105 protein-coding genes, 2 tRNA genes, 2 pseudogenes and 1 riboswitch (2 of these 110 cut by a window edge) are annotated in these 113,730 nt (G+C 70.6%); of the genes and pseudogenes, 59 read left to right on the forward strand and 50 right to left on the reverse strand.

Going from position 1 to position 113,730, the window contains the following annotated elements:
* The 4 genes from ACN28C_RS04765 to ACN28C_RS04780 form a co-directional block, all read right to left on the reverse strand.
* Positions 1–194, reverse strand: partial view of a histidine kinase dimerization/phospho-acceptor domain-containing protein gene (locus ACN28C_RS04765; protein WP_422772362.1) — the 5' end (the start) only. The gene continues 1,225 nt to the left of window position 1, outside the view; the window shows 194 of its 1,419 coding nt (coding positions 1–194); it begins with the start codon at positions 192–194; the stop codon falls past the left edge of the window.
* Positions 195–297: 103 nt separating this feature from the next.
* Complete coding sequence (locus tag ACN28C_RS04770) at positions 298–1,011, reverse strand: response regulator transcription factor (protein WP_422772363.1); 714 nt, start codon at positions 1,009–1,011, stop codon at positions 298–300.
* A 202-nt stretch (positions 1,012–1,213) separates the two neighbouring features.
* Entirely contained in the window at positions 1,214–1,801 is a 588-nt protein-coding gene (locus ACN28C_RS04775) for a hypothetical protein (RefSeq protein WP_422772364.1), read from the reverse strand.
* 59 nt (positions 1,802–1,860) lie between these two features.
* A complete protein-coding gene (locus ACN28C_RS04780) occupies positions 1,861–3,060 on the reverse strand; it encodes a thiolase family protein (RefSeq protein ID WP_422772365.1) in 1,200 nt (399 codons plus the stop codon).
* Between the two features lie 121 nt (positions 3,061–3,181).
* On the opposite strand from ACN28C_RS04780, the gene ACN28C_RS04785 reads away from it, so the two are divergent.
* Positions 3,182–3,646 (forward strand): PH domain-containing protein, encoded by a 465-nt coding sequence (locus ACN28C_RS04785; protein WP_422772366.1) that lies wholly within the window; start codon positions 3,182–3,184, stop codon positions 3,644–3,646.
* Between the two features lie 86 nt (positions 3,647–3,732).
* Here the strand turns inward: ACN28C_RS04785 and ACN28C_RS04790 are convergent, their stop codons facing one another.
* Entirely contained in the window at positions 3,733–4,644 is a 912-nt protein-coding gene (locus ACN28C_RS04790) for a rhomboid family intramembrane serine protease (RefSeq protein ID WP_422772367.1), read from the reverse strand.
* 79 nt (positions 4,645–4,723) lie between these two features.
* A complete protein-coding gene (locus ACN28C_RS04795) occupies positions 4,724–5,254 on the reverse strand; it encodes a peptidylprolyl isomerase (protein WP_422772368.1) in 531 nt (176 codons plus the stop codon).
* 190 nt (positions 5,255–5,444) lie between these two features.
* Here ACN28C_RS04795 and ACN28C_RS04800 point away from each other — a divergent pair, with 190 nt between their 5' ends.
* A complete protein-coding gene (locus ACN28C_RS04800; protein ID WP_422772369.1) occupies positions 5,445–6,137 on the forward strand; it encodes a hypothetical protein in 693 nt (230 codons plus the stop codon).
* 84 nt (positions 6,138–6,221) lie between these two features.
* Here the strand turns inward: ACN28C_RS04800 and corA are convergent, their stop codons facing one another.
* From corA to ACN28C_RS04815, 3 genes are all read right to left on the reverse strand, one after another.
* Positions 6,222–7,274 (reverse strand): magnesium/cobalt transporter CorA, encoded by a 1,053-nt coding sequence (gene corA / locus ACN28C_RS04805; protein WP_422772370.1) that lies wholly within the window; start codon positions 7,272–7,274, stop codon positions 6,222–6,224.
* 674 nt (positions 7,275–7,948) lie between these two features.
* Positions 7,949–9,043 (reverse strand): PLP-dependent aminotransferase family protein, encoded by a 1,095-nt coding sequence (locus ACN28C_RS04810; protein WP_422772371.1) that lies wholly within the window; start codon positions 9,041–9,043, stop codon positions 7,949–7,951.
* 188 nt (positions 9,044–9,231) lie between these two features.
* Positions 9,232–9,624, reverse strand: coding sequence for a cyclic nucleotide-binding/CBS domain-containing protein (locus ACN28C_RS04815; protein ID WP_422772372.1), 393 nt, complete (start codon positions 9,622–9,624; stop codon positions 9,232–9,234).
* Between the two features lie 121 nt (positions 9,625–9,745).
* On the opposite strand from ACN28C_RS04815, the gene ACN28C_RS04820 reads away from it, so the two are divergent.
* From ACN28C_RS04820 to ACN28C_RS04835, 4 genes are all read left to right on the forward strand, one after another.
* Positions 9,746–10,192 (forward strand): NUDIX hydrolase, encoded by a 447-nt coding sequence (locus ACN28C_RS04820; protein WP_422772373.1) that lies wholly within the window; start codon positions 9,746–9,748, stop codon positions 10,190–10,192.
* 218 nt (positions 10,193–10,410) lie between these two features.
* Complete coding sequence (locus ACN28C_RS04825) at positions 10,411–11,142, forward strand: sugar phosphate nucleotidyltransferase (protein ID WP_422772374.1); 732 nt, start codon at positions 10,411–10,413, stop codon at positions 11,140–11,142.
* Positions 11,130–12,197, forward strand: coding sequence for an iron-containing alcohol dehydrogenase family protein (locus ACN28C_RS04830; RefSeq protein ID WP_422772375.1), 1,068 nt, complete (start codon positions 11,130–11,132; stop codon positions 12,195–12,197). Before ACN28C_RS04825 ends, ACN28C_RS04830 begins: the two co-directional genes overlap by 13 nt.
* On the forward strand, positions 12,181–12,900 hold the full coding sequence (locus ACN28C_RS04835) for a CDP-alcohol phosphatidyltransferase family protein (protein ID WP_422774526.1): 720 nt from the start codon (positions 12,181–12,183) through the stop codon (positions 12,898–12,900). The genes ACN28C_RS04830 and ACN28C_RS04835 overlap by 17 nt, the downstream gene beginning before the upstream one ends.
* Positions 12,901–12,969: 69 nt before the next feature.
* Here the strand turns inward: ACN28C_RS04835 and ACN28C_RS04840 are convergent, their stop codons facing one another.
* On the reverse strand, positions 12,970–14,133 hold the full coding sequence (locus ACN28C_RS04840) for a glycosyltransferase family 4 protein (RefSeq protein ID WP_422772376.1): 1,164 nt from the start codon (positions 14,131–14,133) through the stop codon (positions 12,970–12,972).
* Positions 14,134–14,217: 84 nt separating this feature from the next.
* Here ACN28C_RS04840 and ACN28C_RS04845 point away from each other — a divergent pair, with 84 nt between their 5' ends.
* The 4 genes from ACN28C_RS04845 to ACN28C_RS04860 all read left to right on the forward strand — a co-directional run bounded on the left by ACN28C_RS04845 (position 14,218) and on the right by ACN28C_RS04860 (position 19,154).
* Positions 14,218–15,078 (forward strand): Fpg/Nei family DNA glycosylase, encoded by an 861-nt coding sequence (locus ACN28C_RS04845; protein WP_422772377.1) that lies wholly within the window; start codon positions 14,218–14,220, stop codon positions 15,076–15,078.
* A gap of 452 nt (positions 15,079–15,530) precedes the next feature.
* Entirely contained in the window at positions 15,531–17,099 is a 1,569-nt protein-coding gene (locus ACN28C_RS04850) for a sugar transferase (RefSeq protein ID WP_422772378.1), read from the forward strand.
* Between the two features lie 110 nt (positions 17,100–17,209).
* The gene (locus tag ACN28C_RS04855; protein ID WP_422774527.1) at positions 17,210–18,388 is read left to right on the forward strand and encodes a sensor histidine kinase; all 1,179 of its coding nucleotides are present in this window, start codon (positions 17,210–17,212) and stop codon (positions 18,386–18,388) included.
* A 10-nt stretch (positions 18,389–18,398) separates the two neighbouring features.
* A complete protein-coding gene (locus ACN28C_RS04860; protein ID WP_421496359.1) occupies positions 18,399–19,154 on the forward strand; it encodes a LytR/AlgR family response regulator transcription factor in 756 nt (251 codons plus the stop codon).
* Between the two features lie 102 nt (positions 19,155–19,256).
* Here the strand turns inward: ACN28C_RS04860 and ACN28C_RS04865 are convergent, their stop codons facing one another.
* From ACN28C_RS04865 to ACN28C_RS04890, 6 genes are all read right to left on the reverse strand, one after another.
* Positions 19,257–20,363, reverse strand: coding sequence for a GNAT family N-acetyltransferase (locus ACN28C_RS04865; RefSeq protein WP_422772379.1), 1,107 nt, complete (start codon positions 20,361–20,363; stop codon positions 19,257–19,259).
* 20 nt (positions 20,364–20,383) lie between these two features.
* Positions 20,384–21,682, reverse strand: a complete 1,299-nt coding sequence (locus ACN28C_RS04870) for an ATP-grasp domain-containing protein (protein ID WP_422772380.1) — start codon at positions 21,680–21,682, stop codon at positions 20,384–20,386.
* A 7-nt stretch (positions 21,683–21,689) separates the two neighbouring features.
* Positions 21,690–22,811, reverse strand: a complete 1,122-nt coding sequence (locus ACN28C_RS04875) for a hypothetical protein (RefSeq protein ID WP_422772381.1) — start codon at positions 22,809–22,811, stop codon at positions 21,690–21,692.
* The gene (locus ACN28C_RS04880; protein WP_422772382.1) at positions 22,796–23,560 is read right to left on the reverse strand and encodes a hypothetical protein; all 765 of its coding nucleotides are present in this window, start codon (positions 23,558–23,560) and stop codon (positions 22,796–22,798) included. The genes ACN28C_RS04875 and ACN28C_RS04880 overlap by 16 nt, the downstream gene beginning before the upstream one ends.
* Positions 23,561–24,021: 461 nt before the next feature.
* Positions 24,022–25,968, reverse strand: a complete 1,947-nt coding sequence (locus ACN28C_RS04885; protein ID WP_422774528.1) for an ATP-binding cassette domain-containing protein — start codon at positions 25,966–25,968, stop codon at positions 24,022–24,024.
* A 304-nt stretch (positions 25,969–26,272) separates the two neighbouring features.
* Positions 26,273–27,136, reverse strand: a complete 864-nt coding sequence (locus ACN28C_RS04890) for an oxidoreductase (protein WP_422772383.1) — start codon at positions 27,134–27,136, stop codon at positions 26,273–26,275.
* A gap of 99 nt (positions 27,137–27,235) precedes the next feature.
* On the opposite strand from ACN28C_RS04890, the gene ACN28C_RS04895 reads away from it, so the two are divergent.
* Positions 27,236–27,835, forward strand: a complete 600-nt coding sequence (locus ACN28C_RS04895; protein ID WP_422772384.1) for a TetR/AcrR family transcriptional regulator — start codon at positions 27,236–27,238, stop codon at positions 27,833–27,835.
* A 556-nt stretch (positions 27,836–28,391) separates the two neighbouring features.
* Positions 28,392–29,102 (forward strand): VOC family protein, encoded by a 711-nt coding sequence (locus ACN28C_RS04900; RefSeq protein ID WP_422772385.1) that lies wholly within the window; start codon positions 28,392–28,394, stop codon positions 29,100–29,102.
* Between the two features lie 66 nt (positions 29,103–29,168).
* Here the strand turns inward: ACN28C_RS04900 and ACN28C_RS04905 are convergent, their stop codons facing one another.
* Positions 29,169–29,291 carry a hypothetical protein gene (locus ACN28C_RS04905; protein ID WP_422772386.1) on the reverse strand — a complete coding sequence of 41 codons (123 nt, stop codon included), beginning with the start codon at positions 29,289–29,291 and terminating at the stop codon, positions 29,169–29,171.
* Positions 29,292–29,456: 165 nt separating this feature from the next.
* Here ACN28C_RS04905 and ACN28C_RS04910 point away from each other — a divergent pair, with 165 nt between their 5' ends.
* The 4 genes from ACN28C_RS04910 to ACN28C_RS04925 all read left to right on the forward strand — a co-directional run bounded on the left by ACN28C_RS04910 (position 29,457) and on the right by ACN28C_RS04925 (position 37,076).
* The gene (locus ACN28C_RS04910; RefSeq protein WP_422771730.1) at positions 29,457–30,575 is read left to right on the forward strand and encodes an IS630 family transposase; all 1,119 of its coding nucleotides are present in this window, start codon (positions 29,457–29,459) and stop codon (positions 30,573–30,575) included.
* 1,838 nt (positions 30,576–32,413) lie between these two features.
* Positions 32,414–33,466 (forward strand): hypothetical protein, encoded by a 1,053-nt coding sequence (locus tag ACN28C_RS04915; protein WP_422772387.1) that lies wholly within the window; start codon positions 32,414–32,416, stop codon positions 33,464–33,466.
* 683 nt (positions 33,467–34,149) lie between these two features.
* A complete protein-coding gene (locus tag ACN28C_RS04920) occupies positions 34,150–35,388 on the forward strand; it encodes a DNA sulfur modification protein DndB (protein WP_422772388.1) in 1,239 nt (412 codons plus the stop codon).
* A gap of 1,223 nt (positions 35,389–36,611) precedes the next feature.
* A complete protein-coding gene (locus tag ACN28C_RS04925; protein ID WP_422772389.1) occupies positions 36,612–37,076 on the forward strand; it encodes a hypothetical protein in 465 nt (154 codons plus the stop codon).
* 489 nt (positions 37,077–37,565) lie between these two features.
* Here the strand turns inward: ACN28C_RS04925 and ACN28C_RS04930 are convergent, their stop codons facing one another.
* Positions 37,566–38,054, reverse strand: coding sequence for a transcriptional regulator (locus ACN28C_RS04930; RefSeq protein WP_109802355.1), 489 nt, complete (start codon positions 38,052–38,054; stop codon positions 37,566–37,568).
* A gap of 555 nt (positions 38,055–38,609) precedes the next feature.
* On the opposite strand from ACN28C_RS04930, the gene ACN28C_RS04935 reads away from it, so the two are divergent.
* Together ACN28C_RS04935 and ACN28C_RS04940 are read left to right on the forward strand one after the other, a co-directional pair.
* The gene (locus tag ACN28C_RS04935; RefSeq protein ID WP_422772390.1) at positions 38,610–39,443 is read left to right on the forward strand and encodes a hypothetical protein; all 834 of its coding nucleotides are present in this window, start codon (positions 38,610–38,612) and stop codon (positions 39,441–39,443) included.
* Positions 39,440–40,576: a DNA cytosine methyltransferase gene (locus tag ACN28C_RS04940; protein ID WP_422772391.1), complete on the forward strand. Its 1,137-nt coding sequence runs from the start codon at positions 39,440–39,442 to the stop codon at positions 40,574–40,576. The genes ACN28C_RS04935 and ACN28C_RS04940 overlap by 4 nt, the downstream gene beginning before the upstream one ends.
* Positions 40,577–41,239: 663 nt before the next feature.
* Here the strand turns inward: ACN28C_RS04940 and ACN28C_RS04945 are convergent.
* The gene (locus ACN28C_RS04945) at positions 41,240–41,998 is read right to left on the reverse strand and encodes a GntR family transcriptional regulator (RefSeq protein WP_422772392.1); all 759 of its coding nucleotides are present in this window, start codon (positions 41,996–41,998) and stop codon (positions 41,240–41,242) included.
* Positions 41,999–42,639: 641 nt separating this feature from the next.
* On the opposite strand from ACN28C_RS04945, the gene ACN28C_RS04950 reads away from it, so the two are divergent.
* The 16 genes from ACN28C_RS04950 to ACN28C_RS05025 all read left to right on the forward strand — a co-directional run bounded on the left by ACN28C_RS04950 (position 42,640) and on the right by ACN28C_RS05025 (position 53,168).
* The gene (locus ACN28C_RS04950) at positions 42,640–42,915 is read left to right on the forward strand and encodes a hypothetical protein (protein WP_159079363.1); all 276 of its coding nucleotides are present in this window, start codon (positions 42,640–42,642) and stop codon (positions 42,913–42,915) included.
* Between the two features lie 103 nt (positions 42,916–43,018).
* Positions 43,019–43,258, forward strand: a complete 240-nt coding sequence (locus tag ACN28C_RS04955; protein WP_159079364.1) for a hypothetical protein — start codon at positions 43,019–43,021, stop codon at positions 43,256–43,258.
* Between the two features lie 61 nt (positions 43,259–43,319).
* Positions 43,320–44,132: a GntR family transcriptional regulator gene (locus ACN28C_RS04960; RefSeq protein ID WP_422772393.1), complete on the forward strand. Its 813-nt coding sequence runs from the start codon at positions 43,320–43,322 to the stop codon at positions 44,130–44,132.
* The gene (locus tag ACN28C_RS04965) at positions 44,120–44,908 is read left to right on the forward strand and encodes a glycosyltransferase family 2 protein (protein ID WP_422772394.1); all 789 of its coding nucleotides are present in this window, start codon (positions 44,120–44,122) and stop codon (positions 44,906–44,908) included. The genes ACN28C_RS04960 and ACN28C_RS04965 overlap by 13 nt, the downstream gene beginning before the upstream one ends.
* 178 nt (positions 44,909–45,086) lie before the next feature.
* The gene (locus tag ACN28C_RS04970) at positions 45,087–45,491 is read left to right on the forward strand and encodes a transcriptional regulator (RefSeq protein ID WP_422772395.1); all 405 of its coding nucleotides are present in this window, start codon (positions 45,087–45,089) and stop codon (positions 45,489–45,491) included.
* A 305-nt stretch (positions 45,492–45,796) separates the two neighbouring features.
* Positions 45,797–47,401 (forward strand): FtsK/SpoIIIE domain-containing protein, encoded by a 1,605-nt coding sequence (locus tag ACN28C_RS04975; protein ID WP_422772396.1) that lies wholly within the window; start codon positions 45,797–45,799, stop codon positions 47,399–47,401.
* Positions 47,398–47,658, forward strand: a complete 261-nt coding sequence (locus ACN28C_RS04980; protein WP_422772397.1) for a hypothetical protein — start codon at positions 47,398–47,400, stop codon at positions 47,656–47,658. The genes ACN28C_RS04975 and ACN28C_RS04980 overlap by 4 nt, the downstream gene beginning before the upstream one ends.
* Positions 47,659–47,664: 6 nt before the next feature.
* Entirely contained in the window at positions 47,665–47,856 is a 192-nt protein-coding gene (locus ACN28C_RS04985; RefSeq protein ID WP_422772398.1) for a hypothetical protein, read from the forward strand.
* Positions 47,853–48,038: a hypothetical protein gene (locus tag ACN28C_RS04990; RefSeq protein WP_422772399.1), complete on the forward strand. Its 186-nt coding sequence runs from the start codon at positions 47,853–47,855 to the stop codon at positions 48,036–48,038. Before ACN28C_RS04985 ends, ACN28C_RS04990 begins: the two co-directional genes overlap by 4 nt.
* Positions 48,035–48,607: a DUF2637 domain-containing protein gene (locus ACN28C_RS04995; RefSeq protein ID WP_422772400.1), complete on the forward strand. Its 573-nt coding sequence runs from the start codon at positions 48,035–48,037 to the stop codon at positions 48,605–48,607. The genes ACN28C_RS04990 and ACN28C_RS04995 overlap by 4 nt, the downstream gene beginning before the upstream one ends.
* Entirely contained in the window at positions 48,604–50,361 is a 1,758-nt protein-coding gene (locus ACN28C_RS05000) for a replication initiator (protein ID WP_422772401.1), read from the forward strand. Before ACN28C_RS04995 ends, ACN28C_RS05000 begins: the two co-directional genes overlap by 4 nt.
* A 5-nt stretch (positions 50,362–50,366) precedes the next feature.
* Entirely contained in the window at positions 50,367–50,582 is a 216-nt protein-coding gene (locus ACN28C_RS05005) for a helix-turn-helix domain-containing protein (RefSeq protein ID WP_422772402.1), read from the forward strand.
* Positions 50,582–51,763 (forward strand): site-specific integrase, encoded by a 1,182-nt coding sequence (locus ACN28C_RS05010; RefSeq protein WP_422772403.1) that lies wholly within the window; start codon positions 50,582–50,584, stop codon positions 51,761–51,763. Before ACN28C_RS05005 ends, ACN28C_RS05010 begins: the two co-directional genes overlap by 1 nt.
* Positions 51,703–51,945 (forward strand): transposase, encoded by a 243-nt coding sequence (locus ACN28C_RS05015; protein ID WP_422772404.1) that lies wholly within the window; start codon positions 51,703–51,705, stop codon positions 51,943–51,945. Before ACN28C_RS05010 ends, ACN28C_RS05015 begins: the two co-directional genes overlap by 61 nt.
* Positions 51,942–52,838, forward strand: a complete 897-nt coding sequence (locus ACN28C_RS05020; RefSeq protein ID WP_422768992.1) for an IS3 family transposase — start codon at positions 51,942–51,944, stop codon at positions 52,836–52,838. The genes ACN28C_RS05015 and ACN28C_RS05020 overlap by 4 nt, the downstream gene beginning before the upstream one ends.
* A 72-nt stretch (positions 52,839–52,910) precedes the next feature.
* A complete protein-coding gene (locus tag ACN28C_RS05025) occupies positions 52,911–53,168 on the forward strand; it encodes a hypothetical protein (protein ID WP_422772405.1) in 258 nt (85 codons plus the stop codon).
* Positions 53,169–53,257: 89 nt separating this feature from the next.
* Here ACN28C_RS05025 and ACN28C_RS05030 read toward each other — a convergent pair.
* Positions 53,258–53,331: transfer RNA gene (locus tag ACN28C_RS05030), tRNA-Gly, on the reverse strand.
* A 212-nt stretch (positions 53,332–53,543) separates the two neighbouring features.
* On the opposite strand from ACN28C_RS05030, the gene ACN28C_RS05035 reads away from it, so the two are divergent.
* On the forward strand, positions 53,544–54,536 hold the full coding sequence (locus ACN28C_RS05035; RefSeq protein WP_422772406.1) for a zinc metalloprotease: 993 nt from the start codon (positions 53,544–53,546) through the stop codon (positions 54,534–54,536).
* A gap of 19 nt (positions 54,537–54,555) precedes the next feature.
* On the opposite strand, the gene ACN28C_RS05040 is transcribed toward ACN28C_RS05035, so the two are convergent.
* Entirely contained in the window at positions 54,556–55,128 is a 573-nt protein-coding gene (locus ACN28C_RS05040) for a pyridoxamine 5'-phosphate oxidase family protein (RefSeq protein ID WP_422772407.1), read from the reverse strand.
* Positions 55,129–55,260: 132 nt separating this feature from the next.
* Here ACN28C_RS05040 and dcd point away from each other — a divergent pair, with 132 nt between their 5' ends.
* Positions 55,261–55,839: a dCTP deaminase gene (gene dcd / locus ACN28C_RS05045; RefSeq protein WP_422772408.1), complete on the forward strand. Its 579-nt coding sequence runs from the start codon at positions 55,261–55,263 to the stop codon at positions 55,837–55,839.
* 124 nt (positions 55,840–55,963) lie between these two features.
* Here dcd and ACN28C_RS05050 read toward each other — a convergent pair whose 3' ends face one another.
* Positions 55,964–56,896 carry an NlpC/P60 family protein gene (locus tag ACN28C_RS05050; RefSeq protein ID WP_422772409.1) on the reverse strand — a complete coding sequence of 311 codons (933 nt, stop codon included), beginning with the start codon at positions 56,894–56,896 and terminating at the stop codon, positions 55,964–55,966.
* 123 nt (positions 56,897–57,019) lie between these two features.
* Positions 57,020–57,160, reverse strand: a riboswitch (cyclic di-AMP (ydaO/yuaA leader).
* 267 nt (positions 57,161–57,427) lie between these two features.
* On the opposite strand from ACN28C_RS05050, the gene ACN28C_RS05055 reads away from it, so the two are divergent.
* On the forward strand, positions 57,428–59,440 hold the full coding sequence (locus ACN28C_RS05055) for an N-acetylmuramoyl-L-alanine amidase (RefSeq protein WP_422772410.1): 2,013 nt from the start codon (positions 57,428–57,430) through the stop codon (positions 59,438–59,440).
* Between the two features lie 44 nt (positions 59,441–59,484).
* On the opposite strand, the gene ACN28C_RS05060 is transcribed toward ACN28C_RS05055, so the two are convergent.
* From ACN28C_RS05060 to ACN28C_RS05070, 3 genes are all read right to left on the reverse strand, one after another.
* The gene (locus tag ACN28C_RS05060; protein WP_422772411.1) at positions 59,485–60,630 is read right to left on the reverse strand and encodes a hemolysin family protein; all 1,146 of its coding nucleotides are present in this window, start codon (positions 60,628–60,630) and stop codon (positions 59,485–59,487) included.
* Positions 60,627–62,030, reverse strand: a complete 1,404-nt coding sequence (locus ACN28C_RS05065; protein ID WP_422772412.1) for a hemolysin family protein — start codon at positions 62,028–62,030, stop codon at positions 60,627–60,629. The genes ACN28C_RS05060 and ACN28C_RS05065 overlap by 4 nt, the downstream gene beginning before the upstream one ends.
* 370 nt (positions 62,031–62,400) lie before the next feature.
* Entirely contained in the window at positions 62,401–63,150 is a 750-nt protein-coding gene (locus tag ACN28C_RS05070) for a hypothetical protein (RefSeq protein ID WP_422772413.1), read from the reverse strand.
* Positions 63,151–63,376: 226 nt separating this feature from the next.
* On the opposite strand from ACN28C_RS05070, the gene ACN28C_RS05075 reads away from it, so the two are divergent.
* Positions 63,377–64,081, forward strand: a complete 705-nt coding sequence (locus ACN28C_RS05075; protein ID WP_422772414.1) for a DedA family protein — start codon at positions 63,377–63,379, stop codon at positions 64,079–64,081.
* 182 nt (positions 64,082–64,263) lie between these two features.
* Here the strand turns inward: ACN28C_RS05075 and ACN28C_RS05080 are convergent.
* From ACN28C_RS05080 to ACN28C_RS05090, 3 genes and pseudogenes are all read right to left on the reverse strand, one after another.
* A pseudogene (locus tag ACN28C_RS05080) lies at positions 64,264–64,320 on the reverse strand (hypothetical protein); the annotation flags it as partial.
* 119 nt (positions 64,321–64,439) lie between these two features.
* A complete protein-coding gene (locus ACN28C_RS05085) occupies positions 64,440–66,641 on the reverse strand; it encodes a (Fe-S)-binding protein (RefSeq protein ID WP_422772415.1) in 2,202 nt (733 codons plus the stop codon).
* 190 nt (positions 66,642–66,831) lie between these two features.
* On the reverse strand, positions 66,832–67,095 hold the full coding sequence (locus ACN28C_RS05090) for a cell division protein CrgA (RefSeq protein WP_422772416.1): 264 nt from the start codon (positions 67,093–67,095) through the stop codon (positions 66,832–66,834).
* A 225-nt stretch (positions 67,096–67,320) separates the two neighbouring features.
* Between ACN28C_RS05090 and ACN28C_RS05095 the strand changes: the two genes are divergently transcribed.
* Genes ACN28C_RS05095 through ACN28C_RS05110 form a run of 4 tightly spaced genes read left to right on the forward strand, consistent with a single transcriptional unit; the run spans position 67,321 to position 71,166 of the window.
* Positions 67,321–68,130 (forward strand): DUF881 domain-containing protein, encoded by an 810-nt coding sequence (locus ACN28C_RS05095; RefSeq protein ID WP_422772417.1) that lies wholly within the window; start codon positions 67,321–67,323, stop codon positions 68,128–68,130.
* Complete coding sequence (locus ACN28C_RS05100; RefSeq protein ID WP_422772418.1) at positions 68,127–70,214, forward strand: class E sortase; 2,088 nt, start codon at positions 68,127–68,129, stop codon at positions 70,212–70,214. Before ACN28C_RS05095 ends, ACN28C_RS05100 begins: the two co-directional genes overlap by 4 nt.
* 6 nt (positions 70,215–70,220) lie before the next feature.
* Complete coding sequence (locus ACN28C_RS05105) at positions 70,221–70,511, forward strand: hypothetical protein (protein ID WP_422772419.1); 291 nt, start codon at positions 70,221–70,223, stop codon at positions 70,509–70,511.
* Between the two features lie 4 nt (positions 70,512–70,515).
* Positions 70,516–71,166: an aminodeoxychorismate/anthranilate synthase component II gene (locus ACN28C_RS05110; protein ID WP_422772420.1), complete on the forward strand. Its 651-nt coding sequence runs from the start codon at positions 70,516–70,518 to the stop codon at positions 71,164–71,166.
* 124 nt (positions 71,167–71,290) lie between these two features.
* Here ACN28C_RS05110 and pknB read toward each other — a convergent pair whose 3' ends face one another.
* From pknB to ACN28C_RS05145, 7 genes are all read right to left on the reverse strand, one after another.
* Positions 71,291–73,099: a Stk1 family PASTA domain-containing Ser/Thr kinase gene (gene pknB / locus ACN28C_RS05115; RefSeq protein WP_422772421.1), complete on the reverse strand. Its 1,809-nt coding sequence runs from the start codon at positions 73,097–73,099 to the stop codon at positions 71,291–71,293.
* A 19-nt stretch (positions 73,100–73,118) separates the two neighbouring features.
* Positions 73,119–74,519, reverse strand: coding sequence for a serine/threonine-protein kinase (locus ACN28C_RS05120; RefSeq protein ID WP_422772422.1), 1,401 nt, complete (start codon positions 74,517–74,519; stop codon positions 73,119–73,121).
* A gap of 1 nt (position 74,520) precedes the next feature.
* A complete protein-coding gene (locus tag ACN28C_RS05125) occupies positions 74,521–76,026 on the reverse strand; it encodes a peptidoglycan D,D-transpeptidase FtsI family protein (RefSeq protein ID WP_422772423.1) in 1,506 nt (501 codons plus the stop codon).
* Complete coding sequence (locus ACN28C_RS05130) at positions 76,023–77,414, reverse strand: FtsW/RodA/SpoVE family cell cycle protein (protein WP_422774529.1); 1,392 nt, start codon at positions 77,412–77,414, stop codon at positions 76,023–76,025. Before ACN28C_RS05130 ends, ACN28C_RS05125 begins: the two co-directional genes overlap by 4 nt.
* Before the next feature lie 145 nt (positions 77,415–77,559).
* Complete coding sequence (locus tag ACN28C_RS05135) at positions 77,560–78,978, reverse strand: PP2C family protein-serine/threonine phosphatase (protein ID WP_422772424.1); 1,419 nt, start codon at positions 78,976–78,978, stop codon at positions 77,560–77,562.
* Positions 78,975–79,457, reverse strand: a complete 483-nt coding sequence (locus tag ACN28C_RS05140) for an FHA domain-containing protein FhaB/FipA (RefSeq protein ID WP_422772425.1) — start codon at positions 79,455–79,457, stop codon at positions 78,975–78,977. The genes ACN28C_RS05135 and ACN28C_RS05140 overlap by 4 nt, the downstream gene beginning before the upstream one ends.
* A gap of 5 nt (positions 79,458–79,462) precedes the next feature.
* The gene (locus ACN28C_RS05145) at positions 79,463–80,248 is read right to left on the reverse strand and encodes an FhaA domain-containing protein (protein WP_422772426.1); all 786 of its coding nucleotides are present in this window, start codon (positions 80,246–80,248) and stop codon (positions 79,463–79,465) included.
* 276 nt (positions 80,249–80,524) lie between these two features.
* On the opposite strand from ACN28C_RS05145, the gene ACN28C_RS05150 reads away from it, so the two are divergent.
* The 5 genes from ACN28C_RS05150 (at position 80,525) to ACN28C_RS05170 (ending at position 84,896) form a co-directional block, all read left to right on the forward strand.
* Positions 80,525–80,607 (forward strand) — tRNA-Leu (locus ACN28C_RS05150).
* A gap of 113 nt (positions 80,608–80,720) precedes the next feature.
* A complete protein-coding gene (locus ACN28C_RS05155; protein ID WP_422772427.1) occupies positions 80,721–81,794 on the forward strand; it encodes an NAD-dependent epimerase/dehydratase family protein in 1,074 nt (357 codons plus the stop codon).
* Positions 81,795–81,816: 22 nt separating this feature from the next.
* Positions 81,817–82,623, forward strand: coding sequence for a WecB/TagA/CpsF family glycosyltransferase (locus ACN28C_RS05160; RefSeq protein WP_422772428.1), 807 nt, complete (start codon positions 81,817–81,819; stop codon positions 82,621–82,623).
* Positions 82,624–82,701: 78 nt separating this feature from the next.
* On the forward strand, positions 82,702–84,120 hold the full coding sequence (locus ACN28C_RS05165) for a hypothetical protein (protein WP_422772429.1): 1,419 nt from the start codon (positions 82,702–82,704) through the stop codon (positions 84,118–84,120).
* Positions 84,117–84,896 carry a 3-ketoacyl-ACP reductase gene (locus tag ACN28C_RS05170; RefSeq protein WP_422772430.1) on the forward strand — a complete coding sequence of 260 codons (780 nt, stop codon included), beginning with the start codon at positions 84,117–84,119 and terminating at the stop codon, positions 84,894–84,896. Before ACN28C_RS05165 ends, ACN28C_RS05170 begins: the two co-directional genes overlap by 4 nt.
* A gap of 55 nt (positions 84,897–84,951) precedes the next feature.
* Here the strand turns inward: ACN28C_RS05170 and ACN28C_RS05175 are convergent, their stop codons facing one another.
* A complete protein-coding gene (locus ACN28C_RS05175; protein WP_422772431.1) occupies positions 84,952–86,826 on the reverse strand; it encodes a S8 family peptidase in 1,875 nt (624 codons plus the stop codon).
* Positions 86,827–87,082: 256 nt separating this feature from the next.
* On the opposite strand from ACN28C_RS05175, the gene ACN28C_RS05180 reads away from it, so the two are divergent.
* Positions 87,083–87,682 carry a hypothetical protein gene (locus ACN28C_RS05180; RefSeq protein WP_422772432.1) on the forward strand — a complete coding sequence of 200 codons (600 nt, stop codon included), beginning with the start codon at positions 87,083–87,085 and terminating at the stop codon, positions 87,680–87,682.
* On the opposite strand, the gene ACN28C_RS05185 is transcribed toward ACN28C_RS05180, so the two are convergent.
* The 3 genes from ACN28C_RS05185 to ACN28C_RS05195 form a co-directional block, all read right to left on the reverse strand.
* Positions 87,650–88,186, reverse strand: a complete 537-nt coding sequence (locus tag ACN28C_RS05185; RefSeq protein ID WP_422772433.1) for a hypothetical protein — start codon at positions 88,184–88,186, stop codon at positions 87,650–87,652. The genes ACN28C_RS05180 and ACN28C_RS05185 overlap by 33 nt on opposite strands.
* A 261-nt stretch (positions 88,187–88,447) precedes the next feature.
* Positions 88,448–88,669: a DUF397 domain-containing protein gene (locus ACN28C_RS05190; protein WP_422774530.1), complete on the reverse strand. Its 222-nt coding sequence runs from the start codon at positions 88,667–88,669 to the stop codon at positions 88,448–88,450.
* A complete protein-coding gene (locus ACN28C_RS05195) occupies positions 88,639–89,520 on the reverse strand; it encodes a helix-turn-helix domain-containing protein (protein WP_421496319.1) in 882 nt (293 codons plus the stop codon). The genes ACN28C_RS05190 and ACN28C_RS05195 overlap by 31 nt, the downstream gene beginning before the upstream one ends.
* A gap of 601 nt (positions 89,521–90,121) precedes the next feature.
* Here ACN28C_RS05195 and ACN28C_RS05200 point away from each other — a divergent pair.
* Both ACN28C_RS05200 and ACN28C_RS05205 read left to right on the forward strand, forming a co-directional pair.
* Positions 90,122–90,424, forward strand: a complete 303-nt coding sequence (locus tag ACN28C_RS05200; protein WP_422772434.1) for a hypothetical protein — start codon at positions 90,122–90,124, stop codon at positions 90,422–90,424.
* Positions 90,425–90,922: 498 nt separating this feature from the next.
* Positions 90,923–91,189: a hypothetical protein gene (locus ACN28C_RS05205; RefSeq protein WP_422772435.1), complete on the forward strand. Its 267-nt coding sequence runs from the start codon at positions 90,923–90,925 to the stop codon at positions 91,187–91,189.
* 44 nt (positions 91,190–91,233) lie between these two features.
* Here the strand turns inward: ACN28C_RS05205 and ACN28C_RS05210 are convergent, their stop codons facing one another.
* Positions 91,234–92,133, reverse strand: a complete 900-nt coding sequence (locus ACN28C_RS05210) for a PASTA domain-containing protein (RefSeq protein ID WP_422772436.1) — start codon at positions 92,131–92,133, stop codon at positions 91,234–91,236.
* Positions 92,134–92,333: 200 nt separating this feature from the next.
* Positions 92,334–93,011, reverse strand: a complete 678-nt coding sequence (locus tag ACN28C_RS05215; protein WP_422772437.1) for a PASTA domain-containing protein — start codon at positions 93,009–93,011, stop codon at positions 92,334–92,336.
* A 217-nt stretch (positions 93,012–93,228) separates the two neighbouring features.
* On the opposite strand from ACN28C_RS05215, the gene ACN28C_RS05220 reads away from it, so the two are divergent.
* The gene (locus ACN28C_RS05220; protein WP_422772438.1) at positions 93,229–94,638 is read left to right on the forward strand and encodes a hypothetical protein; all 1,410 of its coding nucleotides are present in this window, start codon (positions 93,229–93,231) and stop codon (positions 94,636–94,638) included.
* A 66-nt stretch (positions 94,639–94,704) separates the two neighbouring features.
* Here the strand turns inward: ACN28C_RS05220 and ACN28C_RS05225 are convergent, their stop codons facing one another.
* Positions 94,705–96,183: a glutamate-cysteine ligase family protein gene (locus ACN28C_RS05225; RefSeq protein WP_422772439.1), complete on the reverse strand. Its 1,479-nt coding sequence runs from the start codon at positions 96,181–96,183 to the stop codon at positions 94,705–94,707.
* A 300-nt stretch (positions 96,184–96,483) separates the two neighbouring features.
* The gene (locus tag ACN28C_RS05230) at positions 96,484–97,068 is read right to left on the reverse strand and encodes a YceI family protein (protein ID WP_422772440.1); all 585 of its coding nucleotides are present in this window, start codon (positions 97,066–97,068) and stop codon (positions 96,484–96,486) included.
* 153 nt (positions 97,069–97,221) lie between these two features.
* Between ACN28C_RS05230 and ACN28C_RS05235 the strand changes: the two genes are divergently transcribed.
* The gene (locus tag ACN28C_RS05235) at positions 97,222–97,698 is read left to right on the forward strand and encodes a MarR family winged helix-turn-helix transcriptional regulator (RefSeq protein ID WP_422774531.1); all 477 of its coding nucleotides are present in this window, start codon (positions 97,222–97,224) and stop codon (positions 97,696–97,698) included.
* Between the two features lie 430 nt (positions 97,699–98,128).
* On the opposite strand, the gene ACN28C_RS05240 is transcribed toward ACN28C_RS05235, so the two are convergent.
* The 3 genes from ACN28C_RS05240 to ACN28C_RS05250 form a co-directional block, all read right to left on the reverse strand.
* Entirely contained in the window at positions 98,129–100,663 is a 2,535-nt protein-coding gene (locus ACN28C_RS05240) for an ATP-binding protein (RefSeq protein WP_422772441.1), read from the reverse strand.
* 182 nt (positions 100,664–100,845) lie between these two features.
* Positions 100,846–103,191 carry an MMPL family transporter gene (locus ACN28C_RS05245; protein WP_422772442.1) on the reverse strand — a complete coding sequence of 782 codons (2,346 nt, stop codon included), beginning with the start codon at positions 103,189–103,191 and terminating at the stop codon, positions 100,846–100,848.
* Positions 103,192–103,485: 294 nt separating this feature from the next.
* Positions 103,486–103,971, reverse strand: a complete 486-nt coding sequence (locus tag ACN28C_RS05250; RefSeq protein WP_422772443.1) for a MarR family winged helix-turn-helix transcriptional regulator — start codon at positions 103,969–103,971, stop codon at positions 103,486–103,488.
* Positions 103,972–104,023: 52 nt separating this feature from the next.
* Here ACN28C_RS05250 and ACN28C_RS05255 point away from each other — a divergent pair, with 52 nt between their 5' ends.
* On the forward strand, positions 104,024–105,277 hold the full coding sequence (locus tag ACN28C_RS05255; protein WP_422772444.1) for a multidrug effflux MFS transporter: 1,254 nt from the start codon (positions 104,024–104,026) through the stop codon (positions 105,275–105,277).
* 145 nt (positions 105,278–105,422) lie between these two features.
* Here ACN28C_RS05255 and ACN28C_RS05260 read toward each other — a convergent pair whose 3' ends face one another.
* Positions 105,423–105,629: a DUF397 domain-containing protein gene (locus ACN28C_RS05260; RefSeq protein WP_422772445.1), complete on the reverse strand. Its 207-nt coding sequence runs from the start codon at positions 105,627–105,629 to the stop codon at positions 105,423–105,425.
* Positions 105,620–106,423: a helix-turn-helix domain-containing protein gene (locus ACN28C_RS05265; protein ID WP_422772446.1), complete on the reverse strand. Its 804-nt coding sequence runs from the start codon at positions 106,421–106,423 to the stop codon at positions 105,620–105,622. The genes ACN28C_RS05260 and ACN28C_RS05265 overlap by 10 nt, the downstream gene beginning before the upstream one ends.
* Before the next feature lie 604 nt (positions 106,424–107,027).
* Here ACN28C_RS05265 and ACN28C_RS05270 point away from each other — a divergent pair.
* From ACN28C_RS05270 to ACN28C_RS05290, 5 genes and pseudogenes are all read left to right on the forward strand, one after another.
* On the forward strand, positions 107,028–107,288 hold the full coding sequence (locus ACN28C_RS05270) for a hypothetical protein (protein ID WP_422772447.1): 261 nt from the start codon (positions 107,028–107,030) through the stop codon (positions 107,286–107,288).
* A gap of 214 nt (positions 107,289–107,502) precedes the next feature.
* Positions 107,503–107,550: pseudogene (locus tag ACN28C_RS05275) on the forward strand (hypothetical protein); the annotation flags it as partial.
* A gap of 115 nt (positions 107,551–107,665) precedes the next feature.
* A complete protein-coding gene (locus ACN28C_RS05280; protein ID WP_422772448.1) occupies positions 107,666–108,448 on the forward strand; it encodes an aldo/keto reductase in 783 nt (260 codons plus the stop codon).
* Positions 108,449–108,544: 96 nt separating this feature from the next.
* Positions 108,545–109,921, forward strand: a complete 1,377-nt coding sequence (locus ACN28C_RS05285; protein ID WP_422772449.1) for a D-alanyl-D-alanine carboxypeptidase family protein — start codon at positions 108,545–108,547, stop codon at positions 109,919–109,921.
* Between the two features lie 218 nt (positions 109,922–110,139).
* Positions 110,140–110,691 (forward strand): DUF1697 domain-containing protein, encoded by a 552-nt coding sequence (locus ACN28C_RS05290; RefSeq protein ID WP_422772450.1) that lies wholly within the window; start codon positions 110,140–110,142, stop codon positions 110,689–110,691.
* Positions 110,692–110,699: 8 nt separating this feature from the next.
* On the opposite strand, the gene ACN28C_RS05295 is transcribed toward ACN28C_RS05290, so the two are convergent.
* On the reverse strand, positions 110,700–111,848 hold the full coding sequence (locus tag ACN28C_RS05295; RefSeq protein WP_422772451.1) for an acyl-CoA dehydrogenase family protein: 1,149 nt from the start codon (positions 111,846–111,848) through the stop codon (positions 110,700–110,702).
* Between the two features lie 46 nt (positions 111,849–111,894).
* On the reverse strand, positions 111,895–113,427 hold the full coding sequence (locus ACN28C_RS05300; protein WP_422772452.1) for an acyl-CoA carboxylase subunit beta: 1,533 nt from the start codon (positions 113,425–113,427) through the stop codon (positions 111,895–111,897).
* Positions 113,428–113,637: 210 nt separating this feature from the next.
* On the opposite strand from ACN28C_RS05300, the gene ACN28C_RS05305 reads away from it, so the two are divergent.
* Positions 113,638–113,730, forward strand: the beginning of a protein-coding gene (locus ACN28C_RS05305; RefSeq protein ID WP_422772453.1) for a snapalysin family zinc-dependent metalloprotease. The gene runs 480 nt beyond the window's last position; the window shows 93 of its 573 coding nt (coding positions 1–93); its start codon is at positions 113,638–113,640; its stop codon lies off the right edge, out of view.

The following is a 113,730-nucleotide window of genomic DNA, read 5'->3' on the forward strand; positions in this document are numbered from 1 at the left end:
TCGATACGTGGTCGCAGTGCCTCGGCGGCGAGCCGGGCCTGGGCGACGAGCGCCTCCCGGGCCTGCCGCTCCGCCGAGCGGGTCGCGAGCGGGATCGCGACCAGCGCGGTCACCAGGACCGACACCAGGGCGACCGCACAACTCACCCCGACCGCGCGGGCGGTCAGAGTACGCCCGAGCCGGTGCCACCGCACTCCACTCCCCGGGTCGGGCGGCCCCGGCCGGTCGGGCGGTCCGCCCCCGGCACGCACCGCCCCGGCGGGGCCACCTCCGCCGGTGCCCGCCGCCGCGGACCGCTCACTCGACACAGGCGTACCCGACGCCGCGATGGGTGCGGATCACGTCGGCCGCCGGGCCGAGCTTGCCGCGTACCTGCGCCACGTGCACGTCGACGGTGCGGGTGCCGGAGTGCGCCGCGTAACCCCAGACGCTGGCCAGCAACTCCTCCCGGGTGAAGACCCGGCCCGGCCGCCCCATCAGGTGCGCCAGCAGGTCGAACTCGGTCGAGGTGAGCTGCACCGGATCACCGGCGACGGTGACCTGGCGGCGTACCGGATCGAGCGTGACCCGGCCGACGACCCGGGGTTGCTCGGCGCCGTCGGGCGGGCCGCCGGTCCGACGCAGCACCGCCCGGATCCGGGCGACCAGTTCCCGTGGGCTGAACGGCTTGGTCACGTAGTCGTCCGCGCCGAGTTCCAGCCCGACGACCCGGTCCACCTCGTCGTCCCGGGCGGTAAGGAAGATCACCGGCGTCCAGTCGCCTCCGGCACGCAGCCGGCGGCAGATCTCGGTGCCGGCGAGGCCGGGCAGGGCGATGTCCAGCACGCAGACGACCGGCCGCAGCCGCTGGGCCGCGGCCAACCCGGCGTCGCCGTCGTGTTCGACGTGTACGCCGTACCCGTCCCGGGTCAGGTAGAGCCGGACCAGGTCGGCGATGGACCGCTCGTCCTCGACCACCAGGACGAGACCTCGATGCGGGACGTTGCCCGGTTGTGCGGTGTCGACGGCCACCGGTCAATGATCTCCGACCGCCGGCGCGATTGCCGTCGCCGGCAACGTTCGGATCCGGTACGGGTCCCCCGACCCGACGGCGACGCCACAACCGATCCCTCCGCCGGACCCGATCCCTCCGCCGGACCCGACCGGTCTTCTCCGGACTCGGCCGGAGGGCTTCCCCGACCCGGCCGGGTGTGCCGAGGACCCGGCCGGGGACTCAGAGGGCGGCGGCGGGACTGAGTCGCGGCATCCGGGCCGGAGCGGTGTGCCGGGGCGGCGGGGCGACCTCCACCGCCGGGACCGGGCGGGAAACGTGCGCCGGACCGTGCGGCCCGCCGGAGGCTCCGGCGACGGGCGCGCCGGCGACCCGGGACCGGGCCACCCTCTTCGGCCGGAAGAGCTGGCCGAAGAGGGCGTCGAGTTGCCACAACTGGCTGGGCCGACCGGCCCGGATCAGGAACCGCTCGCGTACGCCGTCGACGGCGGTCGCGGCCAGCTCGACCATCGAGGCCCGGGGGTCGGGGTTCCAGCTGACGTTGCTGAGGTGCCGCAGTTCGGTGTTGAGGTGCAGCCGCAGCCGGTGCAGCAACCGGCTCTGCTGGGTCACCACCAGCCGACGGGTGGTGAGCAGGAGCAGGTAACCGCCCTGCGCGGACTCTGCGGGACGGATGCACCGGGTCACCAGCACGGTGACCTCGCCCGCCGGCACGCAGTTGCGCAGCAGCGGCAGGTGCCGGCTCACGGTCGGGCCGGCCACCCCGGTCTCGGCGGCGGCTGGCAGGAACGTTCGGAAGAACACATCCACGCCCTGCCCAACGAGATCCGGCCGGGGATGACGCGGCCGAGGCATGGATGAGAATGAACTTATAGAAGTTCCACGATGGTTGCGTTGGCCATCCCGCCGCCCTCGCACATCGTCTGGAGGCCGTACCGGAGGCCGTGGTCGCGCATGTGATGCAGCATCGTGGTCATAAGCCGGGCGCCGGAACCGCCGAGTGGATGGCCGAGCGCGATCGCGCCGCCCCGGGGGTTGAGCCGGGACGGGTCGCCCCCGGTCTCGGCCAGCCAGGCCAGGGGCACCGGGGCGAAGGCCTCGTTGACCTCGTACACGCCGATCTCGTCGACGCCGAGCCCGGCCCGCCGCAGCACCCTGGCGGTGGCCGGGATGGGTGCGGTGAGCATCAGCACCGGATCGTCGGCGGTGACGACGGCGGCGCTGATCCGGGCCAGCGGTCGCAGACCACGCTGCCGGGCCCACTCCGGGGTGGTCACGGCGAGTGCGGCGGCACCGTCGGAGATCTGCGAGGCGGAGCCGGCGGTGACCACCCCGTCGGCCCGGAACGGCGTCTTGAGCCCGGCCAGCTTCTCCAGGCTGGTGTCCCGGCGGATTCCCTCGTCGGCGACGACCTTGCTCCCGTCCGGAAGCACCACCGGAACGATCTCCGGGTCGAAGGCACCGGCATCCTGGGCGGCTGCCGCCTTCCCGTGACTGGCCAGCGCGTACTCGTCGAGTTGCCGCCGGGTCAGCCCCCAGCGCTCCGCGATCAGCTCCGCACCGACACCCTGGCTGAACGGCACCGGATCGTCGGCCGCGAAGCCCGGCGTACCCCGGTAGCGATCCCGCACCTGGTCGCCGTAGGGCAGCCCGGTGCCAGCCGCGGTGGCCGCCGGAGACAGCGCGATGCTGCTGCCCATCGGCACCCGGGTCATCGACTCCACGCCGCCGGCGACCACCAGGTCGGCCTGGCCGGAGACGACCGCCGCCGCCGCGAAGTGCAGCGCCTGCTGGCTCGACCCGCACTGCCGGTCGAGTGTGGTCCCGGGCACCGACTCCGGCCAGCCGGCAGCGAGTACCGCATTGCGGGCGAGGTTCCAGGCCTGCTCGCCGACCTGGGAGACGCAGCCCCAGATCACGTCGTCCACCTCGGCCGGGTCCAGACCGACGCGTTCGGAGAGCGCCGTCAGCACCCGCGCCGAGAGATCGACCGGATGTACGGCCGCGAGCGCGCCTCCGCGCCGTCCGACCGGGGTCCGTACCGCACCGACGATGACCGCGTCCGCCATGTCTACTCCCCAGTAACTTGACTGCTCCGATATTACGCCGTCGACCGGCGGCGACCGAGAGCGCGTCCCGACGCACCCGCCGGGCGGGCAGCCGGCACGGCGGCGGTGGCATCCTGGATCCGTGTATCCCGGACCGGACATCCCGCCCCGGCAGTGGCGGGTCGAAACCACGCTGCCGGTTGCCAAGCTCGGCGCGGCGGCCCTCTTCCTCGCCCTCGGCGTCTACTTCGCCGACGGCGACCCGGTACGCCTCGGCGCCGGAGCGCTCGTCGCCGCCGGCCTGCTCGGCTGGGGCGTACGCGACCTGGTGGCGCCGGTCCGGCTGGCGGTGGACGCCGACGGGATCACCGTGATCCAGGGCTTCGCCGGGCGGCGGCACCTGCCGTGGCCGGAGATCGAGCAGATCAGGGTCGACACCCGTCCCCGCCTCGGGCTGGCCACCGAGACGCTGGAGATCGACAGCGGCAGGTCGCTGCACCTGTTCAGCCGCTACGACCTCGGGACCGCCCCGCGCGAGGTCGCCGAGGTGCTGCGTACGGCGCGGGCGAGCCGGCCGTCCGGCCCAGCCGGCGGCCCGCCGCGCTGATCCGCACGCCCGCGCCTCGGGCCGTGGGTACGTCCGCCGGTGGTGGTGGCGGTGGCGTCCGACACGGCCCGAACCCCCTTGCGCGGTCAGGCGAGCAGTGCGGCGGTCTGCATCACGGTCAGTCCGGCCAGCACCAGTCCGATGACCGCGCCTCCGCCGATCTGGAAGAGGGTGCGCCGGGAGCGGGGTGCGTAGGCGAGCACCAGGGCCATCGCCGCCCCGACCGTCATCCCGCCCAGGTGACCGGCGATGGAGATCCCGGGCACGGCGAAGGTGAAGACCAGGTTGATCACGAGGATCGGGATCACCGACGAGGTGTCCCGGCCCAGCCGACGCATGATCACGAATAGCGCGGCGAAGAGCCCGAAGATCGCGGTCGACGCGCCGACCGTCCGGGCGTTCGGCGCGCTGAACAGGTACGCCGCGACGTTGCCTCCGACGCCGGCGACCAGGTAGAGCGCCAGGAACCGCAGCGGCCCGAGGGTGGCCTCCAGGGTCCGGCCCAGCACCCAGAGCGCCCACGAGTTCATCAACAGGTGCAGCAGCCCGTAGTGCAGGAACATCGCGGTGAAGAGCCGGTAGTACTCGCCGGCTGCCACACCCTCGTCGAGGCCGAACGGGCCGACCCGGTCCAGGCCGAGCACCGCACCCCACTCGGTCAGCGGGGTCGAGCCGCCGAGTAGACCACCGAAGCCGGCACCGGCCACCGCTTCGGCACCCCGGGCGGTGGAGATGGAGATCAGGAGCAGCACGACGTTGATCGCGATGAGCGTCTTGGTGACGTAGCCCCGGCGGCCGGCGGCACCGCCACCGAAGGCGGTACGCGCCGGCCGCTGCCCGCGGCGGCCCTCCGCCACGCACTCGGGGCACTGGTGCCCGACCGAGGCCTCCCGCATGCAGTCGGGACAGATCGGCCGGTCGCACCGCGTACACCGGACGTAGGTCTCCCGGGCCGGGTGGCGGTAGCAGACCGGTGTCGTGGGAGGTGACTCACTCATGCCGGCCCACCGCCGCGCCTGTTCATGCCGGACCTCCACCCGCTACGACTCATGCAGGCAAAGGTACCTGGGATCGACGTCAGCCGTCCTTACGCTCGATCTCGACGCGCTCGATGACCACATCCTGGAGCGGACGGTCCTGTGCGTTGGTCGGGGCGTTGGCGATCGCGTCGACGACCTTCGCCGACTGCTCGTCCGCGACCTGGCCGAAGATCGTGTGCCGGTTGTTCAGGTGCGGGGTCGGGCCGACCGTGATGAAGAACTGCGACCCGTTGGTGCCTGGGCCGGCGTTCGCCATCGCGAGCAGGTACGGCCGGTCGAAACGCAGGTCGGGGTGGAACTCGTCGGCGAAGTTGTAACCCGGGCCACCACGACCGGTGCCGGTCGGGTCACCCATCTGGACCATGAACCCGCTGATCACCCGGTGCGAGATGGTGCCGTCGTAGTACGGCCCGCTGCCCGGCTGGCCGGTGCGCGGGTCGGTGTACTGCCGGGTCCCCTCGGCGAGTTCCACGAAGTTCCGCACCGTCTTGGGGGCGTGGTTCGGAAACAACTCCAGCCGGATGGCGCCGGCGTTGGTGTGCAGGATTGCGTAGGCGGCCTCGGCCACGAATACTCCTCGATCCTCATGCCGCCCGGCCGTTTCGTGGCGGCCGGGCGGGCGCGTCCGCCGGCCAGGAGCGCAGGCCGGCGCTGGTAGGTGGTTCTATGCGGATCCTCCCATGTGCCCGTTCTGGCAGTGCGGGCGCATCCAAAGGTGCAGGATGACGGGGGAACAACACCCAAGGAGGTGGGGACCGGTGTTCGGATTCGGGGGGCGCAGATCCCGCAGGAGGCTTGTCAAGGCCGAGCTCGGCGAGAGTTTCGATCACCTGATGCGGGCCGCCACCCACGCGGCGTCGGGGGTCGGGGCCACGGTGGGACCGCGGGCGTACGCGGCCCGGGCCTATCTCTCGCCGACGGCGAGCAGGGTACGGGCGACGGCGTTGGAGAGCTGGGAGTCGGCGATGCACAGCTTCGCGCCGTTGGCCACGGCCGCCGCCGACGGCGCCCGCCAGGCCGGCTCGGTTGCCCACAAGTCGAGACCGAAGAAGATGAGGGCGATGCGGAAGAAGAACTCGACGGGACGCCGCCGCTGGCCGGTGCTGACCGGCCTGTTGGTCGTCGGGGCGGTGGCCGGCGCCATGGGCGCGGCGGCGATGCGCCGGCGCGGACAGCGCCCGTGGGACGAGTACGACCCGGCGGCCGCGCTGGACGCCGTACGCGGCGACGCCGCCACGATCATGGACAGCTCGGCGGGCGGGACGACCAGGGAGTCCACCGCGCCGAAGAGCGCACCGACGGAGAAGCCGAAGGGCCGGACGGCCACGGCCGGAGAGAAGATCTCGACCGCGCCGATCGCCGAGGGCGCCAAGAAGGTGGTGGCCGCCAGCGGGGGGGAGAAATCCGACGGACTGCTCGGTACGGCGGCGTCGCGCAACAGCGGTAGCTGACTCGCCCCACAGCGGCAGCTGACCGGTCGGCGTGGGGCCGCGGCGGCCCCACGCCGCCCCGTCCTGCCGCAGGTGGCGCTCAGATCAGAGCCAGCGGTTGCGCCGGAACCAGCGGTAGAGCCCGAGTGAGATCACCAGCATCAGTGCGAGCACGACCGGATAGCCGTACTTCCATCCGGTTTCCGGCATGAAGTCGAAGTTCATCCCGTAGATCCCGGCGATCGCGGTCCAGACCGCAGCGATGGCGGCCCAGGCGGCGATCTTGCGCATGTCGTTGTTCTGGTCGACGGTGACCTGGGCCAGCCGGGCCTGGAGGATGGAGTTGAGCAGGTCGTCGTAGGAGTTGACCTGCTCAACCGTGCGGGCCAGGTGGTCCTGCACGTCGCGGAAGTACTTCCGGATCTCTTTCGGAACCTCCCGGTTGACCTGCGCTGTCAACGTCATCATCGGGCGCTGCAGCGGGACGACCGCCCGCTTGAACTCGACCAGTTCCCGCTTCATCTGGTAGATCCGCTGGATCCGGCCGTGCGCCTGCCGGGCGAAGACCTCCGCCTCCAGCACGTCCAGGTCGTCGCCGACCCGGTCGGTGACCTCCAGGTAGATGTCGACCACCCGGTCCATCACGGCGTACGCCACCGCCCAGGGACCCTGGCGGAGGATTTCCTGCCGGGCCTCCAGCTCGGACCGGACCGGCGCCAGCCGGCAGGCGTCCCCGTGCCGGACGGTGACCACGAAGTTCGGCCCGATAAAGAGCATCATCTGGCCGGTCTCGATCACCTCGGAGGTCTCGGTCAGCTCGCCGTGCCGGACATACCGGACGGTACGCAGCACCAGGAAGTCGACCTCGCCGAAGCGCTCCAGCTTGGGCCGCTGCTCCGCCTTGACGGCGTCCTCGACGGCCAGCTCGTGCAGTCCGTACGCCGCCGCGATGCCGGCCATCTCCGCCTCGCTGGGCTCGTGCACGCCCAGCCAGACGAGGGCGCCGGGCTGCTTCCGCGCCGCCTCCAGCGCCTCGGCGTAACCCACCTGCTCCGACTGCCGGACGCCGTCGACGTAGAGCCCGCAGTCGACCACGCCCTGGCCCTCCGGCCGGGAGTTCTCCGGGCTCCGCTCCTGGCCGACCTCGGTGTTCAGCATCCGGGTCACTGCCGCCCGCACCGGTGCCGCCCACGCCCGGGGTCTCGGGCGGCCGTTCCCGCTGACCACCACTCGATCGGAATCGACTTGATCGGGCATCGCCACCGCCCCCCTTCGGCCTGCGTTCGGGTGCGCGTTGCAGCGTACGCCGCCGGCGCTCGCCTGCGGACATGTCGCAGGTCACGTCCGGTGTGGTGCCGGACGGAAGTGCCCGCTGGCCGGGAACGAGACGAGGGTGGCCGGGAACGAGACGAGGGTGGCCGGGAACGCAAGGGGGTCGCCGGGACCGCGAGGAGGGTGTCGTGCCGTCACCGGTGGGAGGCCCCCGGAGCTGCCCGCAGAGGGTGGCGCCGGGTGGACCGTCCACGTCGGGGGGTGAGGTGCGGACGGCCCACCCGGCACCCTGGGGGGCGGGGGTATGGCTCCGGGCGCGCCAGCCGCAGCCTGATGCGTGCCCGCCGTCCGGACGCGGGACGGGGGCGTAGCCGCGAATGACGCTCGCAGCATTGTGGGCCGGCTACCGGCGCGTAGGAAGCCCCGAATCGACCGTCAGCCATCATTGTCAGATATCCGACAGAATATTGCCAAGGAACGGCCGCGCCTGCCGTGCACGCAGCCGTTCCTGGTCGTCCGCTACCAGAGCGCCGTTCCCTCCAGGCGCTTCTCCGGCACTCCTACCGGCGCACCGCCTGGATCGCGTCGGCGAGCCGGCGCACTCCCTCGTCGATCTGGTCGACCGTCACCCCGGAGTACGCCAGCCGCAGCGCGTGCTGACCGCCCTCCACCAGGAAGTCGCTGCCCTTCACCACGGTGACGCCCCGCTCGGCCGCCGCCGGTGCCAGCCGGTCCACGTGCACGTTCTGCGGCAGCTCGACCCAGAGGAAGTAGCCGCCGTTCGGCTCGGTGAACCGGGCCTCGGGGATGTGCGTGCGCAGCGCCGTGGCCAGGGCGGCGGCCCGGTCGCCGAGGGCGCTGCTGACGGTGGCGATGGAGCGCTCAAGGTCACCGTTGAGGCAGAACTGGTGCACGATGGCCTGGGCCACCATCCCGGGCGAGATGTAGAGGTTCGTCGCCTCCCTGGCGATGTCGGCGATCAGCGGCGCCGGCCCGACCAGGTAGCCGACCCGGACTCCCGGGCAGACCGTCTTGGTGAAGCTGGAGGCGTGCACCACGCTGCCCCGCCGGTCGAGGGAGAGCATCGACGGCAGCGGTTCGCCCCGGAACCGGACGTCCGCGTACGGGTCGTCCTCGAAGATCGTGAAGTCGTACTCGGCGGCGAGGTCGAGCAGGGCCTGCCGCTTCTCCAGCGACAGGGTCACCCCGGCCGGGTTCTGGAAGTTGGGGATGATGTGCGCCAGCTTCGGGCGTACCCCCGACTCGAGCAGCTTGCCCAGCTCGTCGGTGTCGACACCGTCCGGCTGGATGGTGACCGGGTGCAGCTCACCGCCGGAGCGTTGCAGGTTCAGCAGGGTGCGGTCGTAGGTCGGCCGCTCCACCACGACCGGGTCGCCGGGGCGCACGAGGTGCTGGAAGAGGAAGGCGTCGGCCTGGAGGGATCCGTTGGTGACCAGGACCTGGTCGACGTCGACCCCGTGTTTGTCGGCGATCCACGTCCGCAGGGGCGGGTAACCGACGGACGTCCCGTACCCGGTGACGCCGGCCGGGTCGGCGTCGAAGGCGCGTCCGGCCGCGGCCTTCAGCCCTTCGATGTCGACGATGTCCAGCGACGGCGCCCCACGGGCGAAGGAGATCAGCTGCTCGACAGTCATGACTACCCAGCGTACGGGCGCTGCCAGCGTCCCGGGCGGAGGCACGACAATGTCCGTATCTTGGGCGGGCGAAACCGACCGCCGGGCGATTCCCCCCGGCTGGTGCCGATCTCGTGGACCCCCGAGAGCGCCGGAGGCCGCCGGTCAGATCAGGAGGCGACGCCGGTCAGATCAGGAGGCGACGCCGGTCAGATCGAGGCGGCCGCCGGGGTGCCCACCCAGACGCGGACGATGTCCCGGACCGAGATCATTCCGACCACCTCGCCGTCCTCCATCACCACCAGGTGCCGGAAGCCGCCCCGGGACATCGCCTCGGCCGCCTCGTGCACCGTCCAGTCCGGCCCGGCGTAGACCACGTCCCAGGTCAGGTGTGCGGCGGCCCGCTCCGCGTCGACGTCGAGGCCGGCACCGACCGCCTTGAGGACGTCGCGCTCGGTCATGATGCCGACGCCCTCGGAATCGGGATCGACGACGACGGCGGAGCCGACGCCCCGCTCGGACATCATCGCGGCGGCCTGGCGCAGCGTGTGGTCGGGGCCGACCATCAGGACACTGCCGGACATCGCCTCACGTACCAGCATCACACATCACATCCTTGGGACGAGGAGACCGGTCAGGGACAGACTGGACGCTTCCCCCGCGGAGTACAAGCGACGTACGAGCGGCGATGTGGGCCGCAGTCCGGGTGGCTAGTCTCGACGCGTGTCCACAGAGCCCCTACGCTGCGCCGGAGCCCTGATCGTCGACGAGGGCCGAATCTTCATCCAGCGACGGTCGCCCCACCGGAAGCTCTTTCCCGACACCTGGGACATCGTCGGAGGTCACGTCGAGCCGGGGGAGACCGTCGAGGAGGCGCTTCTCCGCGAGGTCACCGAGGAGACCGGCTGGACCGTCTCGCTGGTGCTGGGCACCGTCGGCGAATACCGCTACACCCCCGACGACGGGATCGAGCGGATCGAGACGGACTTCCTGGTCCGGGTCGAGGGCGACCTGACCCGTCCCCGGCTGGAGCCGGGCAAGCACACCGAGTTCCGCTGGCTCGCCGAGGACGAGGTGGCGCTCCTCGACGAGCACCGCGACGTCAACGACGGCCTGATCCGGCGGATCGCGGAGGACGGCTTCCGCGCCCTGCACCTGATCGGCCTCTGAACGACCCGGTCCCGATCGGCCTCTGAACGACCCGGGCTCCGCTCGCCCCGCACCAGGCCGACGCGCTCCCGGTCCGTTACCGCCGCTGACGGGCGCTTTCCTCCCCTTCACGAATGGCGACGTCGGCCGGGGTTGGTCCGCCGTTCGCCGGGAATTCGTCTACCGGACACCCGGCGCTATCCTCCCTGCGTTGGACGTGTCGCGAGGAAGGACCCGGGATGATCGGTGTGGTACTGGCCGCGGGGGCAGGTCGCCGGCTGCGGCCGTACACGGACACCCTGCCCAAGGCGCTCGTTCCGGTCGACGGCGAGACGACGATCCTCGACATCGCGCTGCGCAACCTGGCCGAGGTCGGGCTGACCGACGTGACAGTGGTGGTCGGCTACGCCGCCGGGGCGGTACGGGAGCGGCAGTCCGCCCTCCAGGCCCGGTACGGCGTGACCCTCAGCCTGGTGCCGAACGACCGGGCCGAGGAGTGGAACAACGCGTACTCGCTCTGGCTGGCCCGGGAGCACTTCGCCCAGGGAGCGCTGCTGGTCAACGGCGACACCGTGCACCCGGTCGACGTGGAGCGCACCCTGCTCGCCCGGCGCGGTCCCGGGATCCTGCTCGCGGTCGACACCGTCAAGAAGCTCGCCGACGAGGAGATGAAGACGGTCTTCGACGACTCCGGCCAGCTCACCCGGATCAGCAAGCAGCTGGACCCGGCGCGGGCGTACGGGGAGTACATCGGCGCCACCCTCATCGAACCCCGGGTCGCGGGCGAGCTGGCCGACGCGCTGGAGGCGACCTGGCGGCGCGACCCGCACCTCTACTACGAGGACGGCTACCAGGAGTTCGCGGATCGCGGCGGCGAGGTGCGGGCGGCCCCGATCGGTGACCTGCCCTGGGTGGAGGTCGACAACCACGACGACCTGATCCGAGCCCGGGAGATCGCATGCCACTACTGACCCGTACCGTCAACACCCCGCTCGCCATCGACGTGCGTCGGGGCGCGATCGCGGACCTCGGCGCGCTCCTGGCCGACCGGCGCATCTCCGGCGGCGGCGAGGTGGCGGTGGTGGTCGGTCCGGGGCAGGGCGAGCGGATCGCCGAGCTCTGCCGGCCCGGCCTCGGCAACGCCGACGTCTTCACCGTCGCCGGCGGCAGCATCGACGCCGCCCTGGAGCTGGGTGAGCGGCTGCGCTGCCGCTCCTACGACGCGGTGGTCGGGATCGGCGGCGGCCGGACGATCGACACCGCCAAGTACGCCGCCTCCCGGTACGCCATCCCGATGGTGAGCGTGGCGACCAGCCTCGCCAACGACGGGATCGCCTCCCCGGTCGCCTCCCTGGACCACGACGGCGGCAAGGGCTCCTACGGCGTGCAGATCCCGATCGCCGTCGTGGTCGACCTGGACTTCGTGGAGAACGGTCCGGACCGGCAGACCCAGGCCGGGATCGGCGACGCGCTGAGCAACCTCAACGCGGTCGCGGACTGGGAGCTGGCCCACCGGGTACGCGCCGAGCCGATCGACGGGCTCGCCGTGACGCTCGCCCGGACCGGGGCGGAGGCGCTGGTCAACCACCCTGGCAAGATCACTGACGACGGCTTCCTCACCGCGCTCGCCGAGGCGCTGATCCTCGGTGGACTCGCCATGTCGGTAAGCGGCTCCAGCCGGCCGGCCAGCGGCGGCTGCCACGAGATCTCGCACGCGCTCGACGAGCTCCACCCGGGCACCGCCTCGCACGGCGAGCAGGTCGGGCTCGGCGCGCTCTTCTGCACCTACCTCCGGGGCGACCTGGAGCGGTTCGGCCAGCTCGCCTCCTGCCTGCACCGGCACGGCCTGGCCACCACCCCGGCCGAGCTGGGGCTCGGCGACGACGACTTCGTCGCCGCCGTGCACCACGCCCCGCGTACCCGGCCGGACCGGTACACGATTCTCGAAGACCTCGACCTGTCTCCTGCCGAGATTGGTGAACGGCTGGCAAACTACAGCAATGCAATCCATGAACATCTCGGTTGATTTGGTGTCCCCGCCCAGCACCGCCGACTTCTACCGGGTCAACCGGGGCGGCGGCCTCTTCAGTGAGGCGGTCAGCCAGCGGTTCGGCGCCGCCCTCGCCATGGCCGCGCACCGCACGGGACTGCCACCCACGGCGCTGACCATGGCCAACCTGGTGCTCGGGCTGGCGGTCTCGGTGACCGTGGTGACCCTGGCCGGGCCGGTGGCCGCCGGGGACGTACCGGCCTGGGCGGTCGGGCTGGCCGCGCTGCTGGGATGGCAGCTCGCGTACGCCCTGGACTGCGCGGACGGGCAGCTCGCCCGGGTCACCGGCCAGGGCAGCCCAGCCGGCGCCCGGGTGGACGTGCTCTGCGACGTGGCCGCCCAGATCGCGTTGGTCACCGCGCTCTCGGCGACGGCGGTGGCGCAGCGGCCCTCGGCACCGATCTGGCTGGTCGCGGCGTTCGCCGGCACCTGGATGGTCAACCTGGTCACCTCGGTGATGGCGGCCGGCCCGAACGCGGCCAGCATGGTCACCTCGACCTCGCTGCCGGTCCGGCTGGTCAAGCTGATCCGGGACTACGGCGCGGTGATCTTCCTGGCCGGGCTGGTGCTGACCGTCGTCCCCGGGTGGACCACCTGGCTGATCGCGGCGTTCACCCTCGTCAACGGCGGATTCCTGCTCGCCAGCATCGCCTTCTCCGCCCGCGCCTCGCTGCGCTGAGGTGTAAGGAAGGGCCCCCGCTTATCGTTTTCTGTTGTAGAAGGGCCCCCGCCTAACACGCCCAACACCTCAGAGCTGGGCGTAGACGTCGAGCAGTTGCTTCGTGACGACGTCGGGGTGGAAGGTGCGCTCGTAGCGGGCGCGGGCGAGCGGCGCGACGGTGGCCGCGGTGTCCCGGGCGCTCGGCAGGGCGGCGGCCAGGGCGGCGGGGTCGGGCGCGACGAGCCAGCCCGCCAGCCCGGCCGGGTCGTCGGCGCCGACCAGGTACGGGATGCCGCCGAGCGCCGTACCCAGCACCGGGCGGCCGGCGGCCAGCGCCTCGATCACCACCGTTGGCAGCACGTCGTGCCAGGTCGGCACGGCCAGCACCACGGCGGTGGAGCGGAGCGCCGCCGCCACCCCGGGCCGGTCGAGCGGGCCGAGAAACTCGACGTCGGCCCGGTGCGCGGCGGCCTCCTCGGCCAGCGGGCGCAGCTCGCCGTCCCCGGCGATCCGCAGCGGCCCGAGCGAGCCGACCGGATGGCGGCGCCAGGCGTCGAGGAGCAGCCCGACCCCCTTCTCCGGGGAGAGCCGGCCGAAGAAGAGGAAGCCCTCGCCGAGCGGTGGCGGTGGACCCGGATCCGGGATGGCGTTCGGCTTGACCACGATCCGCTCCGCCGGGATGCCGTAGTCGCGCAGGTGCGCGGCAATGCCGGAGGTGAGCGCGATGTAGCGGTCCACCGAGCGCCAGGTCGGCCGGTGTACGGCCAGCGTCGTCGCCATCAGCGCGCTCTGTGCCCGGGAGCCCCGGTAGCAGCGGTGCACGATCGCCGGCACCCCGAGCGCCCGGCCCCGGCAGTCCTGGCAGATCCGCCCGTCCCGGAAGTAGAGCCCGGAGGAGCAGACCTGGCGGTAGTTGTGCACCGTCTGCACCACCGGCACCCCGTGCCGGTGCGCGGTCCGGACCACCCAGGGCGAGAGCAGGGGGTACGGGTTGTGCAGGTGCAGGACGTCCGGCCGGTGCTCGGTGATCAGCCGGCTCAGCTCCTGCTGGGCCCGGGGCGCGTAGATCGGTGAGATCGGCAGCAGCGCCTTGGCGGTCGGGGAGAGGTCGGCGATCTCGTCGGAACTGCGCAGGAAGGGGTGCACCGTCACCCCGGCCGCGCGGAGCTGGCCGATCTCCTGGTCGACGATGGTGTTCTCGCCGGACGGCTGCGCCTCGCGGTAGCGGTTGTGCGCGACGATGACCTGCACGCCCGTCTCCTCCTCCGATCCCGGTCGCTCTTCCGGGCGGGCGCGTCCGGCGCGTCCGCGGGATTGAACGCTACCGTTAACTCCGTGCCCGAGTTACCTGAGGTGGAGGCGCTCGCCGGCTACCTGCGCGAGCGGGCGGTCGGCCGGCGGGTCGACCGGGTCGAGGTGGCGGCGATCAGCGCCCTGAAGACGTATGATCCGGCACCCTCGGCGGCAGCCGGCCGGGAGGTCGTGGCCGCCCGTCGACACGGCAAGTTTCTCGACGTGGAGTTCGCCGGGGAGCTGCACCTGGTGGTGCACCTGGCTCGGGCCGGCTGGCTGCACTACCGGGAGGCGTTTCCCTCCGCCGCGCCGCTCAAGCCCGGCAAGGGCCCGATCGCCCTGCGGGTACGCCTCGACGACGGGTCCGGTTTCGACCTGACCGAGGCCGGTACGCAGAAGAAGCTCGCCGCGTACCTGGTGACCGATCCGGCGCAGGTGCCGGGGGTGGCCCGGCTCGGGCCGGACGCACTCGCCGCCGACCTGACGACCTTCGGCGCACGGCTGCGCGGCCGGCGTGGCCAGGTCAAGGGGGTGCTGACCGACCAGGAGGTGCTGGCCGGGGTCGGCAACGCCTACTCCGACGAGATCCTGCACACTGCGAAGCTGTCGCCGTTCGCGCTGACCAACCGGCTCACCGACGAGCAGGTGGCGACGCTGCACGAGGCGACCCGGCAGGTGCTCGGGGACGCCGTGCAGCGGTCGCTGGGCCAGCGGGCGGCGGAGCTGAAGGGCGAGAAGCGGGCCGGGTTGCGCGTGCACGCCCGGACCGGGCTGCCCTGTCCGGTCTGTGGCGACACGATCCGTGAGGTGTCGTTCGCCGACTCCAGCCTGCAGTACTGTCCGAAATGTCAGACCGGCGGCAAGCCGCTCGCCGATCGCCGGCTCTCCCGGCTGGTGCGCTGAGTACCGAGGCCCGTCCCAACCCGGCACGGTCGGCTTCGCGTCCTGCACGGTCGGCTTCGCGTCCTGCGCGCTCGGCTTCGCGTCCTGCGCGCTCGGCTTCGCGTCCTGCGCGCTCGGCTTCGCGTCCTGCGCGCTCGGCTTCGCTTCTTGCGCGGTCGTGTTTGGATGTTGAGCGATCGTGCTTGTACGTTGGGTGATCCCGGCTCCTACACCGGGTCGAAAACGCCCAGTGGGCAAGAAACCGGCCGCCACCGGGCTCTACCGCCAACCTCTTCCGTCGGTATAGTGACCCGGTCTGCGACTCCGCTGTGGGCGGCCCGGCTTCTGCCGGCGGGCGGGCGGCGTACTGTCCCTCGGGTCGGCGTCCCCGTAGGGCCTGCATGGGAGAGACTGAGACGGTGGGCGACCCGAGCCCTTACGGCAGATGGGCGGCACGTGTCACGCGGGAGGACGTGGGTGAGGTGACGACAAGCCTCCAGCGCCCGGTAGGCAACGGCCGACCGAGTACTCTGCGTCACGTCGACAGCTTCGAGATCCAGCCACCGACCGCGCCGCAGCCGAACGGCGTACCCCGTTCGGCGTGGGCGCGGGCGCGCCGGCGGGTCTCCCGCTGGCACCGCCCCTACATCGCGATCCTGCTGCTGCTGGACTTCGGTGCGGCGGTGCTGGCGAGCTGGCTCGCCATCTGGTGGTTCGACCAGGCGGCGGCCGGCTTCACCGACGCGGACACCGACCCCACCTGGTTCCACACCGTCGCCTACCTGCTGTTGCCGCTCGGCTGGCTGATCGTGCTCTGGGGCAACGGCGCCTACGACCGCCGCTACCTGGGGCTCGGCACCGACGAGTTCAAGCGGGTCACCCGGGCCGGGGTCGCGGTCGCGGCCAGCGTCTCCTTCCTCGCCTTCGCCACCAAGACCGACCTGTCGCGATACACGGTCGGCACCGCGCTGCTCGGCGCGATGCTGATGATCCTGATCGCCCGCTCGAGCGCCCGGCTGGTCCTGCACACGGTGCGACGCCGGGGCAGCCAGGCCGCGCAGCGGATCGTGCTGGTCGGCACCCTGCCGGAGGCCCTGGAGGTCTACACGGCGATCAGCCGGGTGCCGGCGGCCGGCCTCACCCCGGTGGCGATCCACCTCACCGACGGTTACGCCGCCGCCCGGGGCATCGAGACCCCGATCCCGGTCTACGCCGGCCGGGACATCCTCTCCCTGGTCCGGGAGGTCGGCGGCGACACCATCGCCGTCTGCGGCTCGGCCAGCACCGAGCCCGGCGAGCTGCGCCGGCTGGCCTGGCAACTGGAGGGCTCCGGCGTCGACCTGATCGTGGCACCGCAGCTCACGGACATCGCCGGTCCCCGGGTGCACATCCGGCCGATCGAGGGCCTGCCGCTGCTGCACGTCGAGGAGCCGACGCTCTCCGGGCCGGCCCTGCTGGCCAAGAACCTGCTCGACCGGGTCGCCGCCGGGCTGGGGCTGCTGCTGCTGGTCCCGCTCTTCGTGGCTGTCGCGATCTCGATCCGGATCTCCGACCCCGGGCCGGTCTTCTTCCGGCAGCCCCGGGTCGGTCACGAGGGCCGGACGTTCCGGGTCTGGAAGTTCCGGACCATGTACGTCGACGCCGAGCAGCGGCTCGCGAGCCTGGTCGACCAGAACGAGACCGACGGCATGCTGTTCAAGATCAAAAAGGATCCCCGGGTCTTCCCGGCCGGCCGGTTCCTCCGGGCCAGCTCGCTCGACGAGCTGCCCCAGCTGATCAACGTGCTCTGGGGCGAGATGTCCCTGGTCGGTCCCCGCCCGCTCCCCGCCGACGACGGCGACTTCCTCGGCGACGTGCGACGCCGGCTGCTGGTTCGGCCCGGCATCACCGGACTGTGGCAGGTCTCCGGCCGCTCCGACCTCTCCTGGGACGAGGCGGTCCGGCTGGATCTCTACTACGTCGACAACTGGTCGCTGGCCTACGACCTGAGCATCCTCTGGCGCACCGTCGGGGTGGTGCTGGCCCGCAAGGGCGCATACTGAGCCATCCGGGGCGTATCCGGGCTGATCGGTGGCTTGGCGAACCGGCCGGAAACCGGCAGGATCTCTGCGTGGGGTGGCCGAACCTCTCCACGGCGGTCGCCGTGGTGGCGATGATCAGTGCGCTGGGCGCCGCGCTCTTCGCCGTCGTCCGGCTGCGCGCCCGGCGGGGCATCGCCACCGCCACCCAGCGGGCCACCTACGACGTGCTGCACACCGCCGGGCTGGCCGCCGAGCCACTGCGGGCCGGGCTCACCCCGGCGAGCGCCGCCAAGGCGGTACGCCACCTGCGTACCCTGGTCGGCTCCGCCGGCCTGGCCCTGGCCGACCAGGAGCGGCTGCTCGCCATCGACGGCCGGGGCGGCCACCACGCCGACCAGTTCCTGGTCGCCGCCGCCGGCGCCGTCAAGGCCCGCCGCTCGACCGTGCTCGGCGAGTCGGAGTTGCGCTGCGACCGGGTCGACTGCCCGGTCCGGGGCGCGGTGATCGCCCCGCTCACCGGCCCGGACGGCCGGGCGGCCGCAGCACTGGTGGCGATCGCCGACGACCAGCCGGCACCCGGTCTGGTGCAGGCCGCCCTGGAGACCGCGCACTGGGCCGGCGCCCAGCTCGCCCTCGCCGAGCTCGACTCCTCCCGGGAGCGGCTCGCCCGGGCCGAGGTACGCGCGCTGCGCGCCCAGATCAGCCCGCACTTCATCTACAACGCCCTGACGGCGATCGGCTCGTTCGTCCGGACCGACCCGGAGCGGGCCCGGGAGCTGATCCTGGAGTTCGCCGAGTTCACCCGCTACTCGTTCCGGGCGCACGGCGAGTTCACCACCCTCGCCGAGGAGCTGCGGTCGATCGACCGCTACCTGACCATCGAGCGGGCCCGGTTCGGCGACCGGCTCCAGGTGAAGCTTCAGATCGCCCCGGAGGTGCTGCCGGTCAGCCTGCCGTTCCTCTGCCTCCAGCCGCTGGTCGAGAACGCCGTCCGACACGGGTTGTCCCGCAAGCCGGGGCCGGGAATGCTCAGCATCGAGGCCCAGGACGCGGGCGCAGAATGCTACATAACGGTCGAGGACGACGGCGTCGGGATGGATCCGGCAGTGCTGGTCGCCGGCATCGCCGAGGTCGCCGCCGACCCGGTCGAGGACTCTGGCCAGCACGTCGGTCTCTCCAACGTGGACGAGAGGCTCCGGTCGGTCTTCGGCGACCAGTTCGGCCTGGTCGTCGAGACCGGCCTCGGATCGGGTACGAAGGTGAGCATGCGGATACCGAAGTTCCACCGACACGTCCGGGCGAGCGCATGAGGGCTGACCCGTGACCGGCTTCCTGCGGGTCCTGGCCGTCGACGACGAGCCTCCGGCGCTCGACGAGCTCGCGTACCACCTGCGGGCCGATCCACGGGTGTCCCGACTGCACACCGCCGGGGACGCCACCGAGGCGCTGCGGGTGCTCCGGGACGCCGACGTCGACGTGGTCTTCCTCGACATCCGGATGCCGGGACTGGACGGGATGGAACTGGCCCGGGTGCTGCGGCGGTTCGCCCGGCCTCCGGCGATCGTCTTCGTCACGGCGTACGACGACGGGGCGGTGGACGCCTTCGACCTCGGCGCGACCGACTACGTGCGCAAACCGGTGCGGGCCGAGCGGCTCGCCGAGTCGCTGCGCCGGGTGGTCGGCTCCCGGGTGGTGCCGACCCATCCGGCAGCACTGGCCAGGGCCGAACCCGACCCGACGATCCCGGTCGAGCTGGCCGGCACCACCCGGATGCTGCCCCGCTCGGCCGTACGCTGGGTCGAGGCGCAGGGCGACTACGCCCGACTGCACACCGCCGACGGCTCACACCTGGTCCGGGTGCCGCTGGCCACCCTCGCCGAACGGTGGGCGGACGCCGGGTTCGTCCGCATCCACCGGTCGTACCTCGTGCAGCTGCGGCTCATCGCCGAGCTGCGGCTCGCCAACTCCGGTTACGTGGTGGTGATCGACGAGGCGGAGCTGCCGGTCAGCCGCCGGCACACCCGGGAACTCAAGGACAAGCTGGTCCGGGCCGCGAAGCAGGACTGGAACCGCTGACCCGGCAACGCCGGCTTGAGCGAGGGTCAAGAGCCTGGACTCCAGCAACGGCCTCGAGCAGGGTGTCTATGGCTTGGCCGGCCCGACGGAGGGCACGCGCGGTCATTGCGGCACTCCTGCGATCGCGACTGACAACTCCGCATCGGTGCGCCGCAGCAGTTCAGCAAGGGCGGGCGGCGCACCCGGCGGCAGTGCGGCACGTAGCGGGACGAGCCGACCACCACGCCGAAGCTTTGCCTCCCAGGTTGCCGGCCCCAGCACGATCCGGGACAGGCCGAGTCGGTAAGCCAACTCGACGGTCGCGTAGTACGTCAGGTTGAAGTAGGCCGTGGATCGTTGCACGTCTTGGCGGTACCGCAGGCCCACCGTCCTGATGACGAGGTCGCTTGGGCCCGAGTAGACGGTCAAGGACCCGACGACCTCATCACCCAGATAGGCCTGGATCACATGCATCCGATCCCCGAAACGCTGGAGATAGGCGGTGTTCGCCGCGACGAAGTATGCCGGATCTGCCGAAAAGCCGTGCCTGCTCTGTAGCTCGGCCTCGAGCGAGGCGATGCCCTCCAACGCGGGCGCTATCTCCTCCCCGCTCAGGGACTCCAGCCGGCCTCCTGCTGCGGCGAACCGTTTGCGTTCGCGCTTGATCCAATTACGGCGCTGCGCGCCGAAGCCGGCGAGGTAGTCGTCGAAGGAGACGCCCGGCAGGCTGAGCCGGACATTGGCGGAGGAAACCCCGTCACGGTAGCCGCGCTCCCGGAGAACGGCGAGGAGCGCGTCGCCGTCGGGCGGCACGTGCGCGAAGCCCAGGTGAGCCTCGCGTCGCGCCGCCTCCCGCTCCAGTTCGGAGACCAGTTGGTGCAGCGCGGCGGGGGCGCGTTCGCCGATCGGTACGGTGTGGTAGCCGGGCGCGGCGACGATGAGATGCGGCACTGCCGCCTGTCTCGCCGCGGCGACAAGCGCCGGGTCGGCCTGGAGCGCAAGCGACACACCGGCGCAGACATCGACCAGGTTCATATTGCGCCAGCCGTACGGCTGGGTCACCATCCGGAACGGCAGCAGGGCGCGTTCGGTGGCGAGGTAGCCGGCGCCGTCGCCAGGCCAACGAGGCAGCGCCAGCCAATCCCGCTCTTCGAGAACCGAGGCGCTGTGACCGTGCGGCCACAGCGCTTCGGGGGCCTCGTCGATCTCCGGGTAGATCGCAGCACACATCGCTTCGCACTCCGGGGAGGTCAGGGCGCACGTTCCGCGTAGAGCAGGTCAACTCCGGCCCGCAGGATGTGGAGAACCTCGCGTGCGGTCCGCGGGTCGGGCGCGCGGAAGACGACGTGGCCGATCCGCGCCGTACCGGCGGCCCATGGTGACGGAAGAACCCCGTCCGGCTCGACGTACCAGGCGGAGGAGACCTCCTCGCAACCCTCCGGCAGCGCGGGCCGACTGGCTTTTGTCAGGTGCCTGCCGTACGCCTCCGGAGGACACTGCAGAAAGGTGACCGCGGCCGCCGAGCTCCACGAGCGGTTGTCGAGCCCGTCCTCAGGAGGGATCCGCACCCCGCAGGCGACGCGGGCGGCGAGACTCACCACGTCCAAGCCGGTGACCTCGTCGAGGATCGCGGGAATGAAGTCTCCTGCGATGCGGGCGTTCAACTCGATCAGGACCGGACCCCGAGTGGAGATCCGAAATTCCGTGTGCGTGAGCCCGTTGCACATACCCAGCGCATCGTGGGCCCGCTGGAGCAACTCCTGGATCTCGGCCATCCCGTCCGTGCCGAGGCCGGCGGCGGGAAAGACGTGACCCACCTCGTCAAAGAACGGCTCGGCGGTGAGCACCTTCTCGGTCACCCCGATCAGGTGGTAGTGGCCGTCAATCACCACGCCCTCAGCGCTGTACTCCGGTCCGCTGACGTACTCCTCGACCAAGGCGACGGCGGGGATGTTGAACGCCTCGGTGAGCGTCCACAGCTCGCCCCCGAACGGAATGTCCATGTCGGTGTTCAGCGCGCCGGGCAGCGCCTCCAGCAGCTCGGCGTAGCTGTCGAGCCGCAGCACGCCCCGGCTGCCCATTATCGCGGCGGGCTTGAGTACCACAGGAAACTGCCAGGTGCACACGATGCGCGCGTCGGCCGGCCCATACAGGACGCGGTAGCGTGGAACCGGAAGACCGTTCGCTTCCCACGCCACACGCATCCGATCCTTGTGCCGGTACGACTCCGCATCGAACCGCGACAGCCGGGGCAACCCCAGCAACCGGGTGATCGCATCGACTGCCGGTAGCGCCCCTTCGTTGTAGCAGAATGCCCCGGCGAACGGTGCGCGGTCGTGTTCTGCCCGAAGCGTCTCGGCAAGGTAGCCCCAATTGGTCAGGCGGCTGACGATCACACGGTCGAAAAGCTCCTCCGCCCAGACCGCCGAGTTCCACTGCAGGAGCGTCATGCGATATCCGAGCGCGGCGAGACGGCGCAGGATGTACTCCTTGGCGTACTGCTCGCCCTGATCCACGATCAGGAGTCGGGGCGCGGCCTCGTCAGCCATCCCTCTCCTAAAGGTACGTCTCGAAGACCGACTTCGGGCGGTGCTCCCGGTAGTCCCGCAGGAAGCTGCCGAGTCTCCGCACGTCGGGCTGGAGGTACGGGAAGACGCCGAAAGAGCGGTCACCGAACGTGCCGGGGAAGAAGAACCGGATCAACAGGGCGTCCCGTTCGGCATCCAGCCGCCCCCACTGCGCCAGCATCTCGTCGTACGCGGCCCCGTACGGGTCGATCAGCAAACCCTCCGGATTCGGCCGGTCGACGAGTCGTTCGTTCTCAATGCGGTACCGCACCAGCACGTGTTCTTCGACGTTCGAAACATAGAGGGTGGCCAGCGCTTCATCGTGCGTGCGAAGCAGCTCGTTGACCCGGTCGACGGTTTCGGCGGTGCCCACGTTGCCGAGAATGGGGATGATCCGCCCGTCCAAATGCATCTGCCGGACGTAGTCATACCGGTCGCTGTCGGTCAAGAAGTGCAGGTTGACACCCCGGGACGTGCGCGCGCGGATGACCTCCCGCAGGGTCGGAGCCTCGTCAAGGTTCGCCGCGGTGGGTGCATCCACGTTGGTAATGTCGAGCTGCCGCCGGAAGAACTCTTCGTACAGGGCTGCGACTCGGGCCTGGTGCATCTCGGTCAGTGGCCAACGGCCACTCAACTCGGTGGTGAGCCACTTGAGATTGGCATCGAACAGCTCGGCGGAGGCGGGGCCCGCCTCGACGGCCGAGATCAGGAAGTCAGGCCCCTGGCCCGGGGATGGCGCACCGATCTGCCGGGAGAGCAGCGTCGCCAGGTATTCCACAGGGTTGGTGGCACGCTCCATGATCAGCTTGAAGATGAGGTGTAACAGCACGTTGTCGAGCCGGCTGTCAACTATGACCGCGCACCTCGGACGCAAGGCTCCGACATACGTGAGGTTCTGACATGGCCCCACGCCGACGTAGCCGCCCGTAGTGCCGGTCGGCCAGCATCGGGTCAGCACGTCGTTGTACGCGAGTTCGTTGGTGACGAAACAATCCAGCCGGTAGTTGCTCGGCTCCACCGCGGTATGCAGTGACCGCCTGACCGCATCATCGAATGCAGGGTGTGGCATTCCGGTCCTCTCGGTGGCGTGGACGATCACAACGGTCGACATCCGTCAGGACCCGCTGGCCCGAGGTCCACCAGGGAACACACCCGGCGGGCGGCGCCCGCGACACGCAGTTCCGCCTCGGTGGTCCAGAGCAGTTCTGCACGCTCGTTCACCCGGAGCTCGGGACTGAGCGCGTCGAAGACTTCCTTCGTGATGATCACCGTGCAGGGCGACCCGGTGTCGTTCGCCAACTTCGCCGCGGTGTTCGTGCAGCGTCCCTGCCAGATCGCGCCGGTCATTCCAGCCGTTTCGACGCGGAGCACGTACATGCGGCCGATGTCCACCCCGATGCCAGCGTCGAACACCAGTTCCTCGGACCGGGGCCGGTTCGTCCGCCGCAATAACTGGGAGAGCGTCGGGCGCAGCGAGTCCACAAGATAACGCCTGATCCTTATCGCCACCTGCACAGCCCGGTCGGCGCGGCGGTCGCCGGCAAGGATGATGAGCGCTGCGTCGCCGTGCATGTCGCACACCCTGCCGCCGTATTGCTCAGCGATAAGCGCTGCGCCCTGGACGAGCGCGCCAAGCAGTCGCGCCGCAGCTTGCCGACCGACAACATTCGCGATGACCGACGACTTGCGTACATCGAAGTAGACGCAGGCGGCCTCGAGTTCGATCGCTTCCGGCTCGGCGGCAACCTCTTGCAGGCTGGGCACGTCGGCATAGCGTCGAGTGCTCGACGCCACGCGGAGTTTGTCGAGGAACATTCCCTGCAAGGGCCGCGACGGGCCTTCGAGCTCGACGGACGTCACCCGGGTCCCGACGCCAAGCTTCGGGACGTTCCTGCCGCCTTCAGCATGAGGCGATGGGGCAACGGCTCTCGGATCGTCGAATGCCGGTCTTCCCTGACCATCCTGCTGGTCACACAGAGAGGTCATGACTGTCGCCATGGTATCGATAGAGGACGTTGCGACCACTCACCCCGTTGGACGATCATGGCCGCCACCCTAGCGGGTTCCATCGATACGGATCAAGGATGAACTCCGTCTGCCGACGAGATGAACTCCGTCTGCTGGCAAGCCGTTCTCGTCGGGTGCGGCCGCGTCTCGTTTCCACCCGCGAGTCTCCACACACGAGCAGGACCTGGGTGCGATAGCGGGCGGCGCTACACCTGCTCGGTGTGGGCGGTGACGGCGGCATTGGCGATCTCGGCCGCGATGGTGCGGGCGACCTCACCGTCAGCCCGACGGTCGGGTGGGCAGTCGTCTCAGGGTCAGGCGGAGATCGCCGGCCGCGACAGCGGCGTGGACAGGGTCGGCGTGCTGTGGTAGCCGGCGGCCTGCAGGGTGAAGAGCTCGGCGTAGCGACCGCCGGTGGCCACGAGGTCGTCGTGGCTGCCCGCCTCCACGAGACGACCGTGGTGCAGTACGTAGATCCGGTCGGCGTGCCGGACGTTGGCGAGCCGGTGGGTGATCAGGATCGTGGTGGCCCGGCCCTGCCGGTCCCGGATGGCCTGGAAAAGGGCGTCCTCGGCGCGCGGGTCGAGCGCGGAGGAGGGCTCGTCCATGATCAGCAGCTCCGCGTCGCGGAGGAGGCCACGGGCGGCGGTGATCCGCTGCCACTGCCCGCCGGAGAGGTCCTGGCCGTTGGCGAAGGTGCGGTCCAGCAGCGTTTCGTACCCGTACGGCAGCTCCCGGATCATGTCGTGAGCCGCCGCACGGGCGGCGGCGGCCTCGATCCGGTCCTTCCGTGGTTCGCCCCCGATGTCGCCGATGGCAATGTTGGTCGCGGCCGTGAACGGCCACTTGTGGTACTCCTGCGTGACGACCGCGATGCGTGCCCGCAGGCCGTCGACATCCCACTCCTCCAGCGGGCGGTCGTTCCAGCAAATCCTCCCCTCGCTGGGCGTACGCAGAGTGGCGATCATCGCGGCGAGCGTCGACTTGCCGGAGCCGTTCTCGCCGACGAACGCCACCGTCTGACCGGCGCGGATCGTCAGGCTCACCCGGTCGACGGCCGGATCGTCCCGGTCGGGGTAGCAGAGGCTGACCTCCTCGACCCTGATCTCACGCAACCGCTCGGGGGCGGGGACGGAGGCGGAGGCGGGGACGGAGGCGGGGACGGAGGCGGGGACGGAGGCGGGGACGGAGGTGGCCGGGCCGCCGGTCTCGTCGGGCAGGTAGGCAGCGGCGCGCGTCATGAATCCGGTGTAGTCCCGGAAGTGCTGCCCCTCCGTGTAGACCCGGTCGACCTGGAAGGTGGCGACGGCGAGGGAACGCTGGGCGGACTGGACCGCGACGACGCAGGTCGCGGCGGCGGCGAGCGGAATCTGTCCGTTGATCAGCAGCAGCCCGAGCAGTACGTAGACCACGGCGGTGGCCCCGCCGCCGATCATGGCCCCGACGGTGGTGGTCGTGGTGACCCGCCGGGCCAGGGCGAGCTGGATGTCGGTCTCCACCCCCATCACCCGGTCGTACTGGTCCAACAGGAACCGGCGCAGCCCGTAGGAGCGCAGCTCGGGGGCGGAGTCCCGTTCGGCCATCAACCGGTGCAGCAGCCACAACCGCCGTCGCCGCACCGAACCGGCCGCGTAGGTCCGGTAGCGCAGGTGGCCGGCGCGGAGCGAAGCCCAGGCGTTCGGCACGGTCGCCACCAACAGCGCGAGCAGCAGCAACGGGTGGATCACGACGACGGCGACCGCCACCGCCAGTAGCCCGGTCAGGCCGGCGAGCAGGTTCATCGACGACTGCACCAGCCCGGCCGTGGCCTCCGCTCCCCGGGAGGCCCGTTCCATGTCGTCGGCGAACGCGTCGGCGTCGAACGCCTCCAGCCGGACCGCCGTGGTCACCTCGAAGAGGCCCCGCTCCACCTCCCGGTCCACCTTCGGCGTCAGCCCGTTCTGCGCGTACCCCATGGCGCTGGCCATCCCGGCCCGCAGCGCCGTCACCGCGGCCAGCACCGTCAGGGCCGGCAGCGCCGCGACCACCTTGTCCGCGGTGGGACCGCCGGCGAAGAGCTCCACCAGCACCCGTTGCGTCGCGAGAAGCCCGAACGCCGACATCACCCCCGCGCCCACCGTCATCGCCGCCACCACCGAGGTACGAGCCCGGTCGGCGCGCCAGCTGAGCCGGAACGCGGCCCAGACCAGTCGGGGCAGCTCGACGAAGACGGCGAAGAGACCGGCCTCGGCCCGGGCCCGTACCCCGGTTTCCCACCACATCGCCCGCAGCTCCGGCAGGACCGACTCCTCGGGACGGTCCGGCTCCACTTCTCCGGTACGACCACCGGGACCCGCACCGCCGGGGTTGCCAGTCTCCCGCATGGTCGTGGGCATGCTCTCGGCCATCGACGTACCTCCCGGGGATCACCAAGCCCAGTCTGGTGGTCACGGTGGCCGATCACGTGCGGGCACCGCGCCAGGCATGGCGCTCAGTATCACCCCTGGCACCGACAGTCATTGCAACGATATGGTCGGTTGTCGCGTTATCTCTATCGATCGCCGTATTGCGGCCACCAGGCGGGAGTCACCTGACGCTGCCGGCCAGCGGGAAGGTGACACCGGTGAGCCGCTCGGAAACCGTCCACAAGCGGCGCGCGAGGTCGCCGTCGCGAGCGCTCGCCGAACGGCCGACGAGCTTGGGTGTGCCGCGCATCTGCAGGAGGCCGCGCGGGCCGGCGTAGCTGTTGCCCGGGATGTCCGCCACCGCCGCGTAGAGGGTCGGCAGCGCGCCGTCGTCGTCGCTCTGGGCGAGCAGGTGCACGATCCTCCGCTGGATAGCCTCGATCCGGGGCCGCCTGCCGGGCAGACGCAGGAGGTTGGTGGACGCCAGGCCGGGATGCGCGGCGGTGGCGCGGATGGGCGAGCCGACCTCGGTGAGCCGGCGTTGCAGTTCGGCGGTGAACAGCAGGTTGGCGAGCTTCGACTGCCCGTACGCCGCCGTCGCCCGGTATGGCCGGCGCTCCCAGTTGAGATCGTCGAAGTCGATCGAGCCCATCGCGTGGGAGCCGGAGGAGACGGTCACCACCCGCCGCCTGATCCGTGGCAGGAGCAGATTGGTCAATGCGAAGTGTCCCAGATGATTGGTGCCGAACTGCAGCTCGAAACCGTCGGCGGTGCGGCCCAGTGGCGGGATCATCAGGCCGGCGTTGTTGACGAGCACGTCGACGGGCTCGTCCAGGCCGTCCGCGAACGCGCGGACCGAGGCGAGGTCGGCGAGGTCGAGCTGGCGTACCTCGGTATCCCCGGCCATCGTCGCGGCGGCCTCGCGGCCCTTGTCGAGGTCCCGCACCGCCAGCACGACGCGTGCTCCCCGCACGGCGAGGGCGCGAGCGGCGGCCCGGCCGATGCCGCTGTTCGCGCCGGTGACGACGACGGTTCGGCCGGTCATGGCGGGTATGTCCGCCGCAGAGAATGTAGGCATAGATAACAATGTAGTCGACGACTACAATGTCGGCAACGACAACAGCGTTCCGGTAGGATCCGGTTCGTGCCCGAAGCGACCCAGCGGCCCTACCACCACGGACAACTCCGGTCGGCCCTGCTCGCCGCCGCCGAACGCAGTCTGCGCGCGCACGGCGAGGAGCAGCTCTCCCTGCGCGAACTGGCCCGGGAGATCGGCGTCAGCCACGCGGCACCGCGACGCCACTTCCCGGACCGCCAGGCCCTGCTCGATGCCCTGGCCGAGGCGGGCTTCGAGCGGCTGTACACGCGGCTGCGCGCGGCGTGCACCGAGGCGGGGGACGATTTCCTGCCGCGCCTGCGGGCCACCGTGGCGGCGTACATCCGATTCGCCACCGAAGACGCGGCGCTGCTCGAACTGATGTTCACCAGCAAACACCGGCCGGGCGCCGACCGGCTGGTGGTGGCGGCCGACCCGGCGTTCGACCTGATGTACGACCTGATCAAGCAGGGGCAGGCGGCCGGGGAACTCGTCGAGGGAGACCCCGAACGGGTGGGGGTCGTGCTGTTCGCCACGATGCAGGGCATCGCCACGCTGGTGAACGGCGACATGGTCAAACCGGAGCTGCTCGACGGCCTCGTGGACACGGCGGTCGAGCAGTTCGTGCGGGGAGCACGTCCCGCCTGACGGCAGAGACGGGACGCCGGCCTTCTCTGCCGTCGCAGTCACCGCTGCTGTCGGCGACCACCTGCGCCCATGCGGGACAGGGGCCCGACCACGTCCCGCCACAGCCCTCGCGTCAAGGCCCGATGTCGATCGGTCCCGCCACGCGGCGTCAACCGGTCGATCCGCATCCTGATCATGCCTGTCCAGCCGAGCGCCACACCCCCGGCCGTGGCCACGGCCGCGACAGCGAGCAACGCAACAGTCAGCGGCAGGAGGCGAACAAGCGCCGATGCAAGGACCAACAGACCGAAGAAGAGCCCAACAGCGAGACAGCGGTACGCCCAGACCAGGCTGCGGTAGCCGCCGCTGCGTTGGATCCGCGCAACCGCCCTGTCGAGCTCTGTCCCAGCCACCGCCACCGCCCCCGTCCCGCGCATGACCAGTATGAAGCGGCTTCATTACGGTGCACGGGTCGACTCGCCCCGTCATGTCGACTCGACCCGTCGTGCATCCCGGGTCAGGCCCAGCCGTCAAAACTCGGGTGCGGATGACGCCGGCGCAGTCGTAGAACACAAGGGTGACTTCTCACCTCTTCGCGGTCTGCCTCGTCGCGCGCCAACCGCTGCGACTCGCACGGTTCTGGTCCGGACTGCTGGGCCGGGAGCAGTCCGACGGCGCCACGTTGCAGCCCGACGACGATACCGGGTTCCGGATCCGCTTCGTGCCGACCGACGAGCCGAAGGTCGGCCAGAACCGTGCGCACTTCGAGCTGACAAGTGCCTCCCTGGAGGACCAGCAGCGGACGGTGTCCAGGGCGCTGGAACTCGGCGCACGAAACATCGACGTTGGGCAACGCCCGGAGGAGGGTCACGTGGTGCTCGCCGACCCCGAGGGCAACGAATTCTGCGTCATCGAGCCGGGAAACTCGTTCCTGGCCGGGTGCGGGTTTGTCGGAGCACTCTCCTGCGACGGTACGCGGGAGGTCGGATACTTCTGGAGCAGGGCGCTGGAGTGGCCGCTGGTCTGGGACCAGGAACAGGAGACGGCGATCCAGTCGCCGAAGGGCGGCCCGAAGATCGCCTGGGGTGGTCCACCGCTGATGCCGAAGACCGACGGGGATCGAGTGCTTTTCGACCTCGCCCCGACTGCGGGCGGCGATCAGCAGGCAGAGGTTGAGCGGCTGGTCTCCCTCGGAGCGACACGCATCGACACCGGCCGCGGCGAATCTGGCTCCGTGGCGCTCGCCGACCCCGACGGCAACGAGTTCTGGGTACTGCCGGCCCGTTAGCCTGCCCACACGCACGGACTGATCGAGGCGGCGACGGCCGCCATTCAGTCGTCTCCGACCGGAGACTCACGGCACGAGAAGATCCATGAACGCTTCCTTCAACTCCCGTCGCATGCTCGTCTGGACCGCGCCAGGAGCGCTCGCGCTGACCACGCTCGCCCCGGCCCTGCCCGCCCAGGCCACTGCCACGACCGCTCCTCCCACATCACCGTCGGCCCGGTCGACAAGGACCTAGTGCGTTGTCCATGAACGTTCACCGGATCGGCGACACACCGGGACATGTCCGTCGGTAGTCGTCTTCGAAGCCTCACTCTCAACGGCGGTGATATTGGCTGTTGAGAGTGAGGTGACGGCTTGGCTGAGCCGGTCAGGGCACGGCGGCTGACGCAGGAAGAGGGCCGCAAGCTGCAACAACTGGTCCGCCGGGGTAAGCATGATTCGGTCCGGGTGCGCCGGGCGCTGATCATCATGGCGTCGGCGTCCGGGACACCGGTGCCGGCGATCGCGAACCTGATCGCCGGGCACGAGGACACCGTCCGTGACGTGATCCACGCGTTCAACGAGATCGGTCTTCGCGCACTGGACCCTCAGTGGGCGGGAGGCCGTCCCCGCCTGATCAGTGACGACGACATCGCGTTCATCGTCGCGACGGCCAAGGCCCGCCCGAGCACGCTCGGGCGGCCCTTCACCTGCTGGAGCCTGCGCAAACTCGCCGACTACCTCGCCACCGACGCTGCCCGGACCGTGAACGTAGGCAGGGAACGGCTGCGGCAGATCCTGCGCCGTAACGAGGTCAGCTGGCAGCGGACCCGCACCTGGAAGGAATCCAAGGACCCGGACTTCGATGCCAAACTCGACCGGATCGAGGAAGTGACCACCAGGTTCCCGAACCGGTGTTTCGCCTTCGACCAGTTCGGGCCGCTGTCGATCCGCCCGCACCACGGCCGCGGCTGGGCACGGCGGTCGCATCCGGACCGGCTGCCGGCGACCTACCACCGCACGCACGGCATCCGCTACTTCCACGGCTGTTACAGCCTCGGCGACGACCAGCTCTGGGGTGTGAACCGGCGACGCAAAGGCGCCGATCACACCCTGTCCGCGCTGAAATCGATCCGCAGGACGCGGCCGGACGGCGCACCGATCTACGTCATCCTGGACAACCTGTCGGCGAACAAGACCCCGACGATCCGGGCCTGGGCGGCCCGGAACAAGGTCGAGCTGTGTCTCACGCCGACCAGCGCGTCCTGGGCCAACCCGATCGAGGCGCAGTTCGGACCGCTGCGCACGTTCACCATGGCGAACTCGAACCACCCCAACCACACCGTCCTGACCCGCAAGCTGCAGCAATACCTGCGCTGGCGCAACGCCAACGCCCGCCACCCCGACGTCCTCGCCGCCCAACGCCGCGAACGAGCCCGCGTCCGCAGCGAACGACAACACCGCTGGGGACGGCCCCGGCTCAAGGCCGCCTGACCCACTCAGACCCGGCAAACGTTCATGGACAACGCACTAGACAGCGATGGCGTCGCTGACCTCGTCACTGTCGGCGGTCCGGACACCGGACTCGGATCCGGCGTCTGGTCCGCGCTCGGACTGAAGCTTCGCAACTCGCTGGGGTGCCGGTCCGGGCCGAGGTCAACGGGCCGCGCTCCTGGTCACGGTGCCCGTGGTTGACCGGCGTTCCCCGTGGCTTCCCGGCGCTACGGGGCACGTAGGGGGCACGGGCGGCGGCTGCGTACGTCTGAGCGAGCGGGATCAGCGACGTCCATGACATGCAGCAACAGATCATCAGGTCGCCCGGGGAGCCTCGCACCTAACGAACGCACAGACCCTCCGTGTCGGCCCAGAGCTTGAGGGCCGCTGTGTGCTCTGGTGGGATCTACCTCGCAGAATCCTTGCCGACCTGCCGCGAACGTGTCAGGCTAGCCAGGAGGAGTTTCGTCAGACAAAATGGGGCCGTGGCTAGGCACAAGTACTCGTGGGCACGGGCTGCGACCAAAGCATGGCAGTGCTCGATCTCGATCACAGTACGTGATCGAGCACTGCGGTCAGCACTGCACCTTGGCCGCTGAACCCCCAGACCGCCCCGAACGCCTGTTGTTCCTCGGTGACGACGAGGACGGCGTGGCCCTGGAAGTTATCGCCGTCGAACTGCTGGACGGCACACTAAGAGTGATCCACTCCATGAGCATGCGACCCCAGTACAACCGGCCTTACAGGGAGGCGAAGCCATGGCGCGTATGACTACGAAGGCGACAAAGAGCAGCGCGACCCGCACCAAGCCCGAGAGAACAACGGTGCAGGGCCAAGCAGTTCGGGGTAAGCAGGCAACCAAACCCGAGACCGATTCTCCGACACCCCGAGACGCGCGCAAGGTCACCCGGGCCGCCAGACGGCAGACCAAGAACGGGGTCACCCTTACCCCCCAGGTAGAGGCCGATCTCACGGCCGAAGCGGAGGCAGGATACGACGTCAGCAAGCTCACTCCTCGACGGGTCGGCCGACCGTCTCTCTCAAAAGAAGGCGGGACCTCGCACAGACTCAGTGTGCGAGTCGATGACCAGACTTTCCAGATGATCCAGAAGGTGGCAGAGCTGACGAATCGCCGCCCGAGTGATCTCGTTCGAGAGGTGCTACAGGCCGCGTACCCCCGCAAGTAGATTTGCCGTACTCACCAGAGCCGACCAGGGGCAAGGCCACATCCGATGGCGGCACGATGGGTCGGACGCGAAGCGCCGACGATCCGAAGGGGTGGCCGGCATCCTGGTCAGTCACACGTTGCACTCAGCATGTTCGCCGCCCTTGAATAACCAAGGCCCTGGCTGGGACTGACGTCCTGACCAGGGCCTTCAGGCTGGAGCGGGTGACGGGAATCGAACCCGCACTGTCAGCTTGGGAACTCGCTGGGGTGCCGGTCCTGGCCAAGGTCAACGGGCCGCGCTCCTGGTCACGGTGCCCGTGGTTGACCGTCGTTCCCCGTGGCTTCCCGCCGCTACGGGCACGTAGGGGGCACGGGCGGCGGCCACTGTGTAAGCGCAGTTGATAGCCTTTCCAGGAGTGCTGCCGGTTCGCGGGGTCGTTGCGGTGTTGTGGCAGCCGTACGGGCATGGCCTCGGGATGGTTCACCGCTGGGACTGGCGGATCGCTCTCCACTGCTCCTGTTGCCGTCGTCGTGACGGCGGTTTGGGGCTCCGTGCCACCGGCTTGAGTGTTGATGTGCTTCTCGGACTTGTCGGCGACAAGGCAAGGGCGGCGATTGCCGTCGTCCAGTACTGTCCGATCGCCAAACTCCTCAAAGCACGAGGGAACCCATGACAGCTTCCGTCCACTCCCGTCGCATGCTCGCCTGGACCGCGCCCGTGGCGCTCGCGCTGACCGCGCTCGCCCCGGCCCTGCCCGCCCAGGCCGCCAAGCCCACTCCACCCACTATCACCGCCGGCCAGGTCGACAAGGACCTAAACGGCGATGGCATCGCTGACCTGGTCACTGTCGGCGGCCCGGACACCGGACTCGGGTCCGGCGTCTGGTCCGCGCTCGGCCTGAAGTCCCGCAAGACCGGCGTCGGCACCGGCCACGTACAGACGGCCGTCAACATCGGCCTACACGGCAACGGCGTCGGCGGCACCGCGTCCCCCGCCGAGTTCGACGGCGCGCAGATCATCACCGGCCTCTTCCGCGGTGAGACCGAAGAGGACTTTCTCGTTTACTACCCGGGCGGGATTCACGCCGGCGGCGGCCTGGTCATCAGGGGCGCCGGCGACGGCACGATGCCCGACCCGTACCGCAGCGGCAACGTGCACACCATCATCCGGGACCAACTCCTAGACGCCAACGGCAACTCACCGCAGACGCTGGTCAACGGATACGTCGCTGATGGAGTCGACAACGGCCTCCCGGACCTAATCAGCATCTCCGGTGACGCCACCAACGGGTACCGCCTCGACTACCACCCCAACTTGGGCGCGCCGGGCGCTTACTTCGTCATCACCGTGCTGACCAACGCCACCCCGACGGGCGGCTCCGACTGGCAAAACTGGAGCATCGCCAGCACCGAGACCGCCTCCGGCCTCGCACTCTTCCTACGCAACGCCACCACCGGCGACCTGTACCTGTGGACCGGGGTCACCATGCTCGACAACGGCGACGGCACCGGCACGCTGACCCACATCCAATACCAGGTGGCAGCGAACTGGAACACCGGCGTCACGATCAGCACGCTGTGGGCCGCCGACATCAACACCGACGGCACGCCGGACCTGTGGACCGTGCTGCCAAACGGCACCTACCAGGCGTACCTGATTTCCGGCCTGTCCACCGACGGCACCGCGACGGTGACCACCACCCGGGCCAAGCAGCTCGCCTGACCTGCTGGGGCGTGCCACCACCCGGCGGCGCGCCCCAGCCATCACCGTCGAGGAGCCGCTGTTGAGTCCGCTTGGCGGCCACATGCGCGATAGCGATAAGGAAACGCCCTGGTCGGCTTCCCGCCTGACCGGGGCATTTTCTTTGAGCGGGTGACGGGAATCGAACCCGCACTGTCAGCTTGGGAAGTGTCGAAGATCGGGCCTTTGACCAGCCGGTGTCCTGGTCGCGGCGGCCTCCAGCGGCCTCGGCTAGCCCTTGTTGTCCTGGCTCAATGGCACGCTAATGGCACGCCCGCCCGCGGGCCGCGGTCGCTCAGTTCGAGGTGGTTCAGCCGCCCCCGACCGTCTCCGTGGTTGACCCGCGGATTAAGAGTGCTCCCCTGTCGATCCTGGCCGTCCATGCTGGCCTCGTCGTGTCCTGCTCGGTGGACGTGCTTGCGGTGCTCATCTTGCGACCGGTTGGGGTCGCGTAGGGGTCGACTTCTCTGCCGCCTCTCCCGGGGCGCGAGCAGCGGCCTGGCCTGGTCGGTCCACTGTCCCCGTCCAGCCGCCGACAGTAGACAGGTTCAGCCTTAACTCCTAGTTGGAGTTGACTGTAGGCTGCTTCGCAGATTAACTTCTTAATCGCCGCGACAGGGCCCTTCTTGTTGCGGCCAAGATCTAGTCTGACACATGGAGCCCCTATGACAATCTCGATCGACCCCAGCCGGCTCAGCGGAGTCAAGCGGTCCAGCACCTACCTCGCCATGCGCTCCACGCAGGGTGGACGCACCGTCTACAGCCTCCGGGTCCCGCTCGCAGACCTGAGCGTGATCCTGCCGCTGCCTAACCCGGAGGAGCCTGACCCGGACAACCGTAAGGTCGATCGACGCCACGCAAAGGACTTCGGCGACTACCTCCACAAGAAGGTCGACTGGGTGGCTCCCGCGCTGCTTGCTCGCGACAACGGTGGCTGCGACTTCGATGCCATCGAGGGAGCACCCGAAGGGCGGCTGGGCTACCTGGAGATCCCTTGGTCGGTTGGTGCCTTGTCTCCTTTGAGCACGATCGACGGCCAGCACCGGATCCTTGGTGTCGACATCGAGATCAAGAGCTTGACCGAGCAGATCAACAAGTTGGACAAGGACATCGAGCGTGCCCGCTCCGATGACCGGATCGCCCAACTGCGGCAGCAGCGTGACGATCTACTGCAGCGCCTCCGGCGCATGGACAGCGAGTTCGTCGGCCTCGACATCTACGTAGAACCTGACAACATCCGCAGCCGGCAGATGTTCGTGGACGTAGCCGACAACGCCAAGGGCATCTCTAGCGCCTTGCGGTCTCGGTTCGACGGCTCGAAGATTGCCAACCGCACCCTCGATCGGGTAATGGACCACGCGCTGCTTAAGGGTCGCGTCGACCTGGAGCAGGACCGAATGACCGCCAAGAACCCCAATCTCATGGGTGCCAAGCATGTAGCCGACCTCACTCGCGCAGTTGCTGTTGGAGTCGCTGGCCGGATCGGTAAAAAGCGTGAGACCGAGCTCGATGACGCTGCCGTCACCGAGGCCGTCCACAAGTTTCTCGAGTGCATCACTGAAGCCTTTAGCGACCTCGCCGCGGTCGCAGACGGCAAGCTCTCTCCTCTTCAACTCCGCCAGCAGTCGCTTCTCGGATCGGTCGGTACGCTGCGCGTTCTTGCTGGCACCTACCACGTCTTCACTGAAGAGATGGACCTCGACGACGAGGAAATCATCGAGTTCTTCCGACGGCTGAACCCACACATGAACGCGCCGGTCACCAGCGTCAGCATCTGGCGCACGACCCCTGCCAGCGCCGACTTCGAGATCAAGGCATCAGCGCCGGTCATGCGGACGCAGAACCTACAGCACCTGGTCGGCGTTATCACCGGTTGGTACAAGAACCCTCCGGCCGGCTTTTGATCACGTGAATCAACGGTGGCTGTTCGGTAAGGCGGCCATCGCCGGTTATCAGAGCAGTTCGGCCATCGCACCGAAGCCATGTGACCTGACTGCCATCCTGAAGCCGTCGACCCACATGCCGTGGCCAGGGCGAGGGTGACAAGGTGGAGCGCCCGACCGGACGTACGACCTTTTCACCCTGGCCCTGGCCTGCTCGGCTTTGCCTGGGTCGGTGGCTGGCGGGCTGGCATCCTCCTAAACCGCCAACCCATCGAACCGGTCGGCAAACTCCACCTGGAGTCATCTGGCCCCGCCGGAGGCGCTCTAACTCGGCGTCCGCCACCCGCCCGCGCAGTCCGGGAGGACATTCGGCAATTCCGCCTCGGGCCTGTCCAGCCACCGAATGACAACCCTGACGTACCCGGCGGCCGTCCGACAGGCGGAAGGAGTCACCTCGACCGGGCCGGCGGGTGACCACTCCTCCCGGTTTTTCAAGCCGTCGACCACCTAGCGGTAACGCTTGGGCAGCTTCTCCACCCCTGCCCCCTCTTCGCCTCTTCCCACCCCGGATAGCGAGCGGCCTCGTGGTCGGTGAGGCGGCCGTCAGCAACTGGTCGCCCGCGGTTCGTGTGCTGGCTCTGGGGAACAGTTCGGCCCCGGCTGTCGTCTGGCCTGTCCTGGGAGCTGCGTGACTCGTCCCGTGGTCCCTTTCGGGACCAGGTGGACGCGCGGGGCGGGCGTGGGTTGCGGGCCGGCTGATTTCTCGCCCCGGCGCCGGAGGCGGCCGGGGCGGCGGCTCCGCAGGAGCCGGTTTCCGCGCCCGGCCCGCGCCGCGCGGAGCGCCTTGATCCTGAAACAGGGCTATTCGGCAGTTGCCAATCAAGCATCGATCCACGACGGGCACGACGCGGAGGCGTGCCTGGACGTCTCGCTTACAAGCTCTGTGCGCTCCGTCCGGCAGGGTCCATCTACGTCTGCGACCTCGGGCGGCTGTCCGCGCTCGGCTGCTGGCGGTTGCCCTCGTCCCAGCCGGTTGCTGTCGGCGCTGATGCCGCGGAGACCTGTGGATCATCCCAGATCGGTCGGATCGACGTCCGGACCTGGGCGAGGTTTGCTGTCGCCTCACAGCGGATGACAGCCCTTGTCGTGGTTAGTCGTGCCCGGCTTGTGCCCGATGATCTTGTCGCCATAGGCCGTCGTGCGGACCTGAGGCAGTATGGACAGTCTTCGGTAGCTTCTTTTCCGTGAGCGAGCCAACCCTGCTGCAACAACTGCTGCCCGTGGGAACACTGCTTCTCGGGGCCGGGATCGCCTCGGTCGGCCGTCGCAATGAGAGCCGGCGGAAGGCGGCGGAACTCCTCGTGGAGATCGACCGTAAGGTCTGGACCAAGGGCGGTGAGAGCGATTGGCTGGATCTACAGGTCTACCTGGGTCAGCTCGAAGTCGCACTCAGGAGCGCCGGTGTGCCGCAGCGCCTCGTCGACGATCTATCGCGGGCTGCGGTGGCGCACTGGCATGCGGCCGAGCACTCGGGAGACCCTGACGTCGGGTTGTACATCCGTGGGGACGAGGATGATCGACTGCGCTCATCGAAGGGCAGAGTGCTCGACTGGCTTGACCGTCCGTGGAAGCTCTATCGGCGGTGGCAAGCGTTCCGATCCGTTCCCCGAGTAGCCGCGCGTACTGCGCGTACTGCGCGGTCGACCTGAACCTATGGATTGCCGGCGAGGCGGCTGCGTGCGACCCGGTACGCAGGTCGCCAGCCTCGACCGGTTCGCTGAGGGCTGTGATGGTGCGGTGGGTCGCTGTACTTTCTGCTGTACTACGACCAGGCGGAGGCGGAGGTTCGACCCCAGTCGGGGGAGCTTGGTCGGCGTTGCTGGCTGGAATCAACCGACATCGTCTCGTGCCTTCACGCACCGAAGGCGTGTCACTCCCTCCAGCCGTCATCGTCGCGCGGCGAGCAGCCTGCTGACTCTGACCTGCCGGAACGCCTCCCGTCGGTTTCCGGCACCTTCCGCCGTTACTCGCGCTCGGTGTGCCGGAACTGCGCAAGGTGATCATGACGGAACTAGCCAGCTTCCGCAGCCGGTCGATGTCGAGCAGCGCCAGAGGTCGTCGGCCCACGACGAGGGGTCGTTACGGCGGCAGCGGCACTTGGGACCGCCGCGCTACGACCCCTCGTCGTACGCCAGCGGTCAGGATGCGAAGAACGCCCGCGGGTCGGCGACCAGCACACCGTGCTCGGTGAGCCGCTCGATCAGGCCCGACGGCGAGGCGTCGTACACGATGGCGAGGGCGCGCAGATCGTCGGCGCGGATGGAGAGCACCCGGCCGTTGTAGTCGCCACGCTGCTGCTGGATGGCGCGGGCGTACCGGGCGACGTAGGCGAGGTCCTCGGAGGCCTCGTCGTAGAGCCGCTCCAGGTCCAGGACGATCTTGCTGGTGGGCTCGTGCCGCACCCCGCTGCCGTCGGGCAGCAGCTCCGCGACCGGAACGCGGTAGAAGTCGGCCAGCTCCGCCAGGCGGGACACGGTGACGGCCCGGTCGCCGCGCTCGTACGAGCCGACCACCACGGCCTTCCACCGCCCGTTCGACTTCTCCTCCACACCCTGCAGGGACAGGCCCTGCTGCTGGCGGATGGAGCGCAGGCGGGCGCCCAGCGACTTGGCGTATTCAGAGGGCATTCGGACACTCCCAGTGCTGCTGTGGGGTTCACCCAGCGATTCGCTACGGAGCGTGACGGTACGTAGGTTGAGACGTGGGGTCAAGTGGTCCCCTCGCTTCCAGTAGCGGATGTGGACCGGCTGACCCCAGGCTCAGCAACCGCTGCTGCCTGGCACCTGCGCCGGAGCGGACGCGCCGCGCTGGAACCGTTGCCGTGAGCATCGCCGCGGCCCGGGGGCCGCTCGCTTCACTGGGTTGGCGTCAGATCCAAGCCTCGTTGCTGCCAGGCAGAATTCACTTACCGTCCGTCATCGTCCAGCCCTCGGCGTAGGACACGCTCGTCGTACGAGCACCACAGGCGATCCCTCCGGCAGATACCAACCTCGTCGGAGGAGTTACTGTTGCTCCGACGCATCAGCGGGTGCCCTACGAGGGTCGACGCCCCATGAAGGCGACCGACCTGCCAGCCCTGGCCTTGCAAGTCGGACCAATCGTCTGCGGCTGGCTCATGGACGTTGGGCGAAACCGGGAGCGCCATCCCCCATCTAGCGTCAGTGGTAGGTAGCCTGCTCGGCATGCCGAGCCTCGATCGTCCCCTCCAGACGCACGGCCTAACCAGCGCTGTGTACGTGCCTATCTTGCGTCGGATTTTCACCAAAAAGTACACTTCCGGCGCTACGTTTCTAGACTTCACGTTGGACGACGTCCGACAGGCCGCTCTTGACCTGGGGATCACGGTCCGCAATCCGGCCGACGTCATCTATAGGATGCGATCAAGGACGGTGCTCCCGGAGGAGATTCTTAACGCAGGCTTTTACATCCTCCGCCAAGTTGGGCGCGGCCGCTATCGCTTCGAGGTCGGCGAGTCGACAATTATTCCGCTTCCTCAAGGCGCAGTGACCGAGGCGCTTGACCTAACACCACTGCCGGTCCGACGCCTTCTTCCGGAGGCAATCGCGGAGTTCGATGAGCAAGCTCTGCTGACTGTGGTCAACTACTGCTCCCTGCTCGACCATTTCACTGGCCTGCGCACCTATCGGCTCCGGAGCCATGTCAGGAAGAGTGTCATCGGCATCGGCCAAGCAGAGCTAGACGAGCTGGATGTCGCAGTAGCCTTACGCGACGACGAGGAACCGGTCATTCTCCCTGTTGAAGCGAAGGCGGCACCGGATGCGATTAACAGGGTGCAGATCAGTGCGATGGTTGCCTTTTCTCGGGTATACTTCCCGGGCCATGAGGTGAGGCCGATTGCCATCAAGGTAGACTACGACTCCCTGGTTCACATCCTTGAGTTCAACCCTACGGAGGAACCGGCCCAGCTGGTGGTGCAGAACGCCGCCACATATCAGCTCAAGCTCTCAGAGCAACAACGCAGGTTTGTGCGCAGGACAGAAACGAGATTGATATGACGCCACGAGCGATTGAGTTGTTCTGCGGGTGCGGCGGACTCTCCACCGGCCTACTCGACACAGGCATCCAAGTGCTCGCAGGCTTCGATCATGATGCACCCAGCATCAGGACATTCAACTACAACCATCAGTACAGGGGTGGTTACGGGCACGTCGCGGATCTCGCCTCGACGAGTGGCGCGGAACTTCTTGAAATCGCCGACATCAAGGGAAAGCTGGACCTGATCGCAGGCGGCCCGCCGTGTCAGCCATTTAGCATCGCAGGAAAGCAGCGAGGCCTCGACGACAAGCGCGGAAACCTGATCTTCCGCTTCGCTGATATCGTTCGGGACCTCTCTCCAACCGCCTTCATCTTCGAAAACGTCCCAAATCTTACGAAGATGGAGGGTGGGGGCTTGGCGGATCAGCTGCAGACTGAGCTAGCCCGATTGGGTTATGAAGTCTACGCCTCGGTCCTCAACGCTGCCGAATACGGAGTCCCGCAAGCGCGAAAGCGTTTCTTTCTAGTCGGACTTCCCGCAGGGGTCAATTTCGAATTTCCGACACCAACTCACACCGCAGCAGCAACAGTAGATTTGTTCGGGGAAACGAAACCCTATCTGACCGTTGCGGATGCAATCGGCGATCTGCCGGACGTCGGGACTGACCGGGCTCGCGATATTCCTAATCACGAGCCTACGATGCACAGCGCGAAAATGGTTGAGGCCTTCCGGAAGTTGCTGCCGGGAACCCGTGATAAGAAATCATTCCACGACCGTCTTCACGCAGACCGACTTAGTTACACGCTGCGAGCAGGATCGGGGAATTTCTCGCCGCTTCGACCGGTGCATTACAAGTATGACCGGGTAATTTCGGTCAGAGAAAGCGCGCGCATCCAAGGAATGGACGACAATTTCATTTGGCCCGACCCTCTTCCGCGACTTCAGCAATACCGGCAGGTTGGAAATGCTGTTCCGCCGCCCCTTGCGCGGGCCGTGGCTGCAAGGATGGCTGAAGTCCTTGGTTGGGATACGTCGACAGATGAGACCAAGGGTGATCCTTCAACTCGACCGCCCGCGTTCTATTTGACCCATGAGGAACGGCACGCTGGACGTGTAGCGAAACTGAGGGGTGCATCGCTCGGTGCTCTTTGACATCACAAGCATGAGATGGATGGGCCAGGATAGGCCGGGTTGGCTTGCGGGCGTGGGGCCCGTGTGCGGGCTGGCGCTGGAGGCTAATTTGACCAGGCCCCGGCAGCTTTAGACAGAGGGCCGTGGGGAGCCATCCCGTCTGCCGTCGACCCGCCCTTCTGGGGAGCGGGCCACCGCCCGGCCCGCCACGTCAAGCGGACCTTGACGCAGGCTCGGACGCTGGCGAGTCGGGCGGTGGTCTGCTCGGCTCGCCCCGGGTCGATGGCAGGCGGGATGGCCTACCGCAACCACCCACGGACCGTGACCCGCCGGCGCAGCCCCGGCCATCCTGGAGCCGGAGCGCCCCCGCCGGAGGCACAGTAGCCGCACCCCCGCGACCGCCGCCAGCTCGCCGACGCGGCCGGCGTGCCCTCCCCTACGCCGCGCGGGCTCGTGGCCGCGCGGCCCGGCCGGCTGCCCGGCCCCCACTTCACCCGTCAACGGTCTGTCGTTCTGCGGCGGCCCAGCGGGCTTCCAGCCTCCGCGCCAGCCGCCGGGCGTCCGGCGCGACGGCCGCAGAGCGACAGCGGCAGCGGCTGGCACGCGCCCAGGCGGCGGCGCGTGCGGCCCGTCAAGGGCCGCCTTGAAGGCGTGTAGAAAATCTGGGCGGCTGGACGTGGAGAGCTATACCCGGATCTCGTACTCCAAGGCGATACGATCCGCAGGGAGCACCATGCTGCTGGCAACCTCGACTATTCGCGCTTCAGCGTACGTCCGGCGGATCACGGTGAGGACCGGAACGCCGATCGGTAGTCGGAGGGCCTTGACTTCGTCGATTGTGGGCACACGTGCCCGTACAACTTCTTGTACCTTCGTCACCGCGACGCCGAGTGACTGCAGCTGTGCGACATGGCCACCTGGCCATGGTTCACGGCCTGGATCGGCAACTGGTGTCCCGGCGACCATGTTGAGCAGGTAGTACGCGATGGTCAGCTGCTGTGGCACCCCGTAGGCGCTGGTCAGTAGACGGCGTTTGAGCAGCCCACTTCCAGGTTCGACCTCGAACATCTCGGCGAGTTCGGGATCCGCCGAGACTTCGTGATACTCGGCGTCGACCTGCTCATCGGAAAGTCGATCACTTTCCGGCCCGGTGCCCTCGTCTCCTGGCTGCGGGAGTCGGTTCAGGTAGCGCTCGGGGCCGAGTCGACGTATGGGCAGGTTGGGACGAGCATAGGTCCCTCGACCGTGTTCGGTGACGACCAAGCCCTCACTGCGAAGCACGTTGATGGCTTCGCGAATGGTTCCTCGGGCGACGCGGAACTCTGCGGTAAGTGCGCTCTCGGAGGGGATGAGGGCGCCGGCTGGGATCGCACCTGCGGTGATGCGGCGTCTGAGTTCGTCTGCGATGGCACGGTACCGGGGCTGTCTGTGCGGGGCTGGCACGGGCATCACCGTACCTGTCTGCCGTGTTCTCGGCAGCCATTCATCGCCATCATGGATGTATAGACAAGCTGCCTGGTTGTAGGTACCTTTCAGGGGTGCGGTCGGGGTGGCTGGTCTGGCAAGGGGTTGGCATGCCGTCGCCCCGGCCGCACATCCAAAGTGCACTGACGCGCTGAGCAGTGGTTCGACGCGTCCCCACGCGTGTGCCTGAGCGGGCACGGCGATACCCGACGCCGCTCTCCGGGCGGTGCGCCGTGCCGTCATCGGGCCGGTGGCCGGTCCAGCCTCCGCCAGGAAGCCGGCCATCGGCTCTCTCAATCACCCTGCAAGGAGGTCGTGATGCGCCGTGTTCGCTTACCTGTCTGGCTCGCGTTCTGGCGGTCGCCTGAGCGCCACAGTCGACGGCCAAGGTCGGCGCCGTCCACCCGCCGAGTCGTGGCCTACGCGACTCCTCGGCCCGCTGCGCCGTCCTGGGCTACGGCTCGAACGCGTGAGTACGTCTGTTGGCGAGAGGTGCCGTTGTTGACGCTCGGGCAGGAGTTCCGGGGACGTGGCGGGAGGTGGTCCCGGTGAGCAGGGCGCCTCGACAGCGGCCCGAGGTAGCACATCCGTCGTGGTGCGTGCCTCAGCGGTGTGAGTTCGTGGTGCCGCCGCAGACGCAGCACCCGCTTCGCCACCACAAGGGGCCGGTACGGAGCTTCGGCGACCGGCGCGGCGGTGGCAACGTCGTCGTGTACCTGTTCGCCGGGCAGGCAGGCCAGCCGATGATCGGGCTTCATGCTGTCGGCCGGTGGCGGGGATCCGGCGGGGCGGTGCTTCGGCTGGCCGAGGTATGGCGCCTCGCTCGGCACCTGGACGAGCTGCTGCACCAGGCCGGATTCACTCCCCCACGGAAAGACGACGATGGCCGGGAATGACCACAACGCCGCAGGGTTGCCGTGGACGAGGGACCTGCGGCGTGACGCCTGCCCCGTCTGGTGTCAGGGCTGCGTGGCGGCGGACACGAGGCACCGTAGCCGGATGGCGACCGTCGGCCGGGAGGGCAGCGGCTGGCTCAGCGTCCAACTCGTCGCCGATCGCGGCGCCGCGCACGCTCCGCTGTTGAAGGTCGACGTCACGCGCCACGGGTCTACCGAAACCGTGCTGCTCACGTTCGCGCAGACCGGCCGCATCCTCGCCGAGATCATCCACCTCTCGCACCCGGTCGGAGCCTGGCAGCTTCGAGAAGATCCGCTGCTTGGGGACGAGGGCGGTGACTGACCGGCGCGACAGGTCGACGGCCCGGCAGACGTATCAACGTCTAGGCGGTAGCGTAAGCGCCGTGAACTCTCGTGACTGGCGTCCGCGCTACCTTCAGCTTGCGGAGGATCTGCGCGCCCGGATCGAGAGCGGCGAGCTTCCCCGGGGTACGGCCATGCCGAGCGAGACGGAGTTGGCCGACTCGTCCGGCCTGTCCCGGACGAGCGTGCGCAACGCCATCCGGCAGCTTCGGGAATGGGGCTTGGTCCGGGCCGAGCAGGGTCGGGGAACTTACGTGAGGGCGCCTCGGCAGCGGGTCCGCCGGCGCAACACCGAGCGGTACCAGTGGGAGAAGGACCGGGTACTGCTCGACGAGGCCGAGCGGCGGCGGACCGGTGGAACCGAGCATGACACCGGTCTGACGGTCGATGATCTCAGGTTCCACGCCGAGTACTCGCAGGTGAAGGCGGACGAGGAGATGGCGGCGGCGTTCGGGCTGCCGGTCGGTGCACCGCTGCTGCGGCGGGTCTACTGGACCAGTTCCCGGCACGAAACCGCCCCGCTGTCGGCGTCGTACTCCTACCTGCCGTACGACCTGGTAAAGGGCAACAAGCAACTGCTGTCCGCCGACTACGAACCCTGGCCCGGCGGCACCCAACACCAACTCTCCACCGTCGGTATCGAGCTGGACCGGATCGAAGAGGTCGTACAGGCCCGGCCGCCGCTGCCGGACGAGGCGGAACTACTCGAAATCGAAGCCGGGGTTGCCGTCCTGGACGTGCGCAAGACGTCGTACGACATCCGGGATCGGGTGGTAGAGATCGCGGATGTCGTTTTCCCCGGTGACCGGACGGAACTCTGCTTCACGACGAAGCTGAAGCGGTGGAACGCTTGAGCCGACTCGTCTCGGTCGTCACACCGGTTCACTGGCCCAGCGTCGGATACCTCGCCGACGCCTACGGGTCGTTGACCGGGCAGAAGATGCCGGACGGGTGGGACTGGCAGTGGCTCGTCCAGGAGGACGGGCAGGACGGGCTACTGCTCGACCAGCTCCCCGACGATCCCCGAATCCTCGCCGGCAACGGCCGGCCCGGCGGCCCAGGCGTCGCCCGAACCCTCGCCCTGGCACGGGCGGAAGGCGAGTTCGTCAAGGTCCTCGACGCCGACGACCAACTCACCCCGGGCGCGCTCGCCCGAGACATCGCCACCCTCACCGACAATCCGCACCTCGGCTGGGTCACGTCGCGGGTCCTGGACCTGCACCCCGACGGGTCAACACACGGATGGGACAAGGACCCACCCGACGGACCGATCAGCCGCGGTGCCGTCCTCGCCTTCTGGAAGGCCAACGACTACCGGGCACCTGTACACCCGGCGACCCTGTGCATGCGCCGGGATCTCCTCCTGGCCCTCGGCGGCTGGATGGCCCTACCCGCCTCCGAGGACACCGGCCTGCTCATCGCGGCCAACGTCGTCAGTGACGGCTACTTCATCGCCGAACCTGGACTGCACTACCGCAAGTGGCCCGGCCAGATGACCGGCCAAGCCGCACACCGCGACCCGGCCGAGCACACCGCGCGAATGCGGATCATCGAAGCACGGGCAGAAGCCCTGCGGTCGCTCCTGTCGGCCTCGCCGTCGTCGTCCGCCTCGGGCCTACCGACTTCCTGACGTTCCCGCCTCCGTCGGGCTCGGCCTCTCTCGACGCGCGCCCGTAGGGACTTTTCTGTCCAAAGCAGACAACTTCCGATCGACTCGTTGACTTGTCTGCCAAGTCGCCATACCTTCGAAGCTCATACATGGCAGCCAAGTTGATTACTTGGCAGACAGGCTTCGGAGGTCTGGGGCGATGGCTCTGCGTGGTGGGACTCGGTTCGCGGTCCGGTGTGAGGACGTGTTCCCGGCGGGGTGCGCGTTGGTGCCCGAGTCACTGGGTGAGGTGGAGGACTACGACGAGAAGACGGGGCGGCGTACCCCGGCCAAGGACAAGGTGACGGGTCAGCGGGTGTGGCAGGTCCGCGTGATGGACCTCGACCCGGAACTCGGGAAGCGCTCGCGAGAGACGACGGTGAAGATCTCGGCCGACGTCCAGCCGGTGCCGCCGACGGGCGTGCCGTTCGAGGCGGTCGAGTTCGACGGCATGACCGTCACGCCGTACGTGGCGAACAACGGCCGGATGGCGTACTCGCTGCGGGCCACCGGGATGCGTGCCCCGGCCGGCGTCACCCGTGACCCGTCGTTGGCGGCGGCCTGACCGCTGCTGGGTGGGCGGGGCTGTCTGGTCTTGGCGGACGGCAGCCCCGCCCCTCTTTGCCAAATCCCCCTGCTCATGGCGAGAGAGGTCTTTGACGTGTCCAAGCGTAGGCGCCGTACGGCCCAGTTGCGGTCGCGGTGTGGTGTGTGTCAGTCCCGGTTCGACCCGACCGATAGCGCGGACGGCCGTTGCCCGTTGTGCGCTGATCAGCTCGTCCTGCCGCTGCCGGCGGTTCGGGACGCGTCGGGCCGGTTCGTATCCCTGCGGGGTGTCCGATGATCGGGCGGCCTCGGGGTGAAGTGGTGATGACCTCGGCCGGGGACCTGATGGTGATCCGGCCCAAGCGGCTCGAACTGCCGTTGTGGCTGGTGATTCCCGGCCTGCTGTTCCGCTGGGGCTGGCGGGCGCTGTGGTGGTGCCTACGCCACCCGGTCGCCACCGTGTCGACGGCGTTCCTTCTCACCGTCTACCTCGACTATGGCGGGCAAGGTCTCGTCACCCTGCTGGTCCTGGTCGGCGGGGCGTCGGCGGTGTGGCGGTGGCGGCACGAAGCATCGTGGTGGGCCTGGTTCGCTGGTCCGCTGCTGGGCTGGTTCCGCCGGGTAACCGTCTACCGCCGGGTGTGGCGCGAAGCCATGACCCTGTGCGGGCTGGCCGAACGGTACGACCATCAAACGGTTCTGCCCCGGCTGCTGTCGGTGCGCTCCGATCCGGCGTTGGACGTGCTGGCGGTCCGGATGGTGCGCGGTCAGACGCCGGAGGACTTCCAGCGGGTCACGTCGAACCTGGCGTACGCGTTCGGGCGCCGGCATGCCCGGGTCTACTCCGAGCATCCCGACGATCGGCCTACCCGGTCGGGGCGGTGGGCGTGGCTGCTCCGCGCGGTCGATGCCGTTCGGTTCCGCGACCGGCCCAGCGTCGTCTACCTGGTCCTGGTCCGCACTGACGCGCTCCGCGCTGTCGTCCCACCGTTCGACGTCCCGGCGGTGCCGGACTTCACCGCGCTGCCGCTGGCCAGGCGGGATGACCTGAGTACCTGGTGCCTGCACCTGTTGGCGACTCACGTCCTGGTCGGCGGCGCCACCCGGCGCGGCAAGGGCTCGGTGCTGTGGTCCCTCGTCCGGACACTCGGCGGTGGGATCGCCTCCGGTCTGGTCCGGCTCTGGGTCATCGACCCGAAGGGCGGGATGGAGTTCGCCATGGGGCGGCCGATGTTCGCCCGGTTCGCCTGCAAGTCGTTCGAGGCCATGGCCGACCTCCTGGACGAGGCCGTCACCGTCATGCGGGAACGGCAGGCCAGGCTTGCCGGCTCGGTCCGGGTCCACACTCCGACCGTCGCCGACCCCCTGGTCGTGGTCGTCATCGACGAGATGGCCGCGCTTACCGCCTATCTCCAGGATGTCGAACTGCGCAAGCGGATCGCCGCGTCGCTGGGGCTGCTGCTGTCGCAGGGTGCCGGCGTCGGCGTCCTGGTGGTGGCCGCGTTGCAAGACCCGCGCAAGGAGGTCCTGCCGTTCCGGGACCTGTTCCCCACCCGCATCGCCCTCGGCCTGACCGAAGCGTCGCAGGTCGACATGGTGCTCGGTGACGGTGCCCGGGATCGGGGCGCGCTTGCCGACCAGATGCCGCGCTGGGCCAAAGGCGTCGGGTACGTCATCCTCGACGGCACTCCCGAACCCGCCCGAGTCCGCTTCTCCTACATCTCCGACGACGAGATCCGGGCCATGGCCGCGACGTACCCGGCTCCGGTCGATGCGGCGGACATCCTCGCCCAGGTCGGCCGGGAAACCGCGCCCGAACCCACCCGGCCATCCCTGCCCCGACAGCGCTCCGCCGGGCCGCTGCTGCCCGACGCGCTCCTCAACCTCCTCCGGCAGGGCCCGGACAAGGACGGCGGTGAGCAGGCATGACCGAGCCGACCGGACGACGGTTCTACCGTCTCCGCACCCCGAACGACAGCGGGCAGAGCACGGCCGTATCGGTGCGCGTCGACCCGGACCGCCCGGACCCGTACCCCGTCTACCTCGCCGTAGGTGCCGGCCGCCGCCGCATGTACCTCACACCCGACGAGGCGTGGGCGCTGTGGCGCTGCCTGTCCGAAGCCGTCGCCACGCTCGGCGAACCGCCCGACAACATCCGCACCACCATCCGACCGGCCCGGAGGTGACCAGCCATGACACCCCTCAACCGCATCGCGGCTGCGTTCCGCCGGCCGCTGCGCATCCGACTCACCGCACCACCCGACAAGGCGGCGGCTGCCCTGCGCGGTATCGCTGCCTTCCTCCACCACCGCACCGAACTGCGGTACCGGCGCATCCGCGTCGACCTGACCATCCGACCCGACGAGGAGGAGGGCAACCGATGAACCCGTGCACCCTCCACCCCGGCGAGCCGACCTGCGACCGATTCGGCCTGATCGAGATCGAGCACGGGACCGGCGGCCGTGCCTGGACCTGCGTCGAACACGCCATCCGCGCCATCTGGACCATCGACGGTGCCCACGTCGTCCGGGACCTGCGCAGCGAGCGGACGGGAGCGGGCCGATGATGCGGGTACGCCTCGAAGCCGCTGCCCGGCTGCTGATCCTGCTCGCCATCGGCGGGATGGCTGGCGCTGCCGCGTTCACTCATGTGCATGACCTGACCGTCGCGCACGGCCAACCCGACTGGATCGGTTGGGCCAACGCGGTTGCCGTCGAGCTGATGGCCATCTACCTCGGGCTTGAGATCCGTGCCCGGCGTCGGGCCGGTCGTCCGGTCGGGTTCGTGGCCGTGCTCCTGGTCGGCTTCGCCATCTTGTCCCTCGCCGCCCAGGTCGCCGAAGCCGAACCGTCGGTCTGGGGCTGGATAGTGGCTGCGGTTCCCTCCCTCGCCTTCCTCGCCCTGGTCAAGGTCGTCCTGTCCAGCGCACCCGCCACCATCGCGGCCACCGACGACCAGGCGCCGGCCGTCGTCAACGACCCCGACCCGGAACCCGTCGCCGTCGACCCTGAACCGGTCCAGGACCGTACGCCGGTCGTCTACGCCCCGGTACCGGCATCGCGGCCGGGCTCGTCGGCGGTGCTGCCTCCGCTCGGCGTCGTCCACCCCACCCGCTCCGCTGAGGTCGCCCGATGACGGCACCGACCCTGCCCGGCATCGACCTGTCCGCCCCGACTCCGGAGCAACCCCGGCCGGGGTCGCGGGCGGCACGGATGGGCCTACCCCGCGCCGTCGACGTCCTCAAAGATGTCGCCACCGAATACGGCGTCTGCATCCGCCCCCTCGCCATGCGCCGCACCGACCTGAACACCGGGCAGACCGAGGTCATCGACCTGCCCTGCGGCGCGACCCGGGAGGACAAGTGCCCGACCTGCGCGAAGAAGCACCGCCGGCTACGGCAGACACAGATCCGAGAAGGCTGGCACCGCACGGACGAACCCCTGCCCGGCCCGGAACCCGCGACCGAGGAGCAGAAGGCGCTGATCGTGCTGCGGGCACATCTGGAATACGGCCGCGACGAAGCGGCCCGCGCCTCCGAGTGGGAGCAGGTCGAAGACCTCGATGAGGCCATCCGCGAGGTGGAGGAGGCGATCACGGCCGAAGGGCTACGCGGTCGGGTCGGTCCGCCTCACCAGTCCGGCGACGACGGCCAGGGCGACGAGGACACCGGCCGGCGGCGCAAGCGCTCGACCAGGCGGCGGCAGGACGCACCCGACCTGCCCCGCCGCAAGGTCGAGCGCCGCACCGTCGGCAAGGTCTACACCGCCCCGGACGGCACCGCCTACCAGCCGTCGATGTGGCTCACCCTCACTCTCGACTCATACGGGCCGGTGCTGTCCGACGGAACTCCAGTCAACCCCGACCGGTACGACTACCGCCGGGCAGCCTGGGACGCCGTCCACTTCCCCCGACTCCTCGATCGGTTCTGGCAGAACCTCCGGCGCTGCGAGGGCTGGAACGTCCAGTACGCCGGCTGCGTCGAACCGCAACGCCGACTCGCCCCACACGCGCACTTCGCCATCCGGGGCACCATCCCGCGTGACGTGCTGCGCACCGTGGCGGCGGCCACCTACCACCAAGTGTGGTGGCCATCCGTCGACGTGCAGCTCTACACCCGCGACCGGCCACCAGTCTGGGACGAGCAAACGGCGGCCTGGGTCGATCCCGACACCCGACAACCGCTGACCACCTGGACCGAAGCACTCGACGCCATCGACTCCGACCCCGACGCCGAACCCGCGCACGTCGTCCGGTTCGGCAAGCAGGTCGACGCGCGCGGCGTCATGCCCGGCACCGACGACGCCGCGCGGACGATCCGCTACATCACGAAGTACATCACCAAAGCCACCAGCGACTGCCACACCATCGCTACCGACCGGCAGCAACGCCACCTCGACCGGCTCTGGCAACAACTCCAGATCACACCCTGCACCGACCGGTGCGCCAACTGGCTGCTCTACGGCGTCCAGCCGAAGAAGGCACACGCCAAGCTCAAACCGGGCCGGTGCAAGGGCAAGGTCCACCAGCGGGAAACCCTCGGCATCGGCGGCCGACGCATCCTCACCTCCCGCGACTGGTCCGGCAAGACCCTCGCCGACCACAAACACGACGCCCGCGCCTGGGTTCGGGCACTCCTCGGCATCACCACCGACCTTGCCGGCATCGGCCACGCCCAGGGCACCACCACCGAACCCGTACGCCACGCCTGGGAACTCGCCCGCCCCGACGATCCCGACGTCGGACCCATGTCCCACCGACTCATGCGCGCCATCTCCGAACGCGCCCGCTGGCGTACCGAACTTCTCGCCGCGAAGGACCGGGCGGCTCAGGGAACAACGCCCGACGTTACGGCAACCGCAGACAGCACGACGGTCAACGGGGAGGACTGAGCACAGTGGATGAGGTTCTGACCATCGAGCAGGCTGCGGCCCGAATCCAGATGAGTGAGCGGTACGTGCGGCGGCTCGTCGCGGAACGGCGTATCCCGTTCCACAAGCTCGGCCGGAGCGTACGGATCAGGGCCGTCGACCTGGCCGCGCACCTCGACGCCGGACGGGTCGAGCCGTTGACCGCCTCCGAGGTGTGGAGCGGGATGCGGAGGGTCGCCTGATGCCGAACAGGGATGGGCACCGCCGGTTCGGCAACGTGCGCAAGCTTCCGTCCGGTCGCTATCAGGCGCGGTACCCGGGTCCGGACGGCCGGCTACGTCCCGCACCTGAGACGTTCGCCCGGAAGTCGGAGGCAGAGCGCTACCTGGTCCTGGTCGAATCGCAGATTGCCCGGCGGGAGTGGACCGACCCTGAGCGGTCGAAGATCAAGCTCGGCGAGTATGCCGCCCGCTGGATCGAGCAACGCGCCAACCTCCGGCCGCGCACCATCCATCTCTACGGCTGGCTGCTCGGCAAGCACATCGCGCCGTACCTCGGCGGCGTCGAACTGGGCCGGCTGGACACGCCGCTAATTCGGGAATGGCGGGCGCAACTGCTCGGCAACGGCGTCTCGGAAAGCGTGGCAGCAAAGGCATACCGGCTGCTGCGGGCCGTGCTGATGACCGCCGTACGGGAAGACGAGATCCTGCCGAAGAACCCGTGCCGGATCACAGGCGCGGACCAGGAGAAAGCGGCCGAACGGCCGGTGCTCACCCTGGCCCAGGTCTTCACCCTGGCCGACGCCGTACCGGGCCGGTATCGCGCCCTGGTTCTGCTGACCACCTTCGGCTGCCTGCGCTGGGGCGAGGTGGCGGCGGTGCAACGCCAGGACATCGACACCAAGGCGGGGACGGTACGCGTCCGCCAGGCGTTCACCCAACAGCGGGGCGTCGGCCTGGTCCTCGGCCCGCCGAAGTCCCGAGCTGGCCGACGTACCGTCAGCCTGCCTCCGGCCGTGGTTTCGGCAATCGTGGATCACCTCGCCGCCGAGGTCGACGACAACCCCGAGGCGTTCGTGTTCACCACCGAAAACGGGCGGCCGATCTGGCGCGGCAACTTCAACAAGCTCGCCAACTGGAAAGCGGCCGTGGCCAAGGTCGGTCAGCCGAATCTCCACTTCCACGACCTGCGGCACACCGGGAACACCCTCGCCGCGCAGACCGGGGTGGGCCTGACCCGGTTTGACGGACATCCGAGATCAGGGGGCTGTGGGCCCTCGGGAGGATGTTCATCATGGAAGGCATGGGTAAGAAGCCACGCCGGCCGCGCAGGGCGTTCACGCCGGAGTTCAAGGCGGAGATCGTGGAGGTGTGTCGGCGGGGTGACCGTACGGTCGGTCAGGTCGCGAAGGACTTCGACCTGACCGAGACGGCGGTCCGGGACTGGGTCAAACAGGCCGACCTCGACGCCGGCGCCCGTACCGACGGGCTGACCAGCGCGGAGCGCGAGGAGTTGGCGCGGTTGCGGCAGGAGAACCGTCGGCTGCGTGAAGATGTGGACATCCTCAAACGGGCCACGGCTTTCTTCGCGAAGGAGACCCGGTGAACGTGTACCCGTTCATCGAGGCGGAGAAGGCGCAGCAGGGCAACGTGAAGCGTGCCTGTGAGCTGTTGAAGGTCTCCCGGTCCGCCTACTACCAGCACCGCGCCGCCGGCCCGTCGCCCCGCCAGCGGGTCGACACCGAGCTGGCCGAACGGGTCGCGCAGGTGTATGACGCTTCGGCCGGCACCTACGGCTCCCCACGGATACACGCCGAACTCCGCGCCCAGGGCCGGCGGCACTCCCGCAAACGGATCGCCCGGCTGATGCGCACGGCGGGTCTGTGCGGTCGGACACCGAAGCGGTGGCGCACCACCACCGTGCCCGACCCGGCGGCAACCCCGCGCCCGGACCTGGTCGGCCGGGACTTCACCACCAGCCCCGCCGACGTCGACACCCGATGGTGCGGCGACATCACGTACATCAACACCTGGGAGGGCTGGCTGTACCTGGCCACCGTCATCGACCTGGCTACCCGCCGGGTCATCGGCTGGGCCACCGCCGACCACCTCCGCACCGACCTGCCCGCCCAAGCCCTGTCCAACGCCATCACGTCACGACGACCGACCGGGCCGGTGATCTTCCACAGCGACCGCGGCTGTCAATATACGAGCGGCCAGTACGCCCACCTCGCGAAGCGGCACAACGTCCAACTCTCAGCCGGACGCAAGGGGCAGTGCTGGGACAACGCCGTCGCCGAATCGTTCTTCGCCACCATCAAAACCGAGCTACTCGACCGGCGGGCCTGGCCCACCCGGGCCGCCGCCCGCACGGCGATCTTCGACTGGATCGAGGGCTGGTACAACACCCGCCGCCGGCACTCCACCCTCGGCTACCTCAGCCCCGCCGCCTACGAGGCCACCGCCTATACCAGCAGACCACTCGGCAAGCTAGCGTGAGATCAACTTATCGACCCTGTCCGTCGAATCGGGTCAAGTCCAGGGGCCAGCACCCGGGACCTGATGGCTCGGATGGGCCACGACTCACCACAAGCCGCGCTGATCTACCAGCACGCAACGGCGGAAGCCGACCGGGCCATCGCCGCCGCCCTGGACGCGGCCGTACGCGGCGAGGAGAAGGCCGAACGCAAGAAGGCGAAGAAGGACGCCCGTAAAGCGGACAAGAAGTCCGGCGGCAAGAAGGCCAAGAAGAAGGCACGCAAGACGGATGGCACGCGGTCCGGCGACCCGGACGACGGTGCGGCCGGTGCCCTGGTGCACCGGGGCTAATGGCACGCCAATGGCACGCGACATGATCACGAATCTTGGAACATCGAAGGCCCTGGCTGGGACTGACGTCCTGACCAGGGCCTTCAGGTTGGAGCGGGTGACGGGAATCGAACCCGCACTGTCAGCTTGGGAAGCTGATGTTCTGCCATTGAACTACACCCGCGAGCGGACCCCACTGTACCTGGTTGGGTCCGATCATGCACTCGCCCTCCCCGCGTACGCCCACGGCTGCTCTGTCACCCGGTCGGAGCGGGTCGCGGACCACGCCGTGCCGCCTCGTTTGCAACAGGGACAACGGCAGGTAACGTCCGCCTCACCTGCAACTATGGCTCTGCGTTATCGCGGCGCCACTCTGTGAAGGCAAAGGGTGAGGCAATGGCGTTCCGTGGACTGCGATGGTCGTCGCGTTCGACCGGTGTGGCGAGTGTCTTTCTCGTCCTGCTGCTCGGACCCGGTCCGGTGGTGGCGGCGCCGCTGGAGTCGGCCGGGGCCGTGGACCCGGATTGCGCCGGCACGGCCGCCGGTGACCCGCACGCGAACGCACGCGCCAAGGCGAGGCCCGGCGCCCCGCACGCGGCCGAGCCGAACGAGCTGACCGCGGCCGAGGCGGCCGCGCAGGACCGGGCGGTCGATTCGGCGTACGCCCGGCGGGTCGGTGTCGCACCGCTCGGCGTACCGCACGGGAAGGTCGGGATCACCGTCGACGTGGTGTTCCACGTCATCGCCGAGCGGCGTACCCGGGCCGGCGGCGACATCCCGCTGGCGCTGATCGAGGCACAGGTCAAGGTGCTGAACGACTCGTTCGGCGGGCGCACCGGTGGCGCCTGGACACCGTTCCGGTTCAAGCTCAGGCAGGTCAACCGGGTCGTCAATCCGGCCTGGTATCCGATCGTGCCGGAGAGCTCGGCCGAGGCGCAGATGAAGCGGGCGCTGCGGGTCGGCGGCAAGCACACCCTGAACGTCTACACCGGACTGCTGGACGAGGAGTTGCTCGGCTGGGCCACCTTTCCGAAGCAGGACCTCGACCCGTACGACGGGGTGGTGGTGCTCGGCGAGTCGCTGCCGGGTGGGACGGCGGCGCCCTACAACGCGGGGGACACCGCCACGCACGAGGTGGGGCACTGGCTGAACCTCTACCACACCTTCCAGGATGGCTGTGACGGCCAGGGCGACCACGTGGTCGACACCGCCGCCGAGGCGGAGCCCGCGTTCGGCTGCCCGGAGCGACGGGACTCCTGCGCCACCAGGCCCGGCCTCGACCCGATCCACAATTTCATGGACTATTCGGTCGACGCCTGCATGTACGAGTTCACGTACGGACAGGTGTTCCGAATGATCAAGGCATGGAAGGCGTTCCGGGAGCCGTAGGCGGCAGGACGGTGACGGGTCACGGGGTCGGGACCGGCTCGGATTCGGCGGCGCGGCGGCGGCCGCGCCGCCGTGCCGCGGTGACCGGGCCCTCGGCAGCGGGGCCGGTGAGGGCACCGGCCGGGTCGAGCCAGACCTGCACCGCGGGTCGTTCGGAGCGCTCCCCGGCGAGCGGGGTGGCGCCGTTGCTGCCGTGTCGGGCCACCATCGCCACGTCGACGGTGAACTCGAAGAGCCGCCAGTCGACCTGGGGTGCGGCCCGCAGGTTGCCGGCGAGCTGCTCCACCCGGGCCTGGTCGGTCACCGGTCGGGCCCGGCCGGCGACGTACGCCTCGTCGTCGCTGTCTTCGGGCGGGAACGAGTGCAGGGCATAGCGACCGTCACGCTCGAGGTCGCGCCGCTTCGGGGAGTCGACGACGAAGCAGAAGAGCCCTTCGTCGGTGATGACCGGCGAGACCGGGTGCACCCGCGGCCCGCCGTCTGCGCGCACGGTCGCGAGATAGCCGAGACCCGGCCCGTACTGCTGGATGAGGACGCGGATCGCGTCGGCGAGGCGGGGCTCGTCGGAGGCGAATTCGGACCAGGATGCCATGCGCACATTCTATCGAACACCTGTTCGATCACCTACCCCGAACCGGCCCCGAACCGGCCCCGAACCGACCTGATCCCACCCTTCGGCGAGGTCGCGGCCGGTGAGCTTCCCGCCACTCGCTAAGGTGGCACGGTGCTGCTCTCCGACCACGACCTGGTGATCGAGATCAAGGCGGGCCGGCTCGGGCTGGATCCGTTCGAGCCCGCGCTGGTGCAGCCGTCCAGCATCGACGTACGCCTGGACCGGCTCTTCCGGGTCTTCAACAACCACCTCTACACGCACATCGACCCGGCCGTGCAGCAGGACGACCTGACCTCGCCGGTCGAGGTGCCGGACGGCGAACCGTTCGTGCTGCACCCGGGCGAGTTCGTGCTCGCCTCCACCCTGGAGGTGATCTCCCTCGGCGACCATCTCGCCGCGCGGCTGGAGGGCAAGTCCAGCCTGGGCCGGCTCGGCCTGCTCACCCACTCGACCGCGGGCTTCATCGACCCCGGCTTCTCCGGCCACGTCACGCTGGAGCTGTCGAACGTTGCCAACCTGCCGATCCGGCTCTGGCCGGGGATGAAGATCGGTCAGCTCTGCATCTTCCGGCTCTCCTCGCCCTCCGCCCATCCGTACGGGTCGGCCGTCTACGGCTCCCGCTACCAGGGGCAGCGCGGTCCCACCCCGAGCCGCTCCTGGCAGAACTGGCGCACCTGGCCGACCCGCTGAGGCCGGCCCGGCGCAGCTGGACGCGAACAGACACGGGAACGACACGGGAACGACACGGGAACGACACGGCAGAGCCCTCGTCGCGGGTGCGACGGGGGCTCTGCCGTACGAGAGGTCGGGTGACTCAGCCGGGTCTGCCGAAGCTGTGGATCTGGCCGTCGTCCATCCGCTTCATCTTGATCGGCTCACCGGCCCGGGAGGCGTGCACGATCCAGCCGTCGCCGACGTACATGCCGACGTGGCTGAGGTCGGCGTAGTAGAAGACCAGGTCACCGGGGCGTAGGTCGGAGCGGCTGATCCGCTTGGTCTGCCCACGCTGCGCACGGGCGTTGTGCGGCAGCGACACACCGCCCTGCCGCCAGGCGGCGAGGGTCAGGCCGGAGCAGTCGTACGCCCCGGGGCCGTCCGCGCCCCAGCTGTACGGCTTGCCGATCTGGGCGCAGGCGAACTTGACCGCCTTGCCGGCCGCGCCGCCGGGGTAGGTCGACGGGCAGGGTGCGGGCCGCAGCGGGCCGGCGGAGCCGTTCCCGTACGCCTTGATCCGCAGCTCCTGGAGCTTGTCGATCTCGGCGTCGATCTCCTTCTTCTTCGCCGCCAGCTCCTTCTCGGTCTTGGTGAGCTGGCTGACGAGCCGGTCCAGCGGAGCCTTCTGGGCGGCCAACTTGTTCTTGAGGTCGACGACCGCCTGCACCTCGCGCTGCTGCTGCCGGGCGAACTGGTCGAGCACCGAGAGCTGGCCGACGAGCGCGGCCGGGGACTTGTTGCTGAGCAGCGCGTTGAAGGTCGAGGCCTTGTCGCCCTTGTACGCCTGCACGGCGAAGTCGCTGACCCGGTCCATCGCCGCGTCGATCCGCGACTGGAGTGGGGCGATCTTCTTCTGCAGGGCGGCGGCCTGCTTCTTCTTCGCGGTCAGGTCCTGGCGGGTGGAGTTGTGCTTCTCGATGACCGGCTCCAGCTTGCGCCAGGCGACGTCGATCTGCTCTTCGATCTCGGCCACCGACGGCTCGGCGAGCGCCGGCGTCGTGCCGGTGAAGAGCACGGCGGCGCTGGCGAGCACGGTGAGTGCGATGGCGAGAATGGACCTTCGAGTGTGCGGCTTCGCCGTCCCGGCTCCGGCGCGAGATGCCGGCCGGAGGGATGGCGACCGCGGTGGGGCAGGGGGAGCCACCGGGGTCCGTACTCCTTCTTCCGTAGCCCGCCTACCGGGTTAGCTGACGGGTTCGGGCGGGAAGATTGTCGCCCTTCCGCGTGCGACGCGGATTCACCCCATGGTGCCCGGGTCCCCGGCTCGCTCTCTGTGACGATTCGGCGGTGTCGAACCGTCGCCGCCCGGGCTGGGCGACCTGCCGTCGGTTCGACGGTCCCCAACCTTAGAGAAGGGTGTTATCCAAACGCAACCCACGATCTGGATCGATTCGTTTCGTGTCAGACCGGTCGCGGATGGTGTGCGCCACCATGACCATCCCAACACTCTCGGTATCGATGAAAACTTTCTACATGATGATGACCTTCCTCGGCATGTATTGACCGCCGGTGGGTGGCGGGTGGAGGGTGATCAGCAAGCCCACCCCCGGCTCTGGGAGGTTCCATGCGTCGCAGCACAACTGCACTGAGCAGGCGAATCGCGCTCAGCACCGCCGTGGCCGGCGTCGCCGCGCTGCTGCCGGCCGGCACCGCGCCCGCCACCGCCGCACCACCCGAGGACCGGCAACGGGAGTACGCCGCCGCGGCCGCCGAGTTCGGTGTACCGGAGAGCGTGCTGCTCGGCGTCTCCTATCTGGAGTCCCGCTGGGACACGAACGCCGGCACGCCGAGCACCAGCGGCGGCTACGGACCGATGCACCTCACCGACGTCGCGGGACTGGCCGGCGAACCGGAGGAACATCCCGAGCACGGCGAGGACCGGCGCGGCGACCCGGCCCGCCCCGCCCGCCCGGCAAGCACCCCGGCCAGCCCGGCCGGCACCTCCGCCGGGCCACATGTCGGCGACGGGAGCGGTGCCGCGCCGCCCGGCGGGCAGACGCTGGACTCCGCCGCCGCGCTGACCGGCGTCGACCGGGCGAGGCTGCGTGCCGAACCGGAGGCGAACATCCGGGGTGGGGCGGCGCTGCTGGCGTCGTACCAGAAATCGCTGGCCGGGCCGACGGGGCGGGCCAGCGACCCGGCGGCCTGGTACGGCGCGGTGGCCCGGTACGCCGGCAGCGACCGCGCGGACGCCGCCGCGGCCTTCGCCGACGAGGTGTACCGGACCATCGCCGACGGCGCCACCCGGACCACCGACGACGGCCACCGGATCAGTCTTGCCGCCCGGCCCGGGATCGTCCCGCAGCGCTCCTGGCTGGACCGGCTCGGCCTGCCCGGCCGACCCCGCCCCGACGGGCTGGAGTGCCCGCGCGACATCTCCTGCGAGTGGATCCCGGCCCCCTACGAGGCGTTCGGGGACGGCGACTACGGCAACCACGACCTCTCCGACCGGCCGGCCCGGCAGAAGGTCGAATACATCGTCATCCACGATACCGAGGGCAGCTACGACACCACGCTGCGGCTGGTGCAGGATCCCACCTACGTGAGCTGGCACTACACGCTCCGCTCCGCCGACGGGCACATCGCGCAGCACGTCAGGGGCGCCGACGTCGCCTGGCACGCCGGCAACTGGTACGTCAACGCGAAGGCGATCGGCCTCGAACACGAGGGCTTCGCCGCCCAGGGCACCTGGTACACCGAGGCGATGTACCGGACCTCGGCCAAGCTGGTCCGCTACCTCGCCGACCGCTACGACATCCCGCTCGACCGCGACCACATCATCGGCCACGACAACGTCCCCGGCATCCTGCCGGCGAACGTGCGCGGCATGCACTGGGACCCGGGCCCGTACTGGGACTGGTCGCACTACTTCGACCTGCTCCGGGCGCCGTTCCGGGGCATCGGCATCCCCGCCGCCGGCCTGGTCACCATCGACCCCGACGTCGCCACCAACCGGCCGGCCTTCACCGGCTGCGAGGCGACCGGCGTGCCGTGCCCGGCCCGGGGCTCGTCGGCGGTGATCCTGCGCGCCGCACCCGCCGCCGACGCGCCGCTCGTCAACGACCTCGGGCTGCGCCCCGACGGCACCCCGAACACGATGCACATCTCCGACCACGGGGCGCGGGCCTCCGCCGGGCAGACCTACGCGCTCGCCGGCCGGCAGGGCGACTGGACCGCGATCTGGTATCTCGGGCAGAAGGCCTGGTTCCACAACCCGAGGGGCAACCCCACGGCAAGGTGGTCGGTCGGGCTGGTCGCGACGCCGAAGCCGGGCCGGGAGACGATTCCGGTGTACGGCAGGGCGTACCCGGAGGCGGACGCCTATCCGGCCGGCGTGCCGGTGCAGGCGGTCACGCCGTTGCAGTACACCCTCACCGCCGGGCAGCGCTACGCCGTCGGCAACGTGCTGCCCAGCGAGTACTACCGGGCCAGCACCTTCGACGGCTCGTCACCCGGTGACTGGACGGTGATCCGGGGCGACCTGCGGTACGTCCAGATCCAGTTCGGTCACCGGATCATGTTCGTCAACGCCGACGACGTACTGCTGCTCCCGTCGCCGGTCGGCGCACCCCGCTGACCGGGCGTGCCGCGCTGAGCAGACGCGCCGGCCTGGGCCCCGGCTCAGGCCGGCGCTCCGGCGCGGTCGGTACTACCACGGCCGGTGCCACCACGGTCGGCGCCACTGCCGTCGGGGCCGCTGCGGCCGGTGCGGGGGCGATCGGTGCCGGCGTGGTCCGCGGTCGTGCCGACGACGGCGGTGAGCACGTCGTCCAGGGTGACCACCCCGATCGGCACCCGCCCGTCGCTGACCAGCATCATGTGCCGGCGCTCCCGGCGCATCGACAGCAACAGGTCGGCCAGGCTGCGGTCCGGCGGGACCACTGCCAGCGGCCGGAAAAGCTCCGGCGACACCGGCGCCCGGCGGGCCGTTCCCTCGTACCCGATGATGTCCTTGACGTGCACGAAGCCCAGCACCCGGCGGGTCGCCCGCTGCACCACCGGGAAGCGGGAGCGGCCGGTCCAGGTCGCCAGCACCTCCAGCGAGGCCGGCGAGACGTCCTCGGCGACGGTGGTGACCGACGCCCAGGGCCGCAGCGCATCCCCGGCGGTACGGCGGTGCAGCGCCAGCGCACCGGTGATCCGGGCGTGCTCCTCCGAACCGAGCAACCCCTCGGTCCGCGCCTGCGAGACCAGCCCGGCCAGCTCCTCGGCGGTGAAGACCGTCTTCACCGCGTCGGCGGCCTCGATCCGCCACAGCCGTAGGATCCGGGCGGACGTCCACTTCATCGCCAGTAGCAGCGGCTTGGTCGCCACGCAGAACGCCAGCATCGCCGGCCCGAGCCAGAGCGCCGACGGCTCCGGACCGGCCAGGGTGATGTTCTTCGGCACCATTTCGCCGATCACGGTGTGCAGGAAGACGACCACACCGAGCGCGGTGACGAAGGCGACCGGATGCAGCGCCCGGTCCGGCAACCCCAGCGCGTGGAAGGGCTCCTCCAGCAGGTGGGCCAGGGCCGGCTCGGCGATGGCGCCGAGGCCGAGCGAGCAGATGGTGATGCCGAGCTGGGCCCCGGCGACCATCAGCGGGATCTGGTTCATCGCCGACAGCGCCCAGCGGGCCCGCCGGGAGCCGGCCCCAGAGCCGGGCTGGGCGCCGGTGGCCAGGGGCTCGATCACAGTACGCCGGGAGGCGATCAACGCGAACTCGCTGCCCACGAAGAAGGCGTTGCCGAGCAGCAACCCGAGGGTGACCAGCAGGTTGATCATTCGTCGGCCTCCTCGGGCCGGACGATCCGGACCTGCTCGATCCGGTGCCGGACCACCTCGACCACGGTGAACTCGAAGCCCTGCTCCTCGACGGTCTCGCCGGCCGACGGGATGTGGCCGAGCCGGGCCAGCAGGAACCCGGCCAGCGTCTCGTACGGGCCCTCGGGCAGCCGGAAGCCGGCCTGCTCGACCAGTTCGTCGGCGCGCAGCACCCCGTCGACCAGCACGGCGCGCTCCCGGCCCGGCGCCGTCGGCTCGACCGGGCGCTCACCGGGCGGCGCTCCGGCGCACTGGTCGGCATCCACGTCCGACACCCCGTCGAGGTCCGCCGTGGCATGCCCGGCGGGGTCGCCCGGGTCCACCACCGCGTCCCCGGTCACCGGGTCGAACTCGTCGGCGATCTCCCCGACCAGCTCCTCCACCAGGTCTTCCACGGTCACCACACCGTCGGTGCCGCCGTACTCGTCGACCACGATCGCCAGATCCGCGCCGGCCGCCCGCAGCGCCGCCAGGACGCCGTCCAGGTCCAGGCTCTCCGGCACGTAGACCGGCTCGCGCGCCACCGCGGCCACCGTGGTGACAGCCCGGCGGTCCGGCGGTACGCCCAACGCGTCCGGCACCCCGGCCACTCCGGTGACCAGATCGACGGTCTCCTCGTACACCGGGAAGCGGGTCCGGCCGGTCTGCTGGGCCAGCGCCAGCAGCTCGGCGACGGAGGCGGTGGCCCGCAGCGCGACCACGTCGACCCGGGGAGTCATCGCCTCGGCGGCCCGCTTCTCCGCGAACCGGATCGTCCGGCGCAGCAGCATCGCGGTCTCCCGGGGCAGCGCACCGGCCTGTGCGGAGATCGCCGCCAGCAGGCCGAGTTCCTCGGCTGACCGGGCGCTTGCCAGTTCCTCCTGCGGTTCGACCCCGAGCCGCCGGACCAGCCAGTTCGCCGAGTTGTTCAAGGCCCGGATCAGCCAGCCGAAGATCCGGGAAAACGCGCGCATCGGTGCGGCCGTGGCCAGCGCGGCCGGCATCGGCCGGGCCAGCGCGGCGTTTTTCGGCACCAGTTCGCCGAAGAGCATGGAGAGGAGGGTGGCCAGGGCGAGGGCGAACAGCGGGGTGACCCGGCCGGTGGCGTTGCCAAGGAGCGGCCGGAGCACCGGCGCGAAGAGTTTCGCCAGGGCCGGCTCGGCGAGATAGCCGGTCAGCAGCGCGGTGATGGTGATGCCGAGCTGCGCCCCGGAGAGCTGGAAGGAGAGTTCCCGCAGCGCCCTGCGGACCGCGCCAGCCCGCCGGTCGCCGCCGGCCACCCTCCGGTCGAGTTCCGCCCGGTCGACGGTGACCAGCGCGAACTCGGCCGCGACGAAGAACGCGTTGCCGGCGGTCAGCAGGGCGAAGGCGGCCAGCGGCAACAGGGTGGTGAGGAGTAGGGCGTCGATGATGCGTTCACCTCGACCGTGGTTGCGTCCCGCCCGTGATTATCGAGCACAGTACGCGGCCCCGGTGTTCCGCGAGGTCCCGTCCGGAGCGGACCGGACGGACCGGTGCCGACCGTGGCACCCACGCACGGAACTCCCACTCTGCCGCCCCCGTCAGCGGCCCGCTGAGCCACCCGCGCGGTCGAATGCGCCGCCCGCTGAGCCACCCGCGTCGTCGAATGCGCCGCCCGCTGAGCCACCCGCGTCGTCGAACGCGCCGCCCGCTGAGCCACCCGCGTCGTCGAACGCGCCGCCCGCTGAACCGCCCGCGCGGTCGAACGCGCCGCCCGCTGAGCCGTCGGCCTCAGCGGCGGAAGCAGCGCCAGCCGAACGGGTCCCGGCCCTGCGGGTTCTCCGCGAACGCGCCGTCGCCAAAGGTGTCCCGGCAGGCCCGGTCCAGGTCGACTGCTCGGGACGAGAGCAGCAGCCGGCGGCACTCCCAGCCGTCGCCCCGGGTCTCCGCCCAGCTCAGGCCGCCGACGTGCTCGTCGCAGTAGCTTTCCATCATCCGCACCAGATCGCTGCGGCCGTCGGGTCCGAGCAGGACGGGCTGCAGAGGCGGCGGGGCTGCCGGCGGGGCCGGTGGGGCCGGGTCGGCGGCCGGGGGCGTACCGGTGGTCGCCGACGGCGCCGGCACCGCCGCGCCCTGTAGTGGTGGTTGCGGCGACGGGAAACCGGTCGGCGGCGTCGGGCGGATCGTCGCCCGCGGCGTCGGGCTGGGGTCCGGCGTCGTGGGCGACGGGTCGGGCGTGCCGCCCGGTGCGGTTCCGTCGGCAGCTGGTCCGGCCTGCGGCGTCGCGGTCGGTGGCGATGCCGGCGGATCCGCCACCGCGGCCGGCACGCCGGCCTGCGGCCCGGTCCCGCCGTTCAGGCCCACGGTCCGGAGGAGGTCCGTCCCGAACGGAATGGCGATCAGCAGCAGCCCGACTCCGAGCCCCACCGTCGAGACCAGCCGGAGCCGGCGGCTGGACCGCCTCCGCTGCTCGGCCGCCCCGGCCGCCCGGTGCCGTCCGCTGGGCTCCGGTGCCGTCCTGGTTGCCGCGCTCTCCGCCACGGGGCCCCCGCCTCCTCGCGGTCGTGGGGCCGTCGCCGGCCCACCGTCATCCCGTCGGATCCTGCCCGAGCGACCCAACATCGACATTTACGAACGAACACAGTATGTGGTTCACCACAGTGACGAAACTGTGGTCCCCAGCCGTGGCGACACGGTGGTCCCCCGGCCGGCGTTCGGGCGCCGCTCCCCAGGTTCTGTACAGGCGCCGTTGGATAGCGTCGAATTCATGATCGATACTACGGCTCCGGTCAATCCGGGACATCCGGCAACCCGCCCAGGGTCGCTCGCCGCAGAACCTCCGCCGCTGACCGGGATCGCCGAGTGGGCCACCGACCTGATGGAGAAGCTCGGTGCGCCCGGAGCCGGCCTGGCGGTCGCCCTGGAGAACCTCTTCCCGCCACTGCCGAGTGAGATCATCCTGCCGCTCGCCGGCTTCGCCGCCAGCCGGGGCGAGATGGGCCTCTGGTCAGCGATCTTCTGGACCACCCTCGGCTCGGTGGTCGGCGCGCTGGCGCTCTACTACGTCGGCGCGCTGCTCGGCCGGGAGCGTACCCGGGCGATCGCCGCCCGGCTGCCGCTGGTCAAGCTCGCCGACGTGGACCGCACCGAGGCCTGGTTCGTCCGGCACGGCGTCGTGACGGTCTTTGCCGGTCGCATGATCCCGATCTTCCGCAGTCTGATCTCCATCCCGGCCGGGATCGAGCGGATGCGGATGCTTCCCTTCCTGCTCTGCACCGCCCTCGGCAGCCTGATCTGGAACACCGCCTTCGTGCTGGCCGGCTATCTGCTCGGCGAGAACTGGCACCGGGTCGAGGAGTACGCCGGTCTGGTGCAGAAACTGGTGATCATGGCCGTCGTGATCGCCGTCGGCTGGTTCGTCGTCTCCCGCCTTGCCCGACGCCACCGCCCCCGCAGCCGCCACCGCCGCTGACGAAGGTGCAAGGAGGGGGCCCTTCTACAACAGAAAACGATAAGAAGGGGCCCTTCCTTGCACCTCAGCCGGCGAGGTAGCGGCGCGAGGTAGCGGCGCACGGCGAGCACCCGCCGGCTGTACCCGGCGACGTGCGCAAGGTCGAGCTTGTCGAAGACGGCGTTCACGTGCTTCTCGACCGCGCTCTGCGAGACGTGCAGCGCCTCCGCGACGGCGGCGTTGGTGTGCCCCTGTGCCATGCGTCCAGGACCGCCCGTTCCCGTACGGTCAGCCGGCTCAGCGGGTCGGCGTGGCTGGTCCGGGCCAGCAGTTGACGTACCACCTCGGGGTCGAATCAGCAGCCCCTGTCGGGCGGGGGTCAGCCTGCGGTGGCGGCCGGTTCCGGGTCGGCCGGGTCGGCCGGGGTGGCCGGCTTGACCGAGCGGAGCAGTACGGTCGCCACGTCGACCACCTCGACCTGGTCGCCGGCCTCCTTGCCGTTGACCCCGTCGCTCAGCATCGTCGAGCAGAACGGGCAGCCGACCGCGATCGTCCCGGCCCCGGTCGACATCGCCTCCTCGACCCGGTCGACGTTGATCCGCTTCCCGATCCGCTCCTCCATCCACATCCGGGCACCGCCCGCGCCGCAGCAGAACGAGCGCTCCTGGTTGCGCGGCATCTCGGTGATCCCGCCGGCCGCCGCCGCGCCGAGCACTTCGCGCGGCGGGGTGAAGACCCGGTTGTGCCGGCCGAGGTAGCACGGGTCGTGGTAGGTGAGGTCACCCTGCACCGGCTGGACCGGGGTGAGCCGACCCTCGCCCACCAGGTGGGCGAGCAACTGGGTGTGGTGCACGACCTCGAACTGGCCGCCCAGTTCGCCGTACTCGTTGCCGAGGGTGTTGAAGCAGTGCGGGCAGGTGGCGACGATCTTGCGTTTGGCCGGCTCGCGGTCGCCGAACGCCTCGTTCAGGGTCTCGACGTTCTGTTGAGCGAGCATCTGGAAGACGAACTCGTTGCCGATGCGCCGGGCCGGGTCGCCGGTGCAGGTCTCGCCCTCGCCGAGGATGGCGAAGTCGACGCCGGCCTCATGCAGCAGGGTCGCCACCGCCCGGGTGGTCTTCTTGGCCCGGTCCTCGAAGGCGCCGGCGCAGCCGACCCAGAAGAGGTACTCGAAGTCCTCGACCTCGCCCACCCGGGGCACCTCGAAGTCGAGGCCCTTGGTCCAGTCCTCCCGGGTGTTCGGCGGGGCGCCCCACGGGTTGCCCTTGTTCTCCAGGTTGCGCAGCATCACGCCGGCCTCCGAGGGGAAGCTCGACTCGATCAGCACCTGGTAGCGCCGCATGTCGACGATGTGGTCGACGTGCTCGATGTCGACCGGGCACTGCTCGACGCAGGCACCGCAGGTGGTGCAGGACCAGAGCACGTCCGGGTCGATCACGCCCTGCTCCTCGGCGCCGCCGACCAGCGGGCGGTTCGCCTCCGCCATCGCCAGCACGTCGACGTGCGCGAGCTGGGCCTCGGTCGCCTTCTCCTCGCCGGTGGCGTCCTTGCCGCCACCGGCCAGCAGGTACGGCGCCTTGGCGTACGCGTGGTCGCGCAGCGAGAGCACCAGCAGCTTCGGGGAGAGCGGCTTGCCGGTGTTCCAGGCCGGGCACTGCGACTGGCACCGGCCGCACTCGGTGCAGGTGGTGAAGTCCAGCAGGCCCTTCCAGGTGAACTGCTCCACCTGGGCCACCCCGAACTGGTCCTTCTCGGGATCCGCCTCCTCGAAGTCGAGCGGCTTGCCCTCGCTCGTCATCGGGCGCAGCGCGCCGAGCCCGGAGCCGACCCGGCCGGGATCGCGCTTGAAGAAGATGTTGGGGAAGGCGGCGAAGCGGTGCCAGGCGACACCCATGGTGACGTTCAGCGAGATGACGATCACCCAGGTCATCGAGATGGCGATCTTCACCAGGGCGGTGACACTGGTGCCCGCCTCCCAGGCCGGCAGCAGCGTGCCGACGGCGTGGCTGACCGGAGTGGCCCAGGCCGGAAACTCGAAGTGGTCGGTGGCGACCTTGAAGCCGCGGATCAGGAACCCGCAGATCAGTACGGCCAGCACCACGGCCTCGACGAAGTAGCCTTGCCACATGGTCGAGCCGGTGAACCGGGACCGGCGGGCCGGGTTGCCGGGCCGGTTGCGCAGCCGGATGCCGATCAACACCAGGATCCCCACCACCCCGAGGATCCCGATCAGTTCGGTGACCAGGCCGTAGCCGATCCAGTGCCCGATCAGCGGCAGCCCGCCCGTCGGGGTGACCACCTCGAAGTACGCCTCGAGCACCAACAGCGAGAGGACGACGAAGGCGACCATCACGAACCAGTGCGCGGCGCCGACCACGCTCCAGCGCAGCATCCGGGTGTGCCCGACCGTCTCGACCAGCATGTTCCGGGCCCGGACGCCCGGATCGGTGAAGCGCCCCGGATCGGGCTGGCCGACCCGGATCACGGCGGTCATCCGCAGCACCGCACGCGTCGCCAGCCAGACCGCGACCGCGGTGATGGCGGTGGCGAGGATCGTGGTGACGATCTGGACGCTGCCCATGCTGTTGGCCTCCCCGTCCTGCTGCCCTGACCCCGTCCGCCGCCGGACCGGCGCTGCACGGACCGGGGCGGCGATGTACTGCAGCCTACGCGGCGAGGTTACTCATTGGTAACGTGACAATCCTCGCAACACCGGTCACCCGCCACCGACTTGCCGGACGGGTGGGTGGCGGGATGGATGAGATCGCGGGTCAGCGCCAGCGGGAGAGCAGGCCCAGCGAACCGACCATCGCACCGAAGCCGATGGCGAGGTTCCAGTACCGCCAGGAGGCGACCGGGTATTCCATGTCCGACAGGTAGAAGACCACCAGCCAGCCGATCCCGAAGACGATCAGCCCGACCGCCGTGGCCGGCAGCCAGATCGGGCTAGGCTTGCGGGTCGCCGCGGTGGACGTGGGACGGACGTCCGTCGGCGGCGTGTACACCTTCTTCTTACGTACCTGAGACTTGGGCACGGCGCTCTCCTGAGGGGGTGGTGATCCTCGTCCGGCCTGACAACCGGACGCAAGGGCGACGGTCCATGGCCAATAATGTTCGACAGCTAGCGTAGTCGCGAGAACCCGTTCCGGCCACGGACCCCGGCAGTTGGGTACGGAAGGTCGAACGCCCGGATCGCAGAAGTAATTCCCGCCATTGGGACATAATTACCAAAACGGCATGATCGTAAGGGGGAAGGCTCGATGGAGTACACCTCCGGCGTCGCCTCCTGGCGGAAGGTGCTGCGCCGCGCCGTCGTGGGCCTGCTGCCCCGGGGGTCGGCCGAGCGCCGCCCGGGATGGTCGGTGGGCGTACCCCTGATCGCTCTTGCGGCCGGGCTGCTCTTCACCACCACCGCCACCACCGCCGACGGCACCTCGCTGCGGGAGGACCGGCGGCCCGAGCTCGCCCAGCTGATTGAGGACCGCCGCGAACAGGTGGCCTCCGGCCAGGAGCGGGCCGCCGCGTTGCGCGACCGGGTGGAGAGTCAGACCGAGGCGCTCGCCGGCTCCGACGACCGGGTGGCGGCCCAGCGGGACCGGGCCGCGGCCAGCCGGGAGGCCGCCGGCTTCACCGCGCTGACCGGCCCCGGGATCACCGTCGAACTCGACGATGCACCCCAGCAGGGCGACGGCACGGCGACGGGCGATGCCAGCAACGACGATCTGGTGGTGCACCAGGGAGACGTACAGGCCGTCGTCAACGCACTCTGGGCCGGCGGTGCGGAGGCAATGACCATCATGGGCGTACGCGTCCTCTCCACCAGCGCGGTACGCTGCGTGGGGAACACCCTGCTCCTGCACGGCCAAAACTTCTCACCGCCGTTTCAGATCACCGCCATCGGCGATCCCGCGGCCCTGCAACGAGCGCTCGCCGAATCCGAGGGGGTCCGGTTGTTCAAGAACGCCGTCACCCACTACCAGCTCGGATACCGCGAGGCAGTGGAGCCCAGCGTGACCATGCCGGCGTACGACGGGCCCGGCGGGCTCCGGTCGGCCAAGGTTCCGGGATGAGCCCGGTGCCCGGCGACCCGACGCCCGCCCGCAACGGCCGGCACCGTGCGCCGGACGGCGACGACGCGACCATGTTCATCCCTCGGCTGCCGGAGCCCGAGGAGCCGAGGGCGACCGACCCGACGCCTCGACCGGAGCCGCCCGAGCCGCCCGGCGGGCGCATGCGGATCGTCGTCGACCACGTCCTGCCGGCCCCCGGCCGCGCGGCGCCTCCGTCCGTGGCCGCGTCGCCGGACACCGAGGACACCATCGGCCTTCCCACCGGCGCTTCCGCACCACGCCCGGCCGCCGGCCCGACCACCCCGGCCGCCTTAGCACCCGAAACGCGTCCCTACGGCCACCCCGGGTCGCCCGGCCACCCGGGGTCGCCAGGCCACTCGGCGTCGCCCGGCGAGCGCCAGGTCGGGCAGCAGCCGGGACGCCGCCAGCCCGAGCCGTACCCGCCGGTCGGCTCCGGACATACGCCGGTCGGCTCCGGACATGGGCCGGTCGAACCCGAGTACCGGACGGCCCGTCCCCAGGAGGACCGGTGGGGGGCGGGGCCCTCCGTCACGTCCCGGGAGCACGCCGGCCGCCCCGATCGCCGGGACGCCGGACCCTCCAACGACGCCGACCGCTGGGAGCCGTCCGCGGTCCGTCCCGGCCTCTGGGAGCCGACCCCGGCCACCGACCGGAGTGGCCGGGAGCCGGACGGCAACAGCCGCCGGGAGCCAGGTCCCGCCGCCGTGCAGAGCGCCTGGGCGGCGGGTCCGCCCGGCAGTGCCGGTCGCCGGCCGTTCGGACCGACCGGCCCGGCTGCTGCGGAGCCGAACCCCTGGGCATCCTCCACAACCGCCTTCGGAGACCTGCGCCAGAGCCTCGGCGGTACGTCGGGCCACGCACACGGGACCAGCCACGCACACGGGACCAGCCACACCAACGGGACCAGCCACACCGACGGGGCCGACCACACCAACGGGACCGACCACACCAACGGGGCCGGCCGCGCGAACGGGACCGGCGCCAGCAGAACCGGCCACACCAACGGGGCCGACCGCGCGCACGGGGCCGGACACGGCGACAGCCCGACCGCGCTCATTCCGAAGGTCATCCCGGCGGATGCCGAGACCACCGCGCCGATTCCTCCGCGACCGAGCCGTCCCGCCTCGGACGACGGCGCCACCACGGCACTGCCGCAGCTCCGCGCCGCCGGTACGCCGCGCCAGGCAGACATCGAGTCCACCGCACTGATCGGGGCGATCCCGCCCCGGCCGGCAGCGATGGACGACGGGGACGGCGAGACGGGCGGGGACGACCCGGAGCAGCGTCCACGGCGCGGTGAGCGGGTCGTCAAGCTCCGGGCGGAGCAGACCCGCGAGGGCTACCGGAGTGTCTACTCCGAGCTGACCCGGCCGTCGCTCGGTTCGCGGATCCGGACCGCCATCCGGGGCACCGGCGAGCTGCTGATCACATTCGGCCTGGTCGTCCTCCTCTTCGCGGCGTACGAGGTCTGGGGCAAGTCGACGATCGTCAACGCGCATCAGGACGACCTCGGTCAGCAACTGGCCCAGCAGTGGGACCAGCCGGATCCGACGGTCGGCCCCACGCCCGGCGCCACCGCCACCCCCAAGCCGAGCAAGCCGGTGCAGGGCAAACCGATCGCCGGCCTCTACATCCCCAAGCTGGACAAGCACTGGATCGTGGTGGAGGGGGTGACCCAGAAGGACATCCGGTACGCCCCCGGCCACTACCCGAGCAGCGCACTGCCCGGCCAGGTCGGCAACTTCTCGGTCGCCGGCCACCGCAACCGGGCCACCTTCTGGCGGCTGGACGAGCTCGACAACGGCGACGCGATCGTGGTGGAGTCCAAGGACACCTGGTTCGTCTACCACGTGTCGCAGACCCGGATCGTCAAACCGACCCAGGTCGAGGTGGTCGCACCGGTCCCGGGCAAACCGAAGGCGAAGCCGACGACGGCGATGCTGACCCTGACGACCTGTAACCCGAAGTTCGACAACTACCAGCGGCTGATCGTGCACGCCAAGCTGGTGCGCACCGAGCCGAAGGCTGCCGGGGCACCGCAGCCGGCCGAGCTGGGCGGCTGACCGGCGATGTACGCGTGGATCTGGCGCAAGTTGCCGTTCGGGGTCCCGGGCAAGCTGATCGGCTCGTTGCTGATCACGGCGAGCGCACTCGCCCTGCTCTGGTACGTCGTCTTTCCGTGGGCCGAACCGCTGCTGCCGTTCGACGACGTCCAGGTGACCCAGGAGGGCGGCGTGCCCGGTGACGAGCCGGGCGTCGACGAGGCGCCGGGCGCCGGTGACGAGCCGCCCGGCGACGAACACGACCTGCCCTACGACACCACCCGGAACAACACCCCGCCCCCGAGCCCGACCAGGTAGGCCGATGCGTGTCCTCGTGATCGACAACTACGACTCGTTCGTCTTCAACCTCGTGCAGTATCTCGGCCAGCTTGGCGCCGACTGCGAGGTGCACCGCAACGACGAGATCGACGTCACCGAGGTGGGCCGGCTCGACGTCGCCGGGGTGCTGCTCTCCCCCGGCCCCGGCACGCCGGACCGGGCCGGCATCTGCCTCGACGTGATCCGCGAGTACGGCGGCCGGCTGCCGATCCTCGGCGTCTGCCTCGGGCACCAGGCGATCGGCGCCGCGTTCGGCGGCACGGTCACCCGGGCGCCCGAGCTGCTGCACGGCAAGACCTCGGAGGTACGGCACCGGGGCGTGGGCGTGCTGGCCGGGCTGCCGGATCCGTTCACCGCCACCCGCTACCACTCGCTCGCCGTACTGCCGGAGACCCTGCCGGCAGAGGTCGAGGTGACCGGCTGGACCGGGTCGGGTGTGGTGATGGCGATGCGCCACCGCGACCTGCCGATCGAGGGCGTGCAGTTCCACCCGGAGTCGGTGCTGACCGAGGGCGGCCACCTGATGCTCGCCAACTGGCTCGCCGGCTGCGGCCTCCCCTCGGCGCTGGACCGGGCGCCTGCGCTCGCCGCCGAGGTCGACGCCCGGCGCCGGGCCGCGTTCGTCACGGTCTGACCCGGCGCTGGCCGACGACCCGCTCGCCCGTCACGCTCTGCCGCGGCGCGCTCGCCGACCCACCGTTCGGCGCGCGCACCCCGTTCGCCGGTGCCCGGGGGCACGCCGGCGACGGGTCACGGGGTCAGCGTTCTCCGGGGCGGGTCGCCGGCTGGTTGAACGGCGGGAGGAGCCCGCCACCACCGCCGTCCTCGGTGGGCGTGGGAGTCGGCGTGGGCGGTGTCGGGTCCTCGTCCTCCTCCTGCGGCACGCTGACCGTGATCGTCACGGTGGTGCCGCGTACCTTCTTCTCCCCGCCGCGCGGGTTCTGGCCGGTCACCTCGCCGGCCTCGGCGGGCGGCACCGGCTCGCCGTCGATGACCCGCACGTCGAAGCCGGCGTCCTTCAGCCGTTCCCGCGCCTCGTCCTCGTCGAACCCGAGCACCCGCGGCACCTCGCGGACGTTGCCCTTGGAGACCTCGACCACCACGGTGCTGCCCGGCTCGACCTTGCGGCCCTCGGCCGGGTCGACCTTGGTGACCTGTCCCTCGGGCCGCTCGTTGTCGACGTCCTTGCGGTCGACCTTCAGCTCCAGCTCCTTGAGCCGGGCCTCGGCGGACTCGAAGGTGCTGCCGACGAGCCCGGCCGGGATCGCCACGGTGCCGGGGCCCTCGCAGACCCGGATCTCGACCTCGCTATCCGGCTCGGCCGTGGCCGGCGGCTCCGGGTTCTGCGCGGTGACCTCACCCACCGTGCAGTTCTCGCTGGTGTCCGCCGGGCCGGGCTTCGGGGTCAGGCCGGCCTGCCGCAGGGAGTTCTCCGCGGCCTCCTGGGTCTGGCCGACCACGTTAGGCACCTCGACCGGGGTCGCCTCGCCACCCTTGTCGTCCTGGTTGAGCATCAGGGCGGCGACCAGGGCGATCACCGCGAGCACGCCGAGACCGCTCAGGGTGGCGATCACCCAGGCGGACGCCCTGCGGCGGCGGGCGTCGCCGACCCGGGCCGGTGGCATCGGCCGGCCCGCGCCGGCCGGGATCTGCCGGGTGGTGGCGGTGTGCGACATCGCCATCGTCTCGTCCTCGCGCATCACCGGAGTGGCCATCACCGGCCGGCCGGCGGCCGCGCGGAGGAGGTCGGCGCGCATCTCGGCCGCGCTCTGGTAGCGGTTGAGCGGGTTCTTCGAGAGCGCCTTGAGCACGATCGCGTCGATCGGCGGGGTGACGTCCGGGTTGAGGTCGCTCGGTGACGGCGGATCCTCCCGGACGTGCTGGTAGGCGACGCTGACCGGGCTGTCGCCGACGAACGGCGGATGGCCACAGAGCAGCTCGAAGAGCACGCAGCCGGCCGCGTAGACGTCGGAGCGGGCGTCGACCGCCTCGCCCCGGGCCTGCTCGGGGGAGAGGTACTGCGCCGTACCGATCACCGCGCTGGTCTGCGTCATCGTGGTGGCGCCGCTGGCCAGCGCCCGCGCGATGCCGAAGTCCATCACCTTGACCTGGCCGGTCTGGGTCATCATCACGTTGCCGGGCTTGATGTCCCGGTGGATGATGCCGTGCCGGTGGCTGAACTCCAGCGCGGCGCAGACGTCGGCGGTGATCTCCAGAGCCCGGCGGGGCATCAGCCGGCCCTCGGCGGCGAGCACCTCCTTGAGGGTGCGGCCGTTGACGAACTCCATGACGATGAAGGGCAGGGTCTCGCCGGTCGGTGCGATCTCCTCGCCCGTGTCGTAGACGGCGACGATCGCCGGGTGGTTCAGCGAGGCGGCGTTCTGCGCTTCACGGCGGAAACGCATCTGGAAGGTGTCGTCCCGGGCCAGATCCGTCCGGAGCATCTTGATCGCGACATCGCGGCCGAGCCGGAGGTCGCGCCCGCGGTGCACCTCGGCCATGCCGCCGTAACCGAGCAGCTCGCCGACCTGGTACCTGCCACCCAGCAGGCGGGCCTGCGCCGTCATCTCGTCTGTCGTCCTTCGCTCATCTGGTCACCCCGTCGGGGTACGCGGTCCGCTCCACCTGACGGTACGACGCGCCGTGCGGCGCGTCGCGTCCGGCTTCCGACCGCAGCTCCGATATCGCCGTCTGCGGCGCTGGCATGCTGCTGTTGTTGTTGAGGTTCTCTCTCCACCTGAAGGCAATCACGCCCGAGCAGATCAGTACCAACAGGCCCAGCACGACGAAGAGCGCGATCAGCAACGAGCGGTTTCCGGGCGACGGCGGCGGTGCGGCCGGGCGCCTCGGATACGAGTATGCGGCCTCCGGGCGGGGCCGGGCCGGTTGCGGCACGGCGGCCGCGCCCCGGTTGTAGCCGCCCGGTCCGACCGCCGCGCCGGCCGGCGGGCGGGCGCCGGGCGGAAGGGCCGGCGAGTGCGGGGTCACCCGGGCGGCGGCACCGGGCGGGACGGCCGGCGAGTGCGGCGTGACCCGGGCGGCTGCCGGCGGGACCCGGGGTGCCGGCGGCACCGACGTGGGTCCCTGCGGCGGCGCGGGCGGCTGGCCGGGACGCTGCGGCGGCACCGGTATGGCGCCGACGGGCCGCCCGGCGGGCTGACCGGACATTCCGGTCGTGGCGGCGGCCTGCCGGGCCACGGCGGCCAGCTCGGCGGCGGTCTGCCAGCGGGCCTTCGGGTCCTTGGCCATCGAGCGCTCGACGATGGCCCGGATGGCCGGCGGGATGTCGCCGGGAAGCTGCCGGGGAGTCTCCCGGACGTGCTTCATGGCGATCTCGATCGCGCTGTTGCCCTCGAAGGGCCGCCGGCCGGCCAGGCACTGGTACGCGACCACGCCGAGCGCGTACACGTCGGAGCAGGCGGTGGCGACCTCGCCGGCCGCCTGCTCCGGGGAGATGTAGGAGGCGGTGCCGAGCACCGATCCGGCGGCGGTGAGCTGCCCGACCAGGGCCGACCGGGCGATGCCGAAGTCGGTGAGCACCAGGGTGCCGTTCGGCCGGACCAGCAGATTGCCCGGCTTCACGTCCCGGTGCACGATGCCCTTGTCGTGCGCCGCCTGCAGAGCGTCTGCGGCCTGCGCGACCAGCGCCATGGTGCGGGCCGGGGTGAGCCGGCCGACCCGGCTCAGCGTCCGGGAGAGCGCGTCGCCCTCGACGTATTCCATGACCAGGAAGGCGATCTGCTGGTCGCTGCCGTAGTCGTAGACGTCGACCACGCCGGGGTGGTTGATGGTGGCCATCGTCCGGGCCTCGCCCCGGAACCGCTCGGCGAAGCCCGGCTCGTCCAGCAACGCCGGCAGCAGGATCTTGACCGCCACCGTACGGCCGAGCACCTCGTCGGTGCCGCGCCACACGTCGCCCATGCCGCCACCGGCGATCCGCTCGTCGAGGCGGTACCGGTTGCCGAGCAGGACTCCGGGCTTGAGCATGTCAGCGGCCTCCCCGGTCGGCGATGACCGCCCGCATGATCTGCTGGCTGATCCGGGCCGCCTCGGCGCTGCCGCCCGAGCCGGCGGCCTCGAGGAAGACGCAGACCGCCGAGACCGGTTTGCCGTCGTCGTTGATCGCGAAGCCGATGAACCAGCCGTGGTCGTCGCTGTTGCCGCCGGTCTCGGCGGTGCCGGTCTTGCCGCCGACCCGGTAGCCGCTGATCCTCGCGTTGGTGCCGGTGCCGTTCTGCACCACGCTGACCATCATCTCCTGGAGCTGCCGGGCGACCTCGGCGCTGACCGGCTCGCGGAGCTGTCGCGGCACCGCCGTGTAGTAGTCGGTGGTGCGGTCCGGGCCGAGCTGCTGCTGCACCAGGTAGGGCCGCATCTGCCGCCCGTCGTTGGCCACCGCGGCGGCGACCAGCGCGCCCTGCAACGGCGTCATCCGGACGTTGTTCTGGCCGATCGAGGACTGCGCCACCTGCGGCGGGTCGTCGTTGCCGCCGGGCGCGGTCATCTCACCGGTACGGCTCGCCGCGACCTTCTGGCCGCCGTCGTTCAGCCGACCCACGGTCAGCTCGTCGTCCTCGAAGCCGAACTGCCGGGCCTCCGCCTTGAGAGTCTCGGCGGTCAGCTTGACGCCGAGCTGGGCGAAGCCGGTGTTGCAGGACTCGGTGAGCGCCTCGGTCAGCGTCACCTGGGCCTCGGGGCAGATGCTCGACGCCGCGTTGCGGATCGGGGAGCCGGCGGTCGGCGGCAGGTAGCTCGATCCGGCCGGGATCCGGGTCTCCGGGGTGTAGCCGTTCTCCAGGGCGGCGGCCGAGGTGATGACCTTGAAGGTGGAGCCGGGCGGGAAGGTCTCGGCGAGGGCCCGGTTCTTCAGTGGCCCGTCCTCGTCGGCGTCCAGCTTGTCGTACGCGGCCTGGGCCTGCTCGGTGTCGTGGTCGGCGAGCGGGTTCGGGTCGAAGCTCGGCATCGAGACCAGCGCCTGGACCGCCCCGGTCGTCGGGTCGAGCGCCACCGCCGCGCCCTTGGTGACGCCCTTGCGGTTCTCGGTCAGCTCCCGGTACGCCGTCTCCTGTGCCCGTGGCGAGAGGGTGAGCAGGATGTTCCCGCCGGCGGTCTGGTTGCCGGTGAAGAGGTCCCGCACCCGGTCGCCGAAGAGCTGGTCGCTGGTGCCGGCGAGGAACTCGTTCTCGCTCTTCTCGATGCCGGTGGCGGCCATGTTGACCGGCTTGTAGCCGATAACGTGCGCGTAGAGTTCGTCCTTGGGATAGGTGCGCAGGAACTTGAGCTTGCCGCCGGTCTCCCGGCTGCTCGCCAGCGGGGTGCCGCCGGCCTCGATGATGCCGCGCTTGCGCTCGTATTCCGCGACCTGGACCCGGCCGTTGTAGTCGCTGGTGCGGTATTCGTCGGCCTTGTAGGCCTGCACCCAGTTGAGGTTGACGAAGAGCAGGCCGAAAAGCACCATCACGACGATGCCCACCCGGCGCAGCGGTGCGTTCACGGCCTGATCACCTCCGTTGTCGCGCCGTGCAACTGGACCGGCGGCCCCGCGGGCACCCCGCCCGGCCGGGCCTGTGATGTGGCGTCGACCGGTCGACGGGCGGCGTCGGAGATCCGGAGCAGGGCCGCGACCAGCAGCCAGTTCGCCATCAGCGACGAACCACCGGCGGAGAGGAACGGGGTGGTCTGGCCGGTGAGCGGGATCAGGCTGCTGATCCCGCCGATGATGACGAAGAGCTGGAGGCAGAGCGTGAAGGAGAGCCCGCCGGCGAGCAGCTTGCCGAACGAGTCCCGGACGGCCAGTGCGGCGCGCAGCCCCCGCTCGATGATCAGCAGGTAGACCACCAGCAGGGCGGAGAGCCCGAAGAGGCCGATCTCCTCACCCATCCCGGCGAAGATGAAGTCGTTGTGCACCTCGGGGATCTCGGTCGGCTGCCCACCGCCCGGCCCGGTCCCGAAGAGCCCACCGGTGCCGAGGCCCAGCAGTCCCTGCAGCGGCTGCCAGCCGGCGCCGTAGGGGTCGCCGTACGGGTCGAGCCAGATCTCGACCCGGGTGTAGAAGTTCGCGAACGGTCCGCCGACGGTGCTGCCGAGGAAGTACGCCGTGAAGGCGCCGCCGAAGAAGAGGAAGAGACCGATGATCAGCCAGCTGACCCGCTCGGTGGCGATGTAGAGGGTGACCACGAACATGCCGAAGTAGAGCAGCGAGGTGCCGAGGTCCTTCTGGAAGACGAGGACGCCGAGGCTGACCAGCCAGACCACGACGACCGGCCCGAGGTCCCGGCCGCGCGGGAAGTCGACGCCGAGGATGCGCCGGCTGGCCAGCGAGAGCACCTCGCGCTTGCGCACCAGGTAGTAGGCGAAGAAGACCAGCAGCATCAGCTTGGCGAACTCGCCCGGCTGGATCGTGAACCCGCCGACGCTGATCCAGAGCTTGGCGTCCGATTGGGGGTTGACCTGCGAGTAGCGGGCCGGCAGCACCGTCGGGATGATCACCAGCACGATGCCGGCCAGGCCGAGGGTGTACGCGTACCGGGAGATCGCCCGGTGGTCGCGTACCAGGACCAGCAGTCCGGCCGCGAGGATCACCGAGAGCAGGGTCCAGGCGAGTTGCCGCCCTCCGGTGCCGGAGAAGATCGCGAAGTCGACCCGCTCGTCGGGTGCGGCCCGGGCCAGGTCGAGCCGGCGGAGGAAGCCGACGCCGAGCCCGTTGATCAGGGCGACCGCCGGCACCAGCACCGGGTCGGCGTACGGCGCCAGGAAGCGGATCACCACGTGGATCGCCACGAAGACACCGGTCAGGCAGGCCGTCGGCACCCAGAAGTCCAGCGTCACCCGGTCGAGCAGGGTCGCCTCGACCGTCGCCGCGTACGCCGCCGAGACGCCCATGGCGAGCAGCAGCAGGGCCAGCTCGGCATTCCGCCTGGACCGGGCGGCGACGCGGACACGCGGCAGCTCGCCCGTTGGTGCGGGCGTCGCTGCCGATCCAGGCGGGGCGGTCACGTGATTTCCCTCGGCTCGTCGGAGCTGACGCTCACTCGATCGACCGGCAGCCCGCAGGGTCGGTGACCGGCGGGATCGGGTCGGACGGTGGCGCGTCGGGCGTGCCCGCCGGGGTGGCGGTCGCCGACACGGTCAGGCCGGGGGTGGGAGTCGGGAGGGACGGGGTCGGGGGAAGGCTCGGGGTGGGGGTGACGGCGCCCAGCGTGGGGGTCGGTGGGCAGAGTGGCTTCAGATTTGGGTTGTCCGGGTCCTCGTTCGTCAGCTCGGCGAGCCGGCGGACCGCGTCGGGTTCGTCCTCGGCCTGGATGCCCTGCTTCACCTGCTCCTGGGCCGCGGCGGTCAGGTCCTCCAGCTTCGTCGCGCTGGTCTCGTGCACGTTGGAGAGGTCGAGCCCGGCGATCCGGCCCGGGATGCCCTGGAAGACCGCGAGCTGGCCGTCGTCGGTCGCACCGACGTAGTACTGCCGCTGGGTGTAGTCCCAGCCAAACCAGAGGCCGGCGCCGACCACCCCGATCAGGGCCACGACCAGCACCGCCGTACGCAGCGGCCGGCGGCGGGGACGCTCGGCGTCGTCGTCACCTACCGGTTCCGACTCGGCCGGCTCCGGGCTGGCCGGACGCGGCGGGGAGAGCGCCGAGGCCCGCGCGGCCGGCGTCGAGTCGTCGGCCGAGGTCGCCATGCCCCGGTCCCGGGACGCCGCACCGCCGACTATCGGGGCCGCCTCCAGGATGTCCTGGTCGCTGGCGTCCGCGATGATCACGGTGATGTTGTCCGGGCCGCCGCCGCGCAGGGCGAGTTGCACCAGCCGCTCGACGCAGGCCTGCGGGTCCTTGATGTCGCGCATCGCGTCGGCGATGGTCTCCGCGCTCACCACGCCGGAGAGCCCGTCGCTGCAGATCAGGTAGCGGTCGCCGGGAAGCACCTGCCGGACGGAGTATTCGGGGTCGATGTCGCGACCGTCCAGCGCCCTGGTCAGCAGCGACCGCTGCGGGTGGCTGCTGGCCTCCTCCAGGCTGATCCGGCCCTCGTCGACCAGCATCTGGACGTAGGTGTCGTCCTTGGTGATCTGGGCGAACTCACCGTCGCGGAGCAGGTAGGCACGGGAGTCGCCGATGTGCACCATGCCGATCTTGCTGCCCGAGAAGAGCAGCGCGGTCAGGGTGGTGCCCATCCCCTCCAGATGCGGGTTGGCGTCGACCGTGTCGCGCAGTTGTTGGTTGGCGGTGTCCACGGCCGAACGCAGCGCGTCGACGAGGGCGTCACCGGGGACGTCCTCGTCGAGCGGGGCCATGGCACCGATGACGATGTTGCTGGCTACGTCACCGGCGGCCATCCCGCCCATGCCGTCGGCCACGGCGAGTAGCCGTGGCCCGGCATAGACGGAATCCTGGTTGCCGTCTCGGATCAGCCCGCGGTCGCTGTGCGCCGCGTAACGCAGGGTCAGAGTCATGGCCGTAATTCGAGAGAGGTGCGGCCGATCCGGATCGGCACGCCGAGGGGGACGGGGGTAGGTCCGGTGACCTTAGCGCGATCGAGGTAGGTCCCGTTAGTCGAACCGAGATCTTCGACGAACCACTGCCCGTTGCGGGGCACGAGCCGGGCGTGCCGGGCCGAGGCGTAGTCGTCGGTGATCACCAGGGTCGAGTCCTCCGCCCGGCCGATGGTGATCTGTGCTTCGCCGAGCGTTATCCGGGTGCCTGCGAGCTGGCCTGCGGTGACGACCAGTTGGTGGGCGGCCCGGCCCCGTTTGACCTTCGCCGGCTTCTGCTGCCCGAGCGCCGCCCCCACCCCGCGTGGCGCGGCGACGAGGCGGCTGGACCTCGCGCCGGCGAACAGGTCCCGACGGATCACCCCGACCACCGTGAAGACGAAGATCCACAGCAGGACGATGAACCCGATCCGGGCAACGGTGATGACGAATGGGGGCAAGGTGATTAGCCGTCCACGCGGAAGGTCAGGGTGGTCGTGCCGAGCTGGATCATGTCGCCCGGGTTGAGCGCCACGGCGGAGACCCGCTGGCCGTTGACCATGGTGCCGTTGGTCGACCCGAGGTCGGTCAGCACCACCTGGGCGCCGTCGAAGTCTAGCCGGGCGTGTCGGCGGGAGATGCCGACGTCCGGCAGCCGCAGGTTCGCCTGGTCGCCCCGGCCGATCACGGTCGAGCCCATCTGCAGCGGATAGGTGCGGCCGTCACCGGAGACGAGCCGGATGTTGCGGCCACCCGCCCCGTGCCCGGGCGGTGCGTAGCCGCCACCCTGGTCGTACGGCGGGTAGCCACCCTGCTGGTCGTAGGGTGACTGGTGCACCGGCGCCACGTCGCCGCCCGTGTAGACCTCGGCGGTGACCCGGAACATCCCCGTGTCGAGGCCGTCCCCGCGCTCGATCTCGACGATCACGTCGCCGTAGACCGTCCACGCCTGCTCGCCGATGAACTCCGCCTGCGACTGGGCCAGCTCCTGGGCCAGCGCGGCGGCGTACGGCGCCAGCCGACTGTGGTCGTACGGCGAGAGATCGATCACGTAGCGGTTCGGCACCAGAGTGCGCCCGCCAGCGAGGATCGCCTTGTGCGCCTCTGCCTCCCGCTGCATCGCGTTGAGGATCTCGACGGGGTGCACGACCCCCTTGAACACCTTTGCGAAGGCCCCCTCGACCAGGCCCTCCAGACGCTTCTCAAAGCGTTGCAGCACGCTCACCGGCTCCTCCTCGGGTTCCGAGGACATGATGGTATCCGGCCGCCGCACGTGCGGCTCGCACGCCGCTCGGCCGCCCTGCACCGGCCTCTCCTCAGTGGCCGGGATAGTCGTGCTACTCTTCCATCCGCTGCGGGCGGCAACGCCTGCGGCGGCAACAGGGACAGCGTAGTATGTCCCGGCACATGCCGAAGAGCGGGCTCCGGGCAGGATTGTTATCGTCCTGTGGCGCGCTCGGGGGATGAGCCGGTTGGCCCGGCCTCTCAACGGAAGAGGCACCGGGGCGACGCGGGTCACACCTCGCACGGGGAAGTGGCGGAATGGCAGACGCGCACGGTTCAGGTCCGTGTGCCCGAAAGGGCGTGGGGGTTCAACTCCCCCCTTCCCCACCGCTTCGAGGGGCTCCGTGGTGACACGGGGCCCCTCGTTCATATCGGGGCAAAGGCGCCTCCGCGCTATGCTCCGGGAGTTTTGACCCCGAGGGCGACCCCAGGAGTGACGTGTGACAGTCGCGTTGGTGACCGGATCCGGCGGTCTGATCGGCTCCGAGGCGGTCCGGCACTTCGCCGGGCTCGGCCTGGACGTCGTCGGCATCGACAACGACATGCGCCGGCAGTTCTTCGGCGCGGAGGCATCGACCGCCTGGAACGTGCTGCGGCTCACCAGTGACCTGGGTGCCGCGTACACGCATCACGACGTCGACATCCGCGACCGGGACGCGCTGGCGACGATCTTCCGGCGCTACGGCCGCGACATCGGCGTGGTGATCCACACCGCCGCGCAGCCGTCGCACGACTGGGCCCTTCGCGACCCGTTCACCGACTTCGACGTGAACGCGGGCGGCACGCTCAACGTTCTACAGAACGTGCGCGAACACTGCATCGAGGCGCCGGTCATCCACTGCTCCACCAACAAGGTCTACGGCGACCGGCCCAACAGCCTCCCGCTGGTCGAGCAGGAGACCCGCTGGGAGCTGGCGACCGACCATCCCTACTACGAGGGCATCAAGGAGGACATGTCGATCGACGCCTCGATGCACTCGGTCTTCGGCGCCTCCAAGGTCGCCGCTGACGTGATGGTCCAGGAATACGGCCGCTACTTCGGCATGAAGACCGCCTGTTTCCGGGGCGGCACGCTGACCGGGCCGGCGCACTCCGCGACCGAGCTGCACGGCTTCCTCGGCTACGTGATGCGCTGCAACATGGAGCGGCGGACATACAAGATCTTCGGCTACAAGGGCAAGATGGTCCGGGACGCGATCCACAGCCACGACGTGGTCGCCGCCTTCGAGGCGTTCTTCCGCGCGCCCCGCTCGGCGGCGGTCTACAACCTCGGCGGCGGGCGGCACTCGAACTGCTCCCACCTGGAGGCGTTCGCGCTGGCCGAGCAGATCAGCGGCCGGGAGATGATCACCGAGTACCGCGAGGCGAACCGGGTCGGCGACCACCAGTGGTGGATCGGCTCCAACGCCGCCTTCCAGCGCGACTATCCCGACTGGAAGCAGATCTACGACGTGCCGATGATCCTCCAGGAGATCTACGCCGCCAACGTCGACAAGTGGGTGCCCCAATCGTGAGCGGGAACGGCAGGGAGAAGGCGTGATCTCGCGGGGAAAGCGGAACGTCCTCGGCGTCCTGGTCGACGCCGTCGACTACGAGGCCGCAACCGAGCAGGTGGTGGCCGCCGGGCGTGAGCGCCGGCCGCTGGCGCTGACGGCGCTGGCCGTACACGGGGTGATGACCGGGGTTCTCGACCCGGCGCACAACGCCCGGCTCAACGCCTTCGACGTGGTCACCCCGGACGGGCAGCCCGTCCGGTGGGCGCTCAACCTGCTGCACCACGCCGGGCTCGCCGAGCGGGTCTACGGCCCGGACCTGACGCTGAGCGTGCTGGCCCGCTTCGCCGACGAGGGGATGCCGGTCTACCTCTACGGGTCGACCGACGAGACGCTCGCCCGGCTGGTCCCCGAGCTGGAGCGGATGTTCCCGGCCCTGAAGATCGCCGGAATGGAGTCGTCGAAGTTCCGGGCCGTCCACGTCGGCGAGGACGCCGAGATCGCCGACCGGATCCGGAACTCCGGGGCCCGGCTCGTCCTGGTGGGGCTCGGCTGCCCCCGGCAGGAGGTCTTCGCGTACGCCATGCGGCCGCTGCTCGACATGCCGCTGATGGCGGTCGGGGCGGCCTTCGACTACCACGCCGGCCTGCTCCGCAAGCCGCCGCCGTGGATGCAGCGGGTCGGCCTGGAGTGGCTCTGGCGGTTCGGGCTGGAGCCGAGGCGGCTCTTTCACCGCTACATGGTGCTCAACCCGGCGTACGTGGCCCGGCTGACCGCCCAGCGGCTCGGCGTCTGGCGGCCGAAGCCGCCCACCCCGGCGACCGAGCGGCCGGCCAGCTTCGCCGTCTGAGCCCACCGAAGCGGCGGCCCGGTACGCGGGCCGAGTCCGCCCTGGCGCAGCGGGATAGCGCTTTCCTATGCTGTGCCGATGAGGATCGACCAGGGGCTGACCCCGTCCGCGCTGTTACCGAAGATCGACCGGCTCTGGGAGGCGTCCGCCCAGAAGATCGACTCGATCGAGAAGAGCTGCCCGCCCGACACCGCCTCGCCGGTCTTCACCGTCGACGGGCAGTACACCGCGCGGGGCTGGACCGAGTGGACCCAGGGCTTCCAGTACGGCTCCGCGCTGCTCCAGTTCGACGCCACCGACGAGCGGCGGTTCCTCGACACCGGGCGGGAGCAGACCGTCGCGGTGATGGCCAGCCACGTCAGCCACATCGGCGTACACGACCACGGGTTCAACAACGTCAGCACGTACGGGAACCTGTGGCGGCTGATGAACGAGGGACGGATCCCGGCCGACCGCGCCGAACGCGACTTCTACGAGCTGGCGCTCAAGCTGACCGGCGCGGTGCAGGCGGCACGCTGGCGGAGCACCGCGGACGGCACCGGCTACATCTACTCGTTCAACGGCCCGCAGTCGCTCTTCGTCGACACCATCCGCTCCTGCCGGGCGCTCGCCGTCTCACACCTGCTCGGGCACGTGCTGATGGGCGAGCGGGACGAGCGGATCTCGCTGCTCGGTCGGCTGCTGGAGCACGCCGGCAACACCGCCCGGTGGAACGTCTACTACGGCGAGGGCCGGGACAGCTACGACGTACCGGGGCGCACCGCCCACGAGTCGATCTTCAACGTGAACGACGGCAGTTACCGCTGCCCCAGCACCCAGCAGGGGTACTCGCCGTTCAGCACCTGGACCCGGGGACTCTCCTGGGCGATGCTCGGCTTCCCCGAGCAGCTGGAGTTCCTCGCCGTCCTGCCCGACGAGGAACTCGCCCCGTACGGCGGCCGCGACGCCGTCGAGGCGATGCTGCTCCGCGCCGCCACCGCCACCTGCGACTTCTACCTCGCCACCACCCCGGCCGACGGGGTGCCGTACTGGGACACCGGGGCGCCCGGGCTGGTCCGGCTCGGCGACCACGTCGAGCGGCCGGCCGACCCGTACAACGCACACGAGCCGGTGGACTCCTCGGCGGCGGCGATCGGCGCGCAGGGGCTGCTCCGGCTCGGTCGCATCCTCGACCGGGCCGGCCGTACCGAGGAGGGCCGGCGGTACTGGCAGGCCGGGCTCACCGTCGCCGACACCCTCTTCGGCGAGCCCTACCTGAGCACCGACCCCCGGCACCAGGGCCTGCTGCTGCACTCGGTCTACCACCGCCCGAACGGCTGGGACCACGTGCCGGCCGGGCAGCGTGTGCCGAACGGCGAGTCGAGCATGTGGGGCGACTACCACGCCCGCGAGCTGGCCCTCTATCTCCAGCGGGTGGCCCGGGACGAGCCGTACTACACCTTTTTCGGCCCGGGCGGCACCGCGGCCCGGCCGAGCGGACGGGGGGTGCCGGCGTGACCGGGCGTCCGGTGGCGATCGTCACCGGCGGCTCGCGTGGGATCGGCCGGGGTGTCGTGCTGGCGCTGGCCGGCGCCGGCTACGACCTGGTGGTCAACTACGCCAGCAACGCCGAGGCGGCGGCCCAGGTAGGTAAGGAGGTCGAGTCGCGCGGCGGCCGGCCCCACCTGGTACGCGCCGACGTCTCCCGCCCCGACGACCGGCGACGCCTGGTCGACGAGACGACGTCGGCCTTCGGCCGGATCGACCTGCTGGTCAGCAACGCCGGGGTGGCGCCGAACGTCCGTGCGGACCTGCTGGAGGCCGGCGAGGAGTCCTTCGACCGGCTGGTGGAGATCAACCTGAAGGGGCCGTACTTCCTGATCCAGCTCGTCGCCAACACGATGATCGCGCAGCAGGCTGAGGGCCGGACCGCACGGCCGAAGATCGTGGTCATCTCCTCGATCAGCGCCTACACCGCCAGCGTCAACCGGGGCGACTACTGCGTCACCAAGGCCGGGCTGGCGATGACCGCCCAGCTCTACGCCGCCCGGCTGGCCGAGCACGGAATCAACGTCTACGAGATCCGTCCCGGCATCGTCGAGACCGACATGACCGGCCCGGTCAAGGCCCGCTACGACGACCTCATCCTCAACCAGGGTCTCACCCCGATCCGACGCTGGGGGCAGCCGGAGGACGTCGGCCGGGCCGTCGTGGCGGTCGCCACCGACCTGCTCCCGTTCAGCACCGGCCAGGTGATCGACGTGGACGGCGGTTTCCACCTGCGTACGCTCTGAGGCGTTAGGAAGGGCCCCTTCATATACAAAAAGCGATATGAAGGGGCCCTTCCTTTCACAGGGTGAGCGACCAGGCGTTGATGTAGCCGGTGTCGCCTCGGAAGATGTCCCGCACCTGGAGCCGCCAGAGGCCGTTCGCGGCCTCGGAGGAGAGGTTGACGGTGTACGTCGCGTTCACGTTGTCCGCGCCGTCGAAGATGCTGCTGTTCTTCAGCCGGTATGCGCTGTTGTCCGGGGCGATCAGGTCGATGACCAGGTCACCACGGTAGGTGTGCACGATGTTGACCTCCACGGTGGCGGAGCTGGAGGCGTTGCGGTTGCAGCCGGAGATGGTGATGCTGCTCGTCACGTTGACGTTGGTGTCCGGGATGGAGACGTCGGTGGGGTTGCTGCCGGAGCAGCCGGCCCCGCCGCCGGTCACCGTCAGCGTGTAGGTGGTGCTCCGGCTGACCCCGGTGCCCGTGCCGGTGATGGTCACCGGATAGCTCCCGGGGGCGGTGCCGGTCGAGGTGGCGATGGTGAGCGTGGACGAGCCGCCCGAGGTCACCGTCGCCGGGCTGAACGTTGCGGTCGCCCCCGCCGGCAGGCCGGCGGCGGAGAGCGTCACCGACTGCGCCGCACCGGCGGTGGTCGCGGTGCCGACGGTCGCCGTGACCGAACCGCCCGGCGCCGTCGAGCCGCTGGTCGGCGAGACGGAGACCGAGAAGTCGTTCGCCGGCGGGGTGCCGTCGGCGACCACGTAGAGCAGCCGGTTGGGGGTGCCGGTGCCGACGTTGCTGATCACGTCGGGGGTGGCGTTGCTGACCAGGTAGTCCCGGACCTGCTGCGGCGACCACGACGGGTTCGCCGAGAGCACCATCGCCGCCGCGCCGGCCACGTGCGGCGACGCCATCGACGTACCGCTGATGGTGTTGGTCGCGGTGTTGCTGTCGTACCAGGCGGAGGTGATGCCGACACCCGGCGCCAGGATGTCGACGCAGGTGCCGTAGTTGGAGAAGCTCGCCGCCGCGTCGGTGTTCGAGGTGGCGCCGACGGTGATGGCGTTCGGCACCCGGGCCGGCGAGTAGTTGCAGGCGTTCTGCCGGATGCCGAGCGCGTTGCCGTTGCCGGCCGCGACGACGTAGGTGATGCCGGCGTTGATGGAGTTGTTGACCGCGGTGTCGATGGCGCTGGAGGCGCCGCCGCCGAGGCTCATGTTCGCCACCGCCGGGCGCACCGCGTTCGCGGTGACCCAGTCCATGCCGGCGATCACCTGGGCGTTGGTGCCCTGGCCGGAGCAGTTCAGCACCCGTACGCCGTAGATCCGGGCGCTCTTGGCCACCCCGTACGACGTGCCGGCGACCGTGCCGGCGACGTGCGTGCCGTGGCCGTGGCAGTCGTCGGCGCTGCCTCCGTCGATGGCGTCGAACCCGCTCACCGCCCGGCCGCCGAAGTCGTTGTGGCTGTACCGGATGCCGGTGTCGATGACGTACGTGTTCACGTTCGACGCCGTGTTCGGGTAGGTGTAGGAGCTGTTCAGCGGTAGGTTCCGCTGGTCGATCCGGTCCAGTCCCCACGACGGGGGGTTCGGCTGGGTACCGGTGATCCGGACCGTCTGGTTCTGCTCGACGTACGCCACCGCCGGGTCGGCGGCGATCCGGCGCGCGGCCCTGGCCGACGTGGTGATCTCGAAGCCACGCAGCGCGGCACCGTAGGTGCGGCGCATCGTGCCGCCGTGCCTACCGACCAGGCCGCCGGCCTTCGACGCGACCTCTGCCCGGGCCACCGTGTTCTCCTTGAAGACCACGATGTAGCTGTCGGCGATGGCGCCGGCACTGCCCGCGCCACGGATGCTGCCTTCCGGTGGTACGGCCGCGGCCGGCACCGCCGCCGCCGCGATCATGGCCAGAGTGGACACTCCGACGACCAGGAACCTGCGAGGGAGACTCATCTCCCCTCCTCCCCTCCGATCGGCGCACGACCGCCCGTCCCGTCCTGAGTCACGGGTCAGCACAAACCGATCGAGCTGAGATTAAGTCAGGAGCCCTGCAAAACAGTAGATCCCGAATCTTCTATCACCATGGAAAGATGGCCGTCTCTGCGAGTGGTCGGGGGAAGCCCCGGGTACCCCTACGGGTGCCTTCTCCGGGCACCGCTGGGGGCGGGCCCGGATTCGCCGGAACGGAAACCGGGCAAGGCTTGTCCCCATGGACACCGATCTCGCCATCCTGCTCGCGATCGCCGCCGTCTGGCTGGCGGCCGGCCTCGTCGTCGAGGGGATGCCCCGGCTGACGGCCGCGCGGGCGCTGCGTCGTCGTACCGGCCTGCTCCTCGCGCTGGTCGGCGCCGGCCTGGCCGGGTTGGCCGGTGTGCTGCTGGTCGGGCTGGTCGCGACGGCGCCGACGCTCGCCGACCGCACCGCGACGGGTCTCGCGCTGCCGGCGGTGCCCGCGGTGGTCGTCGCGGTGTTCACCGTACGCCGGCTGCGGCGACTCTGGGTCGGGGCCGGCGCCTTCGCCGCCGCACCGGAAACACCGGCCCCGCCGGCGTTGCGGGCCGGCGCCGCCCACCCGATGATCGCCCTGCCGGTGCAGGTGACCGGCCTGGTCATGTTGCCGGCACTGGTCACCGCGACCGGTCTGGTGCCGCTGACCAGTCCCGGCATGATCGGTGTGGTGCTCACTGCGACGGTGCTCACGGTCGGGATGATCGGGGTACGACACGCCCTGCGGCACAGCCGCCTGGTCGAACGCGCGGTCACCGTCCGGTCGCGGTCATCGCGTACGGCTGGCGTCCTGCACGTATAGCAGTTCGAGGATCGCCCGGGCGGCCTCGAACCAACGGTCGAGCCAGAGCGAGTCAGGGATGCTGCCCTTCGGCGGCAGCTCCATCAGCAGCCCGCGCAGCAGTGGATGGTCGACGAGCGGCTCGGACGGCACGTCCGGCCAGCCGGCCGGCGGAAAGACCGGCTCGGTCAACCCGCCCATGTCGAGGGACGGAAGCGTCGGTACGCGCTCCGGCGGAATCGCCGCCGGCAGTATCCCGCCCAGCTCGGAGGGGTGGCTCGCGCCCAGGTTCGGAGCGTGGCCCGTGCCCAGGTCGGAGGCACGGCCCGTGCCCAGGTCGGAGGCGCGGCCCGTGCCCAGGTCGGACAGATGGCCCGCCGGCAGGCTCTCCGGCGATCCGAGGTCGGTCCCGAGCGACGATTCCTCCGTGGTGGTGCTGGTGTCCCGGCGGGCGCCCCGGTACTTGTTCCCGAGCCGTTCCGGCTTGGCCGAACCGTTGCCCAGATTCTCCGATCCGATCGTCATCCGCCTCGCCCCTGCCTCATCCGGTTGTGGACCCCCTGTGGCGGGTGGCCGGTGAACCGACTCCGCCATCGGGTACAACGACGCGGCCGCACACCGGCGACGGCCGGTGGGAAGGCGCGGGAGGCCGGGTTGGCGGGTGACGCACGGCCGCCGGCGACCGGAATAGGATGCCGACCGGCTGCACCACGACAGGCGCGGCCACCCGGCCGGCATGGCGCCGACCAGATGACCGCGCTGAACTGATTGCCGGACCCGGGACCGTCAGGCCAGGTCGAATTCGCCGTCCTTGGCGCCGCCGACGAACGCATCCCATTCGTCGGGCGTGAAGATCAGGGCGGGGCCGGTCGGGTTCTTCGAGTCCCGTACGGCGATCGCGCCGCCTGCGAAGGCCACCTCGACGCAGTTGTCACAGTTGGGTCCGCTACGCGAACTCTTGTGCCACGCTGCCCCGCTCAGGTCGACGCGGTACCCCTTTGTCTCCACTTCCACAATGGCTCCTCTGCCAACTTCGAAATCAGCGCGACGGACTCCTCCGGGCGCAGGGCTGCCGCTCGGATATGATCGAAGATAAATATGTATTTTTGCAGTTCATCCCGCTTCTCCAGAAAAAGCCCGCCCGTGGCATTTTCGGCGTACACCACGTCCGGGTCGCCCGGTTCGGGGAAGCCGAGGATGGTGAAAGTGCCGTCCATGCCGGCGTGCGCACCGGCGTCGAACGGCAGGACCTGGAGCGTGACGTTCGGTAGGTCAGCGGCCTCCACCAGCCGCTCCAACTGGGCCCGCATGACCGCGTCGCCGCCCACCGGCCGGCTGATCACCGCCTCATCGAGCACCACCCACAGATCGATCGGATCGTCCGGGTCAAGTAACGACTGACGACCCAACCGGACACGGACCCGCTGGTCAACTTCCTCGGCCACCCAGTCCGGCCGGGCGGACCGGATCATCGCCTGGGCGTACTCCTCGGTCTGCAACAGCCCCGGAACGGTCTGCTGCTCGTACGCCCGGACCGAGGCGGCCGCCGCCTCCAGCCCGACGTACGCGCCCGCGAGCACCGGGCTGTACGGATGCCACCAGCCCTTCTGCCGCGCCTCCCGGGCGATCTGGATCAGCTCGTCGCACTCGGCACCCGTCACGCCGTAGATGCCGAGCATGTCCCGCACGTCGCGGACCGTGGCCGTGGTGTGCCCAGTCTCGATCCGGGACACCTTGGACGCGGAGCATTCCAGCAACTCGGCGACGGCCTCGATCGTGACTCCGGCCTTTTCCCGGCGCTGGCGCAGCTCGGCTCCGAGCCGGCGACGGCGGATGGTCGGGCTCCGGCGCTCGGTCACCGGATCACCTCCGGTAAGTCAATGGGTAAGTCGGATTGCCGCCGGATCGTCGCCCGGCGGGCGAGGCGGGCGTCCATTCGCGGCGGATGGAGCGAGAGACTGTCGGCCGCAGCTGCCGAAACGGCTCCAGTCTGCCGCCTTCCGGCGCGGGGTATCAAGCGCGGGACGGCCCGCTATCGCCATCCCGGAGCAAAGGGCAAACTGCAACTTGCATTGATCATGTTCTTGATGCACCCTGTGCGTATGGCTCGGGCTACGCAGCGTCTCCCTTCGGTCAGGCGACGCAATGCTCCCCCATTCTCGCCTGGCCGGGGTGACGGTCGTGCCGGCGGTACGGCACGAAGCCCCGCTCCGGGGTAAGAGCCCCCGCCGCTGTATGCCAGGGCCGCTACGGCGGCTGGCGCGTCCCGGAGTCGACAGGTGTCGGCCGGGTCGATGTGATGCAACGACGCATCGACCCGGCCGACGCCCCAGCCGGGCCGCCCCGGCACCAGCACCGAACGTCCGCGCCAGTTCCGGGCCTCCGCGTCCAGGACCTCCCCAGACCCCCCACCCGCCACTTCCGCCGGCCCGCCCCGGCGCCAGTCGGACAGGAGCAGATGTGCATCTTCCCCGCTCCGGTGACGTACTCCACGTGACCCGCGCGGCGAGCGTCCAGTTCGCCGCACCGATCTACTTCCGGGTGATCCGGGCGCATGACTGGCCGACGTACCACGGCTGGATCTGGCTCGACGGTTACGAACTGAACGCGAGTGGCGACGCTGTCGAGCGGCGGTCGATATTCGTCCAGATCAACGGATTGCGGCACCTGCAACCCAACGCCGGACGGCACAACTATCCGCAGGCCCGGCGCCCCATGCGGACCAACTCCAGCGCGTTCGCCGCACGCGTCCGGGTCGGTTGAGCCGCATCTCGGCGAACGTCGGGCCCCGCTCCCGGTAGCAGCCCTAGACTGGGTTCATCCACCCCATGGCTTTGACCAACCCGCACGCTGTCGAGGGCCGCCCGAACCTGGGAGCCGCCGATGGCCAAGGACCCCTCCGACCGGGACCGGACGACGTACCGGAGCATGCGGGTCAGTGTGCTGCTGATCCTGATCACCGTTGGCCTCCCGGGCTGCGTGGGTAGCGCCGGCAGCAACCGACCTCTGTCCCTGAGGCACCCGGCCGCTACCAACCCGGCGCCACCTGCCGAGCCCGCGAGAATGGAGTTCGAACCCCGGCCCGGCCAGCCCGAGCCCGGGCTCGGACCCCGGCTGTCCGGCCGGTCCGGAACGCAACCTGACCGGTCCGGAACGCAGCCTGACGGGGCCGGAACGCAGCCTGACGGGGCGGCCGGCTCCGCATTCTCCGCCGAGGCCGACCGTCGCTGGCCGAACCGCCGCCTCGGCCCCTGGCACCGAGTGCCGGCACAGGGTGCTCCGGAGACGCCCGAGCCGGCCGTACCGACCGGTCGGGCCGGACACCCGGACGCCCCGGGCCCCCGGTGGGCTCGCGACGTACCGCAGCGACGGCCGGGCGGATCCGAGGAACAGCGGGCCGGACCGGCGCCGGCGCCCGACGGTCCGCCGCCGGGCTATCAGCGGTCGCTGGCGTACTCGGGCCTGGCCGGCCTGGTCATCTCGGTCGTCGGGCTGGTCATGGTGGGCAGCAGGCGCCGCTACTGGTGAGCCCGTCCCGCGTCTCCTGAGCAGGCCGGACGCCCGGCAAGCCGTCAACCGCCCGGGGTGGGTTGGATCGGGCCCGGGAGACCGGACGTGCCGGTCGGCGCCACCGGCGGCGCGGCGACCACGAGCGTCACCTCCCCGCCCGGCTCGATCTCGGTACCGGTCGACGGATCCGTGTCGAGCACGGTCCCCGGTGGCCGGCTGGAGACCTGCGTTTGGATCCGCGGAACCAGCCCCAGCCGCTCCAGCGCCTCGACCGCCTCGCCGACCGGAAGCCCGACGAGCGGAGGCAGCACGACCGGGCCGGCGGCGGTCGCGGTGGCGCTCGGGGTCGCGACAGCGGTGGTCGGCGGCGGGGTGGTCGGCGGCGGGGTGGTCGGTCTGGTCGGCGCGACCGGACTGGTGACCGCCGGGGACGGCGGGGTGGGGGTGTCGCGGCGGGCCGAGTCGACGATCACCCAGCCGGCGACGACGAGGATGCCGAGCAGGATCAACGCGACGGTCCCGACCAGGATCGGCATCCACCAGCGCCGGTCGTCGACCTCCTCGCCGTAGCCCCAGCCGGCCGGCGGCGGCCCGGTCGGCGCCGGCCCCCGGACAGGCACTCCGGCCCGGCCCGACCAGGCCGGCGTCCGGGGTGGAACCGGCTGGGTACGGTCTGCCGCACCGTCCTGCCGCTGCCCATCGATCCGAGTGGCGTCGCCCTGAGGTGCGCCGCCGTGGGTCTCGCTGATCCGGGTCGCGTCGTCGCGGGTCGCGTCGTCGCGGGTCGCGTCACCGGGTGGGACATCGCCGTGCGGGAGGTTGATCCGGGTCGGGTCGTCGCGGGCGCGCCCGGCGGCGTCGCCGGGCGGGAGTTCCCCGGTGGCCGGCGGCTCCTCGTCGCCTCCGTCCCGCTCTCCCTGTGTGCCCGGTTCCTCCGGAGGCTGCTGCGGGTCGTCGGCCATGGCCTGTCCTCTCGCCGGCGGATGTGACCGGGGCGAACAGCGTCAAATCTATCCGGCCGGCATCCCCGCAGCCATCGTCCGGCGGCTCCGGCGTGTCCGGGCCCCGGCAACGCCCGTCGCGGCAGGTCCCGCCACGACGAGTCCTGTCAGGGCATGTTCCGCTGTGGCGTGTGCCGCTAGGGCGAGTGTGGCGTGTGCCGCTAGGGCGAGGGCGGCACCGTCGGGCCGGGAGAGTCGGAGCAGTACAGCGCCACCCGCTCGTTCCACCGCAGCACCGTCCCACCTGCCGGCTCCTGGCTACGTACCTCGCCCTTCCTGCCGGTCGGGTACGCCGGATAGAGGCCGTCGTCGACCAGGCGCTGGGCGGCCTGGTCACAGGAGTGTCCGGTGAGCGCGGGCACCACCACGTCCGGCGGTGCACCCACCACGGTGACCCGGACGGTGATCCCCCGCTTCACGGCCGTCCCGGCCCGGGGATTGGTACTGGCGACGCTCCGTTCGTCGCCCGCCCTGCCGAAGATGAACTGCACGCCGAGCCCCATGCGCCGCAGTTCCTCCCGGGCCTCCTCGAAGTCCTTCCCGACCACGTCGGGCAGCACCATCTGCCCCGCCGGCGGCGCACTGCTGCTCGGCCGGCGGCTGGGGGTCCGGCTCGGCGTTGTCCGGGGAGGCGTGCTCGACGGTTCCAGCGTCGGCGTCGGGCCCTGCGGCCCGGCCTGCCTATCACGGTCGCCGCCGCCACCGGCCAGCAGATAACCGCCGAGGGCACCGACGACGGCGCAGAGAACCAGCCCGACCGCCGCGCCGACGTACAGACCCGTCCGGTTCGAGGGACCTCGCTCCCCGTCCGGGTGTCCCGCCACAGCCTCATCCGTCATACAGCCTCATCCGTCATGGAGACCCTGCCTCACCACCCGGCGTCGAAGTCATGCCGGTGTCACTTCCGGCCGGCGGACATCCGGCCGGTGGAAGTGTGCTGCCCGACAGCATCCGTGGACCGGCCGCCGGAATGCAACCGGCCACGGTCCGTGTCGGGGTCGATGCGCCCCGGTCTGCGGCTCGCCGCAGCCGCCGGTGGACGCTACGCTGCCCCGCATGGCCGCACGAGGCTGGGGAGTTTCCGTCGCGACGGCGATCGGCGTCGGCGCCGGTGCCGGCGCCGCTCAACTGGGCTTCGGCTACGGACTCGGCATCATCGCCTGGCTGCCGTCCGCCGGCGGCACGAGCGCGGCCGCCTGGGTCGCCAGTCTCACCTGGGCTGCGTGGGTGGCCGCCACCTCCACAGTCGCCGGGGCGATCTGCGCACACCGGCTCGGTGCGGGTGGCCGGACGTCCGCCGCACCGGCCGCCCGGACCGGAGAACCGCCGCCGACCCTGGCCACCTTTGTCTGGCGCGCCGCACTCGCGGTCTCCAGCGCGATCGGCGCACTGATCACCGTTTTGCTGGTCGCCGTGCCCGCCCGGGCGGCGGTACCGGCCGACACCACCTCCCCGCAGGCCGTCGCTGCGGGCTACGCCGTCCTCGGGGTCATCCTCGGGTTGGTGATGGCGATCTGGGCGATCTCGTCACCGGCGGTCGCCCGCAACGTGATCGGTACGGTCTGCTGGCTCTGGGCGCTCGCCGTGATCGCGGTCGTCGACGGCGTACTCTCCGGTCGCGGCCTGGGAGCCGCCCAACTCGGTGTCTGGCAGCTCACCTCCGACGGGGAGCGCTACTGGTTCCGCGAATACTTCTACTGGCCCGGGGCCGCGCTGTCGCTCGGCTCGGCGCTGGTGATCGGGGCGCTCGCCGCCCGGACGGCGGCCCGTGCGCCGGTAACCCGGGTCGGGGCCGCCATCTCAGGGATCAGCGGGCCGTTGCTGGTGGCGGTCGCCTATTTTCTCGCGGCTCCCCGACTGGTGGGCATCCGTCCCGAGCAGGTGTCGGCGCACCTGATGGCGCCGTACGCCGTGGTCGCCGGCCTGGCCGGGTCGGCGTTGGTAGCGGCCCTGGCGCAGCGTTCGGAGGCGTTGGCCGCGCAGGCCGACAGCCCCGACTCCCGCTCCGACCCGCTGCCCGCCGGGGCCCGGCCCTCCGAGACCGAACCCTCGCACGCCGAGCCGACCGGAACCGAGTCGACCGGAACCGAGCCGACCCGAACCGAGCGGCAGGATGCCGGGGCCGCCGCCCGGTCCGGCAACAGCGACGCCGGGGCGACCGCGGACAGCGGCCGGGGGCGGTTACCCGGTCAGCCGACCGACGGAGCACGGCGCAACGCCGACGAGGCCGACACCGTCCGGGTACGCTCGACCGCCGGCTCCGGCCGGCGACCGGACTCCGGAACGGCCGGCAGGCCCACTCCGGTGGCCAGCGCGTCCGGTGCCACCAGAGCCTCCGGTGCCACCACGGCCGACGATGCCGCCGACGAGACCGAACCGGCCGGGTCGGGAGAGCCCGCCGAGCCGGCCGGCGAGGACAGGCCGAAGGGAAGCAGGCTGGGCAAGCTCGGCCGCCGCTCCCGCTGACCAGCCACGCTTCGTTGGCCAGCCACCGCCTCCGCTGCACGGCCGCTCGCGCTGACCGGCCCGGGGTCAGTCGACCGGCCAGGTGTGCACCGGCTCGTCGGTCCGTTGCAGTTCACCGTACCGGCGCAGCATGTGGTGCAGAGCCTGGGAACGGTCCATTCCCCGGCCGTGTTCGGCGGCGTGCACCGCCTCCACCTGCCACACCGCGCCGTTGCGGCCGGTACGGCAACGCTGCTCGATGATGCCGAGCAGCCGGTCCCGGTGCGCGGCACCGACACCGAACCGGTCCAGCCCGGCGGCCGCCCTCGGGAGTAGGACGTCGAGCACCAGCTCGGTGACGCGGACCTCGCCGAGCCGGGGCCAGGCGACGACGGCGTCGATGCCCCGCCGGGCAGCCGCATGGAAGTTCTCCTCGGCGGCGCCGAAGGTCAGTTGGCTCCAGATCGGCCGGTCGCCCTCGGCGAGGTCGCGGGCCAGCCCGAAGTAGAAGGCGGCGTTGGCCAGCATGTCGACCACGGTCGGCCCGGCCGGCAGCACCCGGTTCTCCACCCGCAGGTGCGGGCGACCGTTCATGATGTCGTAGACCGGCCGGTTCCACCGGTAGACGGTGCCGTTGTGCAGCCGGAGTTCGGCCAGCCGGGGTACGCCACCGTTGTGCAGGATCTCGACCGGATCCTCCTCGTCGCAGATCGGCAGGAGCGGCGGGAAGTACCGGACATTCTCCTCGAAAAGGTCGAAGATCGAGGTGATCCATCGCTCGCCGAACCAGACCCGGGGGCGTACGCCCTGGGCCTTGAGCTCATCGGGGCGGGTGTCGGTGGCCTGCTCGAAGAGGGCGATCCGGGTCTCGGCCCAGAGTTGGCGGCCGTGCAGGAACGGCGAGTTGGCGCCGAGCGCGACCTGTATCCCGGCGATCGCCTGGGAGGCGTTCCAGTAGTCGGCGAAGCTGTCCGGTGCCACCTGGAGGTGGAACTGGAGGCTGGTGCAGGCCGCCTCGGAGACGATCGAGTCGGTGTGGGTCTGCAACCGCTCGACGCCCCGGATGTCCAGTTCGATGTCCTCGCCCCGGGCGGCGACGATCTGGTCGTTGAGCACCCGGTAGCGCTCGTTGCTGGAGAGGTTGTCCCGGACCAGGTGGCTGGGGGTCAGCGTGGGCAGGATGCCGATCAGGATGATCGCCGCGTCGGACTTGGCGGCGAGTTCCTCCGCCCGGCCGAGGCTCTCCTGCAGATCCTGCTCGTAGTCGGCGAATCCGGCGGCCTCGATCAGGCGGGGCCGGGCGTTGAGTTCCAGGTTGAACTGGCCCAACTCGGTCTGAAACGTGGGATCGGCAAGGTTGTCCAGCACCTCGGCGTTGCGCATCGCGGGCTCGGCGTCGGCGTCCACCAGGTTCAGCTCGATCTCCAGGCCGGTGGTCGGCCGGTCGGCGTCGAAGCCGAAGTCGTCCAGCATGAGCGCGAAGACGTCAAGACACCGGCGTACCTTCTGCCGGTATCTGATCCGGTCCTCCCGGGTGAAGGGGACCTCCGACACGTCCTGGCCCATCTATCCTCCCGCCGCGAGGCGCTGTCTCGGCACTCCGGGAGCCATGCCCACCCGGAGCCCGTTCGAACCACTACCGTAGGAGCGCCGCGCACAACGTGGCCACAACCACAGCGTCGCGGGCCCGGCGTGAGCGACCAGCGGCGCTGCGTCCACCATTACACACGAGCGGGCGCCCCCTGCCATGGGCGCATTACCCAACGAGGCGCCCCGGTCACCATGTGATCGGTAACCGGGGCTCCCGTGGTGCGAATTGACCGATCGGCCGCTCGGACTGACGATCGACCGGTCGTCGTTCAGGGGTCAGGACTGCCGAATGGCCTCGCCCTCGATTTCGATCTTGATCTTCCTGCCCACCAGCACGCCGCCGGTCTCCAGCGCGACGTTCCAGGTCAACCCGAAGTCCTCCCGGTCGATCTCGGTGCTCGCGGTGAAGCCGAAGATGTCCTGGCCGTACGGGCTGCGCCCGGCGCCCTCGAACTCGACCGTCAGCTCGACCGGACGGGTGACGTCCTTGATGGTGAGCTCGCCGTCGAGCACGAACTCGGCCCCGCTGTGCGACTTCACGCCGGTGCTGCGGAACTCCAGCGTCGGGAACTTCTCGGACTCGAGGAAGTCGCCGCTGCGCAGGTGGTTGTCCCGGTCGGTCTGGCCGGTGTCGATGCTGGCGGCCTGGATGGTGGCGGAGACCGAGGACTCGAGCGGGTTCTCCGCCACGGTGATCGTCGCCTCCGCCTCACGGAACTGGCCGCGCACCTTGCTCACCATCATGTGCCGGGCCATGAAGCCGACGCGCTTGTGCGCCTGGTCGAGCAGGTAGGTGCCGGCGGTGGGGATCGTCAGCCCCTCCCAGGTACGGGTGGTGGCGGACTCGGCGCTGCTGGTCATGAGAGATGGCCTTCCCAGGAGATAGGTTGTGGGACCGATGACTGACGAAGCAACTATAGTTCGAGCAATATTCCCCCTGTCAACGACTGCTACGATCGGTGCGTGACCGAGAACCTGTACGACGACGCCCGGATCACGGCCGTGGGCCTGGTCATGGAGGTGTACGCCGGGCTCGCCGCCAGATTCGCCGACCAGTTCGAGGAGCACGGGCTGTCGACGGTCGAGTTCGAGGTCCTGATGCGGCTGGCCCGCTCACCCGAGCATCAGCTCCGGATGACCGACCTGGCCGCCCAGACCTCGCTCTCCACCAGTGGCGTGACCCGGGTCGTCGACCGGATGGAGCGCGACGGCCTGCTACAGCGCCGTGCCTGCCCCTCCGACCGGCGCAGCGCGTACGCCGTGGTCACCGGGTCCGGCATGGCGCGGCTCGAGGAGACGCTTCCCGGACACGTCAGACTGATCCAGGACTGGTTCATCGGTCAACTGGAGCCCGCCGCCCTACAGAGCCTGCTCGACTCGCTGCGCATCGTCCGGGACGCGGTCCATCCCGGCGCCACCGCCGGCAGCGCGGAGACCGGCAGCGCGGAGACCGGCAGCGCGGCCAACGCCGGGGCGACCACGCACTGTTGAGCTTTGACCACGGTCCGCCGGCAACACCGCGAATCCGGCGAGCATCGTCCGAACGGGATAACCGCATCTTCGGGGATCACCGGCAGAAAGACCGGCAGAACCCACCCTTGTGTCGTCACTTAATTCGCTGAACGGATAAAACGGGCAGTGGATACTGGTTAATCTTCAGGCAGCCGGGGGGCTCCGGGGACGTGGCGCGGGCGTGGATCTGTGAGGGGCTCTGTCGGGGGGCTGTCCCGTTCGCGCCACGGCCCCGGGGTGGCGCGTCCCGCACTGCCGGTTCAGGCGGCATCGCCCCGCAGCCGCTTCAAGCGGCATCGCCCCGCAGCCGCTTCAAGCGGCATCGCCCCGCAGCCGCTTCAAGCGGCATCGCCCCGCAGCCGCTTCAAGCGGCATCGCCCCGCAGCCGCTTCAAGCGGAGCCGGGCAGTTCAGATCGCGTCGAGCAGTGCCCGCTCCTGCGGCAGCAGGACGATCGCACCCTCCCGACACACCTGATCCAGGCGCTTGAGCGCTGCCGCCCGGTGCGCCGGCTCGTCGGTGCTCGCCACCAGTCCCACCAGCGCCTCCGCCACGTCCCGCAGGTCCCGGGACCCGGCGCAGGCCTGCACGGCTGCCGCGTACCACTCGGCCGCCCACTCCCGGTCGCCCCGCCGCATCGCCAGGGTCGCCTCGATCAGCGCGCACACCCCGTCGTCCCGGACGGTGGACTCGTCCGACCGTGTGCGTTCCGGCTCCAGCTCGGCCCCTCCGACGTCGTCGCCCGCCTTTCCGGCGCGCAGCTCGGCGAGGACCGCCGTCGCCTCGTCGATCCGGCCGTCCTGGGCGAGAGCGAGCCCGACCGTGCCGAGCGCCCGTCGACGGTGTCCGGGATCGCCGAGGCTGGCCAGGGCCACCATCACCCGGCGGCCCTGCCGGACCGCGTCGGCGTACCGACCCTCCAGGCGGGCCACCTCCGCCAGGTTGGCCCGGGCGAGGACCCGGAGCCGTTCCTCACCACACTCCCCGGCGAGCCGATCCACTGCCGCCAGCCGGCGCCGGGCGGCGCCGAGGTCGCCGACCCGGATCTCGTGCCAGGTCAGGTTGTTCTGCGCCACCGCCATGTCCCGGACCCGGCCGGTACGGGTGGCCAGCTCCAACGCCGCCTCGCCGTGCCGCCGCGCCTCGTCGTGGCCACCGAGCGCGGTCCAGATCCCGCAGATCACGTTCCGGGCCGCCAGCTCGCCGGAGACGTCGGAGAGCCGTTGGAACGTCGACACCGCCGCTTCGGCGGCCGGCAACTCCTGCGGCCCGGCACCGTGTTCCTGGGCGAGTTGCGCGACACCGACCTGTGCCCACGCCCGCACCGCCGGGTCGGCGTCACCGGTACGCGGATCGTCCAGCAGCCGGCGCAGCCACTGCCGGCCGGCCACGTCCCGTCCCCGGTACCGCCACCAGCGGGCGAGGTTGCCGGCCAGCCACAACGCGGTGTGCGGGTCGTCGTTGGCCGCGTACGCCAGGGCGGTCCAGAGGTCGCCGGCCACCTCGTCGAGCCGGCCGACCGCCTCGACGATGCGGGCACCGGCAAGGTCCGGCGCGACCCGGGTGGCAAGCCGGGCGAAGACCGAGGCGTGCCGGCGACGGATCGCCGCCAGCTCGCCGTGGGCGGCGGCGCGTTCGGCGGCGAAGTCGCGCACCACGTCGAGGACCCGGAACCGTAGCGGCCCGGTGCCCCGGGCGCCGATCAGCCCATGCGCCAGCAGGCGGTCAAGCAGCCGAACCGGATCGCCGGTGAGGGCGGGATCCGGGACGAGCATCGCCTCGGCCAGCTCCACCGACCAGCGGTTGCGCAGCACGGAGAGCCGGCGCAGGGCGGCGCGCTCGTCCGCCTCCAGCAGCCGGTAGCTCGCGGCGACGGCGTCCCGCAGCGTCACCACCGCCGCACGACCCACCGGTGGGATGCCGAGGTCGAGCAGCCGGTTTCCGTACCGCTCGAGCATCTCGTTGAGGTTGAGCACCCGACCGTGCGCGGCGGCCAGCTCGATCGCCAGGGGAAGCCCGCCGAGCCGGCGTACCAGTTCGACGAGCGCGCCCACCTCGTCGGGTTGCGGCGGCTCGCGACCGATCTGGCGCAGCCGGGCGAGCAGCAGCGCGACGGCGGGATAGTCGGCCACCAGCGCGAGGTCGGCCGGAGCGCCGGCGGGCGGCACCTCCAGCGGGGTGACCGGCCGGACCTGCTCGCCGGGGAGCCCGACCGGATGCCGGCCGGTCGTCAGGACCTGGAGCATCGGCGCGATCTCGGCGAGCCGGTTCAGCGCCTCGGCGGCCGCGCCGGGAGCCCGCTCCACGGCATCCACCAGCAGCAGCGACGGTGTGTCCGAGAACCGCTCGGCGAGTTCGCTGGCCCGACCGACCCCGAAGACCGTGGCGACGACCGACAGCACGTCCGCCTCGGTGGAGCCGTCGATCATGACGATGCCACTGGTGCCGCCGGGGTAGGCGCCGGCCACCTCCCGGGCGACCTTGAGGGCCAGCCCGGTCTTGCCGACCCCGGCGAGGCCGACCAGGCTGACCACCCCGCGCGCCATCCGGGGATGCTCGGTCAACATTGCGGCCAGGTCGGCCACCTCCCGGTCCCGGCCGATCAGCTCACCCGGCTCCGGCAGGCCGAAGCCCCGGCGGGGCAGCTGCGGGCCGGGCGGTACCGGGAGGGCACCGAGTTCCACCCCCGGCGCGCCCTGCCCCCTGGCCAGCGCGACGAAGTCGGCGCGGTCCTGGCCGGCGAGGCCCAACGCCGCCGCGAGCAGTTCGACGGTTGTCCGTTGTGGACGCGATGCCCGGCCCCGTTCCAGGTCACGGACTGTGCGGATCCCGACGGCGGCCCGTTCGGCGAGTTCGGCCTGGGTCAGCCCGGCCGCCAGCCGACACCGGCGGAGCATCTCGCTGAAGCCACCCGGGATCCGGTCAGCACCATGATCCGGTGTCATGGGCAGGAACACTACGCACCTCGATGCGGTCCTGGCAGGCAAGCGTCGAGGTGCCGACGGAACTGGACATAGATATCCGACAGATTATCGATGAGACGTTTCGGGCAGTGATCAGATGATCAGCAGATCGTGACGAATCCGCAGAGGTCGGGCGTTTGCACGTGGTCGCGAAGAGGCTGCAGTCACGGTTCGGCGGAGACCGGCACCGGGGCCGGCGGCACCGACCCGGCGGCGGGCCGAGCGCCATCGCCGGAGAACCGCTCGTGCAGCCGGCGCAGCGGGCCGGGCGCCCACCAGTTCCACTCGCCGAGCAGGCTCATCACCGCCGGCAGCAGCAGCCCGCGTACCACGGTGACGTCCAGCAGCACCGCCACCGCCATCCCGAAGCCGATCTCCTTGACCGCGGTCAGGTCACCGAGGAGGAAGCCGAGGAAGACGATGGTGATGCAGACCGCCGCCGAGGTCACCACCGGTCCGCTCCGGACGATGCCGGCCAGCACCGCCCGCTCGCCGCCCCGGACCCGGGCCGCCGGCGTACGCAGGCCGGACCGGCGCCGCCACTCCTCCCGGATCCGGGCGAGCAGGAACACCTCGTAGTCCATCGACAACCCGAAGACGAAGACGAAGAGCAGCACCGGGGTGGTGAGGTCGATGGCGCCCCAGGACTCCACCCCGAGCAGGGCGGCACCCACCCCCCACTGGAAGACCACGACCAGGACGCCGAGCGTGGCGAGCAGGGTCAGCACGTTCATCACCAGCGCCTTCACCGGCACGACCAGCGAACCGGTGAGCACGAAGAGCAGCACGGTGGTGACCAGCAGCAGCACCAGTACGGCATACGGCAGCCGCTGCGCGACCGAGGACCGGTAGTCGACCAGCTCGGCGGCGGGCCCGCCGACCAGCAAGGGCAGCGGCTGGTCCAGCGCGCGTACCGCGCGTACCAGGTCGCGGGACTCGGGGCCGCCGGTCGCGCCGTGCGGGGTCAGGTCGATCACGAGCGCCGCGCCCGGCACGTCCGGCCGGGGCTGCATCCTGATCACCTGGGGCAGGGTGTTGAGCTGGTTCATCAGGTCCCGGACCTCGGCGCTGGCCGGGTCCGCCGACACCACCACGGTGACCGGGGCGGCGCGCCCCGCCTCGAAGTCGTGCAGCAACACGTCGTGCACCTGCCGGGCCTCCATCGACCGGGGCAGCGCCCGGGCGTCGGAGTTGGCGAGGTTGGCCCCGGCCAGGAAGGGCAGGGCGAGCAGCAGCAGGCCGGCGGAGACGCCGACCGCCACCGGCCCGGGCTTACGCTGCGCATATGCGGCGAGCCGGGCGAGCAGACCGGGGCTGTCAGGGCGGGTACCGGACTTGTCAGGGCGGGTACCGGGGCGGCGGACCGGTGCGGAGCGGGCCGGGACAAGCCGGCGGAGCGGGCGTACGGCGGTGGCCAGGCTCCGGCGCACCCAGGTCCGGGCGCCGGGCTCGGGGATGTGCCGGTGGGCGACGGCGATCAGCGCGGGCAGCAGGGTGAGGCCGGCAAGGGTGGCCAGGGTCACCGCGAGCGCGCCGCCGAGCGCCATCGCCGCGAGCAGCGGCTCCGCGAAGACGTAGAGGCCGAGCATGGCCGCCGCGACGGCGAGACCGGAGACGAGTACGGTCCGGCCGGCCGTCGCCATCGTCCGGGCGAGCGCCTCGACCGGGCCGGAGGCATCCGGCCCGTCCCCGGCGGCGGTGCCCGGGTCCCTGGCCGCCCGTTCCCCGGAGCGCTCCGCGGCGCGTTCCTCACGGAACCGGGCGATCAGCAGCAGCGCGTAGTCGACGGTCAGGCCGATGCCGAGCAGGGTGACCACGTTGACGGTGAACTCGCCGACCCCGGTGACCGCGCTGAGGCCGTAGAGCCCGAGCAGGGTCACCGCGACGGCGGCGAGCGCCCCGAGCAGCGGAAGCACGCCGGCCAGCAGGCCGCCGAGGATCACCACCAGCGCCACCAGGAGTACGCCGAGCGCGACCGACTCCCCGACGACCGCGTCGTCGATCGCCTGCTCGGCAAAGGCCCGCTCGGCGAGTTCCTCGCCGCCGACCAGCACCTGTGGGGCGTCGATCTCCCGCAGCAGGGCGGCGACCCGGTCCTCGGCCGCCTCCCGCCGCTCGGTGGGCAGCCCGTCGACGAGTTCGACCCGGACCAGGGTGCTGCGGTTGTCGGCGCCGATCCGGCCACCCGCCGCGTTGTAGAGGTCCTCGACCTCCCGCACCCCCGGTACGGCCTCGATCTCGGTGCGTACCCGCTGGACGCTGGCGACCAGGGCGGGATCGTACGGGTCCCGGTCCCGGACGACGGCGACCACCATCGGGCCCTCGGGGAGAAGCTCGGCGATCCGGCGGTCGGCCCGCTGCGACTCCGCGTCCGGGCGCAGGTTGTCGGTCTCGACGAGCCGGTCGAAGACCTGCCCGCCCAGGGTCGCCCCGGCCAGGGTGAGCCCCAGCCAGCAGATCAGCACCGGCCAGCGCCATCGCCACATCGACCGGCCGAACACTGCGAACATGCCCCGAACCTCCCCACGCGACCCGGGCTGGTCGCCCTCGGCGCACATGCAAGCACCCTGAGCATCCGGGCGTCAGCCCCTATCCGGTCAGAATCGACGATCCGGTGCGCTCGGTCGTCAGCGGGCCCCGGCCAGCAGCGGGCCCCGGCCAGCAGCAGGTCCCGGCCAGCTGCCGACCCCGTCGACAGCCGGCCCTGGTCGGCAGCCGATGCCGCGTTCCCGCTCGTCCCGGCCCGGTTGTCGTCCCGCCCACCCGACGATCGGGGAGGCGGGCGACCGATGATCGGGAAAGGATCAGCTCCGTTCGGCGGCGCGGCGCGCCCGGAGACGGTCGGCGAGCGCGCCGAGCGCGGGTGCGGCGCGGGTCACCGCGGCCCGTTGATCGTCGTCGAGCTCCGCCAGGGCGTCGGCGAAGAGCCGTGCCCAGGACTCCTCGATCCGCGCCGAGCCGTGCGCGGCGTCGACCGTCGCGTGCAGCCGTACGGCCCGCCGGTCGTGCGGGTCGGGCTCGCGGCGTACCAGATCGCGGGCGACCAGGGCGCGGACGGTCGCGCTCACGTTGCTGGCGTGCAGTCCCAGGTCGCGGGCGATCGTGCCGACCGAGACGCCGGGGGACTCCGCGACGTAGCGGAGCACCTCCAACTCCGACGGCGGGAGCTGGCCGAGCCCGGCCTCGTCGACGCCCTGTAGCCGCATCACCCGGCTCAGTTGGTACAGAACCGGTACGAGTGTCCTCGCCTGCCGCAGGACGGTCTCGTCCGCCATGCTCACTCGTTTCACCTCACGAGGGTACCGCTAGACATAGTTATATAGCTATAGTAAATTGACGTTCGTGACTTCCGCCCCCGCCCGGACCGAAGACTCCAGCCCGACGTCGACGCCCCGGCCGCGCACCGGCGCGCGCCGGCTGCTGCTCCCCGCCCTGGTGCTGCTGGCCTTCGTGCCGCCGATGGGCATCGACATGTACCTGCCGGCCTTTCCCCGGATGGCCGACGAGTTCCGGACCGACCCCTCCGGGATCCAGCTAACCCTGACCGCGTTCGTCATCGGGCTGGCACTCGGGCAGCTCGTCCTCGGCCCGCTCTCCGACCGCTACGGCCGGCGGACACTCATCCTCGCCGGCACCGCCGTCTGCGCCGCCGCCACCGCCGCGTGCGCGTTCGCACCCACCCTGGAGGCGCTGACCGCGCTGCGCTTCGTCACCGGGTTCAGTGCCGCCGCCGGGGTGGTCGTCGGCCGGGCGGTCATCTCGGACACCGCCGAGGGGCCGGCCGCCGCCCGGATGTTCGGCATCCTGATGGCGCTCAGCGGCATCGCCCCGATCACCGCACCGCTGATCGGCGGCGTGGTGACCAGCGTCGCCGGCTGGCGCGCCGTCTGGGGCACCCTCGCCGCCGGACTGCTGCTCACCCTCCTGGTCGCCCTGGTCGGCGTACCGGAGAGCCTGCAGCCGGAGCGCCGGCATGCCGGCGGGCTCCGCGCCACCGTGAGCACCGCGCGGTCGTTGCTTACCGACCGGATATATCTCGGCTACACCTTCGCGTTCGGGTTCGGGTTCGCGGCCCTGTTCTGCTACATCGCCGCGTCGCCCTTCTTCCTCCAGTACGTCCTGGGCCTGACCGTGCGGCAGTCCGCCGTCGCCTTCGCCGCCGGTGCGCTCGTCGCCACCCTGAGCAGCGCGGTCAACGCCCGGCTGGTCGGCCGGGGTGTCGTCCGCCCCGCGATTCTGCTCCGGCTCGGCCTGGCCGGCATGCTGGTCAGCACCGCCGGCCTGCTCGCGGTAACCCTCGCCGGGGCGCTCGGCCGGGCAGTGACGGTCGCGCCGCTGCTGCTCTTCTTCGTCGGGCTCGGCATGATCATGGGTAACGCGACGGCGCTGGCGCTCCAGCGGGCACGACAGGCCGCTGGCAGCGGGTCGGCGGTGCTCGGCACCCTCCAGGGCTTCCTCGCCGGGGTGACCGCGCCGCTGATGGGGCTCGGCGGGCGGGACGTCGCCGTACCGCTCTTCGCCGGCATGACGGTCTGCGTCACGATCGCCGCCCTCGCCCTGCTACTCACCCGGGAGGCGCATTCGCGTGAATCTTGACGACCTGTTGTCGCTCCAGGTGCAACAAGTCGTCAAGATCCGAGCGGGCGGCGCGCGCGGTGCGGGCGGCGCGGCGGGTGCGGGCGGTGCGGCGGGTGCGGGCGGTGCGGGCGGTGCGGGCGGCGCGGGCGGCGCGGCGGGCCGGTTAGTCGGTGGTGGTGGTGAGGGTGAGGGTGAGGGTGTGTAGGAATGAGCGCCAGGCGGGTGGGGGGAAGAGCAGCACCGGGCCGGTCGGGTCCTTGCTGTCCCGCACCCCGACGAGCCCCGGCAGGTTGCCCGCCACCTCGACACACTCGCCGCCGTGACCGTTGCTGCGGCTGCTCTTGCGCCAGACCGCGCCGCTCAGTTCCATGACTCCGCCACTTCCCGGATCATCTCGATCGACTGCTGGTGGGAGAGGGCCTCGCCCCGGATCGAGTCCCAGAGCCGCTGGACGGTGCGGACGTCCCCGACACGCTCGACGAACCGACCTTCGAGCTGGTCGTCGAGATAGCCGACGTCGTCACCGTCCGAAAGGGACGCGATCACGAAGGGGCCGTTCAGCCCAGCGTACGCGCCGACGCTGGTGGGGACGACCTGGATCCGGGTCCGGGGCTGCTCGGCGCAGAGCTTGACGATGTGCAGCAGCTGCTCCCGCATCACCCCGGCCCCGCCGACCGGCTGGCGCAGCACCCGCTCGTCCACGACGGCGGTGAAGAGCGGCGGGTTCGGGCCGGTCAGGATCTCCTGCCGGGCCAGCCTGGCGGCGACCTGCTCCTCCACCTGCTCGGCGGTGAGCAGCCCGCCGCTGCGCAGCAGCGCGCGGGCGTACGCCTCGGTCTGCAACAGCCCGGGGATCACCGACAGCTGGAAGCAGCGGATGGCTACCGCCTCCTGTTCGAGGCCGACCCAGTGCCGGAACCACGGCAGCACCGGGCCGGGGCCGAGCACGGCTTGGATCCGTTCGAGCAGGCCGCCGGTTTCCATGACGCTGTCGCAGCGCTTGGCGAACTCGCGGGTCGCGCGCCGCTGACACAGCTCGATCTTGGCTATCAGCGCCGAGGAAAAATTGATCCGCTGCGCCAGGGCGTCCTGGGAGAGCCCGGCGATTCCGCGGAAGCGGCGTAGTTCGCCGGCGAACAATGCGAGGGTCGTCGGTTCGGCCACTGACAGGCTCCTTACCCATGGATTGTGGATGACGGACAACGGTGCGGGTGGTCGCGCGGAGACTTCCGACAGTAGTCCTCCGATTACCACACTGGAACCCGGGAATCGCGCCCTTCGGCACACCGGGAAGCTGCGCCCGGGTGGGCGCCCCGACCCCGGGGACGGCTCGCAACTCGTCCTTGCCCGAGCCGGCCCCGGGGTTTCTCATTCTGAGGAGGTCGGAATCCGATGTGGGCGCCAATACGCCGGCTCTGGCCGCCGCTGCCGGGCCATCGCCGTCGCCGTCAACCGGAACCGATCCGGTACGCCCCGCTGCACCGCCGCGACTGGCGGCGGGTCTGCTGGCGGCGGCCCTGGTGGCGGTGGTGCCGCTGCGGGGACCGGTGGCCGTGCCGGGATCGGCTCGACCCGCCGCCGGTCGTGCCGCCGTATCCGATGTGGCAGTGCCCGGCCGCGCGGATCGGCGCGAACCTGCCGCCCCGACGGGAGCGCGAACGCCCGACGAACCAGGGCCCGACCTGGCGATCCGAGCCGGGCCCCTGGCGATCCGAGCCGGGCCCCTGGCGATCCGAGCCGGGCCCCTGGCGATCCGAGCCGGGCCACCGTGGATGAGCCGGAGCAGGGGCCGCACCTGCCGCTGCGACCACTGTGGATCTGCCGGCGGTGCGGACAGCCGTGGCCGTGCGCGGTGGCCCGGCTGGCGTTGCTGGCCGAGTATCGGGACGACCGGGTGGGGCTGAGCGTCCATCTCGGGGCCGCGCTCTTTGCCGCCACCGCCGACCTCTGTCGACTCGACCCGAACCCCGGACCCGACCCGGCGGCCCTGTTCGCCCGATTCCTCGGGTGGGCGCGCCCACGATTATGACCGTTATTCTACAGTGGCCCGCAACCCATTTATCCGCCCTTTTTCGGGGCAACCGCGATCGATGTTGGGGTACTAGTCTGGAAATCAGATGCTCCCGGCTCGACAATTCCTGTGCCATTCGGGGGCATAACCACGCCTATCGAAAGGACGACACGTGGACTACACCAATCTCGGCCGGACAGGGTTGCAGGTCAGCCGCCTCTGCCTGGGGACGATGACGTTCGGCCGCGAGATCGACGAGGCGGAGAGCCACCGGTTGCTCGACCGCTTCACCGAGGCCGGCGGCACCTTCGTCGACACCGCCGACGCCTACGGCGAGGGCCGGGTCGGAGGAGATCATCGGAAGCTGGCTGCGGACGAGGAACCGCCACGATCTGGTGCTCGCCACCAAGGTGCGGTTCGGCGCCGGCCGCAACCGTCGTGGCCTGGGCCGCAAACACATCCTGCACTCGGTGCACGAGAGCCTGCGGCGGCTGGGCACGGACCATCTGGACCTCTACCAGGTGCACATGTGGGACTTCTCGACCCCGCTGGAGGAGACGCTCCGCACGCTCGACTCGCTGGTCAGCGCCGGCACCGTGCGCTACCTCGGGATGAGCAACGTCGCCGGGTGGCAGTTGCAGCGCACCATCGACCTGTGCCGGACCATGGGCTGGGAGCCGGTGGTCTCGCTGCAACCGCTCTACAACCTGCTCGACCGCGAGGCCGAGTGGGAGCTGCTGCCGGTCTGCCGCAACGAAGGGCTGGGCGTCATACCGTGGAGCCCGCTGCGCGGCGGCTGGCTGACCGGCAAGTTCCGCCGGGGCGCCAGGCCGGCCGGCGGCGACACCCGGATCGGCGAGACCGGCGGCGCCGATCCCTCCTGGACGGAGTCGTGGGACAACTACGACAACGACCGCACCTGGGGGGTGCTCGACACGCTGCTCAGCGTCGCCGACACGACCGGCCGGACCCCGGCACAGGTGGCACTGAACTGGCTGCTGCACCGGCCGGAGGTCACCGCGCCGATCCTGGGCGCCCGGTCGACGGCACAGCTCGACGACAACCTCGGCGCCGTGGGCTGGCATCTCGATCCGGCGGACCGGGCCCGGCTGGACGAGGCGAGCACCCGGCGGATGCCGTACCCGTACGCACTCCTGGAAGATCTGCGCGATGTGTGACGAGGAGACCGGTAGCGGAAGGACATTTCCGGGCGTACCGGTACCCGATATCTGAAACTGCCACCCGGACGGGTGACGACGATTACTCTCCGGAGTATGGCTCGGAGGTTGCTCGCACTCAGAGTGGTCGGTGCCGTGCTGGTGCTGCCGTGGACGACGATGGCCGGACCGCCGGGAGCGGTGGCGAGAGAGACGGTGACGGCGACAGGGACGGTGACGGCGACAGGGACGGTGACGGCGACAGGGACGGTGACGGCGACAGGGACGGTGACGGCGACAGGGACGGTGACGGCGACAGGGACGGTCGCGACGGGGACGACCGTTCCGGCGAGAGCGGGCACGCCGTTCCGGCCGTGTCCGGCGCCGAACCCGCCGGTGGCCCGGCCGACCCGACCCGCGCCGCCACCACTCGATTCGACGAAGGCGGTGGTCGGCGGTCCCTCGCTGGCCACCGCCGGGCTCGTCGCCCCGCCCGGCGCCGCCGAGCCGCCGAAGGTCACCGCCACCTCCTGGCTGGTCGCCGACCTGACCAGCGGCGCGGTGCTCGGCGGCTGCGGCCCGCACGAGTACGGCGTGCCGGCGAGCGTGCAGAAGCTGCTGCTGGCGGCGGCGGTGCTCCCCCGGTTGGATCCGAAGCAGGTCGTCGAGGTGACCGAGTCGGATCTCGACTTCGAGCCGGGCAGCTCGGCGGTCGGGCTGGTCCGCGGCGGTCGCTACACGGTGGAGACGCTCTGGCTGGGGCTGATCCTCAACTCCGGCAACGACGCGGCGAACGTGCTGGCCCGGCTCGGCGGCGGGGCCGGTGGGCTGGCCGCCGGGGTGGCGGCGATGAACGCCGAGGCAAAGCGGCTGGGCGCGTACCAGACGCACGCCGCCACACCCTCCGGGCTGGACGGTCCGGGCCAGTACACCAGCGCGTACGACTTGGCGCTGATCGCCCGCGCCTGCTTCGCGCACCCCGACTTCCGCACGTACGCCGCCACGAAGATCGCCAACGTGCCGGCGCAGGCGGCGAACAACACCAAGGGCTTCCCGATCTGGAACGACAACCAGCTCCTGCACCGCTATCCCGGCGCGCTGGGCGGCAAGACCGGCTACACCGACCTGGCCCGGCACAGCTTCGTCGGGGCGGCCGAGCGGAACGGGCGTACCCTGCTGGTCACCCTGCTCGGCGCGGAGTCGCAGCCGCAGCGCGGCTGGGAGCAGGGCGCCGCGCTCCTCGACTGGGGGTTCGGGCTGCCCGCCGACGCGAGCGTCGGCCAACTCGTCGCACCAGGACAGGCCGACTCCCACAACCAGGTCGCGTCCCCGGTCGCCGGGGCCACCCCGGTGGGCCAGGACCACAGCACCCGTCCCGGCTGGCTGCTGATGGCGGGCGCCCCGGCCGTGCTCGTCGGTGCCCTGCTGCTGACCCTGCTCCTGCTGCGACGCCGACGCCGACGCGGTGCGCACAGCCACGGCCACGACCGCTAGGCCACAGCCGCTGGGCCACAGCCGCTGGGCCACAGCCGCTGGGCCACAGCCGCTGGGCCACAGCCGCTGGTGCGGCAACCATCCTGAGCTCGCGCGACCTGCTGCCAGCGGCCCGGCCGCTGGGGCGTGCTGTCGCCTCCGCCACTGGCCCCGGTGACGTCCTCGGCGACTAGCCTTGGTGACGCCAGGAACCAGCCGGCCCGGTCGGAGGAGTGCGGATGACCCGCTACGTGGCGCTGTTGCGCGGCGTCAACGTCGGCTCCGGTAACCGGATCGGCATGGCCGACCTGCGCCGGATCGCCGCCGGTCTCGGCCACGACGACGTCAGGACCTACCTGCAGAGCGGCAACGTGGTGTTCGGAGCCGACGAACGCGCCGGGCCGGAACGGCTGGCCGGCGACATCCGGCGGGCCCTTGCCGACGAGTTGGACCTGGACGTTGCGGTGATGGTCCGCTCCGGCCCGGAGCTGGCCGGGCTGATCGGTGGCAACCCGTACGCGGCCGGGCAGCCGGAGGAGGTCAAGATGCTGGTCGCGTTTCTGGCGGAACCGCCGGGGGCCGCCCGGGCGGCCGAGCTGGCCGTGCCGGGTGGCGAGAGCGCCGAGTTCCGCTTCGCCGGCACCGGCCGGGACGTCTACCTGCACTATCCGGACGGGTACGGCCGCAGCAGGTTCAGCAACGCCTACCTGGAGAAGCGGCTCGCCGTGGCCTCGACCACCCGGAACTGGCGGACCGTCCGGGCCCTCGCCGAGCTGACCGCCGGCGACTGATCCGGGGGCTACAGGCCCAGGTCACGGGCGATGATCATGCGTTGCACCTCGGAGGTGCCCTCGCCGATCTCCAGGATCTTCGCGTCCCGCCAGAACCGGGCCACCGCGAACTCGTTCATGAAGCCGTAGCCGCCGTGGATCTGGGTCGCGTCCCGGGCGTTGTCGACGGCACACTCGCTGGCGTGCAGCTTGGCGATCGCGGCGTGCCGCTTGAAGTCCTCGCCGGCCAGCATCCGGGCCGCCGCGTCGTAGTACGCCAGCCGGGAGGTGTGCGCCCGCCGCTCCATGTCGGCGATCTTGAACTGGATGGCCTGGAAGTTGCCGATCGGCTGGCCGAAGGCGTGCCGGTCCCGGGCGTACCGGACGGACTCGTCGACGCAACCCTGCGCCAGGCCGACCGAGAGTGCCGCGATGGCGATCCGCCCCTCGTCGAGGATCCGCAGGAACTGGGCGAAGCCCCGGCCGCGCTCGCCGAGCAGGTTCTCCGCCGGCACCCGGCAGTCGTCGAAGGTCAGCTCGTGGGTGTCCGAGGCGCACCAACCCACCTTGGAGTAGCCCGGCGCGACGGTGAAGCCTGGCGTGCCGGCGGGCACGATGATGGTGGAGAGTTCCTTGGAGCCGTCCGGGTTGGTGCCGGTGACGGCGGTGACCGTGACCAGGGTGGTTATCTCGGTGCCGGAGTTGGTGATGAACGCCTTCGACCCGTTGATCACCCACTCGTCACCGTCCAGCACCGCGCGGGTCGCCGTGCCACCGGCGTCCGAGCCGAAGCCCGGCTCGGTCAGCCCGAATCCGGCCAGTGCCTCCCCGGCGACCAGCTTCGGCAACCAGCGGGCACGCTGCTCCGGGTTACCGAACCGGTAGATCGGCATCGCGCCGAGCGAGACCGCCGCCTCCAGGGTGATCGCCACGCTGGAGTCGACCCGGGCCAGTTCCTCCAGGGCGAGGCAGAGCGCGAAGTAGTCGCCGCCCATCCCGCCGTGCTCCTCCGGAAAGGGCAGGCCGAAGAGCCCCATCTTGCCCATCTGCGCGACGATCTCGTACGGGAAGGTGTGCCGTTCGTAGTGTTCGGCGATCGCCGGCGCGACGACCTCGCGGGCGAAGGACCGCACACTCGATCGCAGCGCCTCGTACTCCTCGCTGAGCCGGAAGTCCATGGGTTCCTCCATCGTCGTCGGTCGGGGGTGGTCGGTCGCCCGGTGGTCAGACGGGCGTGACGCCGTGCCGGCGGCGGGAGAAGCCGCGGTCCTTGCCCAGGGCGGCGGCGAACCGACGGACCAGTTCGGCCCGCAGGTCCGCCGGCTCCACGATCGCGTCGACGACCAGTTCGCTGGCGAGCCGTACGAGATCGATGTCCTGCTCGTAGGCGGCGCGGCGCTCCGCGACGAAGGCCGCCCGCTCGTCCGGGTCCGCGATCGCGGCGATCTTGTTGGCGTAGACCGCGTTCACCGCGGCCTCGGCGCCCATCACCGCGATCTTCGCCGTGGGGAGCGCGATCGTCGCGTCGGGCTCGAAGCCGGGTCCGGCCATCGCGTAGAGGCCGGCGCCGTACGCCTTGCGGACCACGACGCAGATCTTCGGTACGGTCGCCTCGCTGATCGCCGTGATCATCTTGGCGCCGTGCCGGATGATGCCCTGCTTCTCCACCGCCGTGCCGACCATGAACCCGGGGACGTCGGAGAGGAAGAGCAGCGGCACGTTGAACGCGTCGCAGAGCTGGACGAACCGGGTCGCCTTGTCGGCCGAGTCGACGAAGAGCACCCCGCCCTTGAACATCGAGTTGTTCGCCACGACGCCGACGACCTGGCCGTCGAGCCGACCGAAGCCGACGGTCAGCTCCCTGGCCCAGAGCGCCTGGATCTCCAGGAAGGAGTCGGCGTCGAGCAGCCCCTTGACGTACCGCCGCATGTCGAAGGCCTGCCGCTCGCTCGCCGGCACCAGTCCGGCGAGGTCCACACTGGTCGGTGCGGCGACGGCGGGCGCGGCCGGCGGCGTCTGTGTCCAGTTCGCGGGCAGGTACGACAGGTAGCGGCGCACCACGTCGAGGGCGTCCGCCTCGGTCTTGCAGAGGAAGTGCCCGACGCCGGACTCGGCGCAGTGCACCCGGGCCCCGCCCATCTCCTCCAGGGTCGTCTTCTCCCCGGTGACCATCTCGACCATCCGGTCCGAGCCGAGGTACATGCTGGCGTTGCCGTCCACCATCGCCACGACGTCGCAGAAGGCCGGGATGTACGCCCCGCCGGCCGCGCTCGGCCCGAAGAGGGCACAGACCTGCGGGATCGAGCCGGAGGCGCGGACCTGGTTCCAGAAGATCTTGCCGGCGCCGCGCCGGCCGGGGAAGAGGTCGACCTGGTCGGTGATCCGAGCGCCGGCCGAGTCGACCAGGTAGACCATGGGCAGGCCGGAGGCGTACGCCCGCTCGATGATCCGGATGATCTTCTCGACCGTACGGGCGCCCCAGCTCCCGGCCTTGACCGTGGAGTCGTTGGCCATCAGGCAGACCGGCCGGCCGTCGATGCTGGCGGCTCCGGTGACCACCCCGTCGGCGGGGAGCCCGTCGGCGAGCGCGTTGGCGTAGAGCCCGTCCTCGACGAAGGATCCCTCGTCGACCAGGAGCGCGATCCGCTCGCGGGCGAAGAGCTTGCCCCGGGCCGCGTTGGCGGCGTGGTACCTCTCCGCGCCGCCGGCCCGGACGCGCTTGCCGAGCTGCTCCAGCGCCTCGCCGTCGAGTGTCACGCCGCCTCCTCGTCCCGGTACGCGCCTGCCTGCCGGGCACGGCGCGAGATGGCCTGAACGATCGTTAGGTTACTGCACCCCGACGCGTCCGGGCCAGTCGACGGAGGGTCATAACGAAAGGCTACGTATCCGGACAGGATGGTGTAATTGACGGCCGTCGATTACTCTGCTCCCACCCCCGACACACCTTCCCGATCGGAGAAGTGAGCCATGACCTCACGCATCAGCCGGCTACTCGTCGCTTTCGTCGCGACCACGGGTGCCACCCTCGGCGTCACGCTGGCGAACCCCGCGCCCGCCTCC

The organism is Plantactinospora sp. WMMC1484, from assembly GCF_049315195.1.
GTDB lineage: Bacteria > Actinomycetota > Actinomycetes > Mycobacteriales > Micromonosporaceae > Plantactinospora.

Coding starts and splice junctions, on each gene's coding strand:
- ACN28C_RS05135 (WP_422772424.1), bottom strand. CDS start 78,978: ATGACTCTGACCCTGCGTTACGCGGCGCACAGCGACCGCGGGCTGATC.
- ACN28C_RS04920 (WP_422772388.1), top strand. CDS start 34,150: ATGACAATCTCGATCGACCCCAGCCGGCTCAGCGGAGTCAAGCGGTCC.
- ACN28C_RS05010 (WP_422772403.1), top strand. CDS start 50,582: ATGCCGAACAGGGATGGGCACCGCCGGTTCGGCAACGTGCGCAAGCTT.
- ACN28C_RS04955 (WP_159079364.1), top strand. CDS start 43,019: ATGGCGACCGTCGGCCGGGAGGGCAGCGGCTGGCTCAGCGTCCAACTC.
- ACN28C_RS04865 (WP_422772379.1), bottom strand. CDS start 20,363: ATGTGTGCTGCGATCTACCCGGAGATCGACGAGGCCCCCGAAGCGCTG.
- ACN28C_RS05260 (WP_422772445.1), bottom strand. CDS start 105,629: ATGGAACTGAGCGGCGCGGTCTGGCGCAAGAGCAGCCGCAGCAACGGT.
- ACN28C_RS05185 (WP_422772433.1), bottom strand. CDS start 88,186: ATGACGATCGGATCGGAGAATCTGGGCAACGGTTCGGCCAAGCCGGAA.
- ACN28C_RS04875 (WP_422772381.1), bottom strand. CDS start 22,811: ATGTCGACCGTTGTGATCGTCCACGCCACCGAGAGGACCGGAATGCCA.
- ACN28C_RS05175 (WP_422772431.1), bottom strand. CDS start 86,826: ATGAGTCTCCCTCGCAGGTTCCTGGTCGTCGGAGTGTCCACTCTGGCC.
- corA (WP_422772370.1), bottom strand. CDS start 7,274: ATGCTGAACACCGAGGTCGGCCAGGAGCGGAGCCCGGAGAACTCCCGG.
- ACN28C_RS05165 (WP_422772429.1), top strand. CDS start 82,702: ATGAGGATCGACCAGGGGCTGACCCCGTCCGCGCTGTTACCGAAGATC.
- ACN28C_RS04995 (WP_422772400.1), top strand. CDS start 48,035: ATGATGCGGGTACGCCTCGAAGCCGCTGCCCGGCTGCTGATCCTGCTC.
- ACN28C_RS04810 (WP_422772371.1), bottom strand. CDS start 9,043: ATGACTGTCGAGCAGCTGATCTCCTTCGCCCGTGGGGCGCCGTCGCTG.
- ACN28C_RS04930 (WP_109802355.1), bottom strand. CDS start 38,054: ATGCCCTCTGAATACGCCAAGTCGCTGGGCGCCCGCCTGCGCTCCATC.
- ACN28C_RS05130 (WP_422774529.1), bottom strand. CDS start 77,414: ATGGGCGTCTCGGCGGCGTACGCGGCGACGGTCGAGGCGACCCTGCTC.
- ACN28C_RS05085 (WP_422772415.1), bottom strand. CDS start 66,641: ATGGGCAGCGTCCAGATCGTCACCACGATCCTCGCCACCGCCATCACC.
- ACN28C_RS04855 (WP_422774527.1), top strand. CDS start 17,210: ATGATCAGTGCGCTGGGCGCCGCGCTCTTCGCCGTCGTCCGGCTGCGC.
- ACN28C_RS05220 (WP_422772438.1), top strand. CDS start 93,229: ATGGCCGCACGAGGCTGGGGAGTTTCCGTCGCGACGGCGATCGGCGTC.
- ACN28C_RS05040 (WP_422772407.1), bottom strand. CDS start 55,128: ATGGCATCCTGGTCCGAATTCGCCTCCGACGAGCCCCGCCTCGCCGAC.
- ACN28C_RS05245 (WP_422772442.1), bottom strand. CDS start 103,191: ATGTTCGCAGTGTTCGGCCGGTCGATGTGGCGATGGCGCTGGCCGGTG.
- ACN28C_RS05000 (WP_422772401.1), top strand. CDS start 48,604: ATGACGGCACCGACCCTGCCCGGCATCGACCTGTCCGCCCCGACTCCG.
- ACN28C_RS05295 (WP_422772451.1), bottom strand. CDS start 111,848: ATGGACTTCCGGCTCAGCGAGGAGTACGAGGCGCTGCGATCGAGTGTG.
- ACN28C_RS04870 (WP_422772380.1), bottom strand. CDS start 21,682: ATGGCTGACGAGGCCGCGCCCCGACTCCTGATCGTGGATCAGGGCGAG.
- ACN28C_RS04935 (WP_422772390.1), top strand. CDS start 38,610: ATGCCGAGCCTCGATCGTCCCCTCCAGACGCACGGCCTAACCAGCGCT.
- ACN28C_RS05095 (WP_422772417.1), top strand. CDS start 67,321: ATGGAGTACACCTCCGGCGTCGCCTCCTGGCGGAAGGTGCTGCGCCGC.
- ACN28C_RS05145 (WP_422772426.1), bottom strand. CDS start 80,248: ATGTCCTCGGAACCCGAGGAGGAGCCGGTGAGCGTGCTGCAACGCTTT.
- ACN28C_RS04980 (WP_422772397.1), top strand. CDS start 47,398: ATGACCGAGCCGACCGGACGACGGTTCTACCGTCTCCGCACCCCGAAC.
- ACN28C_RS04885 (WP_422774528.1), bottom strand. CDS start 25,968: ATGTGGTGGGAAACCGGGGTACGGGCCCGGGCCGAGGCCGGTCTCTTC.
- ACN28C_RS04890 (WP_422772383.1), bottom strand. CDS start 27,136: ATGACCGGCCGAACCGTCGTCGTCACCGGCGCGAACAGCGGCATCGGC.
- ACN28C_RS05230 (WP_422772440.1), bottom strand. CDS start 97,068: ATGACCAGCAGCGCCGAGTCCGCCACCACCCGTACCTGGGAGGGGCTG.
- ACN28C_RS04830 (WP_422772375.1), top strand. CDS start 11,130: ATGCCACTACTGACCCGTACCGTCAACACCCCGCTCGCCATCGACGTG.
- ACN28C_RS04985 (WP_422772398.1), top strand. CDS start 47,665: ATGACACCCCTCAACCGCATCGCGGCTGCGTTCCGCCGGCCGCTGCGC.
- ACN28C_RS04975 (WP_422772396.1), top strand. CDS start 45,797: ATGACCTCGGCCGGGGACCTGATGGTGATCCGGCCCAAGCGGCTCGAA.
- ACN28C_RS04780 (WP_422772365.1), bottom strand. CDS start 3,060: ATGGCGGACGCGGTCATCGTCGGTGCGGTACGGACCCCGGTCGGACGG.
- ACN28C_RS05075 (WP_422772414.1), top strand. CDS start 63,377: ATGATCGATACTACGGCTCCGGTCAATCCGGGACATCCGGCAACCCGC.
- ACN28C_RS05025 (WP_422772405.1), top strand. CDS start 52,911: ATGGGCCACGACTCACCACAAGCCGCGCTGATCTACCAGCACGCAACG.
- ACN28C_RS04915 (WP_422772387.1), top strand. CDS start 32,414: ATGACAGCTTCCGTCCACTCCCGTCGCATGCTCGCCTGGACCGCGCCC.
- pknB (WP_422772421.1), bottom strand. CDS start 73,099: ATGACGGCGCAGGCCCGCCTGCTGGGTGGCAGGTACCAGGTCGGCGAG.
- ACN28C_RS05035 (WP_422772406.1), top strand. CDS start 53,544: ATGGCGTTCCGTGGACTGCGATGGTCGTCGCGTTCGACCGGTGTGGCG.
- ACN28C_RS04835 (WP_422774526.1), top strand. CDS start 12,181: ATGAACATCTCGGTTGATTTGGTGTCCCCGCCCAGCACCGCCGACTTC.
- ACN28C_RS05105 (WP_422772419.1), top strand. CDS start 70,221: ATGTACGCGTGGATCTGGCGCAAGTTGCCGTTCGGGGTCCCGGGCAAG.
- ACN28C_RS05285 (WP_422772449.1), top strand. CDS start 108,545: ATGGCTCGGAGGTTGCTCGCACTCAGAGTGGTCGGTGCCGTGCTGGTG.
- ACN28C_RS05235 (WP_422774531.1), top strand. CDS start 97,222: ATGGAGGTGTACGCCGGGCTCGCCGCCAGATTCGCCGACCAGTTCGAG.
- ACN28C_RS04825 (WP_422772374.1), top strand. CDS start 10,411: ATGATCGGTGTGGTACTGGCCGCGGGGGCAGGTCGCCGGCTGCGGCCG.
- ACN28C_RS05100 (WP_422772418.1), top strand. CDS start 68,127: ATGAGCCCGGTGCCCGGCGACCCGACGCCCGCCCGCAACGGCCGGCAC.
- ACN28C_RS05110 (WP_422772420.1), top strand. CDS start 70,516: ATGCGTGTCCTCGTGATCGACAACTACGACTCGTTCGTCTTCAACCTC.
- ACN28C_RS04815 (WP_422772372.1), bottom strand. CDS start 9,624: ATGCTGGTACGTGAGGCGATGTCCGGCAGTGTCCTGATGGTCGGCCCC.
- ACN28C_RS05120 (WP_422772422.1), bottom strand. CDS start 74,519: ATGCTCAAGCCCGGAGTCCTGCTCGGCAACCGGTACCGCCTCGACGAG.
- ACN28C_RS05180 (WP_422772432.1), top strand. CDS start 87,083: ATGGACACCGATCTCGCCATCCTGCTCGCGATCGCCGCCGTCTGGCTG.
- ACN28C_RS05215 (WP_422772437.1), bottom strand. CDS start 93,011: ATGACGGATGAGGCTGTGGCGGGACACCCGGACGGGGAGCGAGGTCCC.
- ACN28C_RS04940 (WP_422772391.1), top strand. CDS start 39,440: ATGACGCCACGAGCGATTGAGTTGTTCTGCGGGTGCGGCGGACTCTCC.
- ACN28C_RS04970 (WP_422772395.1), top strand. CDS start 45,087: ATGGCTCTGCGTGGTGGGACTCGGTTCGCGGTCCGGTGTGAGGACGTG.
- ACN28C_RS05225 (WP_422772439.1), bottom strand. CDS start 96,183: ATGGGCCAGGACGTGTCGGAGGTCCCCTTCACCCGGGAGGACCGGATC.
- ACN28C_RS05210 (WP_422772436.1), bottom strand. CDS start 92,133: ATGGCCGACGACCCGCAGCAGCCTCCGGAGGAACCGGGCACACAGGGA.
- ACN28C_RS05060 (WP_422772411.1), bottom strand. CDS start 60,630: ATGATCAACCTGCTGGTCACCCTCGGGTTGCTGCTCGGCAACGCCTTC.
- ACN28C_RS05240 (WP_422772441.1), bottom strand. CDS start 100,663: ATGACACCGGATCATGGTGCTGACCGGATCCCGGGTGGCTTCAGCGAG.
- ACN28C_RS05055 (WP_422772410.1), top strand. CDS start 57,428: ATGCGTCGCAGCACAACTGCACTGAGCAGGCGAATCGCGCTCAGCACC.
- ACN28C_RS04790 (WP_422772367.1), bottom strand. CDS start 4,644: ATGAGTGAGTCACCTCCCACGACACCGGTCTGCTACCGCCACCCGGCC.
- ACN28C_RS05290 (WP_422772450.1), top strand. CDS start 110,140: ATGACCCGCTACGTGGCGCTGTTGCGCGGCGTCAACGTCGGCTCCGGT.
- ACN28C_RS04990 (WP_422772399.1), top strand. CDS start 47,853: ATGAACCCGTGCACCCTCCACCCCGGCGAGCCGACCTGCGACCGATTC.